At 54.3% G+C, this 115,343-nt stretch carries 92 protein-coding genes, 3 tRNA genes and 1 other RNA gene; 52 read left to right on the top strand and 44 right to left on the bottom strand.

Features of this window, described 5'->3' with window-relative positions:
• The first annotated feature begins 360 nt into the window (after positions 1–360).
• Entirely contained in the window at positions 361–1,185 is an 825-nt protein-coding gene (locus tag BUA44_RS06300; RefSeq protein WP_072809876.1) for a PDDEXK family nuclease, read from the top strand.
• A 2-nt stretch (positions 1,186–1,187) separates the two neighbouring features.
• Here BUA44_RS06300 and BUA44_RS06295 read toward each other — a convergent pair whose 3' ends face one another.
• From BUA44_RS06295 to BUA44_RS06270, 7 genes are all read right to left on the bottom strand, one after another.
• Positions 1,188–2,459, bottom strand: a complete 1,272-nt coding sequence (locus BUA44_RS06295; protein ID WP_072809874.1) for a tyrosine-protein phosphatase — start codon at positions 2,457–2,459, stop codon at positions 1,188–1,190.
• 62 nt (positions 2,460–2,521) lie between these two features.
• On the bottom strand, positions 2,522–3,202 hold the full coding sequence (locus tag BUA44_RS06290) for an HAD family hydrolase (protein WP_143151887.1): 681 nt from the start codon (positions 3,200–3,202) through the stop codon (positions 2,522–2,524).
• A 21-nt stretch (positions 3,203–3,223) separates the two neighbouring features.
• Positions 3,224–3,418, bottom strand: a complete 195-nt coding sequence (locus tag BUA44_RS06285; RefSeq protein WP_072809870.1) for a hypothetical protein — start codon at positions 3,416–3,418, stop codon at positions 3,224–3,226.
• 7 nt (positions 3,419–3,425) lie between these two features.
• Positions 3,426–4,460 (bottom strand): hypothetical protein, encoded by a 1,035-nt coding sequence (locus BUA44_RS06280; RefSeq protein ID WP_072809868.1) that lies wholly within the window; start codon positions 4,458–4,460, stop codon positions 3,426–3,428.
• A gap of 74 nt (positions 4,461–4,534) precedes the next feature.
• Complete coding sequence (locus BUA44_RS06275) at positions 4,535–6,232, bottom strand: beta-galactosidase (RefSeq protein ID WP_072809865.1); 1,698 nt, start codon at positions 6,230–6,232, stop codon at positions 4,535–4,537.
• A gap of 29 nt (positions 6,233–6,261) precedes the next feature.
• Positions 6,262–6,690 (bottom strand): hypothetical protein, encoded by a 429-nt coding sequence (locus tag BUA44_RS15275; RefSeq protein ID WP_143151886.1) that lies wholly within the window; start codon positions 6,688–6,690, stop codon positions 6,262–6,264.
• A gap of 1 nt (position 6,691) precedes the next feature.
• On the bottom strand, positions 6,692–7,246 hold the full coding sequence (locus BUA44_RS06270) for a hypothetical protein (RefSeq protein ID WP_072809863.1): 555 nt from the start codon (positions 7,244–7,246) through the stop codon (positions 6,692–6,694).
• A gap of 298 nt (positions 7,247–7,544) precedes the next feature.
• Here BUA44_RS06270 and BUA44_RS06265 point away from each other — a divergent pair, with 298 nt between their 5' ends.
• The 11 genes from BUA44_RS06265 (at position 7,545) to argS (ending at position 15,889) form a co-directional block, all read left to right on the top strand.
• On the top strand, positions 7,545–7,862 hold the full coding sequence (locus tag BUA44_RS06265; RefSeq protein WP_072810421.1) for a type II toxin-antitoxin system RelE/ParE family toxin: 318 nt from the start codon (positions 7,545–7,547) through the stop codon (positions 7,860–7,862).
• An 11-nt stretch (positions 7,863–7,873) separates the two neighbouring features.
• The gene (locus BUA44_RS06260) at positions 7,874–8,884 is read left to right on the top strand and encodes an ImmA/IrrE family metallo-endopeptidase (RefSeq protein WP_072809861.1); all 1,011 of its coding nucleotides are present in this window, start codon (positions 7,874–7,876) and stop codon (positions 8,882–8,884) included.
• 19 nt (positions 8,885–8,903) lie between these two features.
• Positions 8,904–10,235, top strand: coding sequence for a tRNA (N6-isopentenyl adenosine(37)-C2)-methylthiotransferase MiaB (gene miaB / locus BUA44_RS06255; RefSeq protein WP_072809859.1), 1,332 nt, complete (start codon positions 8,904–8,906; stop codon positions 10,233–10,235).
• A 25-nt stretch (positions 10,236–10,260) separates the two neighbouring features.
• Positions 10,261–11,283, top strand: coding sequence for an SPOR domain-containing protein (locus BUA44_RS06250; RefSeq protein ID WP_072809857.1), 1,023 nt, complete (start codon positions 10,261–10,263; stop codon positions 11,281–11,283).
• Between the two features lie 108 nt (positions 11,284–11,391).
• A tRNA-Leu gene (locus tag BUA44_RS06245) sits at positions 11,392–11,475 on the top strand.
• Positions 11,476–11,498: 23 nt separating this feature from the next.
• Positions 11,499–12,221, top strand: a complete 723-nt coding sequence (locus BUA44_RS06240; protein ID WP_072809855.1) for a hypothetical protein — start codon at positions 11,499–11,501, stop codon at positions 12,219–12,221.
• Positions 12,222–12,228: 7 nt separating this feature from the next.
• Complete coding sequence (gene panD / locus BUA44_RS06235; protein WP_072809853.1) at positions 12,229–12,576, top strand: aspartate 1-decarboxylase; 348 nt, start codon at positions 12,229–12,231, stop codon at positions 12,574–12,576.
• A gap of 125 nt (positions 12,577–12,701) precedes the next feature.
• Complete coding sequence (locus BUA44_RS06230) at positions 12,702–13,292, top strand: hypothetical protein (protein WP_072809851.1); 591 nt, start codon at positions 12,702–12,704, stop codon at positions 13,290–13,292.
• A gap of 36 nt (positions 13,293–13,328) precedes the next feature.
• Positions 13,329–13,769, top strand: a complete 441-nt coding sequence (locus tag BUA44_RS06225) for a LytR C-terminal domain-containing protein (RefSeq protein WP_254794593.1) — start codon at positions 13,329–13,331, stop codon at positions 13,767–13,769.
• Positions 13,759–14,175, top strand: coding sequence for a ribosome silencing factor (gene rsfS, locus BUA44_RS06220; RefSeq protein WP_072809845.1), 417 nt, complete (start codon positions 13,759–13,761; stop codon positions 14,173–14,175). Before BUA44_RS06225 ends, rsfS begins: the two co-directional genes overlap by 11 nt.
• Positions 14,162–15,889: an arginine--tRNA ligase gene (gene argS, locus BUA44_RS06215; RefSeq protein WP_072809843.1), complete on the top strand. Its 1,728-nt coding sequence runs from the start codon at positions 14,162–14,164 to the stop codon at positions 15,887–15,889. Before rsfS ends, argS begins: the two co-directional genes overlap by 14 nt.
• Before the next feature lie 170 nt (positions 15,890–16,059).
• On the opposite strand, the gene BUA44_RS06210 is transcribed toward argS, so the two are convergent.
• Positions 16,060–17,172 carry a fibrobacter succinogenes major paralogous domain-containing protein gene (locus BUA44_RS06210; RefSeq protein ID WP_072809840.1) on the bottom strand — a complete coding sequence of 371 codons (1,113 nt, stop codon included), beginning with the start codon at positions 17,170–17,172 and terminating at the stop codon, positions 16,060–16,062.
• Between the two features lie 97 nt (positions 17,173–17,269).
• Here BUA44_RS06210 and purU point away from each other — a divergent pair, with 97 nt between their 5' ends.
• From purU to fusA, 11 genes are all read left to right on the top strand, one after another.
• On the top strand, positions 17,270–18,115 hold the full coding sequence (gene purU / locus BUA44_RS06205; protein WP_072809838.1) for a formyltetrahydrofolate deformylase: 846 nt from the start codon (positions 17,270–17,272) through the stop codon (positions 18,113–18,115).
• A gap of 22 nt (positions 18,116–18,137) precedes the next feature.
• Positions 18,138–18,638 (top strand): hypothetical protein, encoded by a 501-nt coding sequence (locus BUA44_RS06200; RefSeq protein WP_072809835.1) that lies wholly within the window; start codon positions 18,138–18,140, stop codon positions 18,636–18,638.
• A 57-nt stretch (positions 18,639–18,695) separates the two neighbouring features.
• Positions 18,696–19,367, top strand: a complete 672-nt coding sequence (gene pyrE / locus BUA44_RS06195; protein ID WP_072809833.1) for an orotate phosphoribosyltransferase — start codon at positions 18,696–18,698, stop codon at positions 19,365–19,367.
• Positions 19,368–19,416: 49 nt separating this feature from the next.
• Positions 19,417–20,079: a hypothetical protein gene (locus BUA44_RS06190; protein WP_072809830.1), complete on the top strand. Its 663-nt coding sequence runs from the start codon at positions 19,417–19,419 to the stop codon at positions 20,077–20,079.
• Positions 20,076–21,341, top strand: a complete 1,266-nt coding sequence (locus tag BUA44_RS06185) for a hypothetical protein (protein WP_072809827.1) — start codon at positions 20,076–20,078, stop codon at positions 21,339–21,341. The genes BUA44_RS06190 and BUA44_RS06185 overlap by 4 nt, the downstream gene beginning before the upstream one ends.
• Positions 21,342–21,510: 169 nt before the next feature.
• The gene (locus tag BUA44_RS06180) at positions 21,511–22,905 is read left to right on the top strand and encodes a DEAD/DEAH box helicase (RefSeq protein WP_072809825.1); all 1,395 of its coding nucleotides are present in this window, start codon (positions 21,511–21,513) and stop codon (positions 22,903–22,905) included.
• 1 nt (position 22,906) lies between these two features.
• Positions 22,907–23,668, top strand: coding sequence for a type I methionyl aminopeptidase (gene map / locus BUA44_RS06175; protein WP_072809822.1), 762 nt, complete (start codon positions 22,907–22,909; stop codon positions 23,666–23,668).
• Between the two features lie 111 nt (positions 23,669–23,779).
• Positions 23,780–24,139 (top strand): hypothetical protein, encoded by a 360-nt coding sequence (locus tag BUA44_RS06170; RefSeq protein WP_072809819.1) that lies wholly within the window; start codon positions 23,780–23,782, stop codon positions 24,137–24,139.
• 103 nt (positions 24,140–24,242) lie between these two features.
• Positions 24,243–24,917, top strand: a complete 675-nt coding sequence (locus BUA44_RS06165; RefSeq protein WP_072809816.1) for an EcsC family protein — start codon at positions 24,243–24,245, stop codon at positions 24,915–24,917.
• Positions 24,918–24,922: 5 nt separating this feature from the next.
• On the top strand, positions 24,923–26,446 hold the full coding sequence (locus BUA44_RS06160) for a hypothetical protein (protein WP_072809813.1): 1,524 nt from the start codon (positions 24,923–24,925) through the stop codon (positions 26,444–26,446).
• A 109-nt stretch (positions 26,447–26,555) separates the two neighbouring features.
• The gene (gene fusA, locus BUA44_RS06155) at positions 26,556–28,685 is read left to right on the top strand and encodes an elongation factor G (protein ID WP_072809811.1); all 2,130 of its coding nucleotides are present in this window, start codon (positions 26,556–26,558) and stop codon (positions 28,683–28,685) included.
• A gap of 119 nt (positions 28,686–28,804) precedes the next feature.
• Here fusA and BUA44_RS06150 read toward each other — a convergent pair whose 3' ends face one another.
• The 3 genes from BUA44_RS06150 to BUA44_RS06140 form a co-directional block, all read right to left on the bottom strand.
• A complete protein-coding gene (locus BUA44_RS06150; protein WP_072809809.1) occupies positions 28,805–29,569 on the bottom strand; it encodes a CAP domain-containing protein in 765 nt (254 codons plus the stop codon).
• 26 nt (positions 29,570–29,595) lie between these two features.
• Complete coding sequence (locus tag BUA44_RS06145; protein WP_072809807.1) at positions 29,596–30,597, bottom strand: FISUMP domain-containing protein; 1,002 nt, start codon at positions 30,595–30,597, stop codon at positions 29,596–29,598.
• 150 nt (positions 30,598–30,747) lie between these two features.
• Positions 30,748–31,602, bottom strand: a complete 855-nt coding sequence (locus tag BUA44_RS06140; protein WP_255370486.1) for a phosphatase PAP2 family protein — start codon at positions 31,600–31,602, stop codon at positions 30,748–30,750.
• Between the two features lie 72 nt (positions 31,603–31,674).
• On the opposite strand from BUA44_RS06140, the gene BUA44_RS06135 reads away from it, so the two are divergent.
• Together BUA44_RS06135 and BUA44_RS06130 are read left to right on the top strand one after the other, a co-directional pair.
• The gene (locus tag BUA44_RS06135) at positions 31,675–32,607 is read left to right on the top strand and encodes an ArsR/SmtB family transcription factor (RefSeq protein ID WP_254794592.1); all 933 of its coding nucleotides are present in this window, start codon (positions 31,675–31,677) and stop codon (positions 32,605–32,607) included.
• Between the two features lie 278 nt (positions 32,608–32,885).
• On the top strand, positions 32,886–35,501 hold the full coding sequence (locus BUA44_RS06130; protein WP_072809801.1) for a YfhO family protein: 2,616 nt from the start codon (positions 32,886–32,888) through the stop codon (positions 35,499–35,501).
• Between the two features lie 11 nt (positions 35,502–35,512).
• Here the strand turns inward: BUA44_RS06130 and BUA44_RS06125 are convergent, their stop codons facing one another.
• The gene (locus BUA44_RS06125; RefSeq protein WP_072809799.1) at positions 35,513–36,310 is read right to left on the bottom strand and encodes an HAD-IIA family hydrolase; all 798 of its coding nucleotides are present in this window, start codon (positions 36,308–36,310) and stop codon (positions 35,513–35,515) included.
• 49 nt (positions 36,311–36,359) lie between these two features.
• Between BUA44_RS06125 and BUA44_RS06120 the strand changes: the two genes are divergently transcribed.
• Together BUA44_RS06120 and BUA44_RS06115 are read left to right on the top strand one after the other, a co-directional pair.
• Positions 36,360–37,061, top strand: a complete 702-nt coding sequence (locus BUA44_RS06120) for an RsmE family RNA methyltransferase (RefSeq protein ID WP_072809796.1) — start codon at positions 36,360–36,362, stop codon at positions 37,059–37,061.
• Between the two features lie 158 nt (positions 37,062–37,219).
• Positions 37,220–37,762 (top strand): LPP20 family lipoprotein, encoded by a 543-nt coding sequence (locus tag BUA44_RS06115; RefSeq protein ID WP_072809794.1) that lies wholly within the window; start codon positions 37,220–37,222, stop codon positions 37,760–37,762.
• A gap of 180 nt (positions 37,763–37,942) precedes the next feature.
• On the opposite strand, the gene BUA44_RS06110 is transcribed toward BUA44_RS06115, so the two are convergent.
• Genes BUA44_RS06110 through BUA44_RS06100 form a run of 3 tightly spaced genes read right to left on the bottom strand, consistent with a single transcriptional unit; the run spans position 37,943 to position 41,833 of the window.
• Positions 37,943–39,124, bottom strand: a complete 1,182-nt coding sequence (locus tag BUA44_RS06110; RefSeq protein ID WP_072809791.1) for a hypothetical protein — start codon at positions 39,122–39,124, stop codon at positions 37,943–37,945.
• A gap of 18 nt (positions 39,125–39,142) precedes the next feature.
• Positions 39,143–40,147 (bottom strand): hypothetical protein, encoded by a 1,005-nt coding sequence (locus BUA44_RS06105; protein WP_072809790.1) that lies wholly within the window; start codon positions 40,145–40,147, stop codon positions 39,143–39,145.
• A gap of 30 nt (positions 40,148–40,177) precedes the next feature.
• Positions 40,178–41,833 (bottom strand): FecR family protein, encoded by a 1,656-nt coding sequence (locus BUA44_RS06100; protein ID WP_083579506.1) that lies wholly within the window; start codon positions 41,831–41,833, stop codon positions 40,178–40,180.
• Between the two features lie 155 nt (positions 41,834–41,988).
• Between BUA44_RS06100 and metF the strand changes: the two genes are divergently transcribed.
• Positions 41,989–42,873 (top strand): methylenetetrahydrofolate reductase [NAD(P)H], encoded by an 885-nt coding sequence (gene metF / locus BUA44_RS06095; RefSeq protein ID WP_072809785.1) that lies wholly within the window; start codon positions 41,989–41,991, stop codon positions 42,871–42,873.
• A gap of 124 nt (positions 42,874–42,997) precedes the next feature.
• Here metF and BUA44_RS06090 read toward each other — a convergent pair whose 3' ends face one another.
• The 14 genes from BUA44_RS06090 to BUA44_RS06020 all read right to left on the bottom strand — a co-directional run bounded on the left by BUA44_RS06090 (position 42,998) and on the right by BUA44_RS06020 (position 70,204).
• Positions 42,998–43,414, bottom strand: coding sequence for a hypothetical protein (locus BUA44_RS06090; protein WP_072809783.1), 417 nt, complete (start codon positions 43,412–43,414; stop codon positions 42,998–43,000).
• A gap of 129 nt (positions 43,415–43,543) precedes the next feature.
• Entirely contained in the window at positions 43,544–44,134 is a 591-nt protein-coding gene (locus tag BUA44_RS06085; RefSeq protein ID WP_072809781.1) for an inorganic diphosphatase, read from the bottom strand.
• Positions 44,135–44,230: 96 nt separating this feature from the next.
• The gene (locus tag BUA44_RS06080) at positions 44,231–44,815 is read right to left on the bottom strand and encodes a TlpA disulfide reductase family protein (protein WP_072809780.1); all 585 of its coding nucleotides are present in this window, start codon (positions 44,813–44,815) and stop codon (positions 44,231–44,233) included.
• A gap of 10 nt (positions 44,816–44,825) precedes the next feature.
• Positions 44,826–45,335 (bottom strand): HD domain-containing protein, encoded by a 510-nt coding sequence (locus BUA44_RS06075; RefSeq protein WP_072809779.1) that lies wholly within the window; start codon positions 45,333–45,335, stop codon positions 44,826–44,828.
• A 2-nt stretch (positions 45,336–45,337) separates the two neighbouring features.
• Positions 45,338–47,950, bottom strand: a complete 2,613-nt coding sequence (gene mutS, locus BUA44_RS06070) for a DNA mismatch repair protein MutS (RefSeq protein ID WP_072809777.1) — start codon at positions 47,948–47,950, stop codon at positions 45,338–45,340.
• On the bottom strand, positions 47,950–48,657 hold the full coding sequence (gene scpB / locus BUA44_RS06065; protein ID WP_072809775.1) for an SMC-Scp complex subunit ScpB: 708 nt from the start codon (positions 48,655–48,657) through the stop codon (positions 47,950–47,952). Before scpB ends, mutS begins: the two co-directional genes overlap by 1 nt.
• A gap of 507 nt (positions 48,658–49,164) precedes the next feature.
• Entirely contained in the window at positions 49,165–49,461 is a 297-nt protein-coding gene (locus BUA44_RS06060) for a hypothetical protein (RefSeq protein WP_143151885.1), read from the bottom strand.
• A gap of 334 nt (positions 49,462–49,795) precedes the next feature.
• Positions 49,796–51,025 carry an FISUMP domain-containing protein gene (locus tag BUA44_RS15270; protein ID WP_143151884.1) on the bottom strand — a complete coding sequence of 410 codons (1,230 nt, stop codon included), beginning with the start codon at positions 51,023–51,025 and terminating at the stop codon, positions 49,796–49,798.
• A gap of 91 nt (positions 51,026–51,116) precedes the next feature.
• Positions 51,117–52,535, bottom strand: a complete 1,419-nt coding sequence (locus tag BUA44_RS06045) for an MBOAT family O-acyltransferase (RefSeq protein WP_072809767.1) — start codon at positions 52,533–52,535, stop codon at positions 51,117–51,119.
• A 115-nt stretch (positions 52,536–52,650) separates the two neighbouring features.
• Complete coding sequence (locus BUA44_RS06040) at positions 52,651–53,052, bottom strand: hypothetical protein (RefSeq protein WP_072809764.1); 402 nt, start codon at positions 53,050–53,052, stop codon at positions 52,651–52,653.
• Positions 53,053–53,106: 54 nt separating this feature from the next.
• Positions 53,107–53,179, bottom strand: a tRNA-Asn gene (locus tag BUA44_RS06035).
• Between the two features lie 143 nt (positions 53,180–53,322).
• Positions 53,323–54,153 carry a deoxyribonuclease IV gene (locus BUA44_RS06030; RefSeq protein ID WP_072809761.1) on the bottom strand — a complete coding sequence of 277 codons (831 nt, stop codon included), beginning with the start codon at positions 54,151–54,153 and terminating at the stop codon, positions 53,323–53,325.
• A gap of 66 nt (positions 54,154–54,219) precedes the next feature.
• Positions 54,220–62,991 (bottom strand): cadherin repeat domain-containing protein, encoded by an 8,772-nt coding sequence (locus BUA44_RS06025; RefSeq protein WP_178348752.1) that lies wholly within the window; start codon positions 62,989–62,991, stop codon positions 54,220–54,222.
• Between the two features lie 1,276 nt (positions 62,992–64,267).
• On the bottom strand, positions 64,268–70,204 hold the full coding sequence (locus tag BUA44_RS06020; protein WP_083579504.1) for a cadherin repeat domain-containing protein: 5,937 nt from the start codon (positions 70,202–70,204) through the stop codon (positions 64,268–64,270).
• 267 nt (positions 70,205–70,471) lie between these two features.
• Here BUA44_RS06020 and ffs point away from each other — a divergent pair.
• An RNA gene (gene ffs, locus BUA44_RS06010) (signal recognition particle sRNA small type) lies at positions 70,472–70,568 on the top strand.
• A 98-nt stretch (positions 70,569–70,666) separates the two neighbouring features.
• Positions 70,667–71,284, top strand: coding sequence for a histidine phosphatase family protein (locus BUA44_RS06005; protein ID WP_072809752.1), 618 nt, complete (start codon positions 70,667–70,669; stop codon positions 71,282–71,284).
• Between the two features lie 113 nt (positions 71,285–71,397).
• On the opposite strand, the gene BUA44_RS06000 is transcribed toward BUA44_RS06005, so the two are convergent.
• Positions 71,398–72,474: a DUF5683 domain-containing protein gene (locus BUA44_RS06000; RefSeq protein WP_072809751.1), complete on the bottom strand. Its 1,077-nt coding sequence runs from the start codon at positions 72,472–72,474 to the stop codon at positions 71,398–71,400.
• A 170-nt stretch (positions 72,475–72,644) separates the two neighbouring features.
• Here BUA44_RS06000 and BUA44_RS05995 point away from each other — a divergent pair, with 170 nt between their 5' ends.
• The 3 genes from BUA44_RS05995 (at position 72,645) to BUA44_RS05985 (ending at position 75,285) form a co-directional block, all read left to right on the top strand.
• Positions 72,645–73,241 carry a CinA family protein gene (locus BUA44_RS05995; RefSeq protein ID WP_217990562.1) on the top strand — a complete coding sequence of 199 codons (597 nt, stop codon included), beginning with the start codon at positions 72,645–72,647 and terminating at the stop codon, positions 73,239–73,241.
• Positions 73,242–73,282: 41 nt separating this feature from the next.
• Positions 73,283–74,380, top strand: coding sequence for a recombinase RecA (recA, locus tag BUA44_RS05990; RefSeq protein ID WP_072809748.1), 1,098 nt, complete (start codon positions 73,283–73,285; stop codon positions 74,378–74,380).
• Positions 74,381–74,562: 182 nt separating this feature from the next.
• On the top strand, positions 74,563–75,285 hold the full coding sequence (locus tag BUA44_RS05985) for a hypothetical protein (protein ID WP_072809746.1): 723 nt from the start codon (positions 74,563–74,565) through the stop codon (positions 75,283–75,285).
• On the opposite strand, the gene BUA44_RS05980 is transcribed toward BUA44_RS05985, so the two are convergent.
• Entirely contained in the window at positions 75,249–76,226 is a 978-nt protein-coding gene (locus tag BUA44_RS05980; protein WP_072809744.1) for a hypothetical protein, read from the bottom strand. The genes BUA44_RS05985 and BUA44_RS05980 overlap by 37 nt on opposite strands.
• 83 nt (positions 76,227–76,309) lie before the next feature.
• On the opposite strand from BUA44_RS05980, the gene BUA44_RS05975 reads away from it, so the two are divergent.
• The 6 genes from BUA44_RS05975 (at position 76,310) to BUA44_RS05950 (ending at position 83,107) form a co-directional block, all read left to right on the top strand.
• Positions 76,310–76,753: a hypothetical protein gene (locus tag BUA44_RS05975; RefSeq protein WP_072809742.1), complete on the top strand. Its 444-nt coding sequence runs from the start codon at positions 76,310–76,312 to the stop codon at positions 76,751–76,753.
• Between the two features lie 63 nt (positions 76,754–76,816).
• Complete coding sequence (locus tag BUA44_RS05970; protein WP_083579503.1) at positions 76,817–80,020, top strand: TIGR02171 family lipoprotein; 3,204 nt, start codon at positions 76,817–76,819, stop codon at positions 80,018–80,020.
• 97 nt (positions 80,021–80,117) lie between these two features.
• Positions 80,118–80,879: a triose-phosphate isomerase gene (gene tpiA, locus BUA44_RS05965; RefSeq protein ID WP_072809737.1), complete on the top strand. Its 762-nt coding sequence runs from the start codon at positions 80,118–80,120 to the stop codon at positions 80,877–80,879.
• A gap of 27 nt (positions 80,880–80,906) precedes the next feature.
• Entirely contained in the window at positions 80,907–81,320 is a 414-nt protein-coding gene (gene secG / locus BUA44_RS05960) for a preprotein translocase subunit SecG (RefSeq protein WP_072809735.1), read from the top strand.
• A 252-nt stretch (positions 81,321–81,572) separates the two neighbouring features.
• Positions 81,573–82,934, top strand: coding sequence for a UDP-N-acetylmuramoyl-L-alanine--D-glutamate ligase (murD, locus tag BUA44_RS05955; protein ID WP_072809733.1), 1,362 nt, complete (start codon positions 81,573–81,575; stop codon positions 82,932–82,934).
• 89 nt (positions 82,935–83,023) lie between these two features.
• Positions 83,024–83,107, top strand: a tRNA-Leu gene (locus tag BUA44_RS05950).
• Between the two features lie 52 nt (positions 83,108–83,159).
• Here BUA44_RS05950 and BUA44_RS05945 read toward each other — a convergent pair.
• On the bottom strand, positions 83,160–84,176 hold the full coding sequence (locus tag BUA44_RS05945) for an acyltransferase family protein (protein ID WP_072809730.1): 1,017 nt from the start codon (positions 84,174–84,176) through the stop codon (positions 83,160–83,162).
• 212 nt (positions 84,177–84,388) lie between these two features.
• On the opposite strand from BUA44_RS05945, the gene BUA44_RS05940 reads away from it, so the two are divergent.
• Both BUA44_RS05940 and tgt read left to right on the top strand, forming a co-directional pair.
• A complete protein-coding gene (locus tag BUA44_RS05940) occupies positions 84,389–85,810 on the top strand; it encodes a hypothetical protein (protein ID WP_143151883.1) in 1,422 nt (473 codons plus the stop codon).
• Positions 85,811–85,910: 100 nt separating this feature from the next.
• Positions 85,911–87,047 carry a tRNA guanosine(34) transglycosylase Tgt gene (gene tgt / locus BUA44_RS05935; RefSeq protein ID WP_072809728.1) on the top strand — a complete coding sequence of 379 codons (1,137 nt, stop codon included), beginning with the start codon at positions 85,911–85,913 and terminating at the stop codon, positions 87,045–87,047.
• 1,039 nt (positions 87,048–88,086) lie between these two features.
• On the opposite strand, the gene groL is transcribed toward tgt, so the two are convergent.
• From groL to BUA44_RS05915, 4 genes are all read right to left on the bottom strand, one after another.
• On the bottom strand, positions 88,087–89,721 hold the full coding sequence (gene groL, locus BUA44_RS05930; RefSeq protein WP_072809725.1) for a chaperonin GroEL: 1,635 nt from the start codon (positions 89,719–89,721) through the stop codon (positions 88,087–88,089).
• Between the two features lie 32 nt (positions 89,722–89,753).
• Positions 89,754–90,035: a co-chaperone GroES gene (gene groES / locus BUA44_RS05925; protein ID WP_072809723.1), complete on the bottom strand. Its 282-nt coding sequence runs from the start codon at positions 90,033–90,035 to the stop codon at positions 89,754–89,756.
• Between the two features lie 223 nt (positions 90,036–90,258).
• Positions 90,259–90,600 (bottom strand): helix-turn-helix domain-containing protein, encoded by a 342-nt coding sequence (locus BUA44_RS05920; protein WP_139258663.1) that lies wholly within the window; start codon positions 90,598–90,600, stop codon positions 90,259–90,261.
• Between the two features lie 172 nt (positions 90,601–90,772).
• A complete protein-coding gene (locus BUA44_RS05915; RefSeq protein WP_072809717.1) occupies positions 90,773–91,987 on the bottom strand; it encodes a pyridoxal phosphate-dependent aminotransferase in 1,215 nt (404 codons plus the stop codon).
• A gap of 85 nt (positions 91,988–92,072) precedes the next feature.
• Here BUA44_RS05915 and ffh point away from each other — a divergent pair, with 85 nt between their 5' ends.
• Positions 92,073–93,431, top strand: a complete 1,359-nt coding sequence (ffh, locus tag BUA44_RS05910) for a signal recognition particle protein (RefSeq protein WP_072809714.1) — start codon at positions 92,073–92,075, stop codon at positions 93,429–93,431.
• Between the two features lie 188 nt (positions 93,432–93,619).
• A complete protein-coding gene (locus tag BUA44_RS05905) occupies positions 93,620–95,119 on the top strand; it encodes a glutamine synthetase family protein (RefSeq protein ID WP_072809712.1) in 1,500 nt (499 codons plus the stop codon).
• Between the two features lie 53 nt (positions 95,120–95,172).
• Here the strand turns inward: BUA44_RS05905 and priA are convergent, their stop codons facing one another.
• Positions 95,173–97,248, bottom strand: coding sequence for a replication restart helicase PriA (gene priA, locus BUA44_RS05900; protein ID WP_072809710.1), 2,076 nt, complete (start codon positions 97,246–97,248; stop codon positions 95,173–95,175).
• A 147-nt stretch (positions 97,249–97,395) separates the two neighbouring features.
• Here priA and BUA44_RS05895 point away from each other — a divergent pair, with 147 nt between their 5' ends.
• The 3 genes from BUA44_RS05895 (at position 97,396) to BUA44_RS05885 (ending at position 102,458) form a co-directional block, all read left to right on the top strand.
• A complete protein-coding gene (locus BUA44_RS05895) occupies positions 97,396–100,287 on the top strand; it encodes a DUF349 domain-containing protein (protein WP_072809708.1) in 2,892 nt (963 codons plus the stop codon).
• A gap of 88 nt (positions 100,288–100,375) precedes the next feature.
• Positions 100,376–101,350 (top strand): L-threonylcarbamoyladenylate synthase, encoded by a 975-nt coding sequence (locus BUA44_RS05890; RefSeq protein WP_072809705.1) that lies wholly within the window; start codon positions 100,376–100,378, stop codon positions 101,348–101,350.
• Between the two features lie 115 nt (positions 101,351–101,465).
• Complete coding sequence (locus BUA44_RS05885) at positions 101,466–102,458, top strand: PD-(D/E)XK nuclease family transposase (RefSeq protein ID WP_072809702.1); 993 nt, start codon at positions 101,466–101,468, stop codon at positions 102,456–102,458.
• Between the two features lie 33 nt (positions 102,459–102,491).
• On the opposite strand, the gene BUA44_RS05880 is transcribed toward BUA44_RS05885, so the two are convergent.
• Both BUA44_RS05880 and BUA44_RS05875 read right to left on the bottom strand, forming a co-directional pair.
• A complete protein-coding gene (locus BUA44_RS05880; RefSeq protein ID WP_255370473.1) occupies positions 102,492–103,274 on the bottom strand; it encodes a M15 family metallopeptidase in 783 nt (260 codons plus the stop codon).
• A 5-nt stretch (positions 103,275–103,279) separates the two neighbouring features.
• Entirely contained in the window at positions 103,280–105,628 is a 2,349-nt protein-coding gene (locus tag BUA44_RS05875) for a peptidase associated/transthyretin-like domain-containing protein (RefSeq protein WP_072809700.1), read from the bottom strand.
• An 81-nt stretch (positions 105,629–105,709) separates the two neighbouring features.
• Here BUA44_RS05875 and BUA44_RS05870 point away from each other — a divergent pair, with 81 nt between their 5' ends.
• The 6 genes from BUA44_RS05870 to nth all read left to right on the top strand — a co-directional run bounded on the left by BUA44_RS05870 (position 105,710) and on the right by nth (position 110,444).
• A complete protein-coding gene (locus BUA44_RS05870; RefSeq protein ID WP_072809698.1) occupies positions 105,710–106,519 on the top strand; it encodes a nitrilase-related carbon-nitrogen hydrolase in 810 nt (269 codons plus the stop codon).
• 243 nt (positions 106,520–106,762) lie between these two features.
• Complete coding sequence (locus BUA44_RS15625; protein WP_175547209.1) at positions 106,763–106,903, top strand: hypothetical protein; 141 nt, start codon at positions 106,763–106,765, stop codon at positions 106,901–106,903.
• A gap of 12 nt (positions 106,904–106,915) precedes the next feature.
• Entirely contained in the window at positions 106,916–107,275 is a 360-nt protein-coding gene (locus BUA44_RS05865) for a hypothetical protein (RefSeq protein WP_072809696.1), read from the top strand.
• 358 nt (positions 107,276–107,633) lie between these two features.
• Positions 107,634–108,926 (top strand): phosphotransferase, encoded by a 1,293-nt coding sequence (locus BUA44_RS05860; protein ID WP_072809694.1) that lies wholly within the window; start codon positions 107,634–107,636, stop codon positions 108,924–108,926.
• Positions 108,927–108,964: 38 nt separating this feature from the next.
• A complete protein-coding gene (gene cysE / locus BUA44_RS05855) occupies positions 108,965–109,753 on the top strand; it encodes a serine O-acetyltransferase (RefSeq protein ID WP_072809692.1) in 789 nt (262 codons plus the stop codon).
• Positions 109,754–109,820: 67 nt separating this feature from the next.
• Complete coding sequence (gene nth, locus BUA44_RS05850) at positions 109,821–110,444, top strand: endonuclease III (protein WP_072809689.1); 624 nt, start codon at positions 109,821–109,823, stop codon at positions 110,442–110,444.
• 66 nt (positions 110,445–110,510) lie between these two features.
• Here nth and BUA44_RS05845 read toward each other — a convergent pair whose 3' ends face one another.
• From BUA44_RS05845 to BUA44_RS05825, 5 genes are all read right to left on the bottom strand, one after another.
• The gene (locus tag BUA44_RS05845; RefSeq protein ID WP_072809687.1) at positions 110,511–111,449 is read right to left on the bottom strand and encodes a UDP-glucuronic acid decarboxylase family protein; all 939 of its coding nucleotides are present in this window, start codon (positions 111,447–111,449) and stop codon (positions 110,511–110,513) included.
• Positions 111,450–111,497: 48 nt separating this feature from the next.
• Positions 111,498–112,343, bottom strand: coding sequence for a type III pantothenate kinase (locus BUA44_RS05840; RefSeq protein WP_072809685.1), 846 nt, complete (start codon positions 112,341–112,343; stop codon positions 111,498–111,500).
• A gap of 14 nt (positions 112,344–112,357) precedes the next feature.
• The gene (nadC, locus tag BUA44_RS05835) at positions 112,358–113,221 is read right to left on the bottom strand and encodes a carboxylating nicotinate-nucleotide diphosphorylase (protein WP_072809683.1); all 864 of its coding nucleotides are present in this window, start codon (positions 113,219–113,221) and stop codon (positions 112,358–112,360) included.
• 128 nt (positions 113,222–113,349) lie between these two features.
• The gene (locus BUA44_RS05830; RefSeq protein WP_072809680.1) at positions 113,350–114,801 is read right to left on the bottom strand and encodes a sugar transferase; all 1,452 of its coding nucleotides are present in this window, start codon (positions 114,799–114,801) and stop codon (positions 113,350–113,352) included.
• A 41-nt stretch (positions 114,802–114,842) separates the two neighbouring features.
• Positions 114,843–115,343 (bottom strand): ACT domain-containing protein (locus BUA44_RS05825; protein WP_143151882.1); only part of this gene is annotated, 501 nt, incomplete at its 5' end.

The following is a 115,343-nucleotide window of genomic DNA, read 5'->3' as shown; positions in this document are numbered from 1 at the left end:
TTAGTCCTATCACCTCTTTGACTGCGACGGCCTCGGTAGGACTAAACCACAATTTCACCCCCGTTTAGTCCTACCAACCTGCAACTTCAAAAAAATTTTCTACCTCTTTCAGCAAAAAATCAGAGGGTTGCGGGGATTCTGCATACGAAAATGGAGGGAGGAGCGCCCGAAAATAGGACTAAACGGCACATTTTCGCCAATTTAGTCCTATCGCCACTTTAACTGCAACAGCCTCGGTAGGACTAAACCACAATTTCACCCCCCGTTTAGTCCTATTTTTTCAAATACCGGCCCAACCACTGGTCTGCGGGCTCCATATTTTATACATTACACCCAACACCATTAATCTGAGGGGAAAAAATGGACAATCATATACCCGAGCTGATTTCCAGGGAATCGCTTTCGTTCCAGGTGGCTGCGCGCCTGCAGGAGTTGCAAGCCCTCCGTAGCGAAAAACAAAAGGCCCTAAGAAATGCACCCAAAGGGCGGCTTAGAATTTCAACAAGCAAGAGCGGCTATCCGCATTTTTACCTTGTAAGCAACAGCAACCTCAACGGAGTTTATGTTCCCGAAAAAGAACTCCACAAGGTTCAGGCAGTCGCCCAAAGGGATTATAACAAAGCTCTTCTTTCGGCAGCAATACGTGAAATCGAATTGCTGGAAAAATTTGCCCAGAAATACAACGGCACCGAGATTGAGGATATCTACAACGCCCTAAATCCAGCCCGCAGGGGACTCGTCTCTCCGGCGATATTGCCCGATGCAAAATACGCCGAACTCTGGCGAAGCCTCCCGTACAAAGCAAAATCCTTCGCAGAAGACACTCCGGAAATTTATACCTCAAGAGGCGTGAGAGTCCGATCGAAGTCCGAGGTCATCATCGCCGATTCTCTAGATAGTGAAGGAATTCCCTTCCGGTACGAATTCCCGCTTACAGTCAAGGGCATGGGCACACTGCATCCGGATTTCTATTGCTTGAACATTCACTCCCGCAAGGAAATCGTATGGGAACATTTCGGGCTGATGGACAATCCGGAATACGCTTCCAACGCAGTCAAGAAAATCGAGCACTACGACAAATCCGGCTATACGCTCGGCGAGAAACTCATCGCAACATTCGAAACATCGACCACCCCGCTTAACGCGAAACACGTGAGGAACGTCATTCGAAAATTCCTGAAGTAGTTTCACTTCATTCGCGCCCTGAGCGAATCAATTTCATACTGTTCCAAGCCAAGCGAGAGCAGGTACTTCTCGGTGGCGGCCGCCAAATCAGCATTCTCGAAATCCGAGATGTCGACTCCCTCCACCTTATACGCATTCCGCATGAGCCTCACAATTATCGCCTGAATGAGTTCCGCCTGCTTTGGCGTCAAAGCGACCTGCACGCCGCCGGTCACGCTGAAGAAATTCTTGTGTGTCGCAACATAATCCGCCTTGATTTCTTCGGCGGTCGCTCCCATCAGTGCCTCTAGCACGGCAATCGTGTACCCGGTGCGGTCCATGCCGTACGTGCAGTGCCATAGGTACGGGCCATCATGTTCTACCATGTAGCGGAGCCCCTTCACGAAGCCCTCCTTGAACGGCGTGTTCGCAAAGCCCGGCAGCACATCAAGGTAAACAACGTTCCGCGTCGCATAATAGGACTGCGCAAAGCCGTTGTACGATTCCGCATATTCCTCGCTATTAGCAAGATTCACAAAGGTCTTGACTCCCGCGACCGCCGCAAGTGAATCCGCATACTTGTTGCGCCCAATCGAGGGGTCCACCGGGCTCGACGAGCGGTAAAGCCGCCCCTCGCCCATTCCCGTCGTACGCACCATCCTGAAATTCGCAAAGTCCGCGACGGAAAGCTCCGGATACGCCTCAATGGAATAGGAAATTGCAAGTGAATTCAGGTTTCCCAGATGTTCCGCATATCCGCCCTTCTCCTTCATCCGGATGGCAACTTCTATCGGGAATTCTGCACCACGCCCGAGACCAATGACCTCCGCCATCTGTCCATAACGGGCTTCAAGCTTGAGATAATTCAGTCCCGAGGAAACATACAAAAAGAATTCGCCCGGAAACACATCGCCATAGCTCGCAACCACGGGAACGTCCAGCGTATCGTACCCTGGCACCATCACCGAAACAACGTCCCCGTAATCGAACTTGGTCAAGAACGAATCCGCGGCAATATCGATATTCAACGACCCAAAGGCAAAAACCTCGAAGGTATCCGTCACAAGCGCCGTAACTGAAATCACACCCGAGGAATCAGAAAAACTTGACGAACTTACTGTAGAACTGGAAGAGACGGAACTTGACGAAACTACAAACGATGAACTCGAAAAGGTTTCTGACGAAGAATTTTCTTCCGAAACATCGGCAAGGGAACTATAGGAATTACTGCAAGCGACAAGGCCGAGAGCCATCACCAATACGAATGTCACGAGGCGTAAAAACTTATAGAGCATACCAAGCACAACTATACAATTTTTTACAAGGCTGTGCGAAGGTGCGCCCCAAAACAAGAGCATCAACGCGTTAAAGAACAAAGTAATTCGCACATTTCGGCGTAGCTTTCGACCACATTCTCCGGGGCAAGCGGGAGCAAGTTCACCGGCTTTCCGAACCCGCAGAACAGCGTAATGCAGTCGACTCCGGCGTTGCGGGCGGCCAGAATGTCGGGCTGGTCATCACCCACCATCACGGTTTCGGCGGGAGCGACACCCGCGGATTCCATGATTTTCAACAAGCCCGCGGGGCTGGGTTTGCGTTCGGGCGTGGTGTCGCCGCAGAGCACGAATTCAAAACGGTCGCGGAGCCCAAAATGTTCCAGCAGCTTGAATGTCGGGCGCTCCGGCTTGTTGGTAAGCATGGCCACGCGGGCAGTCGTATTGCGCAGGAATTCGACAACGCCCGGATTCGGGAGCGTGCGTTCGGTGCAGTGTTCCCAGTAAAAATCCGAATAGACCTTGTGGACCATCTCAACCGTAACGCCCGTGCGGGAAATGTTTTCCGGGAGGGCAGCCTCCCCCATACTCCGCTCGATCAGCTTCATGGAGCCGTTCCCGATAAAGGTCCGCACCCGCTGCTCGTCATGTTCCGGCAGGCCAAAATAGCGCAGCGCATAGTTCACCGCCACGGCAAGGTCGCCGAGGGTATTGAACAGCGTGCCGTCCAGGTCAAAAACGATGAGGGATTTCTTTTGGAGCATAGCGCGCCCAAATGTAGAAATTTACCGCAAGAATTCCATTTCCACAAGAAAACGGTAAAAGCAAAGCGCCGACACGCCCAAGATGAACACAAGCACGATTACGAACTGCACCGGATGCTCCCGGAAACTGTAATCCGCCTTGCCGTAAGAGAACTGCCCGCGCACAACGGCACTCACGAATAGGGCTAGGAACAAAAGGGCAAGCAACAGGGACATCGCAGAATCACTCCACGCCGTAATGCGTTTTCATCATTGCCGCTACTTCGGGAAAGACGCGTTCATCCACAACAAAAGACATTCGGCCTTTCTTGAAAAAGAACTTCAAAGCGCCCTTTTCATCGCGCTTGGTCTTTTGCAGTTCCGACTTGTCGAACGAGAACGTCTTTTCTCCGAAACGGGTGCAAAGCACAAACTTGTCCTTGTACCACCGGATTTCGAAAACATCACTCAAATGATAAAATGCACAGATAAGGACTATGGCGGCAAATAAAAAAGCGAACGCAGCATAGCCCGAGTCCGAAGCCAAAATATTACCAAGACCTAAAAATATATTGAAAAGAAAGGCTACGACATACCAGCCCATGGCGGCGGGGCGCTTCAGCGGCTTGAATTCCGCATAAACCGAACCGTTTTCGCCCAGCACAAGGTCTTTCGGATTTAACTCGTCGTAAATTCTGCACAACATCTTTGTAACTTCAGGAAACGCCTTTTCACGAAGTACAAAAATCCATTTTCCCTTTTTCAGGCAAACGCAAAACCCTTTGTCGTCTTCGTATCCAAACTCCGCAAACACCGATTTATCAAACGAGAGTTCCGTTTCTCCATAGAGTGTCTTTAAAACGAATTTATCCTTATACCATTTTACGGCAAGAACCGTTCTTGACAAAACGAAAATATAAAAGGCAAAACACCCACTCACAAGCAATAACGGCCACAAAGACTTCTGCTCTTCGACAAAGAACATCGCCGCAAAAAACAAAAATGGACCAAGACAGAAGAGCATTCCCACAACAGTTTTAACAAATTCAAACTTGGCAATTTTAAACACAACATAACCAGAGGTTCTTTGCGCAAATTTCACCTCATCGGAATGCTCAAGATAATCAAAGCCGTTTATTTCACCCTGATTCCGTTTCTGGACAGAACCTACTTTACATTCGGCTTCCTCGACGCGACCATAATTCGGATTCGGCGCATCGCACCACAAGCAACACTGCATGTCATCTTCGTATTCTTCACCGCATTTCGGACAAATCATGAAATTCTCCTACAACGAGAAATATAAATTTTTTCACCCAGGTTTCTCAAATCCGAACACCCCTCCATAAAAAATTATTTATGCAGTAGTAGCTTGTTATTCCCTTGAAGGCCGTCGTTGTCAAAGCGGACGGTGGGATTCTTGTCGCTCTTGTAGGCTTCTTCGCTCTCGTAGAGGGATAGGGCTACAGAAACACCGGGCTGGGTTGCGAGATTCGCCTCGCCTGCCGGAAGTGTGCCACTGAATGAGAACTGCCGCGAAGCGCCATCCTTGAACGTTCCCTTGGGAATGCGGACGGTTTTGCCCAACTGCGCAAGAGACACTCCCGTACTATCCACGAATTCCGCGACCATGTAGACATCGAAGAAGCAGGGCGCCACGCCGGTGTTCTTGACGGTAATGCTCAGCGTGTTCGTCGCAGCCTTGCCTGCAGTAGAGCCGGCGGAGTTTTCCGTGGCGGGCGTCGCGACGGTCAAAAGTTCCGCCTGCGTCACGGTAAAATTGTACCCGATGACCTTGCTCATGGAATCCGCCAGCGCCTTGTTGTCCTTGTAGAAATAGTAACCGCAGTCGTTGTCCTGATCCAGAACGTAGTAAGTCAGGTGCGCCGTGGTAATCGCATCCACCCAGCGTTCCGCAGTCCACTTCTGGCTACCTCCGGGAATCAGGTCGTCGTAGGTCAGCATCGTCCTGTAACCGGCGATGTTTTCGGCGATGGTCGGGAGGTTCGCATTGTACGCCCGCAGCAAGGTATCGGGCCTGCCGGGAATGCCGATGAACCCGTCGTCGCGCTTGGTAATGCCGAGGTCCAGCGCATGCGTATAGACATCGCCAAAACCGTTGGAAGGCAGCACCAGCTGGGTTTTCTTGAACACGGACGCATAATAGTCCAGCATGTCCTTCAGCACCGAGTCGGCGGGCATCACGCTCCCCAACATGTGGGAGGCGTGCCATTCGCCCCATTCGCCAAAAGTGCGGACATCAATGTATTCGATACGCGGGTCTCCATCGTATTTTTCGGCCAGGGCCTTCGCGAAATCCTTCGCCGCTTGCAAATAAATCGGGTCATCCCAGACGGGAGCATACGCATGGTATTCCGTCCCGCGCAAGTCAATCTGGATTTTCTTCGCGCCCATCTCATAGACAAAGGGCGGAGTCCAATCGTATTCCTCTTGGGGCGGAAAATCGCTCTTGATAAACGAAGGGGTGTACGGCAGCACGCGCAGGGCGTAAGTCATGTTGTGCTCGGCAAGTGCATTCAGCAGTTTTTCCAGTTCCGTCCAGTCGTAAACGCCCTTTGCGGGGTTCAGCTTGTTCCACTGCTGGTAACCGGAACCGTAAGATACCAGGTCCCACGCCCTGTTGTTCAGGGAACCGTAGGGGCCGTATTCGAATTCCGGGACAAAAGTCCACGCGCCACCGGTCGGCACCGTGAAGCCCTTGTGCGGGTTAGAAAGCGGCCCATCGAAACGCTTGAGCGCGTAGGTGATTTTTGTGGTGTCTGCTTTGATTGCGACGGAAGAGTTGGCGTTACTTGATGATGTCATTCCGGCCTCAGTGCCGGAATCACCGTTTCCACTGCTTGATGAGACTTCTATAGACGAACTCGACTGCGTTACAGACGAGGACGGCACGGCATCCGAAGAACTCGATTCTTCAATCGCGCTGCTTTCTGCATTCTCGGGTCCGGAGCCGCTCGAATCATCGCCACAGGCGACAAGGAGGGCAAATAAGGACGCAAAAAATGCGAGCAAAAACTTTTGGCGATTCATATCAAGTTTCTTTCTTTGCCCTTATCAAATCACGGACAACTAGGTTCAAAATAAAACACGCATGAATAGAGTCTTTTCGAATCCACCCTATAATGACCTGAGCCCCTTTCTGAAATAATGCTATAAGAAGAATCACATGGCGTTTTCACAGTATCAATAACAATATATGTATTGTTCAAATCCTTCCCACTTACAACATAATCCAAAGTATCGCCTAAGACAACCACGCTCAAAGATATGGTGTCTTTATATCCATGTTGAAACGGAATTTCATAAGAAGTACATTTGTCCGAACTACAATTGCTGTAAGAATGCCTATTAGAAAGAATCGTATCAATCTCTGCAACTGATTTTATTTCTATACGTTCCTCAAACCCACCTGCACAATTATCGCAAGCGGTATAGAACAGAGCAAGAATGAATACAAGAACAACAGGTAAAAGCTTTTTGACAATCATATTAATCCTTTTTAATATTCAGCCATTTTTTCCCACAATCATCAATTTTCATAAGCATATAATCATCACATCCAAAATCGCCACAAATAGAAGAAATCAAATAGCCCTCATCTTTTAGAGTAATACTAATCCCGTTAATAAAAACAGGAAGTTTACCCAGCTTACAATTTTCATTCGGTTTTTCACGAGTTGTTTGCACACACACCAATTCACCTGACTCGCATTTTTCATCTGCCAACGAAAATGAAAATTCATTTCCTTCTTCAGCACAAAAAACTTTTCCTCCGCTCATTTTAAGCGATTGTCCAAAAGCACAAAACAGCAAAGAATCCAACCTTTCGTCAAGTCCCAGTTTATCCAAATGACACGTAATCAAATTCTCAGGCGTTAGAGAATTCAGCCAAGCCAGGCACTCCGCCTTGCGTTCTTCTTCAGACACCGCATTACGGTTTTTCGAAGCCTTTTCCGAAGATGAACACGCAACAAGCAAGCCTACAAGCGCCGCTGCAATCATCAGAACAAACTTCCCAAGAAATTTGCTAAAGGGTTCCGTCATATTTTAAGTATAACAAAAAAATTTTCGTGAGCATCAGGGGTGTTGCAGAAACCCCTGCGGCTCAGCCATGACAATTCGCGCAAGCACGATTGTCACGGCATTCGCCTTTGGGGGTGTTAGGGGGCGGGCCACCTAGGCGAGGGGGTGGAGAGCAACGAAGTGCGAACCAGGGGGACGCCTCCCCCTTTAGTTATCAATAAAATCGACCCTATTTTTGTAAAAATAAGACACCCCTTGCGTTTCTTAAAAGTTTTTATTATATTAGAAAACAGGGCTTTTGATTAACGGCGGAGGTTTCTTGAAAGTTGAGTTTAGAGATAAGGATTTGGAACTTTGCGCAATGGATGAGGCTTATGCAATACGGCGAATGGGCAAAAAACGGGCCGTATGCTACAGGAATCGAATCAACACCCTGCACTTAGCTAAAAATTTTGCTGTTTTACCTTCGGTTCCGGGTCATTTTCATGAGCTCGTAGGCAACCGAAAAGGACAATGGGCATGCGACCTTGATCAGCCATACCGATTGATTATTTGTGGCGCAGAACCGAACAAGGCTGTTATTTGGGCTGAAGTTACCGAGGCCGAAGTCGTAGAAATTGTAGATTATCATAAATAGAGAGGAATAACATGGCAGAAGAAAAAGAACTCATTTTGTGGGGAGCAACTTCCCCTGGAGAAATTCTTGAAGAAAAACTTCAAGAAATGAATGTGGATGTTAACGATTTCGCCGCCCGAATCGGCTACACCCCCAAGACGGTAAACGAATTGCTCAAAGCCAAGTGCAGGGTGACGGTAGAAATGGCCTACAGCCTTGAATTTGGGACAGGAATTCCGCAGTATTTTTGGCTAGAAGCACAAAAGCAGTACGAACGGGATCTCTGGCGAGAAAAAATCAAGAAATCCCTCAAGAAAAGTGTTGTTTGGCGCAAGTTCTTTCCTATCGGTGAACTCAATCCGCGCACATGGATCAAGGACTTCAACAACAAAGAAGACGGTGTGTCGCCCATCCTCAAGTTCTTCGGGGTGGCTAGCCCAAAGGCGTGGGAAAATTACTACTACAAGAACCGCCTGAAGGTGGCCTTCCGCATCTCGCTGGCCGAAACCGAAGACCCGTACGCGGCCTCCGTGTGGATGCGCCGCGGCGAAATCCTCGCCGACGAAATCAAGATGGAAAAGCAGAACGACAAGAAGGTGCGTTCCGCCATCAAGAAGGCGATGCCGCAATTCGTGGAACTGGCCAAAAACGATGTTGCCGCATGGGAAGATTTACGCCGCAAGAAGGCCCTGCCCAAGCCGAAGGTGGGCGAAGATTTCATTGACGACGGCATGCACAAGTTGCAGGAACTGGGTGCAAAACTCGGTATCAAGGTGCTCTACGCGCAGAACTTCAAGTCGGCGCCGATTCACGGTATGGCCCGCTGGTACAAGGACATCCCCGTCATCCAGCTTCACGACCGTTTCAAGGACCGCAACGCGTTCTGGTTCACGTTCTTCCACGAGCTCGGCCACATCGTGCTCCACGGCAAGAAGGACATCTTCATCAAGAACGTCTATTACGGCAACAAGAACCAGCAGAAGGACGACGAGGCAAACGCATTCGCGCAAAAATACATGGTGCAGGCAGGGCTAGAAGTCTAAAATTGCTAAATTTACCCGCATGAAAAAATACCACTTGGCCACATACGGCTGCCAGATGAACGAGTACGACTCGGCGATGATTGCCCAGGAGCTCGACATGTGCGGTTGCGTCGAGACGAGCAACCAGGAAGATGCCGACTTTATCATCGTGAACACCTGCAGCGTACGCGAGAAGGCCGAGGAAACCGCCATCGTCAACATCAGCAAGCTCAAGTACTTGCGCAAAAAGAATCCCGACGTGAAGGTGGTCGTTTGCGGTTGCATGGCGAAGAATCGCGGGCCGGAACTTTTGAAGCGCCTGCCTAACGTGAGCTACATCGTGGGCCCAGACCAGTACAAGAAAATTCCGGAACTGCTGCTAGGCGATGCCAAAAGCCCGTTGCACCTGACGCACCACAAGATGTTCATCGACGAGGACCTGAGCGAGAACTACCTGGGCGAATATGCGAAGCTCCAGAACGACTTCAGCACGTTCGTCGCCATCCAGCGCGGTTGCAACAAGCGTTGCAGTTACTGTATTGTGCCGTATCTTCGCGGGCCGGAAAAGTACCGCGAAATGGAAGACGTGCTCGCCGAAGTGCGCAAGGCGGCCGACAAGGGCATTACCGAGGTGACGCTCCTTGGCCAGACGGTGAACGCCTACAAGACGGAAGGCGGCAATTTTGCCGACCTGCTCACGAAGGTTTCTGAAATCGGGGGCATCCGCCGCATCCGCTTTACGAGCCCGCACCCGAGGCACTACACGAACGAACTCATCGACGTGCTGCTGAACAACCCGAAGGTCTGCCACTATGCACACATTCCTATCCAAAGCGGCTCCGACGCGATGCTCAAGAAGATGCGCCGCCAGCACAACATGGAGCAGTACCTCTCGATTATTGAACAGCTGCGAAGCAAGGACCCGTTCTACGGGATTTCGACGGACGTAATCTGCGGATTCGTGGGCGAAACGGAAGAAGATTTCGAACAGACGCTCAAGGCTTTTGAAACGTGCCAGTTCGACTCTGCCTTCATGTTCATCTACAGCCCGCGCAAGGGAACGGAATCGTACAAGGAAGCGGAGACGCTCACCGAGGCCGAAAAGAACGAGCGCCACATGCGCCTGGTAGAACTGCAGAACGCCATCACGCTCAAGCGTAACCAGATGATGCTCGGCCGCACCGAGGAACTGCTGGTAGAAAAGAACTCCGTGCGCGACGAGACGGAACTGCGCGGCCGTACCGACAACTTCAAGAAGGTCGTTTTCAAGCCCGAAGAAGGCCGCATCGTGAAGCCGGGCGACTACGTGAAGGTGAAGCTGGACGACATTCGCGGATGGACGATTAGAGGGAAATTGGTAATTGATAATTGATGATGGATAATTGTGGTGTGAGGTAATGAAGATGAAGTTTTGGAATGTTCGCGGAATTGCCGCTATTTTGTTCTTGATTTGCAGTACAAGTTCACTTGCGCAACCCGCAGCAAATGCCCCCGCAGATTCGCAGGCGACCGTTACAATCGCCGATGCGCAGAAGGCGTACGTGGCCGGCAAGTGGAAAGATGCCGCTCGCCTCTTTGAGCAGGCATGCCCGAACGAGCCCGACTCCGTGCGCACGGAATGCTACCTGTGGAACGTTCTCGCGCTCTCGCAGATTGGCGCCGCAAAGGAATTCAGCACTGCGGGCAAGAGGCTCGACAGCCTCATCAAGAAGACGAACCCGCAAAAGGCCGTATACGCCGACCTCATGATGACGAAGGCGCAGTTCCAGCTGTACATGGGCCGTAACGAGAAGGCCGCCGAGGCCCTGATCCACGCCATCGAGACTTCGCAACCGCACCAGGCCATAGTTCTGCAGAAGGTTTGTGCCGTAGTGCAGTCGAAGGTCAAGAACCCGACCCTCGACGAAACCTGCAAGCGCCTGAGCGAGCCCGGCGTGGATGCTTCGACACCCACGCCGGATCCGACCCCTTCGACCGGCTCAGCAACCGAACAACCTGCCGCAGTTCAGTCTGTAACCGAGCAACCCGCAACTGAACCAAAGGCAGCAGCACAACCGGCCAACGACGCAACCACGGCACCCGCGGCAGAACCCGCGAAAACTGCCCCCGCCGACACTGCCGCAAAGGCAACACCGGCACCGGCGGTCCAACCTGAAAAGCCCGTTCCCGCACCCGCCCCGGAAAAAGAATACTGGATCCTGCAACTCGGTGCGTTCGGCGTGAAGAGCAACGCGGAGCTCCTGGTCAACAACCTCAAAAAACAGGGCATCAAAGGAACCATCGAAGAACGCGTAGGCGAAACCAAGACGCTCTACCTGGTGCAGACCGGCAAGTTCGAGACCAAGGAAAAGGCCGTTGACTTCGGAGCGAGCAAACTCACGCCGCTCAATGTTGAATTCAGGCCCATTTTGAAAAAATAATGCAGCGCATCGGCACGTTTTCGCCTGAAAATTCGCTTATTTTGAGCAAATATCGCCTTTTTCCCTACAAAAAAGGCAAAAACTGTGCTATATTTGTGTTACCCCTAAGCCGGGGTGGTGAAATTGGTAGACGCGCCGGACTCAAAATCCGGTACTCGCGAGAGTGTGAGGGTTCGATTCCCTCCCCCGGCATTACGGATAGAAGTAGGTAAAACATGTCTATTTGGAGCAAGATTGTTCTAGCAGTGTTCTTTGTCGGTGCGATGGCTTTCGCACAGTTCGACGATGAACCGTCAAATGACGATTCTACCGAGCAGTCCTACTCATACGGGGACGATGAATCTGCAAGCGACGAACCCGCTGGCGAGGCCAAGGCCTCCGGTGACCAGTGGGAAGGTTTCCGTTACGAAGACCTCGGACTGACCCAATGGGAATTCCAGCAGGCCAAGGAAGAGGGCATCACCCGCGACAAGCTTACCCGTCTCGTTGAACTCGGCGTCCGCATATCCGAATACCTCCAGAAGCCCTGGAACAAGCTCGGCGTAAGTGAAGAAGACTGGCTCTCCCAGCGCTCTCAAGGCATGGAAGATGCCGATATCGACCGTTCCTACCGCCACCGTTCTGGCAACCAGAGCCTTGCATACGTATCTCTGCTCCTCCCCAGCTACTACCAGTGGAAATCCAGCCAGGCCACGAAGGCTATCTGGATGGACGCCCTGTGGGTAACGAGTGTCGGTGTTACCGCCTATCTCTTTGTTGATGGCAGCTCCGCCTGGTGGTACGGCCTCCTCGGTGTCGCAGCAGCGCACATCTGGTCGTTCGCCGACGCATTCTTCGGCACGCAGTGGGATAGCAACCCCGACGCAAACCGCTTCAGTTTCGGAATCATCCCGACCCCCGAAAAGGGCGTGCTCGGAGCATTCCAGGTCAAGTTCTAAGCGCACCATGCAGCTGGAATTACTCAAAAGCAAGATTCACAGAGCCACGGTTACCGATGCGAACCTCAATTACGAGGGTTCCATCACTATCGCCCGCGACCTGATGGATGCCGCGCACATCCTCCCCTTCGAGAAGGTGGGCGTGCTCGACGTGAACAACGGGAACCGCCTCGACACATACGTTATCGAAGGCCCCGCGGGCTCGGGCGTCATCTGCCTGAACGGTGCCGCAGCTCGCCTCGTGCAGCCCGGCGACCTCGTGATTATCGTTGCCTACGCGACCATGAGCGAAGACGAAGCCAAGACGTGGAAGCCCACTGTTATCCACGTGAACGTCAAGAACGAAATCGTCTAGTCATTAGTTTTTAGTCATTAGTTTTATAATCGTGGCTTCGCCACCCGATTGTTTTATTTCAAAAAGCCTTTTCTAACGACCATTGACCAATGACTAGTGACCGTCCTAAATGCTATATTCATTGTATGCGGTTGATATTCGCACTCATATTTGCACTAGCAGTTTTATCTTTTGCAGAGACTCCTGCAAAGGCTGATTCCGCCGTAGCCGAGCGCGACACTACTGCGAAATTAGCAGGCACCGCCGGCGATTCGATTATCGACACCGTTTACCTGATTCCCGACGACGGCATTCCCTGGAACCGCTCGTACTTCCCGCGAGAACGCCTGCTGCGCAAATCCTCGATAGACCAGGCCCTGAGCGTAGGGTTCACCTATTCTGCAAGCTTTACCAGCGGGCCATTCGGCAGTTTTGCCCAGCAGAGCTACCTCGCCCACCTCGCCTACGAATTCACACCCGACCTTCACCTGTATGCCGATCTCGGGTTATGGATGCCACTGTACGCGAATTTCAGTTCCGGAGCGCCCATCGCAAAAGAAGACGTGCGCCAGGGCAAGGTGGAATTCGTGCTCCCCGCAATAGCGCTGGAATACAAGCCCACGGAGAATTCCTACATCCAGCTGATGCTCGTGAACGAGAACGACGCCCGGAAGGCGTACGGCCCGCTCCGTTACTACTACGGATGCCCGTGGAGAACGGGTTATTATTGCAGGTAGAAGGTTCGCCCTATTGAAAATTTCTATCTTTGACGCGTGCATTTACCACGTCACGACATCTTTAGAAAGGGACTGCGCCCGCTCGTTTTTGCCGCGCTGGCAATAAGCGTTTTGCTGCTTTCGGGCTGCGAAGAAAAGAAGGTCGTCGTGAAGGAAAAACGCACCTACAAGGGCGATGTCGAAGTCCTGAACAGTTGCGGGATACCGGGTGCCGCCGTAAAGATGCGCACCTTCTTGCGCGAGAACGGCTTCGACGTGGTAAGTTTCGGCAACGACCGCCTGCAGAATAACGACGAGACCATCATCGTGCTCCGCAACCCAGAATGGGAAGGCGCACAGGCGCTGGCACAGACCCTCAAGACAAAGAACGTGCTTACCGTCGTGAGCAAGAGGGCGGTAGTCGACGTGGCCGTTTACATCGGCAAGGATTTTGAACAAATAATAAAACCTGAACAGGAAGAAACAGATGACAACTAAGAAGCAAGAACTTCCCCAGTCCGTACAAGTCGGCGCAAGCATTTTGTTTGAACTTCGCGCCCAGAACGTGCAACTGATGGACCTCCGCGGAGTCAAGGACGTGACCGACTACTTCCTTGTGGCGACCTGCGAGAGCGAAGCCCAGATGCAGGCGATTCTGAACGAACTGCGCAAGGAATTCAAGGCGAACAAGCTCCCGTCTGTAGGCGTGGAATACAAGGAAGGCGTGCGCTGGGCAGTGTTCGACGCGGGCCTCGACCTGATGGTCCACCTGTTCGAAGAAGAAAAGAGGAGCGAGATTTCGCTTGACCGCCTGTACGCCGACGGCAAGATTGAAACCCTCGACGAAAACGACTTTGTGAAGAAGACCACTAAGAAGAAGAGCAGTGAAGATGAACTCGTTTGAGCAAGAAATCGCAGAGGCGCTCGCCGCCACCGGTTCCTTCGAGAAGGAAGCCGCACTCAAGCTTATCTCCGTGCCGCCTGACACCAGCCACGGCAACTTTACCATTCCGTGTTTCTCGCTCGCGAAGGTGATGCGCAAGGCCCCGAAAATGATTGCGGAAGATTTGGCCGCACAGGTGAAACTCCCCGCAGGCCTTTCGAAGGTGGAAGCCGTGAACGGCTACCTGAACTTCTTCATCGACCGCGGATTCCTCGCGAAGTCGACTCTCGAAGAAATTGCCGCGAAGGGCTTGGAATACGGGCACGCCGCCCCGAACGGGAAGGTCGTGTGCATCGACTTCAGTTCCCCGAACATCGGCAAGGAACTCGCCTTCCACCACCTGCGCTCCACGATGATCGGGAACTCGCTTTCCCGCATCTACAAGGCAGCAGGCTACAAGGTGGAACGCATCAACCATCTCGGCGACTGGGGTACCGCTTTCGGCAAGCTCATCGTAATGTACCTGCGTGAAAACCGCCCGACGGATGACGCCACGCTCGATAGCCTTACCGTGAAGGAACTGAACGTCCTTTATGCAGCCTTCTCCAAGGCCAGCAAGGAAGAGCCGGGCCTCGAAGACGAAGCGCGTGCCGCATTTACCAAGCTGGAACAGGGCGACGAATTCTACCGCAAGCTCTGGACCGCCTTCCGCGCCGCAACGCTCAAGGAACTCATGCGCATCTACGACATGATGGGCGTGAGCTTTGACCACTACACCGGCGAATCCTTCTTCGAAGACAAGATTCCGGCCATTCTCGACGAACTCCGCGAAAAGAACCTGATGGTGAAGAGCCAGGATTTGGACGTGGTGATGCTGGACGAATTCGACCTGAACCCCTGCCTGATTCGCAAGAGCGACGGTTCTACGCTGTACGCGACCCGCGACCTTGCCGCCGCTTGTTACCGCAAGAAGGAATACAACTTCGACAAGTGCCTTTACGTGGTGGACCTCGGACAGGCGCTCCACTTCAAGCAGGTATTCCATGTGCTGAAGAAGATGGGCCGTGAATGGTACAAGGACATGTACCACATTCCGTTCGGCGTGATTCTGCAGCTGGTGGACGGCAAGTGGGAAAAGGGCAAGACCCGCACGGGTACCGCAAGCCTGTTGCGCGATGTGATTGAAGCCGCCCAGAAGAAGATTCTTGAATTCATCGACGAGAAGAATCCGAACCTCGAAAACAAGGAACTCATCGCGCGCCAAATCGGCATAAGCGCCCTCACCTTCAACGACCTCAAGAACAGCCGCTTGAAGGATGTGCGCTTTGACTGGGATGCCGTGATGAGCTTCGAAGGCGATACGGGTCCGTATGTGCAGAATGCCCACGTACGCCTCTGCAGCATTATGCGCAAGGCCGGCATTGAACGCGCGGACCTTGCCGCCGCAATCAAGGATGTGAACTTCGCCGAACTCAGTGACGATGCGGCCTACAGCCTCATCAATATTCTGTCGAAGAAGGGCAAGAAGATTCTTGATGCAGTCGCCGGTGACGAACCGAGCGTTCTCGCTCAGTACGCCTTGGAAATCGCAGAAGCCGCGCACAAGTTCATCCACGAAGACCGCGTGCTCGGGAGTGCCGAAGAAAAGTCCCGTTTGTTCCTGGTTCAGGCCACGCAGATTGTGCTCGAGAACGTACTCGACCTGCTCGGACTCTTCCCGATCCGCCAGATGTAATATACGCCCCGCCCTACGGCGCGACGCATTTTGATACATACAAGAAGAGAGCCTTTTTAGGCTCTCTTTTTTAGATCCTGCTCCTTCGAACCTAACTCAACTAAGGAAACAAGTTTCCTAGTTTCGTATATCGACTCCGCTTGCGCTTCGCTCAGGATGACACTAAAGTGTCAATTTCCGTTGATGCAGCGGACGGAGTAGGCGTTGTTCTTTGAATTGTTCGGCACGAGCTGGCGCACCATCTGGTCGCTCATGCGGCCCATGGACCAGAGCCAGATTGTTTCGTTGCGGCCGTTCTGCGCGCTCCAGAAACCGGCATACTCGCCCATCTCTTCATAGCGCACGATAGACTTGCCAATCACCTTGCGGTAACCCGAAGAATATACGGAGAAACCGTATTCATCCGTACCGCCACCACCGTGCCAGCCGGTAGTCGCCTTCATTTTTTCCGCAAACTTTCCGCACTTGTCCACGCCCTCGTAGCACTTGGTAAGCCCAACGAGCATATCCATCCATTCGCGGTCTCGCGGCAGGTGCCAGCCTTCGGGGCATGCCTTGCGGGCGCCTTCCAGGTCGTAAAGCTTTCCGCTGCGGGTGCAGTAGTTTTCCTTGTCCTCGTAGCACCAGGAATGGCCCGGCACTTCGTAGTTCACGTTCTGCGCGAACCATTCACGGCCTTCCACCTTGATGGTGCGGTAGGTCTGGCCGTCGCGCGGGTCGGTAAACGAGCCCGACATGCTGCGGATATCGGCGTGGTGCTGCTGTTCGGCACGGCGGAGTTCCGCCACCTGTTCGCGCTTGTACTTCTCGTACTTTTCCATGTTCGCGGCCCAGTATTCCTGAGCCTTCGGGTTCGTGAACTTTATACGTAAGTCGCTCAGTGCATATGCATCGTCACCGCAGGCAAGGTCAACGCCCGCGATATGCACAATCTGTTCTTCCTTGCCGAATGTCATCGGCTTGTTGAAGTAAGAGACCCAGGCTTCCTTCGACTTGTCGCACTGCTGGTAGAAGTTTTCCTTCTCAATCTTGTTTGCGGGCACCACCATGTTGCCCGAAGCCGAGAACGAGAACATGCCGTCTTCGACCTTGAACGACACGGGCTGAATTTCCTTGTAGTTGGTGTACTTGCCCATGCGGATATTGCCCACAATCTTTACCGCGGTGTAGTCACCCTCGCCTTCCGCCTTGTAGATTGCATCCCATGTCTTGGGAGGAGCCGCAAACGCTATTCCTGCAAGGACGGCGAAACATACAAAAAACTTTGTTTTGGAACAGAACATTCTCTGCCTGCTTTTAAATGGTTGATATTGCAAACAATGTTAGCATTTTTTAGACAAATGCACAGGCGATTCAGGCACAATTATCTACATTTTAGGCATGGCTACAACCCGTTATATACTGCAAATTCACTGCCCCGACCAAAAGGGGCTTATCGCCGGCACCACGCAAGTCCTCGCGAAGGCGGGTGCAAACATTATCGACCTCCAGCAACATACCGCAAAAGATATCGAGACGTTTTTCCTGCGCGCCGTATTCGACATGGATTCCGCGGACATCCAGGAAGTGTACAAGCACCTGGAAACGCTCGCCCCGCGCCTGGAACTCAACTGGAAACTCTTCGACACCTCCAAGACGGAGCGCGTGGCCATTTTCGTGTCCAAGACGGACCACTGCCTGTACGACCTGCTTTTAAAGCACCGCGACGGCGACCTCCCCTGCGAATTCAGTTGCATCGTCGGTAACCACCCCGACCTCGGCCCCGTCGGGGGCACGTTCGGCGTGCCGTTCTACTACGTGCCGAGCAACCCGGACAAGAGCATTCCCGAGAACCGCTTCCGCGAAATCATCGCAGAAACCAAGACCGACACGGTCGTGCTCGCCCGCTACATGCAGATTCTGAGCGAAGCCTTCACCGAGGAATTCAAGTACCGCATCATCAATATCCACCACGGGTTCCTACCCGCATTCAAGGGAGCAAAGCCCTACCACCAGGCATGGCACAAGGGCGTGAAGATTATCGGTGCAACGGCCCACTTCGCGACCGAAGACCTGGACCAGGGCCCCATCATTTGCCAGGATATCCAGCGCGTGCCCGAAACGGCCAGCATCGATGAACTGGTGGAACTCGGCAAGGATATTGAAAAACGCACGCTTTCTGCAGCCCTCAAGCTCTGGCTCGAGCACCGCGTATTCGTGTATGCCGGCCGCACGTTCATTCTTTAAGTTTTAAACCTAGGAGACAACCATGTCCGAAGAACTCAATAACGAAAACGTTGAAAACGCAGCCGCCGAAAGCGTTCCCGTCCAGGAATCCGCTCCGGTTGAACAGGCCGCACCTGTCGAAGAAGCCGCAGCTCCGGCCGATTCGACAGGCACCGAAGCCCCCTCCGTCACCCAGACCCAGGTTATCGTGCAGCGTGAACGCGGCTTTGCCCACTACGTTGGCTTCGCGCTGCTCTGCGTGCTGTGCATCTGCTTCTTCTTTATGCCGGGCATCGCCCTCACCTTCGGCGTGAGCAGGCTCGTTTCTCTGAACGGCGCAGCCGCATGGATTTTCAGCGCCATCCTGAGCTTTGTCATCTGGCTCATCTTCAAGCTCAAGATCAAGGGTTTCAAGAAGTCGTTCTATTTCTACATCGGACTCTGCGTGGTGGTTCTCGCCGCCCTTATCGCAATTGAAGTCCTGACCGAAAACCTGAACGTGTTCTCCAGCATCTTCGCGCTCCTGACCGGGGCAGCGGGGTAATTGAGAATTGAGAATTCGGAATTCGGAATTAGGAATTCGGAATTAGGAATTAGTTTCATGAACATTAAAGATCAATTCGTACATTTTCTCGTTGAAGCCGGCGCCCTCAAGTTCGGCAACTTCGTGACCAAGAGCGGTCGCGAGACCCCGTATTTCATCAATACCGGAGAGTTCCGCACTGGGGCCACACTCTCAAAACTCGCCGAATACTACGCGAGCACCTACATGCTCCACTTCAACGGCAAGGCCCAGAACCTCTACGGCCCGGCCTACAAGGGCATCCCGCTCTGTGCCGCCACCGCCATGAAGCTCAGTGACGTGTATGGCCAGAATCTCACGTTCACCTACAACCGCAAGGAAGTCAAGGACCACGGTGAAGGCGGTTCGCTCGTCGGCTACAAGTACGCCGAAAAGACGAACGTCGTGATTATCGAGGACGTGATTACCGCGGGCACCAGCGTGAACGAGACGATGCAGGCGCTTTCCCAGATTGAAAACGCGAACGTCATCGGCCTCCTCATTTCTGTCGACCGCAAGGAAAAACTCGAGAACGGCAAGTCCGCACTCCAGACCGTGCAAGACGAATACGGCATCGAGGCACACTCCATCATCGGCATAAACGACATCATCGCATTCCTCGAAAAAGAAGAGAACCGCAAGGCGATTAACGCACCCGAGGGCATTCTCGAACGCGTGCACGCCTACCGCGAAAAATGGGGCGCGAAGTAGCCCCACAGGCAATAGGTGAGAGTTGTTTAGGGGTATTGCTTTAGTTTGTATGGTAGCCTGCATCCTTACCGGGTGCGGGCCATCTTACCATTGGAGCAAGGCCCACCCGCTCTACCGGCAGGTGCCGTACAGCACGCTTTCCATTACCGGAACGAGCAGCGCGTTTATCCTCACGCGTTCGAAGTGGTTTGCGAAAAAACTGGAAGTCGCTCCCGAAAGCGCGCAGGTGCAGTTGACGTCGTTCTCCAGGCAGGCTTTCCTCGACGAGATGAAACGCGCCTACCCCGCACTCCAGGAGATTCCCGACACAGCCGTCTTGAAGTTCCCCGAAGAAAGCCAGAAACTCGACGACAAGATATTCATCAAGGGGCATTTTCCGGAACAGGGCGTGAGCGTCAAGGATGCGCAGGGCAACATTCCGCCGTACATCCTGATTGTACACGAATTCATCATCGGGACCGACATCAACCGCGAAGTCTTCTACGACTACGACCTCATCCGGCAGGAAAGCGCCGAGAAGAAGACGTCGAAGAACCTGAGCGTCATACTTTCGTACACGCTCTGGGATAACGAGAATCAGCGCCCGCTGTTCAGCGCCGTGGACGAAATCCAGCGCCCCATCGTAAAACTCACGATGGAAGACCTGCGCGCAGCGGCTGCCGAAGCCGCAAAGAAAATTCGCATTAATTTGTATGAGGGAGTCCAGAAATGAAGAAATTCTCTCTCGTCATAGCGTGCATTTTCGCGATTGCAGCCACGAGCTTTGCGGGCAACATCTATTTCAACAAGCGCCCGACCCTGTGGCAGAATCCCGACATCCTGATATGGACTCCGGAAAGCGAGAGCCCCGTTGACCCGAAAGAACTCTGCCTTTCGCTCAAGCGCAACAACCCGAGCATCGGGGAACCCAAGTGCCGCCTGTTCGGTGAATGGGAACGCGATTCCATCGCCATGCACTATGCGGTCTGGCTCAAGAAGAATATCGACCCCAAGCTGAACGAGGAATACCTGCATATCCGGCACCCCGCCCTCATGGCAAAAGTGCAATCCATCGAAGACAACATCGTGCTGTACCTTGCCGACAACGGGAACACGATTAGCGTTGCAATTTTTGACGAGACCTCGACAAACCCGAAGGTTGCAGGGAGCGTCAACAAAACGAACGACAAGATTGCGCTCGGCGACGAGATTGCATCCACCTTCTTTGGCGGCAAGACAAAACGCAGGCTATCGAAGGAAGAACGCCAGAAGATGCTCGAGGAGCCCGACGACCTGTACAAGGAAGTCCCCAATTTCCGCGCATGGGCGGGCATTTCCATTGGCTACTCGCAGGCACACATCCCGCTCACTCCCGACGACTGGACCGAAAGCCACACCAAGAGCCGGGTGCGCAACTACCGCATTACCAAGGACTCGGTAAGCCTCTGGAACTTTATCGAAGATGATGACCCGCTGCTTTCGGCATACGTGGGTGGCATCTGGTACGGGTTCATCGGGCTTGAACTCATCTACCGCTTCGCAAAGCACAGCGTCAAGACCGATAGCCGCGACACCGTCTACGAGGAACTCGACCACTGGGATTTCTACCAGCACGAAATCGGGCTCAATGCGATGTTCGCGAGGTCCTACAACATCAAGAAATGGCTCGACATCGACCTGTTCGCCTTCCTCGGGTTCCAATACAGTTTCTTTGTGGAAGACATCGCCCTCAAGGATGATGTCGACAAGCCCTCGAAGGCATACAATGTCCGCATCAAGTTTGAAGAGGCCTACAAGGGCGGGCTTATCGGTGGCGGAGCACAATTCGTATTCTTTGGCCACTATGGCGTAGGTATCCGCACGGGTATAGCAAGCCGCGGACGCGACATGTACGTAGACCCGACCCCCGATGCGGCCGCAGCCCCCACAGTTATCGGCGGCTCTACCATAGATTGGTTCATAAGCCTCGGGCTAGAGTACCACTGGAGCTTATAGCGACACAAACTTCGGCGAACATAGTTCGCCTCGCGCACACGCCTTAGCGTATGCGGTAAAAAATTGCTAAATTTGCACTCCTTTGGAGTGCATTTAGCTAGGCTCGGCCATGATAAAACAATAAATTGTTTTATCGCGGCGCTCGCCATTTACTAAATTTGTGCCCACTATGAGCGATATTATAGCAGAAGAAAAGAAAGAAGAAGTCAATCCGTTCCTTACCCCGGTCAATATCATCGAACCGGAACACAAGCTCCCCGACTACACATTTGACATGCTCCCCGAAGAACAGAAGAAGGTTCTCGCGGAACACGGCTGGACGCAGCTCATGCCGGTCCAGAGAAAGACAATCCCCTACATGCTCGCCGCCCGCGATATGCTGGTGCAGTCCAAGACGGGCTCGGGCAAAACAGGCGCCTACGTGCTCCCGCTTTTGCAGGTCATCGTTCGTGACCACATATTCCCGCAGGCCCTGATTCTCGTGCCGACGCGCGAGCTCTGCATCCAGGTGCAGGACGAAATCGAGAAACTCGCGAAGGGTACGGGTATCCGCTCGGTCGCCATCTTCGGCGGCGTGAGTTACGAACCGCAGCTCAGGGCCCTCAAGAACGGTGTGCATATCATCGTCGCCACCCCGGGCCGCCTCATGGACCACGTGCAGCGCGGGAACGTCGACTTCCTCGACATCCGCGACCTCGTGCTCGACGAAGCCGACGAAATGCTCTCGATGGGTTTCTACCCCGACATGCAGAAAATCCGCAAGTACCTGCCCAAGATGATTTCTTGCACCATGTTCAGTGCCACCATCCCGCAGACGGTGAAGAGCCTCGCCCGCGAGTTCCAGCGCCCGAGCGCCGAATTCCTTTCGCTCAGCTACGACAAGGTGATTGCGAACAACCTGGAGCACCGCTGGTACCCCTGCGACGTGATGGACAAGGATTCCATGACCATCAAGGTGCTGGAATACTACAACCCCGACAGTTGCATGATTTTCTGCAACAAGAAGAGCGACGTGAGCTACCTGGAACAGGTGCTTTCGGGCTACGGATTCAAGGTGGGCGCCCTCAGTGGCGACGTGGCGCAGGCCATGCGCGAAAAGACGCTGAACGCCTTCCGCGACAAGAAGCTCCGCATTCTCATCTGCACCGACGTTGCCGCCCGCGGTATCGATGTGGACCACGTGACCCACGTGATTGTGTACGACCACCCGGCCGACCACGAGGTGTACGTGCACCGCAGCGGGCGCACCGCCCGTGCCGGCCGTAGCGGGCTCTGCATTTCGCTCATCACTCCGGTCGAAGAAATCGAAATCAAGCAGACCGCGGCGGACTTCGGCATCAACTTCATCAAGATGGAACCGCTCACGAACGAGGAAATCGCGAAGAAGGTGAGCGACCGCACCCGCGTGAGTCTCGAACAGGAAAAGAACCACTTCGGAGGCCAGAAGGCTACCGAACGCATCAGCCGCATGCTCCCGCTCGTGAAGGAACTCGCGAACGGCCCCGTGGAAGACCAGATGCTGCTCGCATACCTCGTCGACCGATTTGCATGGAAGAAGGCATAAAATGGCAAAAATCAAGGTTAAATCCGCAAAGGAAATCGAACTCATCCGCGATGCCGGCGCACTTGCCGCCGAAACGCTTATCCGCGCGGGCGAAATGTGCAAGCCGGGCGTTTCGACACTCGAAATCGACGAGTTCATCGGCGACTACACCCGCCAACACAAGGGTATTTCGGCCTGCATGGGCTACCACGGCTACCCGCGCTACGCCTGCATCAGCATCAACGAGGTCGTTTGCCACGGCATCCCGAACGCGCAGACCATCCTCAAGGACGGCGACATCGTGAACATTGACATCACGACCATCCTTTCGGGCTACCACGGCGATACATCCGCCATGTTCTGCGTCGGCAAGGTTTCTAGCCTCGCGCAGGAACTCGTCGATACGGCAAAGTTCTGCATGGAAGAAGGCATCCGCGCGGCAGGCGAACCGGGTGCGCGATTCTCCGACATCGGTTGCGCCATCCAGGACATCGCCGACGAGCACGACTTCAGCGTGGTGGAAGACTACTGCGGGCACGGTATCGGGCGCGGTTTCCACGAGGAACCGACCGTTCTCCATTTCCGCAATTCCGAGCGCACGCCCTACATCGAGGTGGGCAACGTGTTCACGGTGGAACCCATGATCAACGTGGGCCGTCCGGGCACCAAGACCCTCAAGGATGGCTGGACGGCAGTCACCCGCGACGGCAGCCTCAGCGCCCAGTGGGAACATACCATCGTCAGAACAAAAGAAGGCATCGAGATTCTTACCTTGCCCAGGTAATACATTCCGGTCATTAGTTGTTAGCAGTTAGTCATTAGTTGAATAATCGCGGCGTTGCCGCCTTTCAAAAAAAAATGACCATTGACCAATGACCAACAACCAGTCATAAACATGTCCATCCTCAGTAACATACGCGACAGGGCCGTTGAATCGTTCATCCGCAAGAACGAGACGGTCCAGCGTTTCGGTGAAGTCGACGAAGTCTCCATCGACGCAGAATCGCGTATCGCTACAGTAAGGATTACCCTCCGCGGAGAATCGCAGACAACGTTGTTCAGAGGCTACTACGGATTTGACGAGGGCGAAAAGGGCACCGAGCTCGTGTTCGAGAAAATCACCTGCGAACGCGCCTGGATAAACGAGATGATCAAGTACGCCCTGGGCAACAAGGTGCTCCGCTTCCCCATCGCCGACTACAGCGGCGAAAAACTTGCAGGCATCACCGGCAGGTTCGCGAAAATACTGTTCTAGAGTGCGTTTTCGCCTTTACGAACTGTTCTTTGCCGCATTTTATGCGGCATTTTTTGCCATAATCCAAAAGATTTGTTAAAATTCCAAGAAACAGGAGTACCGTATGTCCGAAAGCAAGAACGAGACCATGGATAAACTGAAGGAAAAGGCCATCAATATCATTTTTGACCTGATTACAAACATTCCGGACTCCCTGCACGTTTCGGCAATCGACCCCGAGAACCGCGCGAACATGCTCACCCAGCAGGCGGCGTTCAAGGCGGCGACCGTCAGCGCGACGCTCTCTATCCCGGCAGGCTTCACGGGCATCCTCACAGCCATTCCCGACATTGCCGCCATCTGGCGCATACAGGCGCAGCTCGTTGCAGATATCGCCGCAAGCTACGGGAAAATTGCCCTCCTGACCCGAGAGGCGATGGTCTGGTGCCTGTTCCGACACAGTGCGGCACAGCTCCTGCGCGATGTCGCTGTCCGTACCGGGAGCCGCATCGTGGTACAGAAGCTTTCCACCACCGCCCTCAAGAAGATTGTCGAAAAAATCGGCATCAAGATTTCTTCCAAGTTCGTAAGCAAGTCGCTCCTGCGGGCAATCCCCGCGATAGGCGCCATCGGGAACGGTGCGTACGCGTACTTAGACACGAAGGAAGTCGGCAAGACCGCCATCGCCTATTTCAAGGCGCTCGCCGACCAGGACGGCAAGGACATCGCCGATGCCGAAGTCGTTGACGCCGATAGCGCCGCAGAACAAGGCTCCAAAGAACAGGGCGCAGACTCCTAATAGTCGTGAAAGAATCCGCGAAAAAGAACCTCGCAGCAAAGGCGACCCTCGCCCTCCTGACGATAGCCCTTCTGGTCCTCGTTGCGATTTCCGTATTCGGGGAGACCATCCCGGTTAACGACGGCGCGGGGTTCGACGGGGAATTCTACCGCGAGGTCTTCCGGGACTTCACGGGCACGTTCTTCACTGCGGGCTACGACAGTTTCCGCATCCAGCGCATTTTCCCCTTCTGCCTGATGAACGTTGTCTACAATCTGGCAGGCATTCCGCTCAACAATGCGCACATGATTGTCGGAATGTACGTGCTGCTCTTCGTGAATCTCGCGTTCCAGCTGTTCCTGTTCTTCAAGTTCGCGCAGTTCCTAAAATGGAAGCCTATCACTACGGTCATCCTGTTCGCGCTTTTCTTTCTGAACTTTGCGACCCTCAAAGGCTACGGCTACGAGCCCTTCCAGACTGACCCCTACGCCATCACCATCGCGTTTGCCAGCTACTACCTGTTTATAAAGGGGAACAAGCGGGGCGCCTTCGCCGTTTCGCTTCTCGGGCTTGTCACCTGGCCCACCATTACCTACGTGATGGCGCTCCTCCTGCTGTTCCCGCACCGGCTGGGCGCATCTGCCACAACCCCGCCTGCAAGCAAGGCGTTCCTCCCGAGGCTCCTCGATACTCCGTTCCCCAAGGCTTTCCAGATTCTCCCGATTGCCTACGGGCTTGTTGCCGGAGCACTGGTGCTGCTGTTCTATGCATTCCACAAGCAGGCAAACCTGGAGGGGCTCCTGCTCACCGCGCCTAGCCCGCGGAACATCGCCATAAGCCTGGTCCTGTTCACCCTGATTTCAACCCTCTTTGCAGTTTGCCTCAAGATTCCGACCCTACCCTATCCGGCGCGTTCCTACATGAAGGCGTTCAGCCCGAAGGCTTTCGCCGGCGTGGCAATCAGTATCATCGCGGTATCCCTGCTGCTCCGCATGTTCACGAACGACGAGTTCTTCTTCGACGGCAAGTTGTTCCTGCTCCAGATAATTGTCCGCCCGCTAAAGTACCCGCTCATAAGCCTCGCGGGCCATGTCGTGTACTGGGGGGCGCTCATTCCGGTCATTCTCGCCCTCGCGAAAGGCTTTACCCGGAATTTCGCCGAAAAATCACCCGGGCATGCGCTCGTGCTGCTCGCTTTCGTGTTTTTCGCCCTCGATAGCGAGGCAAGGCATATCGCCACGTTCGTCCCGCTGCTCCTCCCGGCCCTCGGGAAGGCGCTCGACGACGCGAACCTCACGGTGAAGCCAGCCGTCTATATCGTGATTTTGCAGTTGGTCCTTGCCCATACCTATATTACTATAAACGTAAGCGGCCTCGCCGAAAACCTCGAATCTGCAAAATTCACCACCCGGGCAGCCCAGCGCTACCTTATGAATTATGGTCCCTGGATGACTCACAGAAATTACATGGACTGGCTTGCGATTGCATTTTGCACCTTTGCAAGCATAAATGAAGTTTTCAAGCACAGCAAACGCCCCCAAAAGCAGTAAATAGCCCCTGTAAAGCCTCTAGCAGCCCCCGCACCCTTGAGAACGGGGGCATTTTTTTCTATCTTTGGGCGCAAACTTTAAAACATCAACTCCATTAGTGGAATAAAATATGAAAAACATAGAAAAGCACAGAAATATCGGTATTTCTGCCCACATCGACTCCGGTAAGACTACCCTTACCGAACGTATCCTCTACTTCACAAAGCGTATCCACGCTATCCACGAAGTTCGTGGTAAAGACGGCGTCGGTGCCACGATGGACTCCATGGAACTTGAACGCGAACGCGGCATCACGATTCAGTCTGCCGCTACGTTCGCAAACTGGACCCACACCAAGAGCGGTGAACAGGACTCCATCAACATCATCGATACCCCGGGGCACGTGGACTTCACTATCGAAGTGGAACGTTCTCTCCGTGTGTTGGACGGTGCTATCCTCGTTCTGACCGGTGTGGAAGGCGTCCAGTCCCAGTCTATTACCGTTGACCGCCAGATGAAGCGCTACCATGTGCCGCGCGTCGTGTTCGTCAACAAGTGCGACCGCTCCGGTGCAAACCCGCTCCGCGTGGCCGTGATGCTCAAGGAAAAGCTCAACCACAAGCCCTGCGTGATGCAGATTCCTATCGGTCTCGAAGACCAACTGAAGGGCGTGGTCGACCTCGTCGAAATGAAGGCCTACTACTTCGAAGGCGCCAACGGCGACGACATGATCGAAAAGGAAATCCCGGCCGAACTCGTCGACCAGGCTAACGAATACCGCGAAAAGCTCATCGACTGCTGCGCTGACTACAGCGACGAAATCATGGAAAAGGCCATGGAAGGCCAGTACGGTGTGGACCAGATCGACAAGGCCCTCATCAAGAAGACCATCCGCGAAGCCACCATCCGCCTCGACATCACCCCGGTGTTCATGGGTTCTGCCCACAAGAACATTGGCGTGCAGAAGCTCCTCGACGGTGTTATCGACTACCTCCCGTGCCCGACCGACGTTGAAAACAAGGCCCTCGACCTCGACAACAACGAAGCCGAAGTCGTTCTCAAGAGCGACGACAACGCACCGCTCGTCTGCTACGCGTTCAAGCTCGTGAACGACCGCTACGGCCAGCTCACCTACGTCCGCGTGTACCAGGGCACCCTCAAGAAGGGCGACATGATCACCAACATGGCCACCGGCAAGAAGGTGTCCGTGGGCCGTCTCGTGCGTATGCACGCCGACGAAATGGTGGACATCACCGAAGCCGGCGCCGGCGACATCGTTGCACTGTTCGGTATCGACTGCGCTTCCGGTACGACCTTCACCGACGGCAAGAACCACTACAACATGACTTCCATGCACGTGCCGAACCCCGTGATTGAGCTCGTGATCGAAGCCAAGAACCGTGACGACCTGGACAACATGTCCAAGGCCCTCAACCGCTTCACGAAGGAAGACCCGACCTTCCAGGTCGAAGTCAACAAGGAATCCGGCGAAACCATCATCAAGGGCATGGGCGAACTTCACCTCGACGTGTACATCGAACGTATGCGCCGCGAATACAAGGTGGACGTGCAGACCGGTGCTCCGCAGGTGGCCTACCGCGAAACCATTACCCGCGAAGCCAAGTTCGAATACACCCACAAGAAGCAGACCGGTGGTTCGGGTCAGTTCGCTAAGATGTCCGGCGTGATGCGCCCGATGCCTGTCGAAGGCGACCAGGAAAAGGTCTACAACTTCGTGAACTCCGTCGTCGGCGGCCGTATTCCTAAGGAATACATCCCGTCTTGCGACAAGGGCTTCCAGAGCTGCATGCAGGCCGGTTCCCTCATCGGCTTCCCGGTCGTGGGTATCGAAATGGAAGTTCAGGACGGTGCGTTCCACCCGGTGGACTCCTCTGACATGGCGTTCCAGATTTGTGCCCGTATGGCCTTCCGCGAAGCTTTCGCCAAGGCTGGCCCCCAGATTCTCGAACCGATCATGAAGGTCGAAATCGCCACCCCGACCGAATTCCAGGGCAACGTTGTGGGTAACGTCTCCCAGCGTCGCGGTACCATCACCGGTACGAGCGAAGAACTCGGCACGACGACCATCACCGCCGAAGTTCCGCTTTCCGAAATGTTCGGTTACGCTACCGACCTCCGCTCCATGACTCAGGGCAAGGCCGAGTTCACCATGGAATTTGCAAAGTACGCTCCGGTGCCGCGCAACATCCAGGAAGAACTCATCAAGAAGTACGGCGACAAGGTTAACCAGAGAGGTTAACAGACCGCTCGCGGTTACTCCCTAAGCCCCAAAAGCTTAAAAGGCTCCGGCAATCGCCGGGGCCTTTTTTGTAGTTCAAATTGATCGCGAGAACGAGCGGTTTCGTCCTCGAGCAACGATTAGTAAAAGTTCATGTTGAACCACGCCTTCTTGCCGTCCGTACTGTAGGCTATCCCGCAGGCGAGCGACTTGTACTTCGTGTTCTTCATGTTCAGGTAGTGCCCGATGTAGGGGTAGTCGTCCTTGCTGTCCGGGTCACGTTCCCCGCTGGTCACGAGCTTCTTCTCGTCATCCCACATCATGTTCACGTAGGTATCGACAATCTTCTTCTCGGTACTGTAGTACTGCGTCTGAACGTTCGGGCCAGAGTTCTGGGCAAACTCGCCACAGTCACCGAAATTCGCGTGACCCTTGTTCGCAGCCATGTCGTCTGCAGCCTGTGTCACCACGCATTTTTCGCGTTCTTCCGTCGCGCGCACCAGGGGCGGCAGGTCTTCCGTCGCGCGCTTCGCGTTCACCACCTCCAGGCAGTAGTCGCGCCAGTCTTCCGATGCGGTCTCGGAACTTGCGGGTTTGCTATCGCTTGAAGCGGGTTCCGCCGCACTAGACACGGGATCAGCCGTGCTCGATGCCGCAGGCGACTCACCGGCAGATGAACTTTCGGGAGCCGTTTCGCCCGCACTGCTCGCAGGCGTCTTGACGCTTGAACTCGATTTCGCTTCAGCCGATTCGGAACCGTCGCCGGTACCGCCCTCGGTATCACCACCCGGAATGGGAATATCTATGGTATCGCCGCTATCGACGCAACTCCCGGCACAGCTCGCCGAGGAATCGTCGGAACAGCCCGCCGTAAAGAAAGCCGCGACCGCAATCGCAGCGCACATTTTAAACAAACTAGTTTTTTTGTTCATCAGTTTAGCTCCGTTACGCATCTAACATAAAGACCTTTCTGCACATTCTGGTCGGTACGGTCAATGCTCTTGGCCTGCCGCCTGAATTCCCAGGAACGTCCGGTATTTTTCATGATGGAAGTCGAGGACCAGTAGTGCCCGGTCAGTTCGCTGTTGCAGTAACCGTCCCAGTCCTTGCAACCGCCGCGACCGATGGTTTCCCAGTTGAGCTTTTCACGGTCCTTCTGAAAGTCACGCCACTCGCCGTCATCGGGCAGGTGCCAGCCCGCGGGGCATGCCTTCTTGGCGTCGTTGTAGTTGTAGAAACGCCCAAACTTCTTGCAGAACGTGGTGTCTTCGAGCAGGCACTGCCTTGCGCTCGTTAGGCTGAACTTGAGGTTCGTCACCATCCAGAGCCTGTTGTCGCGGAGTTCCACCTTGTAGTTCTTGCCGTCACGCGGGTCGGTAAGAATCATCTTCTTCTCGTCCACGTTCTTTTCGGCGTAGAAGTTTCTCTCGCTCACGCAACGCACCGTAGTGATTGCGCCCGCCGGGAGTTCCACCATTTTCGCATTACCGCGCTTCACGTCGAGCATCATCGCGCGCACGCCATTGGGGTCACTCACCGCAAAATAGGCGGCATCCTTACCCTGAATTTTCTTTGCATCTTCGCTGCCGTAAAAACCGCGCGTCTTGCCCGCAAAGGACTTCACGTTCGAAAGCTTACGGGGGCCGGTAAAGCGGTCCTTCGCAAAAAGGGTCCATTCCTGAATATCGGGCACGTGGGTCCCGACCGGGCATGCAGCTTTCCAGGTTGACTGCTTGTAATACGGCGCTCCGCCATTATCAGTAAACGAGACCAGTTTTCTGTAAGAGAGATTGTCGGTAAACCAGTTCAAATTGCCCGACGCAAGAGTCTTGTACATTTTGCCGTCGCGGTTATCCTTGATTACGGTATCCGCAAGCGAAAATTCTGCAACAATAAGCAAGGCCACAGCCACACGGCCAACAAATCTAAACATCAATACACCTCTGAGGGTAACAAACCTTTTTCCATAATATATATAAGCAAATGAAAAAAGGAACGTTTTTGAAAAAAAACTGTTTTTTTGCCAAGAAAAAAACAGGTATAAAAAACACGCGGGAGGGGCCCCAGCTCGGAGTGGGCGTTCTTAGAACGCGAAAGCGGCGCCGGCGGAGGCGGGCCCGGCCCAGAGCCCGGAGAGAGCGACCGGGCCAAATCGTACCGATTTTTTGTGTAGCCTTATGACAGCAAGGCTTATCCCGGTACCCGCGAGCGCCCCCACAACCACGTCACTCGGGTAGTGCTTGCCTGCCGCGATACGGAGCGCGCCCACAAAGCCCGCCAGCGAGAGCGTGCCCGCCCACACAAGCGGCCTGTAGGCTGAATTCGGGTACATTTCCGAGAACCACTCGCCCGTAAACACGGCTACCGTAAACGCCGCCGAGGCATGCCCGCTAAAAAAGCTCCCGTAGGCCTCGCCCTCGGCACTTTCCGCAGCCCGCGCCCCCGCCCCATCCTCGGCATAAATGTAAGGGCGAGGCCAGAACTTCATGGACCTAAACGTAAGGTTTAGCGCACTCTGCAAGGCAAGCGCCTGCGCAAACATAAGGGAATATACGGCAAGGTCGCGCCCGCAGGCATCGCCCCGGTACCACGACGCTGCCCCCAAAGCAAGCGGCATCGCCCCGAGTACGGCAAACCAGTCGCTCACGTCATCGACCATCTTGTTGTAGCGGCCCATAACGGCGCGGTCCCAGGGCAAAAGATCTTCACGCGCCGGCAAGTCCTCGCGGGCCGTCACCGCCATGTGCGAAAGCCTGTAATTACCGTAGATGCTCCCGAAGGCGGCAAAGAACGTGAGCGGCAGGTCTTTTTCGAGCGTAAGCACGTAGTGGCGGGTCCCGGCGCCACCCTTATCAGCAGGCATCGGGGCAGGCACACCCGAAGGCATCGGCGCAGGTTCACCCGAAGGAGCGGCCACGCCAGCCACAGCCAGCGCCACCAACGCAAAAAAAATGATTTTCGAAATCCGAACCGGCACAATCCAAAGTTAAATAATTATATTGCATAGCGTATGCAACGCGAACCGATTACCCCGACGATGGATTTGTTCGGCGCCATTTCCGACGAGATGCGCCTCAAGATTCTGATGCTCCTCGACATTGCGGAATTTACCGTCAACGAAATCAAGGATATTCTCGACATCCACCAGAGCAACGCGAGCCGCCACCTCTCGAAGCTTTCCGCCTGCGGCCTCCTCAAGGACAGGCGCGATGGCATCAAGGCCTACTACCGCCTGAGCGAAGAACTCCTGCTCAGCAACCGCGTGCTTTCCGTAATCCGCGACGCCTACGGCGAACTTCCCGACAAGGATATCCTGCGTTGCCGTGCCGAACAGGTGCTCGAAGAACGCACCGACCAGACCAAGGGGCAAATCCACAAGCTGAACCAGGCGGGCGGAAGCCTCAAGGCGCAAATCAGCCTGTTCAGCAAGCTCATGATACCTTTTGAGAACGCGGTCGATATCGGCTGCGGCGAAGGCGGCGACCTCTCGCTCATGCTCGCAAGCCGCTGCAAGAACGTCACCTCGCTCGACTACGACCCGAAGGTCATCAGCGGGCTTACGAAAATCCTGAAGCAGAAAGGCATCAAGAACATCACGCCGAAAGTCGCCGACATGACAAAGACAGGCCTCCCCGACGACTACGCCGACCTCGTGCTCATGAGCCAGGTGTTGCACCACGCGACAGACCCGCGACTCGCCCTCAAGGAGGCAGTACGCATCCTGAAGCCGGGTGGAACACTTGCGTTCCTCGACCTCGCACAGCACAAGGAAGAATCCTTCCGTACCACGCACGGCCACATCTGGCTGGGCTTTGACCGCGGCCAGCTCGAGTTCTTCATGAAGGAATTCAACTGCAAGATTCTCGAAAGCGAAATCATCCCGAGCGAGAACGAGGTGGACAAGAAACTCCCCGTCATCTGCATGATTTTGACGAAGGATTAAACATTTTTTGAAAAAACAGTTGCTTTTTACCTAAAAAAAGGTATTTTAGAATAGGAATTAAACAGGAAGTCATTATGGGAAAAATCATCAAGATTGTCGTGTTCGTCGCCGTATGCGTGATTTCCGCATTCGGTATCTACAGCCTCATCAAGTACAACAAGGTCGACGAAAACACCGCCGACTAGCCAAGACGTACATAGCGCAGTCGAGCCGCAGGTTCGACGTTTTTTGCCATACCGCAAAGCATACACGCCTGCGGTATTTTTATATTTCCACGCATGAATTTCCTGAACAAGAAGCCCGTTTTCTTTGCGGCGATGGCCGCGCTTTTCTTCGCAATTCTCCTCATCGTTTTCCGCGGTTTCGCTTTTGACGACAGCCAGCTGATGCTCAACAGCGACCAGCTGAACGGCATCGGCAGCCGCATACTGCGTGCCGAGAACGCCATCGTCACCGAATGGGACGATAGCCGCCTGGGTGGCGTGCCTACCATCGACGCCCTGTTCGCCGATGCCTACCACCCGCTCGTGTGGACACAGTTCCTGATGGACCCGGCACGTGCGGTGGGCTTCAAGTTCATACTCACCGTGTGGGTCGCCTTCATGAGCGCCATGCTTTTGGCCTGGAACCTCACGGGCAACCGCTGGTGGGGCGCCCTCCTCGGGTTCCTCTACGCATTCTCTCCGGAATATTTCACGTATATCTACGGCGGTCACGACGGCAAGATGATGGTATTCGCCATCGCGCCGCTCGCCCTCCTCGCCATCAGGAAGGTGGTCCGCTGCGGGAGCCTCCCCTACCTCATCGTGCTTGCGGCAAGCATCGCGTGGATGATTCTCGGGAGCCACCTGCAGCTCACGTACCTGTTCCTGTGGGGCGCCGGTTTCTACACGCTGTACGAGGCGTTCTTCCACTGCGATTCGTTCAAGACCCGCGGTAAGCGCATCGGGCTCGCCGCCGCCGGCCTCGCCTTCGGGCTTGCGCTCAGCTGCTTCCAGCTGGTACCGCCCTACCTGTACACTACCACGCAGTCCGTACGCGGCGAAGGCGACCACACCAATATCGGGCACGCCGCCAGCTGGTCACTCCACCAGGAAGAACTCGCGCAGATGGTCCTTCCCGGATTCATCGGGGTAGACGTCTACGAGCAGAACCCGCAGAGCGGTGATCTCGAGGGCAGTTCCTTCGTAAACGTTTCCATGCAGGATTACCGCAAGATGGCGGAAATGGGAAGCCACGGAAGCCCGTTCTACTGGGGCCACAACAGCTTCAAACTCGACCACAACAACGCGGGCGCACTTCTCACCTTCCTCGGGTTCCTCTGCCTCTTCCTGCCGGGCAAACGCCGCTGGGCCGCGTTCTGGCTTACGGGCGCAGTCGTCGCCCTCAGTTACGGCATGGGGGCGCATTCCCCGCTGTTCAAGCTCTGGTACGCAATTCTCCCGGGTGTCAAGAATTTCCGCGCACCGGGCATGGCAATGTTCTGGCTCCCGCTCCTGCTCGTGATGATGGCGGGCCCCGTGCTCAAGGCAATCTCCGACGACGCGGCCGACCGTGCACGCAACATGCGCGCCCTCCTGCACGGCTCCGCCATGTTCGCAATTCTCCTCGTGATTTTCGTGTTCGCCCGCTACAACTGGACACTCTTCATCGGGCCGTTCGGACTCGTCGCAAGCGTGCTCTACGCCATCGCATGCCTCGGAATCATGAGCATCGACGACCAGGGCAAGGAATTTTCGTTCGACAACTTCATCGGTGCCTTTAAGGACAAGCTTCCCGGCACCCCGCGCATAGTGCAGGCAAGCCTCCTCGTATGCTCCGTACTTGTCGGGCTATTCTTCGCAAGCGCGCAGAACCTGCTCAACGATCCGGTCATTGCACCCTACTTCAAGCCGCTGAACGAAATCGTGATGAACGCTACCGCAGGTACCGTGATTCCGGGATTCATCCTGACTCTCGTGATTGCAGGGGCGACTCTCGCCGTATTCAAGTGGAACGGTTCCATCGCGTACAAGGCAAGCATTCTCGCCATCGCCGCCGCGGTAGACCTCTTCTTCATCAACGCGGCGTTCATCCAGAACGTGCCCGCGGGCGAATACCTGCAGCCGAACAACGGTGTCGTTGCCGCCATCAAGGCCCCCTACAAGGCCGATTCGCTCAACATTCCGCGCGTGCTTTCGCTCTCGCACGACAAGGCTCTCGGTGGCAACGTGTTCCCGCAGTACCACATGCGCAATGCCGACGGTTTCCACGATAACGAACTTGCGTCCTACCGCGAGTTCCGCGGCGGCCAGCAGAACGCTAACTACCTCCTGAACATCAACAATCCCGATGCGGCCCACCCGTTCCTCGACCTCATGAACGTGGGCGCCATCATCTTCGATAGCCGCCAGGGTACCACGTACATGCCCATCAAGACGGCCATGGGAGAAGCCTACATCTACGGGCAGTCCGAAACGATGGACGATTCGAAGGCAATCGAATCCCTCCGGAACGGATATGCCTACCGCGAAAAGGTCATCCTCTCCGAAACGCCCGAACATGCAGGCGAAGGCGGCATTGCAAACGGGTATGCAAAGCTTGTCGCTAGCCCCAAGATGGACACGCAGGTATTCCAGGTAGAAAGCGACCGCGCAGGCTTCATGGTCGTCGCAGGCAACTACCACCCCTACTGGAACGCGACCGTGAACGGCAAGCCCGCGAAGGTCTACAAGGCGTTCGGCACATTACGCGCCGTCGAAATCCCGAAGGGCAAGTCAGAAGTCCGCATGGAATACCGGAGCAAGCCGTTCCACGCCTGCATCAAGGTGAGCCTGCTCGCGGCAATACTGCTTGTGGGGCTCGGCACATTCGCTTTCGTAAAGAGCAAGAAGGCGGGCAGCCAGAAGGCCTAACAAGAACAGGCCTAGGCGCGGCCGTCAAGAAAGGCGTCGAAGTCGATATCGCGGACGCTTTCCACAATAAACTCGGGCTTGGTCTCGAGTTTTTCTACATCGGCACGCTTGGTCTCGCCACACAGGGGCAGTACAAACCTGCAACCCGCGCGTTTGGCCAGTTCAAAGTCCGTGTAGAGCCTATCCCCCACGAAGAGGATTTCTTCGGGAGCATAATGCTTGAGCACGCCCGCAAGCATCGCGGGGTTCGGCTTGCCAAAACTGCGCTCCGGTTCTACACCGTATGCCGTTTTTAAAAGCGCCATAAAGCTTCCGATATCGGGCACGGGGCCGTTCGCATCGGGGCACACGAAGTCGGTGTGCGTCACCCAGAACGGAATCCCGCGCTGCACACGGAAACTGAGTTCGCACAGTTCGCGGTAATCAAAACTGTTGTGGTAGGCAACAAGAACGAGTTCCGTATCCTCTACCGACGGTTGCAGGTTCAGGCTCGGGTCCTGAGCCGCAAACCACTCGTAGACTTCGGGGTTCGCAAAAAAATACACATTCTTGATGCCCTTCTCGTGAATCGCGTCGAGCGAGAGGTAAAGCGCCGAGATGATGGAATCGTCGCGAAGCGGGAGCCCCATCACGTTCAGGCGGTTCTCGTAAAAAACGGGCGACTTGCTCGTGTTGTTGCTCAGGTAATAAACCGGCACGCGGGCGGCCACGCGTTTTACCGCATCGACAGCACCCGGGTACGGGCGTCCGCTCAGGTAGAGCGTGCCATCCAGATCAAATACGACTGCCTTTACCGGTTTGTGTTTCACGATGCGATAAATGTAGCAAACACCCGCAAAAAGTTTTATATTCTATGCCATGAGAACCCCAGACAGCCGTTTTTACTGCCCGCAAATAGGTGTAGGCACATTCACGCTCGACGAAAACGAGAGCAGCCACGTCGTCCGGGTATGCCGTGCCACCGCAGGCGACACGCTCGAACTCTGCGATGGGCTCGGACACTTTGCCGACGCGACCATCGTGAAAGCCGACCCTAAGGCCTGCGAAGTCCGCATCGACAAGTTCGACACCGTATCCACGGAACGCCCGAAACTGAACCTCGCCATCGCATGCCTCAAGGACGACGCCCTCGAAGAAGTCGTGTTCCATGCAGCGCAGACAGAAATTGACACGATTTACTTTCTACGCACGGACTTTTCGCAGGAGCCCAAGAATTCCGACCTGCACAAGCTTGTCCGGCGTGCCGAACTCAAGAGCCTCGTCAGCCTCAAGCAATCCAAGAAGCCGTGGCTGACCCGAATCGAGGGTCCCATCGAATTTGACCGCTGGCTCGATACCTACGAAGGCGACCTGGTGCTCTGCGATATTAACGGAAAAAAAAGCGTTCCCGTCCTTGAGCAAGGGACCACCCTGCTGGTCGGACCCGAAGGCGGCTTTTCGGACAAAGAAATTTCACGAATAAAGTCATACCAGCGGGGGAAGACCACACTCATCAATCTCGGGAACACCCGTCTGCGCGCCAGGACGGCGGCAATTATCGCCCTTGGAAAGTTCGTTTAAACGCAAATTTCGCCAATTTAGCCCCCAGAATTTGATTTTCATCATATTTTTGTAAGAAATCTTTTTTTCATCTTGACTTTATCCGTTCTTTAAGATATTTTTGTTACAGACTTCAATTCAACCCCAATAACGGGGACAACTTAAACAAGGAGTTTATTATGAAGAAGTTGATCGTCGCCGCTCTTGCCGCGTTCCTCATGATCGGTTGTAGCTCGACCCCGCAGGAAAAGTCTGCAAGCGCTCTCGTCGAAATGCAGATGAAGAAGAAAGCCTACTTGAAGGACCACGTTCCTGCCGGTATGGGTATCGGTGTTTCTACCGATGAACAGATTGCCATGGAAAAGGCCGACCAGAATGCCCGTGTTGACCTCGCCAAGGAAATCGACGCCCAGACCAAGGCTCTCATCAAGAACTTCAAGGAAGACGTGAACGACCAGGTTGCTGAACACTTCCAGTCCACCTCCAAGACTGTCGTGAACACCCACATGAGCGGCGCTACCCTCGTCGACGTGAAGGTTGAAACCACCGAAGACGGTCACTTCAAGATCTACGGCATCATGACTCTCGACGCCAACCTCGTCGAAGAACTCATCAAGAGCCTCCAGGCTGCCGGCCAGTACGACGACGCTGTCGCCAACAAGATCCGCGCTGCCGCCAACAAGGCCTACGCCGAACTCGACGCCGAAATCGAAAAGCAGTAATCTCTGCCCAAGCGGTTTTAACGCAAAAGAGACCCGGTCGCATGACCAGGTCTTTTTTTATACCGTTCGCTCATCGTCTTAGGTATTATAAAATAAACGGCGCCGGAAGGCGCCCACGAAAATAAACCGCTCGAACCTGAGAACTGGGACCAGATGTAGCGATTTATTGAGTGTTAGGTACTACTTGCAGGCCTTCCCGAAAGTGTCGTGCAGGCGGGTCGCATTTACCTTCTTCACGGCGGTCGCCTGGGCGATGCCCTCGTCGCGGCCAACGCCCTGAGCCTGCTCGGAGATGGACTGCTTGCCCGCCTCAATCGCAAGCGTAATGCGCGACGTGCAGAGGGTCTTGCTCGAGTTCATCTTGTCGGCAGAGGTAATCGTAGCCTTCATCTTCGGGAGATTCGCCTTGTCCGAAATCGAGATGCCAGATGCAATCAAATGTCCACGCAGCGCACCGCAGGCCTCGGTCGGGCCAACGCATTCCAGCGTGTAGGCACAGGCAGCCACGTCGGAGGTGTAATGCACCGACTTGGAAATCACCGCGGACTTGCGCACGTACTTGAACGAGAGGTCTGCATGCACGGTCACATCGCCGCTCGGGTGGAGTTTCTTCACCTGGGCGAGCGAGAACACGGCCTCACCTTCCTCGTTCGTTTTCTCGTGAGCGATATCACGGCTATCCTGCGTAAGGGCGAGCGGGAACCCGACCACCGGGCCGTTGAAGTCCGTCACCGTCACAATCAGGGCTTCGCTCGTGAGGTCCGTTTCCATCTTGAGGCTTTCCATACCCGAGATGAGGTATTCCGTCAGTTCGCCAATCGTGCTTTCAAGCCGGAGGTTATCGGGAATTTTCTGCACGCAGCTCAGGTCCTCGAGGTTCTCGTTGTAGCGGTCAGCCAGCTTTTCGAGCGCGAGCATATCGACGCCCATCTTGCGGTAATCACCGTCCACCATGTCCAAGCGGATTATGGAATCCTTCGCGTGCATCTCCTTGCGGATAGATTCGATATCCACAAGAATCTTCGATGCCATCTGTTCGGTATCCATCGTCGCTGTGGACTGGAACTTGCCACCCGACTTGGGGCCCGGAGTCACCTTCGCGCCCTTGAGCACCATGTTGGTCGAAGTGTTCTTGGTGCTCTTGGCAGTCGACGTCACGTTTCCCTTCGCATCTTCCTTCACTTCGGTCGCGAACTCGCTCGAAACCTTCGTGCGCAGCTGCTTTGCAAGCCCTTCAAGAGCGAGCATATCCGCTTCCTTCTGGGACTTCTTGGACGTTGCCGTGTAAGTCAGTATTTCTGCATTCGCGTAAGATGCAAACACTGCAAGCGACAGCAGCGACGCGGTAAATAGTTTATTCATAATTCCGCTCCCGCGTGGTTACTGGATTTCGAGAATAATGAGCTTCTTGGTGATGTTCTGCTTGCGCACCTTGGCCAGGCCTTCGAGGCTTTCCACGAACTCGCCGTAAACCATCTGGGCGTCCTCGTACTTGTTCGGGTCCACGTAGATGAGCAAGTCGTAGGTGTTGCGGCTCATCGAAATCACCTGCATCTTGTTGAACTTCTTCCTCATCTTGATGGAGACCATGTTCGAGATTTCTTCGGCCTGGTCATCGGTAAAGTCGCCCGTCAGGTGGGCCACAACCTTGTAGAGCGCACCCTTTTCCTGCTCTTCGGCAAGGCGGCCACGCACCTTGTTCTCGAGTTTCTTGATGGCAAGCTGGATAGCCTTCTGCACGAGCACGCGCTGGCTTTCGCCGTTATCCTTGAGGCGGATCGATTCGCTCGCCAGGAGGTTTGCGGTAGAGGCCTCGCTCGCGTTCAGGTCGATCACGATGTAGTCTTCCTGGATGCTGCCCGCATAGGTGATGTTGATGTCTGCACCCACGGAGAGTCCGGCCACGTAGGCCAGGTCTTCGCTGTTGCCCGCGATATCGGACTGGAGCTGCACCACCTCGTCAAGCTGGGACTGGCTTTCGAGCCCGATGACCGTGTAGTCACGGCTGGTGAGGTAGGCGTTGATGACTTCCATCGCAGTCTTCGCAAGCGGATTCCTGCGAATCACGTCGATGCTGCCCGCCATCTTCGCGCCCATCGCCGGGGCAACAAGCACCGTCGGACGGGTCTTGAAATTCACCGTCGAGACGATGATTCCGTCGTCTTCGGCAGCAGAAGCAGCCGTACCCGACGATGCGGCGGCAGCCGGAGCATCGTCAGCAACGACCTCACCCGTCTCGCGCGAAATTTCACGCTGGGCGGCATCGGCGCGGGCACGAATCTCGTCCGAGTTGTCTTCCTTGGCAGGCGGGTTCGAGGCACAGGCGGCAAGCAAGCATGCGCACGCGAAAACGCCCATCAGTCCTTTCAGTTCTTTCTTGTTCATGATGATTCCTCAGTTTTAAATCCTTGTATGCTAGTCTTCCTTCAGCTGGCCCTTGACTGCTTCGTATTCTTCCTCATGGCTTTCATCACAGCCACCGCCATCGACCTTGTCGTACTGCACGCAGTTACGCGCCTTGCCCATGTGGTTGCGACGGAAGCAGAACACCTCGTAGGTCTTGGTCGTACGGATCTTCTTGCCGCTCTTCAGGGCAATTTCGATATCGAACTTCGCAATCGTGTTCAATTTGATAGAGACGGGGACTTCGTAAGTAAGTGCGCTTACATTGTTAAACGACTGGACCACCTCGCCCTTGCGCTTCACGGTAACGCTAGCAATCTCGCTTATATCCGCATCCGTGATGCCGGCAAGCGAGAACTTGAGATTCGTCTTGTACTCGGGCGCAGGCGGGTCGAGGTGCTTCCTTTCGGTCTTCCCGCCGACAAGTTTCAGCGACACGTTCACGTTCTTGGTGGTCTTCTTTTCGTTTGCGGCCGAAGCATCGGCCTGGTCGGCCTTCTTGCCGGCAGCATTCTTGCCTGCGGCCTTTTCCGCAGCGGCCTTTTCTGCAGCGGCGGCCTCGGCGGCAGCGGCTTCTGCGGCTTCTGCTGCAGCGATGGAATCAGCCCTAGCGGCAGAATCCGCAGAGGCATCGTCACCCGCAGGCTTGCTCGGAGGCGTGTAGTTGGACTTCCACGTGAAGCACTCAATTTCGATATCGCCTTCGCTACAGGTAACCGAGAAACGCTTGGGGCCGTAAGAATCGTCCGCCCATTCCACCGTACGCTGGTAGATTCCGCTTTCGGGCACCGTATCGGATTCGCCCATCACGGTAACGACGATACCCGGGTTCACGCGGGCCTGCAACGTCACGCTCGGAAGCATGAGGGTGTCGGGAAGCGGGTTCGCCCTGAAGTTCACCTTCTTCGCGAACTCTTCCCTGCGCTTTTCATAATCGTTATCGAAGTCGGTAAGAGCCTTCTCGAACTCTTCCGATTCAGGGCCCATGCCCCAGATGTTCACGTTGGCAAGCTCCATGGAGAGCGCCTTCGTACCCGAGCTCTTCAGGTTCAAGTTCTTGATGACGCCGTTCTTGCCGACAATGAGCGTCTGGTTCTGGACGACCTCGCCCGTATTGCCCGCGATACTGTTCACGCTGACCAGGCCCTGCTTAAGCGATGTGACCATCTGGCCGTTGACGCTTGCGACAAAGCCCGCCGTACCACGGATGGCAGCCGTCGCCACGCCGGTAGTGAAGTTGACCGTACGGCCAGTAGGCTGCTTCTGCACATCAAAGAGCACCGCACCGTTATTCACGCGAACAGATACCTGGTGATTGAGCGAGTCAAAAATCTCTGCATCGAGAACTACGTCCGAAAGTTCCGTAATCCACAGCGAGGAACCGTCGTTGATAGCCATGACAGCCTCGGATTCTGCGCCGGTACGGATACGGTCCTTTTCCGCAACCGTCTGGCCAAACCGGAGCTTGCTCCATTTCTCGGTATTCTTGCGCTGCAGGTCCGTTTCGCCAAGAACCTTGCGCACCTTCGCCTTGATTTTACTTGTATCGACCGCTTCGGACTTATTGTCGGCGACCGTGCGGGGGTCGGGTTCATCCTTGCAGGCCCAGAAAACCGTGGCAGACAGGGCTGCCACAAGACAGAGAGAGAGTTTGTATGATTTAATCATGCCTAAAATATAAGTTTGTAATAATCTTATCTGTATATTTTTAAAAAATTACACGCACATTTTATGGTACTTTATCTATATTTGCATATATTCAAATATTCGCATAGACTACGCATGGTGGTCCGGACAAGAAAAGTTTAAAAATGTGAGGTTATATGAAGATTATCGACATCCTCAAGCAAGACAAGATGAGCCTTTCGTTTGAAGTGTTCCCGCCCAAGAAGGAAACGAGCTTCGAAAACGTGAAGGCGGCAACAGAATCCATCGCGGCCCTCGGCCCCGCATTCATGAGCGTCACCTACGGTGCAGGCGGCGGCGTGAGCCACTTCACCCTCGATATCGCGAAGAACCTCAAGGAAAAGTTCAACATTCCGATGCTCGCCCACCTCACGTGCGTCTCGAGCAGCAAGGAAACGGTGCACCAGCGCATCGATGACATGAAGGCGGCGGGCATCAAGAACGTGATGGCGCTCCGCGGCGACCTCACCCCGGAACTCATCGAGAAGGGCCGCGACAACTGCGACTACCACTACGCAGTGGAACTCATCCGCGAACTCAAGGCTGCCGACGCGGACTTCTGCATCGGCGCGGCCTGCTACCCCGAAAAGCACCCCGAGAGCGCGAACCAGGCCGAAGACATCAAGCACCTCAAGGAAAAGGTCGACGCAGGCGCGGATTTTCTCACCACGCAGATGGTGTTTGACAACAACCTGTTCTTCAGTTTCCTCTACAAGCTGCGCGATGCGGGCGTCAACTGCCCGGTACTCCCCGGCATCATGCCCATCACGAACGCGAACCAGGTGGAACGCGCCATCAAGCTTTCGGGCTCCTTTATGCCGCAACGCTTCAAGTCGCTGGTCGACAAGTTCGGGAGCGACCCCGAGGCCATGAAGCAGGCGGGCATCATCTACGCGAGCGACCAGATTATCGACTTGTATGCGAACGGGATTACAAACGTGCACGTGTACTCGATGAACAAGCCCGACGTGGCGGAAGGCATCTTGAAGAACGTCTCTGCTATACTCGGGAAAAGCTTTTAGAAAGTATGAGACTAGGGCAAGGCTCGCACGGCGGCCCCTCCCTAGTCTTAATTCTATCCCGGTACATAGAAAAAACCTTCCCGCGGGGGAAGGTTTTTCGTTTGTCCAAAAATTTTAGACTAGACTAGCGGTCGTGGATACGGACGCATTCACGCACGTCGCGGGCATCAAAGAAACGGCCACGGCGCGGGTCAAGGCAATCCACGCGACCCGGGCGGTTGCGACGGAAGTCAATAGTCATCCAGCGGGTACCGTCGTTGCAGTAGTAGTCCCAACGGCCGTCGGCATCGCCGCGGTAGCATTCACCTTCAACCATCGGGCGACGGTTGCGGTAGTCCACACGGTAGTGGCGGTCACGCGGGCGGCAATCCGGCTTCTCGAAGCGGCATTCCAGGCGTTCACGCGGAGGAGGAGGCGGAGGAGGCGGATCATTACGACGTTCGCTCTTCTTGTTGTTATCTACATGGATGGAAAAACCAGCCCATGCGCCAGAAGAAAGCATGAGAGTCGCAGCGAGGGCGGCTAAAACGATTTTCTTCATTTGTTCTCCTTTCTAAAAGGTTCGGATTTATTGTTTAACTAAAATATATTCTTTTTTACACAAGCGCAAACGCCATCCACGCGAAAAAACGGATAAAATTCCGTCTTACGCCGACAAACGGCACAATGGCTAAATCAGTTCCTCGGGAGGCAGATGCTCGGCGCTTTCCGGTTCCTGGTAGAAGGTTTCTGGGACCTGCACCTGGTTCTGGAAGTAGGCCCTGTGGGCGGCAATCACGCGCTCGCGGGCAAACGCGGCATCCTGCCAGTCGCCAATCTGCACGTCCTTGCCTTCCAGTTCCTTGTAGTTCTGGAAAAAGTTCTTCGTGATGCGCAGGAACATCTGGTCAACGTCGCCGATGTCCTTGATGGGGCGCGGGTTGAACACCGGCACGCCCAGCACCTTGTAGTCCTTCTTGCCACCGTCGGTCATGTCGAGTGCGCCAATCACGCGGCAGGTGCAGACCGTACCTGTCATCATCGAGGCGGGGCTGTAGATAAGCATATCGAGCGCATCGCCATCGTCGGCCTTCGTGCTCGGGATAAAACCGTACGTACAGGGGTAGCTCATCGAGCTGAGCAGGCAACGGTCCAGGCGGAACACATGCAGGCGTTCGTCATATTCGTACTTGAGGTTGGTGTCCTTGCCGATTTCCACAACGCAGTCGACCTCGTAGGGGTACTTGCGTCCGATAGGGAGATCCAGGTAGTTAATTGCCATTTATGCTCCAGAGGGCCCACCTTGAGCCCATTGCATTCATATGTTTTTCGTGGAGGTAAATTTAGAATTTACAAGCGATTTTTCAAGCCCCGGGGCTTATTTTGTCCAGAGAACAGACGGCCAGTCCGAGCCTTCCTGCCCAATCATGAACACAGGCTTTGCAGCATTGTCCACGACAAGCGTCATAGGGAGCGCGATATTTTCGCCCTCCTTTATGAGCCCGATACCTTCCGAAAGGCGCTTGTAGGGGTCGAGCACCACAGGGAAAACCGTAGCCCCGAGAGTCTCGACCATCTTCTTGATTTTGGCCTCTTCGCGTTCACCCGCATTCACGAGGATAACCTTCACCCCGTTCTGTTCGAGTTCCTGCCGAGATTCTACAAGCTTTTTCATACCGGCGCGGCACGGTACGCACCACGTGGCAAAGTACACGAGCGCCACGCGGTTACTCCCAGCAGCAACCTTCGCAAGGTGCGCACGCGTAAACGGCATGTTGGCCCCGCCCATCTCGCGGGCGGCAAACCAGTTGAGCGAATCGGCCACAGCCGGGGGGAGCGGCTTGATTTCGGAAGGCGCAGCCACCTTACCAGTCTGGGCCTTTGCCGTAGCCTTGGCCGAAGGGGCGGCAAACGAACTTGCAAAAAGGGCAAGCAGAAGGCAGGCAATAACTTTCAAACGCATATTATTCCTCTCAGGGCAAGTTTAAATTTTTTATCCACTCGCGCATGGCAAATACCGACACGCATTCTTTCAAAGACTGTTTCGCAATCCTGCTCCCGAAACCTGTCGCCATCTTTTCAGGGTCGAGCGGAATCCCTACCCTGCCCAAGTCGAGCCTGTCCGCATCGTAGCAGCAGTCTATGGTCGGGTCTCCGTTTTTCGGTTCGTGCGTGTGGAACTTGCAGGCATGGTAAAGCTTGTCGAAACGCTCGTCGTCTATCACGAAGAGCTTAGCCTCGCGGCATTCCTTCGCGAATTCGGCACCGCGTGCGCCGTGCTCAGGGTCGTGACCATCGTCAAAGCGCTTGCTGTCGTGGAATATGGCAAACAGGCGAACGACGTCGACATCCACGCCGGCAACGCGGCCGGCAAGCATGAGCGCGTTGGCTTCCACCTGGTGCCAATGCTCGATGCCGTGAACGTCCGAAAGGTACGGACGGTTCGCGAAGGCATGTTCCATTATGGCAGCAAAGTCTATCATAATTAAGCGCCGTAGTTCTCCTTCAGTTCCATCAAGCGCTGGAGCGCCTGCATCGGGGTCATTTCCTCGGGCTTGAGCCTGCGGATTTCGTCCTTCAGGAGTTGCGTGTTCTCGTCGGGCGGTGCAAACATGTCCAGCTGCGGGTGTTCCTTCTGCTTCTTCTTCACGGCGCCGTCGCTCGGGTCAATCTTTTCCTTCTCGAGTCGGAGAAGAATCTTCCTCGCCCTGCGGACAACGTTGTTCGGGAGGCCCGCCATCTCGGCCACATGGATGCCGTAGCTCGAGTCACAGGCGCCCGCGAGAATCTTGTGGAGGAACACGAGCTTGTCGCCCTTCTCCTGCACGGCCACCTGGAAGTTGCCCGCATGTTCGAGGCTTTCCACGAGCCCGGTGAGTTCGTGGTAGTGCGTCGCGAAGAGGGTCAGTGCCTGCCGTGCGGGCTCGTCGTGGAGGGTCTCCACAATCGCCCAGGCGATGGAAAGCCCATCGAAGGTGCTCGTGCCGCGCCCGATTTCATCGAGCAGCACAAGGCTGTGCGGAGTCGCGTTCCGCAAGATATTTGCAGTCTCAATCATCTCGACCATGAAGGTACTGAGCCCGCGACTCAGGCGGTCACTCGCCCCCACGCGGGTGAATATGCGGTCCACTACCCCAATGCGGGCAGATTCCGCCGGCACAAAGCAGCCGATTTGCGCCATCAATACAATGAGTCCGGTCTGGCGCAGGTAAGTCGACTTACCCGCCATGTTCGGGCCCGTGATGAGCATCAGGCGCGTGCCATCGGGCGAAAGCGAGACGTCGTTCGGGATAAAGTCCAGGTCCGGGTTCACGGCGACAATCACCGGATGGAAGCCGCCACGGATCTCGATTCCCGAACCCTCGAAAACCTCGGGGCACGCGTAGTTGTACTTGCGGGCCGCCCGCGCAAAACTGTAGAGCGTGTCGACCTTCGCAATCGCGTCGGCAATCTCCTGGAGTTCGCCACGCCAGCCGTTCACGCGATCGCGCAGGCTGCAGAAGATGCGGTATTCCAGGTCGTGGATATTCACTTCGGCGTTGCTGATGATGGATTCGCATTCCTTCATCTCGGGCGTAATGTAGCGCTCGCCGTTCACCGTCGTCTGCTTGCGGATATATTCCTCAGGGATCGGGCCTGTCGCCTTCGCCATCTGGGCCTTGGTAATCTCAATGTAGTAGCCGAACACGCGGTTGTAACCGACCTTCAGGCTCGGGATTCCGAGGCGCTCGCGCTCGCGGCCTTCCAGCGAGGCAATCCATTCACGCTTTTCCTTGATGTCGGCGTTCATCGCGTCGAGTTCCGCGTTCGCGCCCGGGCGAATCATCCCGCCCTCGCGCACCGTAAGCGGCAAGTCCTCGTTGAACTGCGCCAACAGTTCCTCGCCACGCCCGCGCGCATTTTCCAGCGTACTGCGGAGCCCTTCGAATATGGAGGAGCGCAGGCCCTCGAGCACGTCGGCCACCTTCGATGCCTGCGAAAGAGAACGGCCCATACCCGCGAGGTCGCGCGCGTTGGCACGCCCACTCCCCACGCGCCCCATCAGGCGTTCCATGTCGAGGATGCTCGTGAGCGATTCCTTCAGTTCGTCAAGCGCCACGGGGTTCTGTACCAGTTCGGCAACCGCTTCCTCGCGCTCGCGGATGCGGTCCACCGAAATCAGCGGGTGACTCACCCAGTCCTTGAGCGTGCGCCCGCCCATCGCGGTCACCGTATGGTCCAGCACCGAGCAAAGCGTGCTCGAGTAGTCATCCGCATTCAGCGGGCGCGTAAGTTCCAGGTTCCGTAGCGTGCTCGGGTCAAGCGTCATGTAGTCGTCGAGATTTAAGATCTCGAGGCCAGTAAAGTGCGAAAGTTCCGACTTCTTCTGGTCCATCAGGTAGGCCATCAGGGCTCCCGCGACCTTCGTTTCCGCATCGCGGCCATCGAGCCCGAGGCCCACCAGCGATTCCACCTTGAAGTGGCTAAACAGAACGTCGCGGCTCTGCTCCTCCCCGAACATGAACTCGGGAATCTGCGTCACCAGCACGTTGTCGGCCTTGACCATGTCCATGATGCTCGAGGGAATCTCGACACCCTCGGGCACCACGATTTCCTTGGGCATGCGGCGGCTGAACTCGCACTCGAAAGCCTGCACGCTGCTCCTGCACACGGCGAGGTAGCCCGTCGTCACGTCGGCGACGGCAAACGCGGCCTCCTTCTCGGCAGGCACATAGGCAAACAGGTAGTTCGCCTCCTTCGCGTTCAGGTTCGATTCGTCCATCGCGGTGCCGGCGCTGATAATCTCCACGATATCGCGCTTCACGATGCCCTTCGCGAGTTTCGGGTCTTCCACCTGCTCGCAAATCGCAATGCGGTAGCCCGCCGCCACCATCTTGGGCACGTAGCGGTCGGCGGCATGGTGCGGGAACCCGCACAAGGGTGTTGCCCCCGAGGCGCCGTTGTTGCGGCTCGTGAGCGTAAGTCCAAGAATCTTGGATGCTATGACGGCGTCATCCTCGAACAGTTCGAAGAAGTCGCCCATGCGGAAAAATAAAATGCAGCCCGGATTCTGTTTCTTGATCTCGTAATACTGCTGCATCAACGGGGTGACAGCCATTACAGGTCTCCCATTGAAAGTTCAATCTGTTCCGGGTTATCTTCCGGAGGCACAGGTTCCGTAGGTTCGGATTCCTGCTTGGCGTACTGCGGCACGAGCGTCCCCGCCTCCAGGAGTTCGCTGAACTCGCGCAGGCGCGGCAGGTCCTCGGGAATGCGGTTGATGCCGAAATACTTCATGAATTCCTGGGTCGTCACGTATGTATAGGGGTTGCCCACCGTCTCGGCGCGCGCGCCCAATGCAATAAAACCCTTGTCGAGCAAGTTCCTGATCGGGCCATCCACAGAAGACACACCGCGCACCTGCTCGATGGCGGCCTTCGTGATGGGCTGCTGGTAGGCAATCACCGCGAGAGTCTCGAGTGCGGCCTGGCTCAGGCGGCGTGCATTCGCCTCGGGGAACAGCTTGCGCACCCACGGGTAGTACTTGGCACGCGTGCGGAAACGGTAGCCGCCCGCCTGCTCCACAATCTCGAACGGCGAGTTGATCTTGTTCAAGGAATCATTCGCGGCGATAAGCGCATCCGATACGGTACGGGCATCCAGGAAGTCGCCCAGGATTTCGCGCAACTTCTTCAAGGTCACGATGTCGGGCGATGCAAATACGATAGCCTGTATAATGCGGGCAAGGTCCTCGCTGCTCTCGACTTTCGGGAGTTCTTCCTCGAGTTCCTCGGCCTCTTCTACATTCTGCGGGTTTTCACTCATATTCGGTAAGATAGTAAAAAACACGCCGGATTTTCATTTTCTTGGGCGTTCCCGCCCATATATGTGCGGTCGGGCTATATTTTAGGGGCAATCCGTGGCGTTCCGCCCCCGGCTCGCCTCCTAAAACGGCACCACAGCGCCGCCCCAAGGGGTCACTATCCCTAACGCATTGTTTACTTTATCTGTAAACGCAGGTTTCCATCTCAAAACGTCATCCTGAGCGTAGCGAAGGATCCAGACCCCAATTGTCATCCCCGGCTTGACCGGGGATCTCCCATTCCATACCTTCATCTGTCACCCTGGAGGAGTGAAACGACGATAGGGTCCATAAACGCTTTTCATAATATAGTTTGCTTCGAGGGGCATTTCGCACGCAAACACGATCACTTCGTTTAAGTGTTTGCTTAGCAAAACGCCCTCTCTCCGCAAAGAAACACGAGAGGGGCTCCGGAATAAGACTGTTTATTGCGGGAACGTTTCGAAGCGGGTCCTGCGAAAGCCTCGTGACTAGTTAGTCCCATCGGCCTTCGCGAATTGCGGGTCCGCATTAAACTGCAGGAAGATGCATTCAACAGCGGCATTGGCCTTGTCCGCCAAATGGAACTGGGTAAAATCAATCTTGTCGAACTGTCCAAGAGATTCGACAGCCTTCTCACCGATGGAATCCGAAAGATTGCTTATCTGATCCACGTACGAGTCGAACTGCTCCATGTCGAGGTTGGGTTCGATGGCCGAATCGAGCGGCTCGGCATCCATCACTACTAGTAAGGCGAGTGCCGCGACAGACTGCTTGCAGGCTGGCATGGCCGAGCCGCACGAGGAGGCGCTTGCGCCTCAGGCGCGGTTCGAGAGACTCAGTAGCGTGCAAGCGAGTGTCGCGACAAAATGCTTGCATTTTGGCATGACCGAGCGCCGCCGCAGACGCCGTTAGGCGTCCATTTTATAGATATTGCGGGTAGACTTCTTGGACTTGGAAGCGGATTTCTTGGTGTTCTTGTTGTTGGACTTGACGTTCTTGGACATGATTTTCGCCTTTTTAGTTAAAACTTTTTGTGTGGAATTTGAAGAAAATTCCATTTGGGATAAAACAATTACAGCGCACCTCGGGGTGCGTTGTAATTATTTTCAAAAATGTTGATTATTCTTCTAGTTTAGTACAGCGGACGGAGAAACCATTCAATTTAGAGGACTTACTTTCAATAAGATAATCCAAATGTGCATCTGCCGCATCTGCTACAGCCTTTGTATCTGGATTCGCCGAATCTTCCTCTGGATAATACCAATATGTACCCTCTTTTATACCAGAAAGCCTACGATCCCAGACATACCCAGCACCGACGAGGGAATAGCCGCTGTAATTAAAGCCACCAAATGATATAGCCCGGACGTCTTCGATTCCGTGCTTATTGTTGTCCGCATGAAGCACAATGTAAAAATCGTCCTGGGTCAGAAGGCGCCAGCCATCCGGACAGATGCCCTGATGGTTCGGCTGGATCAAATCGGCGCAGCTTTCGGTATTGCAGCGGCTCGGCAGCTGCATCATCTCGGCCCACTGGTAGAGGCCACCATAGCGGTCGCAATTTGTGGTATCCCTATCGTAGCAGTAACGCTCGATTAACGTATCGTTTGCCTGATCCAAGGCCCAACCAATCATCTTGCCGATATTGAGGTTTTCTGCCATTACGGTCACAGAAGCGGCCTCGCCTTTTTTGTTTTTTCCGTTTATCGTAATGTAGTAGTAGCTACGACCATTGCGTTCATCAACAAAGGTCTTATAATCGCTGCTTTTGATACGAATAGCATCACCCAAATCAGCCTTATGGTCATACGGGACATAGCCGCTGCTACTGGGAACACTTGAACTCGACTGCGGAGTGACGCTGGAGGAGGAGTTCTCACTACTGCTCGATTGCGGAGTGACGCTGGAAGAGGACTTCGCGCTGCTGCTGGATTTCGCGCTAGAGCTCGACTGCGGTGTGACGCTCGAAGAAGATTTCGCGGAACTGCTAGACGCAACGCTCGAGGAAGACTTCGCACTGCTGCTGGACTTCGCACTAGAGCTCGACTGCGGTGTGACGCTCGAAGAGGACTTCGCGGAACTGCTAGACGCGACGCTCGAGGAAGACTTCACACTGCTGCTGGACTTCGCACTAGAGCTCGACTTCGCGTTGACTGAAGAAGAAGACTTGGCTGAGCTACTGGACACACTTGTCTCGTCTTCGCTCGACTGCGGTGTGACGTCTTCGATACTGCTGGACGACTCGTCGTCGCGCGGGGCAAAACTGCTCTCATCATCCCCGCATGCCGTCAAGGAGAGTCCCGCAACAGCAAGAAACATCGCAAAAGAAACAAGAAAAGAACGCCTCATTTATCCTCCAAATGCAGTCTTATCCCAAAATACCAATGAAAATATAACATAACGCGGGGCAACACCCTAGACAGTTGCTGGCCGCGAAGTGTTAAAATTGGAAATACAGGAACGGGTTGTAGCTCTGGGTAAAGAGCGCGAGCGTCGCGAGCACAAAGAGTCCGAGCGCGACGGCGGCCTTCCAGGTCTTCACCTCGCTGCACCAGTCGAAGCTGCGGAACTTCCAGAACGAAAGCAGGGCCGCCACGGCCATGAACACCACGCACGTAGGCGTGAAGATTTCGGCCGTAAGGATGGCATCGGCGCCGCTTACCGGCATAAGCCCGAGCATCGATTTCCACATGCGCCACGCCTCACCGATGTTATCGGCACGGAACAGCACCCAGCCGAACAGCACAATCACCTGCGTAATGATTATCTGCACCACGCGGGGCGCCTTGTAGTAGAGCGCATTCTTGTTGTTTGCACGTTCCACAATCATGAAGAAGGCATGGTAGAGGCCCCAGCAAACGAACGTCCAGTTCGCGCCGTGCCACACGCCGCTCAGGAACATGACCATGAACAAATTAAAATACAGGCGTTTCTTGCCTACACGGTTCCCACCGAGGGCGATGTAGAGGTAATCGCGGAACCAGCTCGTGAGCGAAATGTGCCAGCGCTTCCAGAATTCGGTAATGCTCCCCGAGCGGTACGGGCCGTTGAAGTTGCGCGGGAAATGGAACCCGAGCATCAGGCCGAGGCCAATCGCCATGTTGCTGTACGCCGAGAAGTCGAAGTAAATCTGGAACATGTAGGCAAGGCTACCCCACCACGTATTGAGTACGCCTGGAGCGTCTGCCGCAAACACGCGGTCGGCGATGATGCCCACCTGGTTCGCAAGGAAAATCTTTTCGGCAAAGCCGAAACTGAAGAACATAATGCCGCGCACGAAGTTCTCGAGCGTGTGCGTGCGGGTCGCCAGCTCTTCGGCCACCGTATTGTAGCGCACAATCGGGCCCGCGACAAGCTGCGGGAACAGCGCCACGTAGCAGGCGAACGTCACGAAGTCCTTGACCGGAGGGGCGGTACCACGCCACACGTCAATCGCGTAGCTCATGGACTGGAACGTATAGAACGAGATGCCCACCGGCAAAAGCACCGTCATCACCGAGAACGGCTCGCAGCCGAGCTTGGCCACCACATCGTTGATGACGCCCATGCCGAACATGTAGTACTTGAAGAACCCGAGCGCACCGAGATTCACGACAATCGCCGCAAGGAGCGCCAAATTGCGTTGCCGCTTGCTAGCGCCAGGCGCAGAGATGAACCGCCCGCTCACGTAAACCACGAGCGTCGAGCCGAACATCAGGAATACGAGCCACGGTTCGAGCCAGCCGTAAAAGATGTAACTGAAAATCGTGATGAAGAAGTTCAGGCCGGAATGCTTGACCCCGGCACGGAACAGCACAAAGTAGCCGACCAGGAACGTCGGCAAAAAGTAGAACAGAAAAATCTGGGAAGAGAAGACCATGAGCTACTAGTGCGTCATTCTGAGCGAAGCCGAAGGCGTAGTCGAAGAATCTAATTCAGAGAGATCCTTCGATTTCGTGGCTACGCCACTACACTCAGGATGACACTATACGTTCTTATTCATTCACCTCTATCGCGAGATAGCGCGGGGCTTCGTCGTCAAAGTATTCGTCTTCGACAGCTCCATCCCAGTTTCCCTCGAGCGGCACGATTTTGAGCGTGTGCTTGGCCTTCGCCTTGAACTCGCCCACGTTGCCCTTGCTCTTGTCGGCCATCTTGTCCTTGACCTTGCCGCGTGCAATGAGCGGGTTATACACGCCCACCAGCACTTCCTTGGCATCGAGCTTGCCGGAGACAACCTTCAGCACCTTGTACTTGAATACGTACACGTAGCTGTAGAGGTCGTTGCTCGGCATCTTGCCCGGGATTTCGGTCAGGCGGCCTTCAATCGTGACAGGGTCTGCCGCCAGCGCGAATGCAGCCGCAGCGAGAATAGCGATAAGCAGGTTCTTAATCATATTAACCAATATAGCAAATACAAAGAACCCCGCTCTTTCGAACGGGGTTCTAAGCTGCTTCACTTGGACTCGAACCAAGGACAACGCGATTAACAGTCGCGGGCTCTACCAACTGAGCTATGAAGCATCGTCTGTTAGACGCCCCCAAATATAGATTTTACTCGCCCGTTGTCAAGGGGATTTTTTGCAAAAAATGCGTTTTTTTGTTTAAATCGTCATCCTGAGGCGGTGCCGAAGGATCCAGACCTGGATTCTTCCGCCCTTCGGGCGTCAGAATGACGAAAAAGAACGCATCAGGGCAATCTCTTTCGCATAACCGGGGAGTTCGTTCGGGGTTTCAAGGTAGAACGGCAGGTCGCGGAGCGCCGGATGGTTCACCACGCGCACCAGCGCATCAAGCCCGATAAAGCCCGCACCGATGACCTCATGGCGGTCCTTGTGGCTTGCGAGCGGGTTCTTGCTGTCGTTCAGGTGGATCGCATGCAGCCTCCCTAGCCCGATAACCTTGTCGAACTGTTCCAGCACCCAGTCCAGGCGGTTCACGATATCGTAGCCGCCATCGTGCACGTGGCAGGTATCGAGGCATACCCCGACCTTGTCCGAAAGTTCCACGCGATCGATAATCGCACGCAGCTCCTCGAAGGTGCGTCCGACCTCGCTCCCCTTCCCCGCCATCGTCTCGAGGAGCACAAGCGTCTTCAGGTCCGGGCGCAGTATCGCGTTCAGGTGCTCAGCAATCAGTTCGATGCCCCTTTCGGCCCCCTGCTTCACGTGGCTTCCGGGGTGGAAGTTGTACATCGCGCCCGGAAAGTGGTCCATGCGCCACAGGTCATCCTTCATCACGTCGCGGGCATAGTCGCGCAACCCCGGGTCCGCCGCACACGGGTTCAGCGTGTAGGGTGCATGCGCAAGCGCGGGCCCGAACTTGTTTTCGCGCATCAACTGCACCAACGCGTCGGCATCGGCCTTGTCAAAAGGTTTCGCACTCCCGCCGCGCGGGTTGCGGGTAAAGAACTGGAACACATTGGCCCCTATGGAGAGGGCGTCCTCGCCCATCGCCTTGAAGCCTGCAGCACTAGAAAGATGGCAACCTATAAGCATATTTCCAATAATAAAAAATCCCCGCACGAGGCGGGGAGAAATATTGAAGGTCTGCGATTGCTGCGGTTACTTCTTTTCGGGGCGCTTGTAACCGAAGTTCTTCAGCATGTCTTCCTTCACAGAGCGTGCCGAGCCCACCTTGTTGGACGGCTTTTCCGGTTCCCAGCCACCCTTTGCGTTCTGCGTGAACGGAGGCACGGAGCAGCGCAGCGTGGACTTCATCTCGACCTCAGTGCGGTAGACATACGCGCCCGTACCCAGGAGTCGGCCCGAAGCCGTGCGAACGTTGCCATCCCTATCCGGCTTCATTTCGAAGTACAGCGTCAAGAGGCCTGCATCGCTCATGTAGTCCGGATTGTCCAGTTCCTGAGTGAACGTGTAGTAGTCCACAAAGTCGCCCAGGGTCGTGTAGATCCAGACCTTCACATACATCTTGGTCTTGTAGAGGTTCACGCGAGAAAGGTCAGAGCCAACATTCTCAGCGAACTCGTCGGTACAGTAGTCGCGAACATATTCCTCAACACTGACCTTCTTACTGGAGTTGGCTTCAACACCTTCGAGCGGTACAAGGCCATCCTTGCCGATGATGTCGTCGAGCGTGGCAAGGCCGCCCACAGCATTCACGGTAGGCACCTTCGTCTCGATTCCGAGAGTCGGGCCAAGGTGGCCCGTGAGGCCCGGATACGGTTCATCGCCGGTACCCGGCTTGTTATCGAACCCACCACCGATGACAGTTTCGACTTCCTTGTCCGTCTTCGGGTTGTAGATGGTTACAGCGAAGGTCTGGTTGTCTTCCGGCTCGTGAGTAGCGTAGTACTCGGCCACAAGATCCTGCGTGACTTCGGTAACCGGCTTCTCGATAGCGATATCCACGTCCTTCGCGTTCTTCATGATAACGCGGATGGTATCGCTAGCTTCGTTGCCAGCCTTGTCGCGGTAGAAGCGAACGATTACATTTCCACCCTTGTTAAGGCTCTGCGTAACGAGGGTATCCTGAACAATCGGGCCCTTGCCGTCGCCAATATCCACGGTCCACTTCACGTCGACAAAGTTCGAGTAGATGACCTCGCCTTCGGTCGGGTAGAGAATCTTGACCTTCGGCGGCACCTGGTCGAGCACGATGAACAGCGACTGCGTGCCGGTATTGCCGAACTTGTTCTTGTAGGTGTAGGTCAGCAGGTAGCCGATGTTGCCGTCTTCGTTACGGACGATGTTGCCCTCGGCATCCACGCCATAAGAAACAGTCATCGCATTGCCAGCCTCGTCAACCGTCTCGTAAGACACGGTGTAAACCACCTCGTTTTCGAACTTCTTGTCGCCGCCCTTCGAAGAACTGGACTTGTCATCCTTGCCCGAAGAAGAGGAGCCGCCCTTGCCCGAACTGCTGCTTTCGATAGCAGAATCTTCCGGCTTGGCGTAGCCGCCAGAAGTCTTGATGACAGCGCCCGTTACAGCGTCGGCCTGATAAGAAATCGTCACCTCGTGGCCACCGATAGTATCCTTGTAGGCAACCGTCATCTCGACAACGCCATCGGCATTGGCAATCATCTCGCCCTTGTCGTCGGTGTAGTAGGTCACGGTCACCGTGTGGCCGTTCACCACTTCCGTGTAAGAGACGGCAACCTTCTCGCCGTTCACGGGCGTGCGGCTCGTGCCCGAAGAGGGATTGTCGGTAAGTGCAAGGCTAAAGTCGGTAATCTCGGACATCGTGCCCGTAAAGGTCTTCTTCGGCACGCTCACGGTATCGAGTTCAATCTTCGTGGTGAACGTTTCCTTAGAGCCGGATTCCGGATCCGTTACCGTAACAATGATGTCGTTCTTGCGTTCGTTCACATAGAACGCCGTATCGGCCTGCGCGGATTCCTCCACCACCGTGAAGATGTTCGGCACACTAGCATCGTCTTCCGCCTTGCGGATAGAGACAATCGGAGTAGCCTTGCTCACGTAGACCACGAGCGTATCGTAGCCCGGGAAGTCCATCGACGGGTCTTCGAACTTCTTGACAATAATGTTCTCGCCCTCTTCGAGCAGCATGCATTCGGTAGTATCCTTCAGCGTAGCGCCGCTCTTCTTGTTACGGGCTTCCCATTCGACGCAAAGGTCGGTCGTATTGATGTAGAGCGTATCCGGGCTCTTCCAGGTCGAATCCACCGTCTCGGCAATCGTAATCTCGACTTCAGGCGTTTCGATGACGTTGCCAATCTTGATAGTGACAGTCGCCGTATCCGAAAGTTCGCCGTCGGTCACACGCACCTTGATGGTGTAGATAGAATCCTTCTCGTAGTCAAGAGAATCCTTGAGGATAATCGTACCGTCTTCCTTGACCTCGAACGTCTCGCTTTCTTCCACGAGCTCGTAGGTCAAGGTACCGTAGGCCTTCGAGGTATCCGGGTCCGTCGCCTCGATTTCGCCCACCTCGGTACCGATCTTCGCATCTTCCGAAACCGTGATGGCCTGATCCGGGATATCCGGCTTCTCGTTCACGTCGGTAATCTTCACGATAATCGTCTTGGTATCGGACAAGGTATTATCGCCTTCGCCGTCGGTACCGTTGTCGGTTACCTTCACCGTAATCGGGAGTTCATGGTTCTTCTCGTAATCCAGAGCCGGGCAGTTGTCCACCTTGACCGTAATTACGCCACGTTCGGAGACCTCGAAGCAGCCGCTCTTGTCTTCGACCAAAGTGTAGGTCAGCACGGAGTCGTACACATCGGGGTCAGTAGCCTTGATGGTATCAACAACGGTGCCCTTCTCCACATTTTCCTTGACATCCACAGAATCCGTGGTGATCTTCGGCTTCTCGTTCACGTCGATAAGCTTGATAGGCACATCCTTCGTCATCTTGATGGTCGTATCGTTCTTGTCGAAGTAATCAATCACGACGTGGAACGCGCTATCCAGGCCGCACTTGTCCTTGTACGGTTCCGATTCGCAGTCGAACACGACCTTAGCCACAAGCGTGATGTTCGGGCGACCGTCAATCGGCTCGTCGTACCTCAGGTCGAACAGGGCCGTATCGCCGCCGACCAGCTTGAAGCGGTTGTCGTAGTAGTCGACAATCCTGGACATCGAGTCGATATCGCTCGGGTGTTCAACACGGCCAAGGGAATCGCCAATCTGGTTGTTCTCGGCAATTTCACATGTTTCCACAGTGAAGAGCGGAGATTCGTTCATATCGCGGATTTCAATGACGCGGATAATCGTATCCTTCAGTTCAGCCTTGTGGCCGTTCGGTTCCGAGACAATCACAGCCACAGTGTACTGCGGTTCAGGATCGTTGCTGGACTGCGCGGCACGGAGTTCTTCGTAGTTGAGAAGGTCGGAATCCTTGACCGTCACGACAATCTTCCAACGGTCACCATCCTTCACCTTGTTGATTTCAAAGATGTCGTCGACAGTAACGCCAGTCGTCACGTTGGTACCAATCAGGCCCAGCGACGGGACAAGCGAATCAACATCGTCGGCATCTTCGTCATACACGAAGTATTCCATAACAACCGTACCCGTCGGGGAATTTTCATTGACGCCCACGGTCAAGATGTTCTTGCCATGTTCGTCGCCCGAGCCGCGGTTGGTCGTATCGCAATGAGCAATGCAGAGCGTATCGGTATCGTCGTCGCCATCGTCATCGTCGTCAACAATAATCTTCGGCGTTTCGTCGGTATCCTTGAGCTTGATGGTCACAAGGGCCGTATCGGAAAGGGTGCTGTCCGTAACGCGGACCTTCACGTAGAACACGGAATCCTGTTCGTAGTTGAGGCCGGCATTTTCGGCAACCGTAATCTTTCCTGTATTATCGATATTGAACTTGCTTGCCGCGCCCTCAGTGGAATCGAGCAGCGAGTAATAGAGCGTACCGAATTCCGGGTTCAGCACATCCGGGTCGCTAGCCACAACGACACCGACAGAGTCGCCCTTCTTGGAATTTTCTTCCACGGCAAACACAGCATCTTCAACAGTCGGAGCCTCGTTCACGTCGATAACCTGGATTCTGCGGACAATAGAATCCTGCAGGCCATCTGGGTCGGTAACATACACAGTCACCTCGTGCAGCGGCTTGACCTTTTCAAAGTCAAGTTTCGAACCATCGGGCACAATAACGGCCAGCTTGGTCTTGCCGCCTTCGACCACAATCGCGGCCTTGAAGAGGCTATCCACGCCAGTCCCGTTATTATCCTTCAGGCTCGGCGTGAGGTTAGCCAAGTCACCGGCATCCTCGTCCGAAACCACGTAGGCAAACACCTTCGCCCCGTCTGCACTGTTCTCGTTGATAAATACGGTAAGAGTGCTATCATCGGTGTGACCGCGGCTGGTCGTATCGCAGAACGCGACACAGAGAGAATCGGTATCGTCGTCACCGTCGTCATCGTCATCAATGATAATCTTCGGAGTTTCGTTGACATCCTTAAGTTCGATAACCACAGTAGCGGTATCGGCAAGGCAACGATCCGTGTACCTACCCGTAGAGGCGTTCTTCTCGCAGTTCTTCACTTCCACCTTGAAGGTGAACACCGGAGTCGTTTCGAAGTCAAGCTTAGTAGAATCGCCTACCCTAACCTTGTTCGAATCCATGTAGAACGGCATGTCCGGAGTAATGATGGAGTAATCCAGGTGGCCGTAATCATCCACATGCTTCGTATCAGGATCCGTCGCAGAGACTTCCGCAATCACGGAATCCTTCGGGAAGTTTTCCGGCTGCTTCACGCTCTTGTCGGCAATCGTCGGCTTCTCGTTCACGTCCCTGATATTGATCGTGCGGATGAGCGTATCAGTCTTGCCGCCAACGTCCTTGACCGTCAGGACAACCACGTAAGAGGAATCCACCGCTTCATAGTTGAGCTTGGCACTATCCTTAACAACGACGGTCACTTCCGTATGGTCGTCGTTCAGTTTCACGTCAAAGAGCGTAGCCGCAATGCCGCCGGGCACAGAATCGGCGAGCGCAACAGTCAACTTGCCGGCATCGTTTGCATCCACATCCGTAATCGCGAATGTATGGATTTCAGTACCGGTCTTCGAATTTTCGTCAATCTCGAACGGGCCATTGCACTTGGTATCGCCCACAATGCACTTGATTTCCGGATTCTCGTTCACGTTCGTGAGCGTAATCTTCACGGTAGCGGTATCGGCAAGGCAACGTTCTGTGTACCTGCCCGTAGAGGCGTTCTTCTCACAGTTTTCCACCTTCACCTTGAAGGTGAACACAGGAGTCGTTTCGAAGTCAATCTTTGTCGAATCAGCAACCTTGACCTTGTTCGAATCCATGTAGAACGGCATGTCCGGAGTAATGACGGAGTATTCCAGGTGGCCAAAATCTACCACGTGCTTCGTATCAGGATCCGTCGCGGAAAGCTCTGCCACAACGGCATCCTTCGCAAGGTTCTCGGGCTGAGAGATGCTCTTGTCGGCAATCGTCGGCTTTTCGTTCACGTCCCTGATATTGATTGTGCGGATGAGCGTATCAGTCTTACCGCCAACGTCCTTGACCGTCAGGACAACCACGTAAGAGGAATCCACCGCTTCATAGTTGAGCTTGGCACTATCCTTAACAACGACGGTCACTTCCGTATGGTCGTCGTTCAGTTTCACGTCAAAGAGCGTAGCCGCAATGCCGCCGGGCACAGAATCGGTGAGCGCAACAGTCAACTTGCCGGCATCGTTTGCATCCACATCCGTAATCGCGAATGTATGGATTTCAGTACCGGTCTTCGAATTTTCGTCAATCTCGAACGGGCCGTTGCACTTGGTATCGCCCACAATGCACTTGATTTCCGGATCCTCGTTCACGTTCTGGAGCGTAACCTTCACGTCGGCCGTATCGGCAAGGCAGCGTTCAGTGTAATTGCCCGTAGAAGCGTTCTTTTCGCAGTTCTTCACTACCACACGGAAGGTGTATTCCGGAGTCGTTTCAAAGTCAAGCAGGCTAGCATCACCCACCTTCACCTTGTTCGAATCCATGTAGAACGGGACGCTCTCAATGATGGAGAAGTCAAGATGGCGGAACTCGACATTCTTCGAATCGGGCTCCTTGACCGTCATTTCGCCCACGAGTTCATCGTTTTCAATATTTTCATCCGGAGTGAAGTTCTTATTGGCGATGACCGGAGCTTCGTTCACGTCATTCACCTGAATCTCGCGGATAAGCGTATCGGTAAGTCCTGAGCCATCAACCACAGTGATAACCACTTCATGAGTAGCATTAATCTTTTCGAAGTCAAGCCTTGCGCTATCGATCAACACGATGCTAACCATTGTCTGAGCATCATTCACAACTACAGTGAAGAGCGAATCAGCGCCGGTTGTTCCGTTATCAGAGAGCGTAGCCGTCAGTCTGCCAACATCGCCGGCATCCACGTCAGAAATTGCAAACGAATGGATGACTGTGGCCTGCGGGGAGTTTTCGTTGATCTTAAACGGACCATTGCAGTTGTCATCGCCAGCAATGCAAACAATTTCCGGATTTTCGTTCACTTCGGTAAGTGTAACGGTCACCGTAACGGTTTCAGTATACTCATTATCCGTCACTGCCACAAGGAGCGTAATCTTGTGGTCCGGAGTCGTTTCGTAGTCAAGAACGGCACCTTCCGCAACCGTAATCACGCCCGTAGCCTCGTCAATAACGAACTGAGTCGTTTCCGTCATGAAGCTGTAGTAGAGCGTACCGTATGCGGCATGGGCCGTATCCGGGTCAGAGGCAACAACCTGGCCAACAACCGTACCGGCATCAGAATTTTCGGCAATCGTAAAGTTGCCATCCTGAGCAGTCGGCCTTTCGTTTATGTCCTTCACATAAATAGTCGTGGATGCAGTATCGGCGAACCCGGTGCCTTCACGATCCGTAAGGATAAGGCGAATTTCGTAACTTACCGTATCGGCACCACTTGCAAGCAACGTTTCGTAGTTGAGCTTAGCACTGTCCTTAACGGTAATCATGATCTTCAAGGAACCATCCTGTGCAGCAGCAACCGTAGCTTCAAAAAGCTGTTCGGCCATCGCATCAGAAGTGTTCCTGCCTTCAATCCTTGCACTCAGGGTGCTCTGGCTATCGCCAACATCCGGGTCAGAAATCTTGATGGCCGGAGAGGTAATTGGCCAGCCATTTGCAGAATGTTCCGCAACGACATACTGATCCAAGATGTCATCAATATGCGGAGGTTCGTTCAGGTCATTGAGATTGATAACCACTTCGACCGTCTGCGGGATGAAGCCGTCAGTAACAGTCACATGAATTACCCAAGTGGGCTTCGTTTCGAAATCAAGTGCGTCATCAGCGGTAACCGTAATTTTTCCATCGTTGTCAATTGCAAACGGAACATTAGTCGCCGGATTGCCATCCGCATTTTCATCAATGGAGAAGTACAGGGTTCCAAAATCCGAGTTCCTAATATCCGGATCAGATGCTTCCAATGTACCGACTTCGGTACCAGCAGGAACGTTTTCATCCACAGTGAAGGCCGTGTCGCGAACAACCGGAGCCTCGTTCACATCGACAACCTTGATAGTCACTATAGAAGTATCGGCAAGTTTACCTGCACCTTCTGGCATAGACGTAGAAGCTGCATCCGTCACAATGACCTTGATTACCATCGTGGTATCGGCGTTCAGAGCTTCGTAGTCCAGGCCTGCGTTCTTTACGGTAATTGCACCAGTAGTTGCATCAATAGCGAATATGCTGTTGACGGTGGTGTACTTCGGATCGTTCGTATCAAAGGCATAAGTGAACTGCGTATCGTCAACGTCTTCCATGCGAATCTTGCCTGCAGCAGCCGTACCTGCAGCGACATTTTCGTTAATCGTGTAAACCGTATCGTGAGCAATCGGTTTGTCGTTCACAGCCTGCAGATTGATTGTTACCGTGTTGGCGGCAACTGCGGAAACATCTTTGCTGATAACCCTATAGGTGAATGAAGCCAAATTCGTTCCGAAGGCATTATCTTCGCCATGATAGACAAGCTTGCCTAGATCCGCATTGGAAATGATGAGACCGGCGGCAATGGTTGCAGCATCAACAACAGCACCATCGTAAGTCAAGGTACCGACCACGTTACCATTCTTCATCGGCAGCGATTCAATCTTCACTTCGTATTCGTCCAGAGCAGCACCATTACCCGTCGTAGCAGGGAACTTGCTGAACGGGCTGTCTGTATCTTCAACACCAACAAAAACGGTGTCCTTGCCTTTAGGAGCCTTATCGTCATCATCAATTTCGATAAGGAACTCACCTTCACGTTTCTTGTTCGGAAGAACCGCACCCACCATATCAAACACTCGAATCTTGAAGAATTCAGTCCATTCTTCGACAAGGTCATTCTGGACAGATACAGTAACAGTTTTCGTTGGTACTGTGTGTCCCTTGGGGAATTCAACCGTCTCATATACGGACGTTCCATTACACACCGGAATTGCACTTGTAACAACGTCAGCAAGGCTAGCCCAAGCATTCAATGAATCCGGATCGGTATCCTTGTTGTTCGCTTGGTCACCATCAAAAACAAAGCAGTACTTGAAACTGACATCCGTAGTCGGGGGTTCGTTCAAGACAATTGAAAGAGGCTGCGGACCAGAAACACCCTCGTAAACCGTTCCCCAGCTACGCGCTTCAGGGTTGATGTCAATCCAAGGCGGATCAAACGGCATGTACTTGAAATCACCCTTAATGTCCGCCTGGAATTGCAATTGATTTGCAACAAGCTGACCAGCCAACTTAAAGTGACCACCAACAGTCAACTTACCCGTTGTCATCCATGTTCCCTGGAACGAGGCGTCCTTCCAATAGTCCCACTGGATATCTTTACTCGTATAGAAAAGGAGATTGCCAGAATATTCAGCATTGCTCAAATACGAAAAATCATTCGTATTTGATAAATCCCATTGGCCACCTTCAAACTTTGTTCCTTCCGCAACATATACAACCTGAATTTTCATATCGTTTGCAGAATTATCAAACAGGAAACCGTCCCTTGAAAAAATACGAGTCAGTTTTCCACCAGGAGGCATTACCACATATAATTTTTTCCCCGTTGAGCCCCCTGCACGGAATTCAGTAATGTACATGTCATAAGTACCATAAGCATTTCTTTCCACGGAATCAGGAGGCACATGGATATACTTGACTTCATCCTGATAATTTGAGGTCATCATAAACGAGGAGCCCCAACTTCCCGGAGTCGGCAAAGTGGGCACAAACAAATCTTCCAAAGGAGGAACATCACTAGGACAAGCAGAATAGCTTCCACCAGATTTGGGCAGAGTGTATTCATCTGAATAGACCTTTCCTGTAACAAGATTGTCCCACGCCTGAAGAGAGCCGTTATTATATTGTTGAGTGATGCTACCCTTTACACACCAGTCCCCCTGCATCCTATTGTTATCCTGATTCGAAATTCTTAAATTGCCCATAACACGAACAGGACCCGCAGACAAAGTATCGTAAGACCCATTAGTGTAAGTCATATTCCCACCTACAACTGTGGGCCCACCAAGATGGTGAAGTTGGTTTTCGAATGTTAAATCACCGGTAGTTCCGTTATAACCGACACTATCCGAGATGGACACATTCTCTCGAATAGAAATGTACTCGGTTCCCCAGATTTTATACTTCATCAGGGAATCCCATCGATCTTGCTGCAAATCCGAAGACACTCCCGTAAACTGCAACGGGGCAACACTTGCCTTAGCAAGGGCATACGGGGCACATATTCCAAGTAGGAATATTACAAGACCAAATATTTTCTTCTTCATATTATCCACCACAGGATAAGGTTACACCAAATCCCCACACAAGAGTAAAAATACTAAAAAAACCTTACATTCAAAGAGTGAATGCAAAAAAAATGGAACATTTCGGACCGATTTTCGGGACACCACATCCCGAATGTGACGCAACTCACATAATTTTGTAAAATTTTCGTTTACAAACGTAAACTTTTACATTTTTGCGGGAGGAGGACTCTGTATAATAAAAGATCCCCGGTCAAGCCGGGGATGACATTAACCACAAGGCCGAAAGAGTTGGCCGTGGTAGAAGATCCCCGCCTGCGCGGGGATGACATTTGGCTATAGCGGGGATGACATTTGGCTATAGCGGGGATGACTTTACGCCCTCCCTAATTAATTATTTCATGTTGGGGCGCTTGTAGCCGAAGCTCTTCAGCAGGTCTTCCTTGACGGTACGTGCCGAGCCGACCTTGTTCGTGGGCTTCTCGGGTTCCATTCCGCCAGATGTCTTCACGAACGGAGGCAACGAGCAACGGAGCGTCGACTTCATCTCGACCTCGGTGCGGAACACGTACGCGCCCGTCGCATAGAGCCTACCCGACTCGGCACGCACATTGCCGTCCTTATCCGGCTTCATTTCGAAGTACAGGGTCAGGAGGCCAGCGTCGTTCACGTATTCCGGATTGTTCAGGTCCTGGGTGAACGCGTAGTAGTCAGCGAACTGTCCAAGGCTCGTGTAGATCCAGATCTTCACGTACATCTTGGTCGAGTAGAGGTTCGCCTTCGAGAGGTCAGAGCCAACGTTCTCGGCAAACTCGTCGGTGCAGTACTGCTGTACGTACTGTTCCACGGTAACCTTCTCGCTTTCCTCGGCATCTACGCCCTCAAGCGGAATAAGGCCATCGGAACCGACGATGTCGTCGAGGGTCGCAAGGCCACCCACCGCGTTGATCGTCGGCACCTTCGTCTCGATACCGAGAGTCGGGCCCAGGTGACCGGTAAGTCCCGGATACGGTTCGTCGCCGCTGCCGGTCTTGGTCTTATAGCCACCGCCCACGAGGGTTTCAACTTCCTTTTCGGTCTTGGAGTTGTAGATGGTAATCGCGAAAGTTTCGCCCTCTTCAGGCTCGTTCGCCGCGTAGTACTCAGCCACCTTGTCCTTGGTGATTTCGGTTACCGCCTGTTCAATAGCGATATCCACGTCCTTCGCGTTCTTCATGATGACGCGCACCGTATCGCTCGCCTCGTTGCCCGCCTTGTCGCGGTAGAAGCGCACGATGGCGTTGCCGCCCTTCACGAGGCCCTGAGTGATGAGGGTATCCTGCACCACGGCGCCACGGCCGTCGCCGATATCCACGGTCCACTTCACGTCCACGAAGTTCGAGTAGATCACGTCGCCTTCCAGCGGGAAGAGGATTTCCACCTTGGGCGGGACCTGGTCGAGCACGATGAACACGGACTGAGTCGCGGAGTTGCCGTACTTGTTCGTGTAGGTGTAGCTCACTTCGTAACCGAGGTTTCCGTCCTCGTTCTTCACGAGGTTGCCCTCGGCATCCACTCCGTACGCAACGGTAACCGTGTTGCCGGCTTCGTCCACGTAGTCGTAGGTAACGGTGAACACCACCGCATTTTCGAACGTAGCGGACTTGCCACTATCCTTATCACCGGACTTGCCCGAACTGCTGGACTTGTCGCCAGACTTGCCCGAGCTGCTGCTCTCGATAGCGGAATCTTCCGGCTTCGCGTAGCCTCCGGAGGTCTTCACCACCTCGCCCGTCACGGCATCCACGTTGTACGAGATCACGACCTTCTTGCCCTTGACCTCGGTCTCGTAGGCAACGGTCATCTCCTGCACGCCATCTTCGTTCCTGATGACGTTCCCGTCCTTGTCGGTGTAGTAGGTCACGGTGAGTTCCTGGCCGTTCACAACCTCGGTGTAGCTTACCGCCACCTTGTCGTCGTTGACAGGCGTGTGCGATGCGCCGGAAGCGGGATTCTCGTTCAGGGTAAGGCCCGCACCGGTAAAGCCCTCGAGCGTACTCGTGAACGTCTTCGCAGGGATATTCATCGTATCGAGGTCCAGCTTGACCACGAACGAATCCTTTGCGCCGGACACGGGGTCCTTCACCTTCACCAGAATGTCGTTCTTCTTGGAATTCACGTAGAACGCCGTATCGGCAGACTGCTGCTCTTCCACAATCGTGAAGATGTTCGGCTTCTTGCCGTCGTCGACAACCGCCGTCACCGTCACGACAGGGCTCTGCTTGCTCACGAACACGACAAGCGTATCCACGCCCGGCACATCCTTGCCCGGAGTCTTGTATTCCTTCACGATGACGTTCTCGCCCTCATGGAGATCGAGGTCGCAATCGGGGCCCATGAGCTTGCCGTCGGCCTTCCACTCGATGCAAAGGTCAGTCGTATTGATGAACAGCGTATCGGGATTGAGCCACACGGAATCCTTCGTCTCGGCACGGGTGATTTCCAGTTCGGTCTTCTCGACAACGTTGCCCACCTTCACCGTCACGAGGGCGGTATCAGCAAGGTCTCCGTCGGTCACGCGCACCTTGATCACGTACACGGAATCCGTTTCGTAGTCGAGTTCCTTCTTGAGCACGACCGTACCGTCTTCCTTCACGCTAAACTGTTCGCTATCTTCCACCAGTTCGTAGGTCAGCGTGCTGAACGCCTTCGCGGTATCCGGGTCGGAAGCCGCAATCTTGCCCACGTCGCTGCCCACAACGGCATCTTCCTTCACCGTGATGGTCTGGTCCGGAACATCCGGAGCCTCGTTCACGTCATTCACCTTGATGGTCACCGTCGCCGTATCGGTATAGCCGTACTTGTCGGTCACCACCACGGTCACCGTGTACTCGTTCTTCGTCTCGTAATCGATGGTGCTGTCGGCCTTCACCGTGATCTTGCCGGTAACTTCGTCAATAACGAAGGTATCGGTCGGATCCCCGATGCTGTAGGTGAGCGTATCGTCGTCATCCACGTCAGATGCGGTCACGACACCCACAAATGTACCCGCAGGAACATTCTCGTCAACAGCGAACGTGGGCGTCTTGTCGTCGAACTTCGGCGGTTCCGGCGTATCGTTGAGGTTCACCGTAATGGTAGCGGTGTCAGAAAGGCCGTCCTGGTCGGTAACAACCACATGGAACGTGAACACGGAATCCGTCTCGTAATCGAGCTTGCCGGGTTCTTTAACCCGAATGATGTTGGAATCGAGTTCAAACGGCACATCCGTCTCTACAATCTCGTAAGTGAGTATGCGGAACTGCGCCGCAGTGTCGAGGTCAGACGCGATGACAGCCCCCGCGGAATCGCCCTTCCTGGGATTTTCGTCAATCGCGAACACAGCATCCTCAATAGAGGGAGCCTCGTTCACGTCATTCACCTTGATGGTCACGGTAGCCGTATCGGTAAGGCCATCCTTGTCTGTCACCACCACCTTCACCGTGTACGTGGACTTGGTTTCAAAGTCGATGGTGCTATCGGCAATGACCTTGATTTCGCCCGTAGAAGGAACAATCTTGAACGTACCCGTTTCATCGATAATGGAATACGTCAGGTTTTCCGTACCATCCACGTCACTTGCTGTCACAACACCAACATGAGTGTCGGCAGGAGCGTTCTCGTCCACCGTAAGCACAGGGATGTTGTCCCCAAAGTGGGGCGGTTCGTTTACGTCGGTAAGTTTCACCGTCACGACCGCAGTATCGGTGTACTGACCGTCGTTCACCACCACATGGAACGTGAGCACGGAATCCGCCTCGTAATCCAGTTTGCTCGGATTCTTCACCTTGACGATGTTCGAATCCATCACGAACGGCACGCCGCTCTCGACAATCGTGTAAGTAAGTTTCGTGAACGCAGCAGCCGTATCACGTTCCGTAGCGACAACCGGACCGACAACCGTACCGGAATCGCAGATTTCAGGAACCTTGAGGTTCGCATCCACAATGGTAGGCTTTTCGTTCACGTCCGTCACGCGGATGGTCACAGCGACATTGTACGAAAGCGTATCGGCAAGCGTCGTCGTCGAAGCCATGTCGCGCACATGCACCGTCACCGTGTATGTCGATTTTGTCTCGTGGTCAAGAACGGCCTTCTTGACAGAAATCTCGCCCGTAGAAGAGTTTATCTGGAATATGTCAGTTGCACCGCCCACCAGGGTATAGACGAACGCGTTGTCATCGACGTCCTTCACGACAAGCGATCCCGTCGCCTTAACGCCGACCGCCGAATTTTCGGCAACCGTAAATTCGCTCGCCGTAGCACTCGGAGGATCGTTTACCGCAGCAAGATTTACCGTCATGATGGCGGCACCCGAGGTGGAGTTCATCTCGTCACGAACCTTGAACTGGAAGGTGGTGGCAGGAGTCCCGAAATCATCCTTCTTGCCCGTGTACTTGAGGTCGCCGATGGAATCCACCGGAATGAACTGGCCCGCGGTAACATTGCCGCCCTTGTAAGTCAAAGTGCCCTTGTTCGGGAGCGTGGCCACAACTACGCCCGTTTCCGCGTAGCCCTTGCTCGAAGAGTACGCGAAGTCGCTCTTCTTGAAGGTGTACGTCACATCTTCTTTGCCAGTAACGCTCGAAGCGCCAGCCACCGGCGGGTTATTCGCATCGACAATTTTCAGCGTAAAGTGGCCTTCGCGCTTGTTGCCCGGAAGAACGGCACCCGTAAGGTTGAATATCTTCATGTGCAAATATTCTTCACCTTCAGCAAGGCCATCAATAAATACGTTCAGATAAGCCTTAAGCGAATCGGCCGGTACAAGATTTCCCGCCTCAATTCGCACATAGCCAGAATCGTGCGTGACAGTTATGTTGCGAGTACTATCTAGCTTGGTTATGCCATCATCCCCGTAAGTGTAGGTCCAGGTAGTATCGCGCCATTCACAAATCGGGAACGGGGCCTTCGTCGTCTTCTGGAAGTCCTCACGAATTGCCGTCGAAAGATCTAAATCGAAGCAGTAGTTAAAATCAACCGCCGTGTTAGTAACGGTATCGAGCGATATCGGAATTACCGCATCATCATTGTTTTCGGGGAACGCTCCGTTCTGGAGCACTTCCGGGTCTATATTCAGTATGGGTGGGTCAAACGGCACATAGCGGAAATCGCCCGCAACATTATAGTCGAACTTCAGGTTATTCGCAATAACCTGACCCGCCAACTTGAAGTGGCCGCCAATCTTGATGAGGCCCGTAGACATCCAGGAGCCCTGGAAACTGGCGCTAATCCAATAGCTCCAGTTGATGTCTTTCGTGGTATAGAACAGGAGGTTTCCTGCATAATCCTTGTTCGAAATGACATTTATCTTGTCAGCATCCGTGAATTCCCAGTTAGAACCATTCGCAGGCTGGTCAGGATATCCAGATTTGGATTGCGGTTCAGCAAAGTCCCATTTCATGGTGGTTCTATCAAAACGGAGTCCTTCGTCTACATAGGCCACCACAATCTTCATGTCATTCGCAGAATTGCTAAAGTTGTAACCGTCCCTTGAATAAATACGTGTCAGCTTGCCTCCCGGAGGCATCAAGACATACAGGACCTTTCCGGTGCTACCGCCAATCGTAAAGTTGGTAATATACTTATCAAAGGTTCCATAGTCATTTGTTTCTACGGAATCAGGCGGGACGTGGATAAAGTAAACCTCATCCTTATAGTTGCTATTCATCGAGATGGCTTCAAAGCCTTCCCAAGAATCCGGTGCCGGCCATATAGGAACAGTCATCGTCTGTTCGACCATCGGAGCGACGGAAGCATCACATTGCGCATACGTTCCTTTTTTCTTAGACAATGTTGTAGAGTCATTATAGATGCCGCCTGTCAATATATTGTTCCAATAATTCAAGCTTCCATCATTGTACTGCTGAGTTATTTTTCCTTGTACGCACCAGTCGCCTTCCATCACATTGCCCGATGTTCCATTAACCTGCAAATTTCCCAAGACACGTACAGGTCCCATCGATATCGTATCATTTCTCGACGCACTAAAAACAAAGTCTCCACCAACGATAGTGGGGCCACCAAAATGATGGTCATTCGCATACATTCTGAATTCGCCATCGGCGGTTCCGTTATAACCGACATTATCTCCTATCGAGACTTTACCCAACGAGACATCAATACCATGCGTTCCCCACAGCTTGTACTTCATCAAGTCTTCCCAGTACTGCTGCTGAGCTGCCGAGTCTTCCGCAGTCTCGTTTCCGAGATTTTCGAAATACAGCGGGGCGACCTTTGCGCCGAAAGCACCGCCAAACAGGCCGAGCACGGCCACGGCCAAGTAAACTTTATTTATCATCCCTTTCAACATAATCGCCTCCTGAAAAAACAGGGTTCGTTATATCAAATCGTCAACTCCGAATACAACAAGAAACGAATTTTTTACAATCCGTCATAAGTAATATATACAGAATTTTACATAACAGGTAACGATATTTTTACAAATTCAGTCAAACCGTTGTCTAAATCGCATCATTTTGCAATTTCGGGGCAAAAAACGCCCCCTTTCGGGCTTTTTTCATTCCAAATTGGACTATCCCGGCTTCCAAAAAATGGCTTATTTTACTATATTTTAGGGTCCTAGGCCCTGCGCAATGACTATTTGCGGGCAACTCGCCAGGGCGAAAGCAGCAACGGACTTGTGAATTTTTATGTGCTCAGGTCGCCTAGGATTTCTTTTTTTTGCAACCCTCGGGTTGCACTTTTTTTAACTAAAGATCCCCGCCTTGGTTCGGCGACGCTCACCACAGGTCGCGGGGATGGCGAAGCAGCAATGATTCTTTGGACTTTTCGACACACCAAGCCCTACAACCCGAAAGATGTCTGCTACGGGCGACTCGACTTTGACGTATCCCCCTCATTCGAAGACGAGGCGAAAAGCGCCATCGATGACTACCTGAAGGCTGGCGCCCACCCGACCCGACTCTTCAGCAGCCCGCTCCTGCGGTGCATGCGACTCGCCGAGAAGGTTTCGGAGGCCACCGGGCTTAACATCGAGAAAGACGACAGGCTCATGGAGATAAACTTCGGCACGTGGGAAGGCCAGAAGCTCACCGCCGTCCCCCGCAACGAGATGGCCGCCTGGAAAAGCGACTGGCGCGGGTACAGGTTCCCCACGGGCGAAAGTTTCCACGACGTGGACAAACGTGTAGAGACACTTCTTGACACGCTCGACGACAACGGCGAATACCTGTGGGTAAGCCACGCGGGCGTAATCGCAGCCCTCCAGCACTTCGCGTGCGGACTTCCGGACGAGGTCTTTGTCGAAGGGATGTTCAGCTACGCGATGGTCACGCGATTCGAGTTCACGCGCAACAGCGAAGGGCATTTCCGCGGGAACTTCACGACCGTGCACGAAGGCATCAAGATGCCCGCACTCGTGATGGATTGATGTTTCAGCCTTCGTCACACCGAAGTGCCGAAGGCACAAGTGTGTCCATGAATGCTTAGACACTCTTGTCGCTCCGCGACTGCGGTGTAACGAAGTCACGACGAGGGCGACAATTAAAAATCAAGCGTAAAGAGGGCTTGCGCGCCACCGGTAAGGTTCGGCAACAGCGCAAAGTGCATCGGGTTATCGAAGTCGCTCAGCAGGGCATCGACAACCGCATCGCCCAGAGAATACAGGTAGATAAGCGCTACACCCCAGATATACTGGTTCCTGTTCTTGCGGTAATACGTGACGCGCTCGGTCACGCGGTCAAGTTCCTCGGACGAGGAATTCTCTTTCTCCAGAAAGTGCTTGCGGTCGAGGTAGTATTCCACCATGTTCTGCGAGGTGCGGATGCTCGCCGCCGCGCCGATGAGTCCCATATAAAGTAACCCCGCCTTGCCGAACTCGCCATTGTACATCTGGCCGAGCCCCGGGATAAGCCCGAGCAGCAGGGCAGTTTTCATGTCGCGGAGTTCTACGCTCCGGTAATTGTTGTTGTACCAGATGCCGAACGCATCCATCATTCCGTACAAGTGAAGGCCGAACAGCCACGCATTCTCGGCGTAGCGCAGGTCTTCCTGCTCCATCTTCTTGTCGCTCTTTTCACGCACGCGGTTCGCATACTCGTTTCGCTTGCCCTGATAGTAGGCAATGCTGTCGCGGTCCTGCGTTTCGCGGATAAGCTTGGAATACATCGACACGGTATCGCGGAAAGGCTGCGCCTGCTCCAGCACGCGGTCCTTCTGCCACGACTTGTTGAAATAGACCTCGTAAACCAGGAGGAGTTCGATACCCGTAATGAACCCGCCGCGCACGTAGTGCTCCGTATAGTACTGCCCGCCGCCCGGGAAAAGGCTCAGGAGCATGGTAAGCCCGAGCGAGTTGCGCTTTGTCGGGATGTCCCATTCGTTCACGGGGAGCGTATCGATGGAGCGTATGCCCGTCTTGCCCTTTACCAGCGGGTCGCCCTGGAACGCCGTATCGGCAGGCACTTCTTCTGCCACCTCGCCAGGATCCGCCTCCGCCGATTCAGCAGTCGACGTATCTGCCGGGACAGTTGCCGCAACCGTCGAATCGGCCTGCGCCACGGCCACGCCCGCAAAGGCGAGGCACGCAAACAGGAATATGGCAAGCAGACGGTTTAACATTTGTTTGAAATATAGTAATTAGTTGATTGATAATTGATGATTGATGATTGACGATGGTTCGCGGGAAGGGGCATGCACTGGAGCTTCATGATAATTATATTTTGCAAAAAAAATTCACTTTTCTTTTGTAATGTCATTTTTTGACACAAATAAATTCTATATTACGGAGTATGAAAATGAAGAGCGTACAGACCATCAACGAAGCGAACATCGAAGGTATGGAAATCGACAAGAACCTTCTTGAAGAGGCTATAGCCGAGCTGGTCCACGCCATCAAGGAAAAGCTTATCGCCCGCGGCGAGATGATGGCTACCGCGGAATCCTGCACGGGCGGGCTTGTCGCAAGCAGCATCGTGAACGAGGCGGGCTCTTCAGCCGTACTTGCAGGCGGAATCGTCGCCTACCAGAACGAGGTCAAGGAAGCGCTCCTCGGGGTAAGCCACGAGACTCTCGAGCAGTTCGGGGCAGTGAGCGAGCAGACCGTAAGGGAGATGTCCGCGGGTGCGCTCGAAAAGTTCGGTTGCCAGTGGGCTGTTTCCACCTCGGGCATCGCGGGCCCCGGCGGGGCAGAACCCGGCAAGCCTGTCGGCACCGTATGGATGTCAATTTCGTGGAAAAATGGTAACAACTCGGTGCAAAACGAGGCTTTTTGTAAAATTTTCGCAGGGGATAGGCTCAAAATAAGGCTCAAATCCGTTTATATGGTGTTGTGCAGGCTATTTGTTTTGTTAAATAAACAAAAAAGCACTTGCACAAGTGAACACTAAATAGTATATTTAGACAAGAAAAACAAAAAATGGAGTCCAATATGGCAAAGAAGAACACGACACCCACCAGCAACCTTTCCGCCGACAAGGCAAAAGCGGTCGAAGCGGCAATCGCCCAGATCGAGAAGAATTATGGTAAAGGTTCCATCATGGCTCTCGGCAGCCAGCCCGTCGAAGAAATCCCGGTAATCCCGTCCGGCTGCATCCAGCTCGACATGGCGCTCGGCGTGGGAGGCTTCCCCCGCGGCCGCATCATCGAAATCTACGGCCCCGAATCCTCCGGCAAGACGACCCTCACCCTGCACGCCATCGCCGAAGCCCAGAAGCTTGGCGGCGTTGCGGCCTTCATCGACGCGGAACACGCCTTCGACGCGGTCTACGCCCGCAAGCTCGGTGTCGACATCGAATCCCTCCTCGTTTCCCAGCCCGATACGGGCGAGCAGGCCCTCGACATTGCCGAAACCCTCGTGCGTTCCGGCGCCATCGACATCATCGTGATTGACTCCGTGGCAGCACTTGTCCCGCAGGCCGAAATCAACGGCGAAATGGGCGACAACCACGTTGGCCTGCAGGCCCGCCTCATGAGCCAGGCCCTCCGCAAGCTCACCGGCATCCTCTCGAAGTCCAACACCTGCATGCTGTTCATCAACCAGCTCCGCATGAAGATCGGCGTGATGTTCGGCAACCCCGAAACTACTACCGGCGGTAACGCCCTCAAGTTCTACGCCACCCAGCGTATCGACATCCGCCGCATCGCCGCCATCAAGGACGGTGAAGAGGTCATCGGCAACCGTACCCGCGTGAAGGTCGTGAAGAACAAGGTCGCGGCCCCGTTCACCCAGTGCGAATTCGACATCCTCTACGGTTGCGGCATCTCCCGCGAGGCATCCATCCTCGACCTCGCCTGCGAACTCGACATTATCCAGAAGAGTGGCGCGTGGTTCAGCTACAACAACGAACGCATCGGCCAGGGCCGCGAAAACGCCCGCCTCTTCCTGAAGGACAATCCGGAACTCTGCAACGAGATTGAGCAGAAGATCCGCGAAAGCATGAAGGACGTTGAACTCTTCAAGCTCGGCGAGAACGAAGCCCTCGAGGCCGAAGACGATGGCGAAATCAGCACCGTCGAAGAAGGCTAGCAGCTAAAAAGCGGACCCTCGCCCGCTACAAAAATTCTTCCTGTTGAGAAACAAACTCCGTGTCCTCCTTCAGCCATTGTGAGGGCACGGATTTTTTTTTGCGCACGGAGTTTTTTTATTACAAACCGCCTGCAAAAAATCCGCAACCATACCACACGCAAAAATTTTGTTATTTTAGACGCATGAACTTATCCTTCGCGCATATCCTGACAGCGCTTACGACCCTCGTGCTGGCCGTAGCACCACACGCGCAGGATTTGTGCCCTCACAAGCTTCTCGACAAAGACATGATTGTGAACCTGGAGGGCTGGTTCATCAACCCGGAACATTCCCGCGCGAGGATAGACCTGGAGTGGCGCCACCACGAGACAAAGGAACTGGACACGTTCTTCGTGCATATCCCGAACAGGCCCTCCTTCAAGTACATCACGAGCAAGACCGGCAGGTATCTTGAATTCTCGGAACCCAAGATTAAACGGCAGATGGCGATGCACCACCTGAAAGAAGACATCGCGAACACGCCCGTCAAGTACGACGACCTCGAACTCCTTGCCCACGGGTACTTCATGTGCAAGGACTCGAGCATCCAGAAGCCGAATATTCTTTCGCCCGCATACTCGAACATGTGGTGGAGCGTCACTCTGGACTCGCTTGCAAGCCCGCACCTGATTACCATGCGGGGGGCAGCAAAAGAGAAGCGCGAACTGCGCATTGACGACTGGAAGGACTATTCGGGAATCACGCTTCCCTCGCTCATCACGGTCGCGGGCCTCAACTACCGCGGCAAACTCTGGGTGCGCTCCGTCTACCCGGTCGAAGAAATCGACACGGACCCCCTGCGCGAAAGCATCTTGAAATCAGGCCACGACTACCGCACGTTCTGGTGGATCGGGAACGAGAAGTAGCCCTGATACTTCAGCTGAGCAATGAATTCCTGCCCCAGGTTGCCGTCATAGAAACGGTCTTCCTTGCGTTTCCAGAAACCGAGTTCGAATGTCAGGCTCCGCATACCGTCTTTCCACGAAAAAAGCGGGCCAATCTTCGCCATCATGTAGCTCAGCGCTTCTTTTTCCACGGTATTCCCGTTACGTAGCGTGCCCGTCCGGTAGTACGATGTTTCAAACAGGGCCGCAATATTCTTGTTGAAACTGAACATCCCGTACAGTTCAAAGTCCAGCACGAAATCGCGGCTGAACACGGGCATATTTATCTTGTAGTCGTAACTCTTGCCTTCGAAATCGGTACTTATATCGGAAAGGATATAGTGCATATTGAACCCGATAAACGAATTCTTGGGCAGGAAATACTCGATTTTCACATAGAGGTCAAACAGCTGCGCGTAGTCAAACTCGTCATCTTCGCCCCAGATGTTATCGACAATGTAGTCGGCATTCCAGGTTTCAGCGATTCTACCACCCTCTACGGCATCGACGGTCACCATTTTCTGGTTACTCAGCAGATAAAGGTAGCTGCGGTAAATTGTCCCGACCTCCACCTGAGGGTTGGTCTTGAAGGGGCGTAACCCGAGGCCGGCCTCGTAGCCCGCAAAGAACGGGGAAAGTTCAACAGCGCCTTCCATCCGGAGGAATGTAGGCGACTTTTCCATCGGCGCACCGTAGTCGAGCAGTCCGATTGGCTCCAGCCACGTGTAGCGGAGCGACCCTTCCAATTGCGGGAGCCACTGCCCCCACACGAAGGGGGTATTCCCCATCACGCTCCAGGAAAGGTTCGGGCCATAGCGGAAGCCCTGCTTGACACTCGCGTCGAACCCGAGAGAGAACGAAAACGAGACCGCAGAAAGCAGCAAAAGGGCAAAAATCCTCGTATGGCGGCCAAAAAACTTCATTTCATTGTAAAATCTAAAAAATATTTCATCTATTTGCCCGATAAATTCTTATTTTGTGGACACAAAATCTTATAGGAGTCCCTATGAAACTTTCTCATCTGTGTGCACTCGCCCTCTGTGGCCTGCTGTTTTGGGGTTGCGCAAACAAGACTTCGTCCCCCATCCTTATCGAACGTGGCGTAGGCCAGAACGAATACGAACGCGAATACTTCGTCACGAAGGAAAGCATGGGCATCGACAAGCGCCTCAAGGACGTGTTCAAGCAGGGCTATATCGAAGAAGGCATGACCAACGACATGGTGAACCTGCTCTGGGGCCCTCCTGACCACGAAGTCGAGACCGACACCAGCAGCGTGTGGGAATACTACACCGCCGAAGGCAAGCTCATCACGCGCCTCATCTGGAAGCACCCCGATCAGGCACGTTTGAAGGGCTACGAGAACGAATGGATCCTCGAAAAGATCGAAGGCGACCGCTATGGCGGCTCTCCGGCACCGACTTCCAGCCGTTCCAGCAACTACAACTAACATTCTTTACCACTGCATTTCTGCAAAAAAGAGACTGATATAAATCAGTCTCTTTTTTTATTTTTGGCCTACACTAGCGCAATTTATAGAAATGAGAAAGACAATTTTTTTCTGCTTTTTTGGTTGCTGGCATTCGGCCTTTGGACGAGCTGTTCCAATGTCAAATCCAGTGAAAGCGACAATGACATCGATGATGAACAGGAATTCTCCAGCCCTTCGGAAGATATTGACGAAGACCAGAAATCATCCTGTTCCTCCGAATCGTCCAGTTCTTCCGAAGAAGCAGAATACTCCATAGAAGGTTTTGTAAAGCAGAAAGGCCCTAAAACGGTATCTTTGACGGACGCCTCTGACGAGTCTAACGTCACGATGGATGTCCAACTGAACTACGACTTCTACATTGGCCGCACCGAAGTGACCCGAGAACAGTACGCAGCACTCATGGGAGGCGATATACCGGAAAACGAAAAGAATCTTCCGCAGGTCAGTGTCAATTTCTACGATGCCGTTTTGTACGCAAACGCATTAAGCAAAAGCAAGGGGCTCGACACCGTATATACCTACACAAATTCCAATTTCACTCCCACAGGAAGTTGCGTTTTCCTTGAAGGACTAGTCACTCACTACGAGGTTTTTGGCTACCGACTGCCAACGGAAGCCGAGTGGGTGTATGTCGCAAAAAAATTCTGGGATGTCGAAAATTCCTGGAATGCAGATAATTCTTCATCTATTCCCCACGAGGTTTGCACCGCCCCCGGATTAGACAGTTCGCACGTCAAACTTGAAGAAAACCCAGATGCAGTCTGCAACATGACAGGGAACGTCGCCGAATGGGTAGACGGATGGCTTGCGGATTTTAAGGACACCACCCTGACAAACTATGTTGGAGCCACATCTCCCAACAGTTTAAAAGAAAACATTATAAAGGGCGGAAACTGCCGATTGTCTCCCAACGATATCAACATCAACACTCGCCGGGATGTGTACCCCATTGCGATGAATTCCAGCGCCGACTATGTAGGTTTCAGGTTGGTGCTTGGAGCCATCGATAAACCGCTTTGGCTAGATCCATCTGGAGCCGTGAACACGGTCAAGATAAACATCGTGGCTACCATAGAATCCATTTTGGGAACTTTAAACGCCAGAAGGGCAAAGGCGAAGCTCGTATTCAGAAACGACGTTTCCGGCAAACTGACTTTTATCGATTACACCAAGAATGCTTCTAGGGCAATTGAAATTGAAGATGACGCAGGCGCATTCCACCCTGACGTATCTCCCGATGGCAATTACATCGCATTCAGCACCAAGATTGAAGGAATATCCGGAAAATCAGAAGTTTATGTTTGCCGCCTGGATTCCGCATGTTCAGAAAAGATAAAGCTCCCCGTAGAAAGCGCCGCCATTCCGCGATTCAGGGTGTTAGGACCAGGCGATACCGCTTTAGTGTACGTGTCTGACGCCGGAAGCAACAAGGATTCCTTAACCTGGGCAGGGTACAGCACATGGATTGTTCCCTTCGCAGGGGGGGAGTTCGGCACGCCACGGCTATTGCTAAAGGGTAGTTTTAACGGAGGCGTAACAGAGGGGCTTGCGGTAACAGGCTCGAAGCTCTTGCGCGTTGCCACCTGGGACGACCCCGACAAGGTTAAATATGACGTATGGTACAACAACGAGCAGGCCTGCAACGTTTCTCTTGCCACCGATGGTTCGAACCGGACTCTATTCCTCGATTTCGGAAGCTCTACAGGTCAAAAGTTTGTCGGCCAAAAATACGGCACTCACGAACAAATTCTTGTAATGAACAGCAACGGAAATCTAGTAGACGCAGTCGCTGCTCCGGCAGGCTATTCCTATGACCATACGGAATGGGTGACCGGCAAGAATGCGGCGGTGGCAACACTTTCGGACCAAAACGGATCCCACAAAAAAATCGTCTTGATAGACATGGAAACGAAAAAAATTGTTGAACTTGTTGAAAGCGATGAATTGTGGCATCCGGTTCTTTGGGTAGAACGTTCTACGCCCCTTGTCGCAGAACAATCTTCCAGTTCATCAAGCGAAACGCCCAAAGCATCATCATCCAGCACAAGCGTCCAGACAAGTTCTTCAAGCGGGAATGTCGAAACAAGTTCTTCCAGCGAGATTGCCCCAACCAGCTCTTCAAGCGAATATATTGAAAGCAGTTCTTCCAGCGAGAATGTCAAAACCAGTTCCTCAAGCGAGTTTGTCCTAACAAGTTCTTCGAGCGAAGATATTGGAACCAGTTCTTCAAGTGAATTTACAGAAACGAGTTCATCAAGCGAGATTGCCCCGACAAGTTCTTCAGGCGAGCACAGCCTGGTTCTGGACCCCGACAGTGCCGGAATATATGTGTACAGCTACACGCAGTTCAAGGATTTCATCATACGATACAAGATGGAGCTCTTGTGGCAGTTCGCCGATTCCGCCAATGTGGTCGTCATAGGGTCTTCGCGCCCTCTAAACGCGGTTTACCCCACAAAACTGAGCAGCAAATTCACTGCGGTAAACTTGGGCCTTGCATCATGTACAATCCACATGTCCAAGGACCTCCTGATGAAGTACATTATGCCCCACTACAAGAAAATGAAGTATCTGGTCGTTTCTCTCGATTTGGATTTTTGGTGGAAAACACCGTCTGCCAAAGACGACAACTGGTTCGCCGACAACGACGCCAATGCAAAGTACCTGTTGTATCCTGGATTTGTATATGACAAGAACCACAATTACTGGGTAGGTGAAGAAGATCTTACACCTTTATACGAGGCTGCGAAGGACGGAATACTCTACCCGTCATCAAATCGTACCGACCATATTATTGAGCTTAGAGGTCAATTGCACACTACTTGCTCAAAATCGTGGCCAGGAGCAGCCTTTGGTGCAACCGTTAGCGATCCCGGACAAGAAATCCTCGCAGGCTCCATGAATTCCCTAAAGACCATCATCGAAGAGTCGGCCAAACAAGGTGTAACAGTCATCGGGACAATCCTCCCCCAGTCTCCTGCATACAGGAATTCCGCCATGTTCGGTTACCTGGGCATGAACCGCGATATAGCCGATTCTCTAATCGGAGAATTCGTCAAGATGGAACAAACATATTCGAATTTTGTTCTGTTCGACGAAAACAAGGGCGGCCTGCACGACTACGCCAATGGAATGAACGAAGACTCCCAGCACCTTTGCGATGAGGGAGCCGAACTCTACACTCACCGCTTGGATTCCCTTTTGCTAGAACTTGACAACAAATAGCATATTCGGAGCCTAAAAACACCACCCTACCTCCCCAAATCCATAAATTTTTCTACATTTACGCCCGTTAAATTTTAAACCTCTCAAGGAGTTAATTATGCGTCAGTATATCATTGCTGGTAACTGGAAGATGAACAAGACCGTTAGCGAATCCATTCAGCTCGCTAAGGATATCGTGGAAGCCGTCAAGGACGTGAAGAAGACCGAAGTGGTCATCGCCCCGACTTACCTCGCTGCCGCCAAGGTCGCCGACGTCATCAAGGGTACCAACGTGAAGCTCGCCATCCAGGACATCCACTGGAAGGACCAGGGCGCATTCACCGGTAAGGTCTCCGTTGACATGGTCAAGGAAATCGGCGCCGAATACATCATCATCGGCCACTCCGAACAGCGCCAGTACTTCCACGAAACTGACGAAACGGTGAACCTCAAGGTCAAGAAGACCCTCGAAGCCGGTCTGAAGCCGATCATCTGCATTGGCGAAACCCTCGACCAGCGCAACGGCGGCATCCTGAAGGAAGTCCTCGGCCTCCAGATCAAGGGCGCCTTCAAGGACGTTTCTGCCGAAGACGCCGCCAAGTGCGTTCTCGCTTACGAACCGGTTTGGGCAATCGGTACTGGCGTTACCGCTACCGACGAACAGGCTCAGGACACCCAGGCCTACGCTCGCTCCGTTGTCAAGGAAATCTACGGTGAAGCTGTTGCCGAAGGCATGCGCATCCAGTACGGTGGCTCCATGAAGGGCGCCAACGCAGCAGGCCTCCTCGCCCAGAAGGACATCGACGGCGGTCTCATTGGCGGTGCAGGTCTCAAGGCCAACACCTTCAAGGAAATCATCGACGCTGCCGAAGCCAAGTAATTTTCAACCAACCAAGGAATCGTCACCATGACAACACTCTTTTGGGTTCTCATCGTCATCCACGTGTTCCTCTGCCTGTTCCTCTCCCTCCTCGTTCTCGTGCAGAACGACAAGATGGGCGGCCTCGCAGGGCTCGGCGGCATGACCTCCCAGTCGGCATTCTCTACAGCAGGTGCTGCCACCTTCATCCAGAAGCTGACCCGTGTCGTAGCTGTCATCTTCTTCATCGTCGTGTTCGCTCTCGGCCTCATCACCGCGAAGAAGAACGTTACGGTCGAAGAATCTGCCATGCAGAAGGCGACTCGCGAAAACGCAGCCCAACAGCAGGCTCCGGTCCCGGCTCTCCCGGGTGACTTCGCCGCTCCGGCAGTCGATGCACCTGCAGCCCCCGCTGCTGACGCCGCACCAGCCACCGAAGTCCCGGCTCCGGCTGCTGAATAAGTTTGGTAGACTGGCCCCTAGGGCCTAGCCAACCTGACCGCATATTGAAGTCCGCCCTGCATTTTTGCGGGGTGGATTTTTCATTGCGTCGAAGGCGTAATGAAAATGTGGAGTGCGAGATGAGAGATGTAGAATTTGGAATTAGTCATTACACATTCCACATTTCATATTAAACAACTCTCATTACACACCTCACACCACACATTTCAAATTACGCACCCTTTTCTACCTTTTTCTCCAGAGGTATCTAATATGCAGAACACATTGGTCGCACCCGTAGGCGTTCTCGGCTTTGGAGTCGAGGGCCAGAGCACATTCAATTACCTGGTTCGCAGTGGCGTCAAAGACATTGTCGTAATGGACAAGAACCCAGTAAACTTGCCGGAAGTTCCCGCGGGAGTGAACGTAAAAACATTCAGCGGTGAAGGCTACCTGGACGGACTCAAGGACTGCGTGACCGTCGTGCGCTCCGCGGGCGTTTACCCCATGAGCCAGGACCTGTTCAAGTTCCAGATGAACGGCGGCATCATGACGAGCCAGATCCAGCTGTTTTTAGAACAAACTAAATCCAAGAAGGTCGTAGGCGTAACGGGAACGCTCGGAAAGGGCTCGACCGTGAGCATGATTAGCCACATCTTGACGAAATGCGGCGTAGAGAACGAAATCGGCGGGAACTTCGGCGTGCCGGCGCTCGACCTGCTCGAGACAGAGACGCCCGACCGCATTAGCATTCTCGAACTTTCGAGTTTCCAGCTGATGACTCTCTCGCTTTCGCCCGATGTGGGCGTTGTGCTGCGCGTTTCGACCGAGCACCTGGACTGGCACAAGAGCGTGGAAGAATACCGGGACGCGAAGGCCAACCTGGTGCGTTGGCAGAAGCGTGCCGGGACCTGCGTGTACTTGAAGGATGCCGCACCCTCGGCAAAAATTGCGGGGGAAAGCCCTGCCGGCACAAAGTATGCCGTATGCCACGCCGATGGCGACGGTGCCGGTGACGGGGACGCCGTGATTGAAGGCGCCACCCTCGCCATCGACAGCGAGAAGCTGTACCTTGCGGACTGCAAGGTGCGCGGCATCTACCAGCTGGAAAACATGGCGGCGGCGACCCTCGCGTGCAAGGCACTCGGGATTCGGGTGGCCGACGCGTTCCAGGCGCTCAAGACCTACGAAACCCTCCCCTTCCGTATGGAATTCAAGGGCGAAAAGAACGGGATTGAATTCTTCAACGACAGTTACGCCACCCGCCCCGACGCGACGATCGCCGCGACTGCCAGTATGACGCGCCCCTTCGCGCTTATCCTCGGCGGTTCCGAGAAGAACGCCGACTTTACCGAGCTCTCGAACATCCTCGTGAAGGAGCGCCCGAACCTCAAGCGCATCGCCCTCATCGGCGCCACCGCCGAACGCATGCTTGATTCCCTGAAGCAGGCCGGGCTCGATTCCGCGGGTATCACGGCAAAAATCTTCCCCACCCTCGAGGAAGCCTTTGCCGACAGCCTAGCCATAGGCAAGGGCGGGACCGTCATCATGAGCCCCGCCTGCGCAAGCTTTGGCCTGTTCAAGAACTACAAGGTGCGCGGGCAGGTGTTCGACAAGCTGGTCGCGGGCGTTTAATTTTTGATTTTTTTCAAAAATTTTCACCCCTACCCCTTTACAAACGGCACAAATCAATCTAAATTTGTTGCCGTTCCGCTAAGGACCACGCGGTCGTGGTGGAATTGGTAGACACGCTAGCTTGAGGTGCTAGTGGGAGCGATCCCATGACAGTTCAAGTCTGTCCGACCGCAGAAAGAAACCCAGTCGAAAGACTGGGGTTTCTTTTTACCTGAACAATTGCGTTTAGCGGCCCGCAGTACCGCGCTTTGCGGCAATACGAGCCGACAGGTACGCCCACAACTTGAATATCGTGAACGGCCCGAAGAATCCGGTCACCATGGCGAGCGCAGACCCGACCCCCCAGTGCGCCCCCGTAACCGAAAGAAACACCTGCTGGCTTGCCACCTGGAAAAACCACGAGAACAGGTATATCGCATACGTTGAACCGTAGAAAGGCCTAAAGAACCGCAGCCCCATCTGGCAGTAAAGCCCCGCGAGGCACAGGCTCATTATGATTCCCGTAAACCCGTAGAACGGATGGTTCCAGTCATGCCCGGGATACACGTAGAACGCCATACACATCACTACGCCGAAGGCCATTGCAGGGACAGGCTTCACGCGGTTATCCTTCAGCAGCTGGGCACGAACAAACTCCACATCAAACGCGTAACCCAACACGAAATAGAACAGGAAGGCGATAACTCCGGGATAGTTCAGGATTTCTAAAGAATATCTCGGAAAAAAAATCGCCAGAAAATACGACGCCACCAACACCGGCAGAATCCAGTAGCGCGACTTTAGCACCAGCGAAACCTTCCCGCCCACATACGCAATGCAGAACACGAGGAACAAGGTCGGCAGGAACCAGTATATGGAAATGACGTTGTCGTTCGGGTAGAAGAGCATGTGCGCGTACCCCGCCCACGAGAAATCGACCTCACGACCCGCGAAATTCCCGAGAAACGCCTTCGGGACAAATACGAGCGAACTGATGAGCCAGTAGGGCAACAGCAACCGCCTCGCCTTTTTTGCAAGGGCGCGCAGCCCAAAGTATTGGCCCAAGGGCTTGCCGGAACGCTTTACCGAAACGTGCAGAAGGTGGCCCGAAATAAAGAAGAAAAGCGGCATGTGGAACGAGTATATCCACTCATACACGATGTTGTCCTCGTGATGGTAAAAAGAGTGCCCGATTACCACCAGGATGATGGCAAAAACCTGCAAAAAAGAAATCCACTCCAGCCTGTCGGAAGATTCACGCATCTCTAACCTACTCAACGAGTTACGAGCAAATATACATATTGTAAAAAATGCATTTTGCCACTTTCCGTGACATAAAACACGTCATAACTGCAAAATGCTACAAAAATAATACATTTCTTCATTTTTTTTGAGAAAATATGTGCCAAAGGGGGGCAAACCTAACTAAATTTACACCTGTTAACACAAAACCAATCTCTTCCAAGGAGACACAAATGAAGAAGATGACGCTCTCCGCAATCGTGCTCGGCCTCGCTGCCGCTGGTGCGTTTGCCCAGGCTCCTGCCGCCGCTCCGGCTGCGGCTCCCGCAGAACAGGCTGCCGCCCCGGCTGATTCCGTGAAGGCTGCCGAAGAAGCCAAGAAGGCTGAAGAGGCCAAGGCCGCTGAAGAAGCCAAGAAGGCCGAAGAGGCCAAGGCTGCTGAAGAAGCCAAGAAGGCCGAAGAGGCCAAGGCTGCTGAAGAAGCCAAGAAGGCCGAAGATGCCAAGCCGGCCGAAAACACCAATCCGGGTGAAGTTGCTAACGCTGCCGGCAACGCTTTCGCGATGCTCAAGGCCAGCATGAACGAAGAAACCTCCGCCGCCCAGATGGAAGTGAAGTTCTCCGGTTCTGCCGAATTCGATATTTACTCTGGCGACGTCCTCAACGACGACGACTTCAACCACAGCTACTGGACCACCTTCGACTTCAATATCGACGTGAAGTTCAACGACAAGTGGTCTGCACACGTCGGTCTCGAAGCTGACGGCCCGATTGACAATCCGGGTGTCGGCTACAACGGTGCATTCGTCCAGTACAAGCCCGCCGACTTCTTTGCTGTGAAGTTCGGTGACCTCACCTTCACGGAAGGTGCATTCAAGGCCTACTACGGCTACGATGATCCGCAGTACAATGCCGCCGGTATGAAGGAACACGACATTCGCGGTCTGCAGATTGACCTCGCCGGTCTCGAACTCGGCTTCGGCTTCGGCCGTGGCGCTAACGATCGTTGCGCTTGGGGCGACCCGGCCGAAGATGAAGGCTGCAAGGTCTACAATGCTCACGTGGCATACGAATTCGACTACGCCGGTCAGCACCTGCGTCCGTTCTTCGACTACAAGAGCTACCAGCAGGAACAGCACAACGAACTGCATGCCGGTATCGACGCTGGCATCAACATCGGTGGCTTCAGCTTCCGCGCTGTGTACGGCTTCCATGCTGACTACCTCCTGGATGACGAAGACATCGTCGACGGTCAGGATTGGACCTCTACCGCCCACGCTATCTTGGCTGAACCCAGCTTCGACGTGGCCATGTTCCAGATCAAGACCACCTTCTTCTACGCATTCATCAGCGACACCGACGCTCCGGCTAGTGATGCTTGGTCTACCGAAATTCCTGAATACTTCTTCGTGTATGCAGAACCCGCCCTCAAGGTCGGTGGCTTCATGAAGTTCGGTATCCCGGTTGAATTCCACACCAACACCCTCGACGACGATCGCGACGACACCAAGACCATCGACGTCGGTGGCCGTCTCTACCTGACTCCGGTCGAGAACCTCGACATCACCGCCTTCGGTATGGTTGACATTCCTATAGGCGACAACGATGACGACACCGCTCTCCGCTTCGGTGTTGAGACCGTGTTCAACTTCTAATCGTAAAGGTTACAAGTCTTAAAAACCGTCGGGTACAAGCCCGGCGGTTTTTATTTTGCCCCGCAGGCGGCCCGCAAAAATCTATCTTTATGCGCAAACCATGAACCGTTTCGAACTCCTGAAAACTTCCAAGAAATCGAAGGCGCGCCTCGGCGTGGTCCACACCGACCACGGCGACGTGACGACCCCCATCTTTATGCCCGTGGGCACCGAGGCGACCGTCAAGGCGGTCACGCCCGCCCAGCTCAAGGACATCAAGGCGGAAATCATCCTCGCGAACACCTACCACCTGTACCTGCGCCCCACCACGCCCCGCATCGCGAAGGCGGGCGGCATCCACAAGTTCATGGCTTGGGATGGCCCGGTGCTCACGGACAGCGGCGGATTCCAGGTATGGAGCCTGAAGGATTTGCGCAAGATTACACCGGAGGGCGTCGAGTTTAGGAGCATACTTGACGGTTCAAAACACTTCTTTAGCCCCGCAAGCGTCATGAACGCCCAGCGCGAAATAGGCGCAGACATCATCATGGCGCTCGACGAGTGCACGCCCTTCCCGAGTACGGCGAAGGAGGCGGAACACAGCCTCAAGTTCACCCTCAAGTGGACCGCGGAAGCCATGCAATGGCTCAAGGAGCACCCGCCCATCCACGGGTACGACCAGCAGTTCTTCGGGATTATCCAGGGTGGCATGCACAAGAACTTGCGCAAGCAGGCGATTGAACGCATTGCGGAACTCGGGCCCGACGGTTTTGCGATGGGCGGCCTTTCCGTAGGCGAGCCCACCGAGACGATGTACGAGATTGCGGATTTTTGCACCGACATTCTGCCGCAGGACCACGCCCGCTACGTGATGGGCGTGGGCACGCCGTGGAACTTGCTGGAGCTCATCGAGCGCGGCGTGGACATGTGTGACTGCGTGATGCCAACCCGCAATGCGCGCAACGGCATGCTGTTTACGAGCGAAGGCGTGCTGCGCTACAAGGCGGCGCGCCATGCCGAGGAATTCGACAAGCCGGTGGACCCGAATTGCGACTGCTACTGCTGCCGTAATTTTAGCCGCGCGTACCTGCGCCACCTGCACCACGCCGGAGAATCGCTCGGGTTCACGCTGGCGAGCATCCACAACCTGCATTTTTACCTGCACCTGATGCGGGAGGCCAAGCAGCATATCGCCGACGACACATTTGAAGAGTGGAAAAGGGAGAAGTGCGAAATCCTGCAACGCGACCTCCAATAGTCATTAGCTTTTGGGAAAGGAGGGTGTTAGGGAGGGCGGAGCCTTCCCTTGTCTAATATGCCTTGCGATAAGCAAGGCATCAAACAGGAAGCGCGAGAAGTGCGAAGTGCTGCAGCGCAATTTACAGTAAAAAGAAGCTCTCATCAAGTGTAAATTCCATTTTCAGCAGACCAAATGAAGGTAAGCGTCCGTTTTGGTCTGCCCAAAACACAAAAACGCATACTTTTACCACAAGCAAAAGCTATTTCAGCAGACCAAATTACAAACTGTGACCAGTTTGGTCTGCCAAACGGCGCAACGCATTCTCCCAGAGGACCGGAGTCCTCGCTTATTCTTGGCGAAGGAATATGGCTCGCTAAGCGAACACTTAAACGAAGTGATCGTGTGAGCGTGCAAGCCATATCCGGAGCCAAGTATATATCAGCGCTGCAACAAAATATAAACCTCGTTCAAGCATCCCTCCCCCTAAATAGAGAACTGCAGTTTAACGGAAAACCGCAGGGACTAACAGTCACAAGGTTTTCCTCCCGATATACACATCCCGTTTTTTGCGTCATAGCAATAAACAAATTTCCGCCGGAGCCCTCGCATATTTTTGGCGGAGGAATATGGCTCGCTAAGCGAACACTTAAACGAAGTGATCGTGTGAGCGTGCAAGCCATATCCGAAGCCAAGTATATATCAGCGCTGCAACAAAATATAAACCTCGTTCAAGCATCCCTCCCCCTAAATAGAGAACTGCAGTTTAAAGGAAAACCGCAGGGACTAACAGTCACAAGGTTTTCCTCCCGGTATACACATCCCGTTTTTTGCGTCATAGCAATAAACAAATTTCTGCCGGAGCCCTCGCTTATTCTTGGCGAAGGAATATGGCTCGCTAAGCGAACACTTAAACGAAGTGATCGTGTGAGCGTGCAAGCCATATCCGAAGCCAAGTATATATCAGCGCAACAAAAAAAACACCCGGCTCTTTCGAACCGAGTGCTTTTTGTTAGGAGGAGAATCTTTATCGGCGCTTCGACAAGCTCAGCGATCTTTATTACATCATGCCGCCCATGCCACCCATGCCCGGGTCCATGGCCGGAGCAGCCGGCTTGGGTTCCTTCTTCTCGGTGATCACGCAGTCAGTCGTGAGGATCATCGAGGCGATGGAGGAGGCGTTCTTGAGGGCCGTGCGGGTCACCTTAGCCGGGTCGATGACGCCAGCCTTGATGAGATCTTCGTAGGTGTCGGTCTTCGCGTTGTAACCGAAGGCGTCCTTGCCTTCCTTGACCTTGTTCACCACCACAGAACCTTCGAGGCCAGCGTTCTGCACGATCTGGCGGAGCGGTTCTTCGATGGCGCGGCGGATGATGGCAGCACCGGTCTTCTGGTCGTCGTTATCGAACTTGAGGGAGTCGATGGCCTTTTCGGCACGGATGAGGGCAACGCCACCACCCGGAACGATACCTTCTTCGACGGCAGCGCGGGTTGCGTGCATGGCGTCGTCGACGCGGTCCTTCTTTTCCTTCATTTCGACTTCGGTAGCGGCACCGACCTTGATTACGGCAACGCCGCCGGCAAGCTTGGCCAGGCGTTCCTGGAGCTTTTCGCGGTCGTAGTCGCTCGTGGTGGTTTCAATCTGCTTCTTGATCTGACCGATACGGCCCTTGATGGAGGCAGCATCACCGGCACCTTCCACAATCGTGGTGTTGTCCTTCGTGATGGTGATGGACTTGGCCTGGCCAAGAACGGTGACCGGAGCATCTTCGAGCTTGGCGCCCGTGTCTTCGGAAACCAGCATACCGCCAGTGAGGATAGCGATGTCTTCGAGCATGGCCTTGCGACGGTCACCGAAGCCCGGGGCCTTGACGGCGGCGACCTTCAGGGTGCCACGCATCTTGTTCACGACGAGCGTTGCGAGAGCTTCGCCATCCACGTCTTCGGCGATGATGAGGAGAGACTTGCCCTGCTTTGCCACGTGTTCGAGCATCGGGAGCAAATCCTTCATGGTAGAAATCTTCTTGTCGTACAACAGGATGTACGGATTCTCGAGGGAGACTTCCATGCTGTCGGTGTTGGTGACAAAGTAAGGAGAGAGGTAGCCGCGGTCGAACTGCATACCTTCGACAACGTCGAGCACCGTGTCGGCGGTCTTGGACTCTTCGATGGTGATGACACCGTCGTTGCCGACCTTTTCCATGGCGTTGGCGAGCAAGTCACCGATTTCGGGGTCGTTGTTCGCGGAGATGGTAGCGACCTGGGCAATGTGTTCCTTGCCGTTGATCTTCACGGCCATCTTGCCGATTTCCTTGATGACGGCGTCAACCGCAGCGTCCATACCGCGCTTGATGTCCATCGGGTTTGCACCGGCGGCCACGTTCTTGAGGCCTTCGCGGGTGATGGCCTGGGCCAAAACCGTAGCGGTGGTGGTACCGTCACCGGCGGCATCAGAAGTCTTGTTCGCGACTTCCTTGGCCATCTGGGCGCCGAGATTTTCGTAGGCGTCTTCCAGTTCCACTTCCTTAGCGACAGTCACGCCGTCCTTCGTCACGTTCGGGGCACCGAAGGAGCGGGCGATCATCACGTTACGGCCCTTGGGGCCGAGAGTTACCTTGACTGCGTTGGCGAGCTTGTCCACGCCCTTCATGAGGGATTCGCGAGCCGCCACATCAAACTTGAGTTGCTTTGCCATTTTGTTTTTCCTTTTTTATAAACTTTTTTTGATTAGAGCGTCGCGATGACGTCCGGTTCCTTCACAATGAGGTAGTTTTCGCCATCAACGGTGACTTCGGTGCCGCTGTACTTGCCGTAGAGCACCACGTCGCCCACCTTGACTTCCATCGGGACGATTTCGCCCTTGTCGTTCTTGCGGCCCGGGCCCACGGCCACGACCTTGCCCTGCATGGGCTTTTCCTTGGCGTTATCCGGAATGAAGAGACCCGAGGAGGTCTTCTGTTCGGCTTCTGCCGGCTTGACAACGATTCGATCTGCTAAAGGCTTGATCATTTTCACTTTTCCTTTTTTGCGGACGGCCGCTTTCGCGGGGCCCTTTGTTTAAACCTTGGTCCAAACTGGACTATTTTTGTTCGCCCAATTATTAGCAAAAGGTGTGCCAAACCTAGTTTTAGGCACGATGTTTGTATTTATATGGTAAAAAGGCGCCTCAAATCGCCTAAAAGCAGGCAAAAGAGTGTTTAAAAATAAAACACTCTGTAGCAACGTTTCAAAATTATACGCATTTTGCCGAGTTTGCGCTCTCTTTCGCGTTTCTCACATACTCCAAAGCCATATTTATATTCCTGACATCTGGCCTTGCAGCATTGGATTCCACCTCGCAAATCCGTTCCAGCCAGTTCATGAGCTGAGCCGGAGTCAGCCCCACCCCCTGGGCAAGTTCACAAAAGCCTTGCAACGAAGGCAACCGCTTGCCGCATTCCATCATCGATATCGCCTGCCGCGTAACACCTACACATTTCGAAAGGGCCGTCTGCGAGCACAGCATGTTCTTACGCAATTCAAGCATCAATTTTCGGAACGCACGGTTGAAAACTTCTTCATTCTTGTAATTCATGGCCCAAAAATAGGAATTTAACAGAAAATCGCACACTCATATGTTTTCATTATTTTTATTTGCTTATATTTTTCGTACACAAAATGTCAATAAAAGTTACTTTACCTACCCTTTGAAATTTTTGTATACCGGTTATTTTTTAGCGGTTCCCTGGGGCAAACCGCCCAAGCAATCACCGCTTCAGATTTTTAAGATTTTCAAGACGATTCAGCGCCTCGTAGAGGGTCTCGTCCTTCTTGGCAAAGTGGAGGCGCACCAGGTGGTCCACCGGTTCCCGAAAGAAGCTGGAACCCGGCACCGCGGCAACGCCCACCTTCTGCGCCATGTCGATGCAGAACTGTTCGTCGGGCAACTTGCCGCCATCAAGAAGAACGTTTGACCCAGCACGGGAATTGCGCGCGCCATAGCCAAATTCAGAAATATCAATTAGGACAAAGTAAGCACCCTGCGGTTCGGAAAAGCGGAGCCCCAGGTTCCGCAAACCATCCGTAAACAGCTGCTTCATGTGCGTATAGTGCGCCTGCAGGCCCGCGTAGTACGAATCATCGAAGCGGAGTGCTGTCACGGCAGCCTCCATGAGCGGGGCGGCGGCGCCGACCGTCAAAAAGTCGTGGACTTTCTTGACGCGGTCCATCACGGGGGCCGCGGCAAGCACGTATCCGAGACGCCAGCCAGTAATTGAATAAGTCTTGCTCAGGCTACTGCACTCGATAGTGCGTTCGAACATTCCCGGAAGCGTCGATATATACATGTGACGGTGAGGCGCGTAGATGATATGCTCGTACACTTCGTCCGTAATCACGTACAGGTCATACTTCACTGCCAGGGAGGCGATTACCGAAAGTTCCTCGCGGGTAAAGACCTTCCCGCTCGGGTTCGCCGGATTGCACAGCACGAGAGCCTTCACGCCCGGCTGTTTCATGGCGCTTTCCAGGACATCGGCATCGAAGCTCAGATCCACCGGAGAAAGCGGCACATAGACAGGAGTCGCCCCGCAGAGGATCGTGTCGGCAGAATAGTTCTCATAAAAAGGCGAGAACAGCACGACCTTGTCGCCGGGGTTGCAGACCGACATCATCGAGGCCATCATCGCCTCGGTGCTGCCGCAGGTAATGACGATTTCCGTTTGCGGGTCGTAACGCAATCCGCTAAAATGGAACTGCTTGTCGCTCAGCGCCTCACGGAAATTCTGCGCACCAAACGTAATCGCATACTGGTGTGGGCCCACGGGGGCAATTTCTGCCAAGCGCCTCGTCAGTGCTTCCGGCGGGTCGAAATCCGGGAACCCCTGCGAAAGGTTTATCGCCCCGCAAGCGTTCGCAATGCGGGTCATTCTGCGGATAACGGAATCGGTAAAGGTCTCTGTGCGCTCACTTAACGGCTTCATGGCTGACAAATTTAGCATTTATACCGGCAACTCTATCGTCTTTCGTCTATAGTCTTTCGTCTAATATTCTATATTTGCGCTCACTATGTTTTCACAGCTGACCGACTCTCTAGAATCTACCCTCAAGAACCTGCGCGGGCAGGGCAAGCTCACCGAAGAAAACGTCGCCGAATCGCTGCGCGAAGTGCGCCGAGCATTCCTCGAAGCAGACGTGAACTTCAACGTGACCCGCGACTTCGTGAAGGCCGTCAAGGAAAAGGCCCTCGGTAGCGAGGTTCTCAATTCCGTGACCCCCGGTCAGCAGATTGTGAAAATCATCCACGACGAGCTTGTGGCCGTCATGGGTGGCGAAACCAAGGAAATCAACCTCTCCGGCCCCGCTCCGGTGGGCATCATGATGGCGGGCCTCCAGGGTTCCGGCAAGACGACCTTCGCCGGCAAGATTGCCCTCTGGATGCGCAGCAAGAAAAAACGCAAGCCGCTCCTCGTGGCAGCGGACGTGTACCGCCCTGCAGCCATCAAGCAGTTGCAGGTGCTCGGCAAGTCCATCGGCATCCCGGTCTACGAAGAAGGCCAGGGCGACCCGGTGGAAATCATCAAGCACGGCTACCAGTACGCAAAGGACAACGGCTTCGACCTCGTGATTTACGATACCGCGGGCCGCCTGCAGATTGACGAAGAGCTGATGCAGGAACTCGAGAAGGCGAAGGAAGCCGTCCACCCCGACGAAATCCTGTTCGTGGCCGACGCGATGATCGGTCAGGAAGCGGTGAACGTGGCCGAGACCTTCTGGCAGCGCCTCTCGTTTACGGGCGTGTGCCTCTCGAAGATGGACGGCGACACCCGCGGCGGTGCGGCACTCAGCATCAAGAAGATGACAGGCGTGCCCATATGCTTTATCGGCGTGGGCGAAAAGCTCCCCGATATCGAGCTGTTCCACCCCGACCGCATGGCGAGCCGCATTCTCGGCATGGGCGACGTGGTGAGCCTCGTGGAAAAGGCGCAGCAGGTTATTGACGAAAAAGATGCGAAGGACCTCAAGAAGAAGATTCTCAACAACACGTTCGACCTGAACGACTTCCTGAACCAGCTCCGCACCATCAAGAAGCTCGGCCGCATCAAGGATATCCTCGGGCTCATCCCGGGTTTGAACAAACTACCGCTCGACCAGATTGACGAGAAGCAGTTAGTTTATGTGGAAGCCATCCTCAGCTCCATGACCCCGAAGGAAAGGAAGAAACCGCAGATTCTGGACGGAAGCCGCAAGAACCGCATCGCGAAGGGTTCGGGCACCGAGATTTCGCGCGTGAACGCCGTGCTCAAGCAATACGACGACATGAAGGAAATGTTCAAGAAGGTGGGCGACATGGCCCGCAAGCAGAACAACGGCGGCCAGATTGGCAGCAACTACACGCCGCCCAAGGTCAAAAAGAAGAGAAAATAACGACTAGGGAGGGGTTCTCCCTCGTAGGCAATTTCGGCGTTTTAGCGTAAATAATTACAAAATGACCTAATTTTACACTATATGAAAAAATTTTTCGTATAGTGCTTTCTTTTTTGTAAGAAAAATGGTAGATTGTAGACAGCAATATTTTCAAAAAACGAAAAAAACAACAAAAAAAAGGAAAATAAATGGCATCTACCTCCTATTCCGCTAACGCGCTCGTCACGGCCCTCAAGAAGCCTCGCGACAAATTCACCAAGGAAGATATCAAGAAGTACATCTTCGACAACGGCATCCGCCACCTGAACTTCATGTACGCCGGCGGAGACGGCCGTCTCAAGACCCTCAACTTCGTCATCAACGATGCCGACTACCTGGACGAAATTCTCAGCTGCGGCGAACGCGTAGACGGTTCATCGCTGTTCAGCTACATCGAAGCCTCCTCCTCCGACCTCTACGTGGTGCCGAAATTCTCCTCCGCATTCATGGACCCGTTCGCAGAACTCCCGACTCTCTGCCTGCTCTGCTCCTTCTTCAACAAGGACGGACAGCCGCTGGAATCTTCCCCAGAATACACGCTCCACAAGGCATGCGAAGCCTTCAAGAAGGAGACCGGCATGGAATTCCAGGCCATGGGCGAACTGGAATACTACGTGATTGCCGACGACATGGGCGAATTCCCGGCCGTTGACCAGAGGGGTTACCACGAATCAGCACCGTTCGCGAAGTTCAACGAGTTCCGCCAGCAGTGCATGCTCTACATCGCGCAGGCCGGCGGCCAGATCAAGTACGGCCACAGCGAAGTGGGCAATTTCACGCAAGACGGCAAGCTCTACGAGCAGAACGAAATCGAGTTCCTCCCCTGCCCGGCAGAAGACGCGGCCAACCAGCTCACCATCGCCAAGTGGATTATCCGTAACCTCGGCGCACAGCTCGGCCTCGACGTGACGTTTGCCCCGAAGATTACCGTTGGCAAGGCGGGTTCGGGCCTTCACATCCACATGCGCATCATGAAGGACGGCAACAACCAGATGCTCAAGAACGGAGTCATCAGCGAAACCGCCCGCCGCGCCATCGCCGGCATGATGAAACTCGCCCCGTCCATCACCGCGTTCGGCAACCAGAACCCGACATCTTACCTGCGCCTGGTGCCCCACCAGGAAGCCCCGACCAACGTGTGCTGGGGTGACCGCAACCGCTCCGTGCTGGTACGCGTACCGCTCGGCTGGGCATCGAAGACCGACCTCTGCAAAATCGCGAACCCGAACGAGAAGGGCACGAGTTACGACACGCACCAGAAGCAGACCGTGGAAAAGCGCTCCCCGGATGCCAGTGCCAACGTGTACCTGCTCATGGCCGGCCTCTGCGTCGCCTGCCGCTACGGCCTCTCCCTCAAGGACGGCCTGAAGGTGGCCGAACAGACCTACGTGAACGTGAACATCCACAAGAAGGAAAACGCAAAGCTCTTGAGCAAGCTCGACACTCTGCCCGACAGCTGCTGGGCATCTGCCGACTGCCTTGCCAAGCAGAGGAAGGTGTACGAGGAATTCGGCGTGTTCAGCCCCGCCATGATCGACGGCATCATGGCCCAGCTCAAGGCCTTCAAGGACAAGACGCTCCGCGCCCAAGTCACGAAGTCCAAGACCGCCATGCAGAAGCTCGTGAAAACGTACTTCTACTGCGGCTAATACATCGCGCGCAATTTCAAAACAGGGTTCCGGTTTTTACCGGGACCCTTTCTTTATTCGATTTCCACCTTAATATCCACGCTGGGGAACACGGGTTTCGGCGCGTTCACGACAGGCGAAAGGATTCGGCGCACCGCCGAGAGGTCGTTCGACTTCAGGTACAGTTTTACCCAGCGAACGTTCTGCACCACGGGGATAAACGCATCCACCGGGCCCATGACCATCAGGCTCTTTTCGGCACGGCAAAGCGCTTCCACGCGGGCGACAGCATCGCGCAGGGCGCCCTCGTCACGGCTCCCGAAGGAGACCTCCACCATCTTGCAGAACGGCGGATAGAATGCATCCTTGCGGTCGCGGGTTTCCATCTCGGCAAAGCCCGCAAAGTCGTGGTGGAGCGCGAAGTTCATCACCGGCTCGTTCGGGTTCTGCGTCTGGATAAGCACGCGACCCGTCCCCCCAGCACGGCCCGCACGCCCCGCCGTCTGGCTCAGCAACTGGAACAGCCTCTCCGTACTGCGGAAATCGGGCATCCCGAAACCGCTGTCGGCACCCACAACGCCCACGAGTTTCACGCCCGGGAAATCGTGGCCCTTCGCGACCATCTGCGTGCCGAGCAGAATGTTGTATTCGCCATTCCGGAACGATTCCAGAATTTTCTCGACCGAGCCCACGTTCTGCGTGGTATCGCGGTCCATGCGCACAATCTTTGCATCCGGCACCCACTCCAGGATTTCTTCCTCGAGCTTTTCGATGGCACCGCCCACGAACTCGTATGTTTCGGCCCCGCAGGCACGGCACGGCGTGTTCACCGGGTAAAGCAGCCCGCAGTAGTGGCACAGCAGGGAATTGTACTGCCTGTGGTAAACGAGCGGCACATGGCAGTTTTTGCAGTAGAGCGTCTCGCCACATTCCCCGCAAATGCGGACCTTGGAATACCCGCGGCGGTTCATAAGCACAATCGCCTGGTCGCCATCCGCAACGCACTTCACGAGGGCGTCGCGCAAATCGGGCGACATGAGGATCCCCTTCTGCTGGCAGACCTTCCCCATATCGACGATGCTCACCTCGGGCAGGCTCGCCGACGTCGCGCGCTTCTGCAACTTGAGGTATTTTAATTTATCTGTACTTGCGTTATGGAAGGTCTCGATGCAGGGGGTCGCGCTCCCGAGTACCACGAGCGCCCCGTACTTGTAGGCCAGGTGGAACGCGAGTTCGCGGGTATGGTAGCGCGGGGCGGGGTCCTGCTGCTTGAACGAGGAATCGTGTTCCTCGTCGAGAATCACGACATCGAAATCGAACGGTGCAAGTATCGCGCTCCGGGTCCCGAGAACCACACGCGCGCTCCCTTCCAGAATCGAGACGAAGGATTCGCGCCGCTTCGGGGCGGAGAGCGCCGAGTGCAGCACGTGCACGGGCACCCGCAAAAAGTCCTCGAACCGGCCCGCCGTCTGCGGGGTGAGCCCGATTTCGGGAACGAGAATCAAGACGCGCAACCCGCGGTTCAACGCCTCGTAGGCAAGTTCCTGATACACGCGCGTCTTGCCGGAACCGGTCACACCATGCAAGAGCGAGCCCCGGAAGCCCGTACCCGAAAGGTCGGACACGAGCGAGTCGAGCGCCACCTGCTGTTCGTCGGTAAGCGGAGGCACGTCGGGGCGCGCGGGCATCTGGGCAGCCGCACCTTCCTCGCCCGAAACTTCGCCAGCCTCCGCTTGCCTTGCCGCAAGCGCATCGAGATACTTTCCGAAATCGGCAGGCCAGAACACGTCCAGCGCCTTCATCGGCGTGCTTATATAGTAACGCGCCACCCATTCGAGCGATTCCATGTACCGCTCGTTAAAAACGTAGCCCGACGCATGCGGGTAGGCGCACCGCACGTTGAACGCGGGCCTTTCCGTATGTACCTTCGCGACAACCGCAAGCGACGGTGCCTTGCGGGTGGCAAACTGCACCCAGACCACGCTCCCCCGCCGGATTTCAGGGCCGGCAAACAGCCCGGAAGGAACCCCGTAAGTATAGACGGAGGGCGCCTGCGGGATATACACCTCGCAGAACCGCTCCAGGGTTTCCGGGGCGTGTTTCACTCGAATTTGCTCGGGCGCTTCCGTTTTGGGTATGCGTTTTGCCATTTTACCCCCAAAGATAGGTAAACTGCACCCCGTTTCTACCCGTTTATTTGCCAAAAAAACAAGATTTTCTTAAACCACTTGTAATCTTTTTATTTAGATTATGATACACGGACCTTATCAAGGCCCGCCAACTTACTGGAGATTCCTATGAGCTTATTGGATGCATTGAGACCGAAATGGCAGAATTCCAACCCTGAAAAGCGACTCGAAGCTGTCGAAGACATGGACGTTCGCGAACAGAGCACCTTGGAACGCATTGCCCTTTCGGATGAAGATAGTAGCGTTAGAACCGCAGCCGTTAAAAAACTTACCCTGATTCCGTCCCTTTCGGCAATTTCGAAGAAGGACAGCGAGGCAGGTGTACGTCGCTTGGCTGAATCGCGTTATTTTGAAGAAGTCACCAAGATGCTCAAGGACTATCGTGAACCGGCAAACGAGGAAGTACTCAAGTACGTAGACGACATCAAGGACACCCGCTATGCCGAAGAACTTGCAAAATCCATGCCCAACTCCGAGCTCCGCCTGGAACTCATCAAGAAGACGGGCAAGGTCAACGTGCTCACGTACGCCGCCAATAAGGATGCCAAGGAAGAAATCGCAAAGACCGCAGTGGACCGCATTGAATCGGAATCCTCGCTCACGGATATTTCGAAGAGCTCGAAGCACTCCTCTGTAAGGAAAATCGCCATCGAAAAGATCCGCGCCAAGAAGGAAGTCGAAGACGGCGGCAAGAGGGCCGAAGCCCTGCTCAACGGCAAGAGGAACGCGCTTATCCAGCAGGCGCACTCGCTCGCCGGCAAAAAGAACCCGCAAGAGGTCAAGGACCAGTTCGAAGCCCTGATGAACGAGGCGAAAACCCTCGGCATGGGCGACAAGCAGGCAACCCTTGACGAAATCTACGCAAGCTACAAGAAGTTCCTCGCCGAAGCCGATGCCGAACGCGCTGCCGCCGAAAAGGCGAATGCCGAGAAGGAGGAGAGCAAACAGCAGCTTTCTGCCCTCCTTGAAGAATTCGAGGGCATCATCGCCTCTGACAATGCAAGCGAAAAGGCAGACCGCATCGCCGAAATCGTTGCCGAATGGAACGAGAAGAAGTCCATCATGGATGCAGAATCGGTAAAGCGCTTCAATCTCGCCCTCCTCAAGAGCCAGGAACTCAAGAAGGCCGACACCGCAGTTACCGAAACGGAAGTTGACACCGCCGACGAGGACAAGGCCCGCAAGCAGTTGCTTGACATGCTGCAGGCCATCGCCGATTCCGAAGTTTCGGAAACGACCCTGAAGCACGTGCACTCCATCGTGCGCGAATGGGAAAAGCTCCCGCTCCTCGAAGGTTCCGACCTGAACCTCCAGAGTTACAACGCCCTGCGCAACAAGCTCAAGGAAAAGATTGCGGCCTTCGAAGAGACCGCCCAGAAGCGCTACGAAGAAAACGCCGAAAAGCTCCGCAAGCTTATCGAGCGCGTAAAGGGCTTCGACGAGAACGAAGACTTCAAGAACCTGAGCCAGAAGCTCCGCGACACGTTCGCCGAATGGAAGAACATCGTGGGCGAACAGAAGTTCAAGTACCACGACCTGTGGCTCGAGTACAAGAGCGCTACCGAGCGCTTCCAGGAAATGCGCCAGTGGGAATCCTGGCACAACGAGAAGGACCGTGCAGGCATCCTCGAAGAGATGGAAATGCTCGCCAAGGAACCCGGTAGCCAGGACGTGCTCAACAAGCTGCGCGAATTCAGCAACAAGTGGAAGAACATCGGCCCCGTCTCCCCTGCGAAGTTCGCGGAATTCCGCGACAAGTTCCAGGCCCTGTTTACCCAGATTCGCGACAACTGCTCGCAGTTTATCGAAGAACGTGAAGTCGAACGCCAGAAGAACCTCGAAAGCAAGCAGGAACTCTGCAAGAAGATCGAGGACCTGGTCGCCGACACCACAATCTTCTGGAAGGACAAGTACAAGGCCATGCAGGAAATCCAGGAAAACTGGAAGAACATCGGCATGGTGCCCAAGGAAAGCCTGAACGCGCTTATCGAAAGGTTCAAGGCCGCATCGAACGCATTCTTTGCCCAGTACAAGGAAAGCATCAAGCAAGAAGACCAGAACCGCGAGACGAACCTCGAGAAGAAGTTGAAACTTATCGAGGAAGCCGAGGCTCTCAAGGAATCTACCGACTGGAACGCGACCTCCAACAAGCTCAAGCAGTTGCAGGATGCCTGGAAGGCCACCGGTCCCGTGCCCAAGAGCAAGTCCGAGGAAATCTGGACCCGCTTCCGCAGTGCGTGCGACGCATTCTTCGACAAGAAGCGCAGCCACTTCGAGGAGATGGACAACGAGAAGCAGGCCAATCTAGCGAAGAAGGTCGCCCTTTGCGACAAGCTCGACGCGATGGATACAAACAACGTAACTGCAGAAACGACCGAAGCCATCAAGGCCATCCGCGAGGAATGGAAGGCCATCGGCATGGTGCCGAAGGAATCCGTCGAGGCTATCAACGAGCGGTACAATTCCAAGATGAACCTGTTCATTACCGCCATGGCAGCAAGCGACGAAGGCCTCAAGAAGCAACTCGACAAAATCAAGGCCCGCAAGCTAGAACTGATTGGCAAGGTGAAGCAGTTCGCCGAAAGCGCCGGTTCCAACCAACTCGCCGACGCAGTCCGCGACATTCAAAAGGAATGGCGCGAGCTCGGATCTTGCGGCGTCGAGGATTCCGAAATCCACAAGGAATTCCGTAGCGCCTGCGACGACTTCTTTACCCGCCGCCGCGACCAGCTTGACATCCAGGAACAGGCCCGCGAGAACAACCTCCAGAAGAAGCAGCTCCTGTGCGAACAGGCCGAAGACCTGCTCACCGACCTGAGCGAGGCCACCGTCGCCGCCGCGATGAACAAGGTGAAGCACCTGCGCAGGCTGTGGAAGGAAGTCGGTGCGGTTCCCCGCGAACAGTCCGACAAGATCTGGAAGCGCTTTAACGGAGCATGCGACAAGGTGTTTGCCTTCGGCCGCAAGGACGAACCTGCAGCACCGAGCAACCCGGCATAAAGCACTAGGGCTCGCGCCCGGCAAACATCACAACAATATTTAATGGATGGTAAAAACTTACCATCCATTTTCTATTTTTGGGAATGCAATGAAATTCCCTCCTTGGACAAGCGTTTCGGAAGCAGCCGACCTGCTAAAGGCCGGCGAGGTCGTCGCCATCCCGACAGAGACCGTCTATGGGCTTGCGGGGAACGCATACAACCCCGAAGCGCTTGCGAAGATTTTTGCCGCCAAGGAGCGCCCGACGTTTGACCCGCTTATCGTGCATATTGCCGACATCGCGGAACTGGAGAACGTCGCCCGCGACATTCCCAAAAGCGCATACCGGCTGGCGGAAGCCTTCTGGCCAGGCCCGATGACCATCATCCTCCCGAAGAAGGACTGCATCCCCGACCTTTGCACGAGCGGGCTGCCCTCGGTGGCGGTAAGGTTCCCGAGCCACCCCGTAGCGCAGGCGATTATCAAGAAATCGGGACTCCCGCTTGCAGCCCCGAGCGCAAACCTGTTCAAGCACGTGAGCCCAACGACCGCAGAGCACGTAGCCGCACAGCTTGCGGACCGCATTGCGGGAATCGTCGATGGCGGGCCGTGCTCCGTAGGGGTCGAAAGCGCCATCATCTCGCTTGCCGGAGATGTGCCGACAGTGCTCCGCCCGGGGGCGATTACGCCCGAGATGTTCAAGGCGGTGCTCGGCGAAGTCGCCGTCAAGGAATCCACAAGCAAGCCCGGGCAGGCGATGCAGGCGCCGGGACAGTGCGATACGCATTACCGCCCGCAGGTGCCGCTCTATTTCGGAGAAGTGCCCGCAGGTTACAAACTGCCGGAGCATACTGCGCGCATCGCGTTCGGGAACCAGGCCGGAGCGATTCCTGCCACAGTGAACTTGTCTGCAACGGGTGACATGACCGAGGCGACCGCAAGGCTATACGCCTACATGCACGACCTGGATACGCCCGATTACGATCTGATTCTTGTGGACCCGATACCCAACAAGGGAATCGGCATCGCCCTGAACGACCGCCTCAAGCGCGCCAGCATCAAGACATTGCCCCTTACTGATTAAAATCCATAAATCAGTGATTTAAGCGATTAATCAGCAGGTCGCACTTCCTGAGAATGCCGTTTTTCGTACAAATTCGCCATTTCTTGATTGGCACGCTTCTTGCAATTATAGGGGCATGGAAAAGACTCGCCAACAGAAAATTAGAGAGAAGGAAGCGGAGATCCGCAAGAAAAAATTCTTCGATCCGACATACGACCCTGTATTCAAGAAAATCTTCAAGAACAAGAAGAACCTCATCCACTTCTTGAATGCGGTCTTGCACCTTGAAGGGGATCGCAGGATAAAGTCCGTCGACCACCTCAAGCCGACAGTCAAGTTGCGGAACCAGGCTGGCAACGAGAAATCGGGCAGTTTCGACATACACGCAAGGACAATGTGCGGGAAGTTCATCGACGTAGAGATGCAACGTGCAATTCAAGAGGATTTCCTAGATCGCATCGAGCTATACTCCATGCTGCTTTCTGCCAACGCAAAAATTGCGATGGATGCCGAGGCAACCGTGAAACAGCGGGAAGAACACCCCTACCTCATGCCGACGGTGTATTCCATATGGATCTGTAACTTCAGGGTGCCGTTCTGCAGGCATTTTCGCGAAGAACTGGCGCTTTTCCGCACTGCCGACGTGGGAAAGCCCCACCCCTTGACGGTCTATCCTAAGAAAAAGTATATTATCATAGACTTGACCCGGTATGTCCCACAGGAGGGCGAATCACTGGAAAACCAGTGGATAGAACTATTCAGGAACATGCCGACAGCAAATGCCATGCCGCACGGCGTAGACAAGGTCGTGAGGGCAGTCTACAGGCAGTTACTGGTCAGCAAGGCGAAGGCAAGGTTTATTACGGAGGTCGCGACGGGTATGATTGACAGGGATGAATACAACGCATGCATGAGCTACGCACGCAACAAGGGCCGCGCAGAAGGACTAGAGAAAGGTCTTGCAGAAGGGCGTGCCAAAGGACGCGCGGAAGGACGCGCTGAAGGAGAAAAGCGCGGAGAAGCACGAGCAAACAGGAAATTTGCGACCGAAAAGAAAAAAATTGCCCAGTTTCTCCGGTCAAAAGGCGTTTCCGTCAAGTTGCTAAACGCGGCAATGGCGATAAAGTAACCCGTATTATAGGCGAACCATTCAATAGCCGGTTTACATCGGGAACAGCGGGTAGTGTTCCTTGGTATAGGCCCGCGTGTAGGCGTTAAAGTGCCACCATTCGCTTGAAAGCGAAACCCAGCCGGCACGCTTCATGATGCTGCGCAAGAGCTTGCGGTTATCGACCTGCTGTTGCGTGAGTCGCCCGCTCTTGAGAGCATCTGCCTCGCCCACCTCGCCCGCACAGCGCTCGAACGAATCGAAATCTGTTCCCATGTCGAGCAAAGCGCCCGTGGAATCAGCCAGCGAAAGGTCCAGCGCGAGGCCGTAATTGTGGAGCCCGCCCGTCTTTCCCGACGATACATAATTCGTGTAAGGCGTTCCCACAACCGCCTGCTTGAGCGCGGATTGCGCGTACATCGGGCGCGCCGCATCGAATATCACGAGCGTGTAACCGGGCAGTTCCTTCGCGATAAGTGAAAGTGAACGCTTCAACTTCGGCAAGGCATCGCGGTGCACGAACGCCCGCTGGATTCCGCAGTACATGTCATGCCCCGTTACGTTGTTAAAAGTCCCATAACGCAGGTCCATGCGCAGCCCCTTCATGTTCGTGATTTCTACCAGGTTCGTATCCTTGCTCGCGTATTCCACCCACTGCTTGGCGGCGGTACAGAACCGCAGCGGCTTTTCCGGCTTCTTGGGTTCAAAGGGTATGTCTGTCTCGTGGGCAAAGCAAAAGGCAGCCCCCCATAAAACCGCAATTAAAAGAAACGCAATGGATGTCCTTGCCGAACAAGTTCGGCTGCGACATGACGACACCGAAAAAACACTTTTCATTGCCGCTAAATTCCCAGCTGGACTTCGACGCCAAACTGGAAGTAGAGTCCCATGCCCTTCGCCATGAAGGGTTCCAGCCTGAAGCCGTTCTCCGAGTTCTTGTCGTTATCTTGCGTGACCCACGAGCGTTCACGCGCATTCTCGGAACCGAGGAACTTCAGCGCACTCACATCGAGATTTGCAAAGACGTTGTCCAGTTCCAGGTAGAAACGCGACTTGCGGAAGAAACCCTTCTCGCGAATGATGTCAAGATTCACGCGAATGTCCGTCCTGAACATGTCAGTAAATTCTTCCAAGTCACACAACCTGCGGGTTCCGTTCTCGCGTGTCATCGGGTCTGACGGCGTTATCCGGTAATAGTACAGCGGGCGGTGCAACGCGGCATGATGCGTGAGGATAATCGAGAACAGCGAATCCTTGCGCGGGTAGAACCTGAAGTGCGAAATGATATCCAGCCTGGAGTTCGCTTCCCACGGGAGCGAGCCCTCGTCCAGTTCGTATTCACCGTAGACGGAACTCACGTTCGTCGCCATCGAGAAGTGGTGCGAGGTCTTCCATTCCATACGGGCATTCGCGCCGAGCACCCAGGCATAATCCACCGGCGTAATATCCTTATACTGCGCATAAGCCTTGGGCAGAGGCATCACCGGGTCGAAGTAGTAACGGCCAAAGCCGCTCGCCTGCGCAATCAAGTACTTGGAGTTGTAGCCCATTCCAAACTTTGCAGACGCACCCGTCTCAAGGCGCCCCGTAAGGTCACCGTCATTGTAAAGGTGCTTCCAGTCGCTACGGTACGCGGCATTACCGAACACTCGCCAGTACGTGGTATCCTTTTCGGTCAGGTTCTTCTCGAAATCGACAGACGCCGTCGGGCGTGCATTGTGGTCCATCGCATCAGCTACCGCACCAAGCGAGAATATCGTCTGCGAGTAGTCGCCCTTCCAGTCAAAACGGCTTACCCCCGAAAGTACGCCCGTCTGGTAGTCATCGGGCTGCGACCCGCCAAAATCAATGTAGCTGCGGTCAAGGAGATGATGTTCGTAAAGCAGCGCCCCGCTCACGGCAGAACCGAGCAACTTGGTCTTAAACTGCTTGTCGGCGCCCACGCTGAAGGTCGTATGCGTTTGCTCGTAGGCATCAATAAACGCGGCCATCTCCTTCGTCGAGGCGTTGCTCCTGAAACCCGTAGTATCTTGGATTGTATCGCTCAGGTACTCGCGCACAACACCCGCATGCAGGCTCGTGCCGAACTTGGAGGCGTATTCCGCACCCACGACAAGGTAGGTCTGTTCACCCCTGATAATATCGACCGAATTCACCTCGTCGTACGCGGTCGAGGTATCCTGGCTTATGGAATATTCGTCCATGCTGTACAGGGCACGCAGCGCCCACGTGTTGCCCATGGAATCAGAACCGTTCAACTGCGTGTAGAAATCCATCGCCGTAAGGTCGAACGGGTCCGACGACTTCACGCGGCAATCGCTCGCGCAGTCACCATCGCGCTTCTTGAATTCGGTAAAGAACTTCTCGCCCAGGTTCTTGAGCATGTCGCCATCGAGCCTGCGGAAGGCGAAGCGGAAACTGTCCCAGAACAGGAACGGGGAATCGAACTGGATTTCTTGGAGCGTAAGGCCCGCAGAGCCCTTGAGCCCCCACTCGCCCTTCGTCTGCTCGGGAATGTACTGCACCGAGGTCGCAAGTCCCTGACCAATCGGGCCGCTACCGTAGTGGTCGTGAATTTCGATGCCGCTCAGTATATGCGGGTTCACAACCGAAAGGTTGCCCGGGAAACCGATATCTAGGTGACGCATGTTGGGTATGCGAAGCCGCCCGAGGTGGTACGCCACGTCACCCGCGCGGGAACCCTCGTAATAGAGAGCGCTGCTGAAATCCTTCTGGCCCGAAATACCGGGCATCTGGCTCAGGTGTTCCGTAATATCAAAACGCATGCCGGCAGCATCTTCGAGCTTGTCGAGCGACACCTTGCGTTCCGGTTCCCACTTCACAGGTTCACCGCCACCGACAATCGTGCTCGAGCCCAAGTCGCGCAAGTCGCTCGAAAGCGTCACGACCATATCGAGCAAATCTGCATAATCCTGCAGGTCCACGTACACACTGTCGTAGCCCTCTTTCTGGAACACGAGGGAAGCGTTCTTGGAATCTACGGTAAACTCGAAACGGCCATCCGAAGAAGTCTTTGCAAGTTTCTTGCCCGAACGGTAGGTAATCTGCACGCCATCAAGCGGGAGGTCGGAACCCATCTCGAGCACCACACCCACGACAGGCGTAGGCGTCGCCGCAAAAAGGGATGTCACCAGGAACAGTGCAATAAGAAGCAGGGAGCGAAATCTCATGTGTACTAAATTAGAATTTTATAGGGTGGTCCGACCACCGGAAACACGCTGCAGTTCGGGAAAATTTATATTTCTCGCGGTATGCTTGAGATTTTTCTAGTGCAAATGGAAGTCGCGCCGAACGACAAGGCGAAAAACTTCGCCAAGGTCGAGGCGCTCACGCAAGGGATCCGCAAGGAGGCCGGCTCTTTGGAAGGCAAAGCCAATGCGGGACTCATCGTGCTGCCCGAGATGTTCGCCACAGGCTACCTTCCGCTGCACCCGGAAAGCGCCGCCGAGGATTTTTCAAGCGATAGCGCAGGCGAAACCGCGCAGTTTTTGTACAAACTAGCAAACCGCACGGGATGCGCAGTCATGGGTGCGGGAATTTCTGGTAAGGATGCTTGCGATATTAGGACGGCGCCGCTCACGAATCACGCGAGCGTGTATATGCCGGGCAATGCCACGGAATACGCACACTACGACAAGCGCAAGCCCTTCTTTATGGAACAGGGAAAGTTCCGCGCAGGCGACAATATTAATTTATTCAAAATCAACGAATGGACCATCGCGCCGACAATATGCTTCGACCTGCGCTTCCCGGAACTCTACCGCGATGCCGTAAAGGCGGGAGCGAACCTCTTCACGGTGCAAGCCGCCTGGCCCGAAGCAAGAATCAATCACTGGAACACTTTGCTCAAAGCTCGCGCCATCGAAAACCAGGCGTATGTCGCCGCAGTGAACTGCGTTTCGCCAGATGGAAAGTACACAGGAAATTCACAAATTATCAACCCGCAAGGTGAAGTTATCGCGCAGGCGGAATCGGGTAAAGAATGTGTAATTTCGGCGTCGCTCGACATGGAATCCCTGCTAAAATATCGCAAGGTTTTTCCAGTGCTCAAAGAGATTTAGACGACACCGAAACAAATCGGCGTGACAAAAATCACGAAAGTTTGAATACGGCTAAATTCCGCAAAAAACAGCATTTTTTTTGTAACTCATTATCGCACAATTAATTACAAAAACGCTACAAAAAAGTGTAATGTGAGCAAACTTACACTCGCAAAAAACCTGCTCAAAACACTCTTCTTTTTTTGAAAAAATAAACTATTTTCTGACTAGAAAATAAGTTCCACAATCTATTTCGAGGTTCCTATGACTTCTCCCGACATGAACAAGTTGAATTATGCTAGGGCCCTCATCCGTGCAGGACTCGCGCGGGATTTGATTCTCAAAATCACATCCATTTCTGGCTACCAGTATTCCCAGATCCAGCGTGAAGTTCTCGCCGCATAACGCCTGCGCCGAATGCAACTCGTTCTGACTATTCCTGCGCAGCCCGCCACTCAGATGAAAGAGAGGCAGGCTGCGCTTCTTGCATGTTATAAGGACGGCTCGCTCCTGCTAGACGCCCGCGATTTCGAGAAGCCCGCACGCTTCTACCTTGCCCCTGCCGACGTTTTCCCGTGGGACGAATTCGTCGGGAAACTGCTTTGCGCATGGCAACTGTGCGATTACAGCGATGTGCCCCCGCAGTTCAAGCCGCTCAAGCGGATTCCGCAGTACGTTATTGACGGGTTGCCCGCAGAAACGACCGCAAACAAACTAAAGATTCTTGCTACCCTCCGTTCGCAGGGGTACTTTAGCGCACTGACCGCACGAAAGTAGGCTGGCGGGCATAAAAATCGCAAAAAAATGCATTTATACGCCCCTGTTGGCTGAAGAAAAAAGCGCGGGGCATATAAAAGGAACAAACACGCGCCTTTTATACGCCCCTTTTTGCGATTTTACATACAAACTAATTCGTTTTTAACACAGGATGCGATTTTGGGGCATATAAAAACAAGGATTATCCCCTTCTTATATGCCCCCGAATGCAAAAACAATCCAGATGAAGCCTCTTTGCTCTTAAATAGCAACTGAAGGGGCGTATAAAACAAAAGATTCAAACGCATTTATATGCCCCGCGGTAAAATTCGGGGCATCTTTCAGGCAAGTTTTCACGCTTATTGCTATAATTTTGCACATGGATAGCATGCAAGATATCGCAAGCAAGCGCTGGTTCATGGGAAAGGGACGCAAGATCGATTCCATCGAGACCGTGGACCGCGTCGCCATCGGGGAAACGTTTCTTTCCATCGTCCGCGTGAACTTTGCCGCAAGCGAAAACTGCGAGCCCGACCTCTACGCCATCATTGAAGACGAGACCCGCACTGCCGACTTTTTCTATGACGTGTTCTCGTGCGAGAAGGCAAGATACAGAGGAACGTCCGGCGAGTTTATGTTCATGCAGACAGAGAATTTCCCCGTAGATGTTTCCCTGCACGAACTTTTCGATATAGCCCCGCTCGATGCCGAGCAGAGCAATTCCGCATTCGCTTCCGAACACTTTTTCTTCAAGCTGTACCGCAGGCTTTTACCGGGAATACATCCCGAGGTCGAAATTATGGAGCAACTCGACCGCAAACGCTCCGGCGTGAGCCCGCAGCTCTACGGCACATGCTACTACGCAGATGCCACGGGAAAACACTACACCCTCGGGATTCTCGAGGAACGTGCAACCGGCATGCAGGATGCGTGGGCGTATTTCAACAGCGTGATGGACGCGCTGTGCGCCGAGGCTCTCGGGACAGCGACCGCGAAGATGCACCGCGCCCTCAGGGGACTCCCGGGCACGCCCGCGCAGAATCCAGAAATTCCATTTGACAAGCTGGAACATCTTTTGAACAGCGCGGGCGCGACAGATGCGGTGAGCGCGGATATTTCCGCAGGCAATGAAATGCGCGAACTCGCCGAAAAGGTAAAAGCGACTTTGCCGAAACTCAAGCGCATGGCGAAAGATGCGTTCGGAGCGCCAACCGGCAGCGAGTTGTTCACACCGCAGCGCATCCACGGGGATTACCACCTGGGCCAGGTGCTGGTTGCCGCCGCAACGACCGCGCAGTCTTTAGCCAAGCAGGCATCAAGCGCACCGACCTTCAAGATTCTCGATTTTGAAGGCGAACCTACCCGCAGTCTCGAATACCGCAGGGCACTGCACTCCCCGCTTGTCGATGTCGCCGGAATGCTCCGCAGTTTCCAGTATGCGGGAGCTACATCCGGGTTCGACTGCACCGCATGCAAACACGCGTTTCTTGAAGGCTACGCGCAAGCCGCCCGCATAGATGCCGGCGCCGCACATGTCGACCTCGAAACCCTCGAGCGTGCTGCCACCCCGTATATCCTCGCCAAGACCGTTTACGAGGCCTGCTACGAACTCGAGTTCAGGCCCGGATGGTTCCACATCCCGGCCCGCGCACTCCTGAAACTCGCCGACTAGCCCGCCTGCCCCCGCAAATTTCTATATTTGCTTTCGCTATGACAGTCGAAGAAATGGAAAAGCGCCTCCGCGACGAGGCCTCGGAACTAGCCGCCAACGAACCGCTCTCGAAGCTCATGCTCGAAGAGCAGGTGTTGAACCGCAAGAACTTTGCCGACATGCTATCCGTAACGCTCGCCTGTCAACTCGCGGGCGAAGTCATCGACCGTGCGGAACTCGAGAAGATGTTCAACGCGCTGTACATCAAGTACCCCGAACTGCTCGTTTCCGCCTGCAAGGACCTGAACGCAACCGTACTCCGCGACCCCGCCTGCACCAGCTACCTCGAACCGCTCCTGCTGTTCAAGGGGTTCCAGGGCCTGCAGGCCTACCGCGTGGCACACGCCCTCTGGACAGAGAACCGCCCGTTCCCCGCCAAGATGCTCCAGAATATCGTGAGCCGCAAGTTCGGCATGGACATCCACCCGGCGGCAAAAATCGGGCACGGCCTCCTGATTGACCACGCGACAAACATCGTCATCGGCGAAACAGCAATTGTCGGGAACAACGTGAGTTTCTTGCACGGTGTGACGCTTGGCGGTACCGGCAACGAGACCGGCGACCGTCACCCGAAAATCGGGAACGGCGTGATGCTCGGTGCACACGCCCAGCTGCTCGGCAACATCCACATCGGCGACTGCGCGAAGATTGGCGCGGGCGCGGTGGTGCTCTGCGACGTTCCCCCGCACACGACATACGCAGGCGTCCCCGCCGTCGAAGTCGGCCACCCGACCGACGACATGCCCAGCTTCAACATGCAACAAGACTTCACGCGCGACTGCGACTAAACTAGACGAAAGTACGCTGCGTCGCAATGCGGCTCGCTACAGACGAAAGACGAAAGGAGGCGCAGACATGAAAAAAACGGACAAGATCAAGTTCATCGGCGAAAAGCTGGACGAGCTCTTCCCAAACCCGCCGATTCCGCTCGACTACTCAAACGCCTACACGATGCTTGTCGCGGTCGTATTGAGTGCGCAATGCACCGACATCCGCGTGAACCAGGTAACGAAGGTGTTGTTCAAGAAAGCGAAAACGCCCGCCGCCATGGTCAAGCTCGGCATCGACGCGATTGCAGAAATCATCAAGCCGTGCGGATTCTTCAACACGAAAAGCAAGAACATTTACAATCTGTCGAAAACGCTCGTCGAGAAATACGGCGGCGAAGTCCCCCGCACATTCGAAGAACTCGAATCACTCCCCGGCGTAGGCCACAAGACGGCAAGCGTCGTGATGAGCCACATCTTCAAGATTCCCGCCTTCCCCGTCGATACACACATCCACCGCCTAGCCAAGCGCTGGGGACTATCGGACGGCAGTAGCGTGGAACAGACCGAGGCCGACCTCAAGAAGATTTTCCCGAAGGAAGAATGGGAAAAGCGCCACCTGCAGATTATCTACTTCGGGCGCACGTACTGCAAGGCAATGGGTCACAAGCCCGAAAACTGCCCTATCTGCAAAGTAGTAGGCAGCAAATAATTCTATTGAAAGAAACAAAGATGCCCGGTCAAGCCGGGCATGACAAGTCCTAGTATCAGCAAACTGCTAGCGTTCGCCCTTGAGCAGTTCCTCGAAGTAGACAATCGTCTTCTCGAGACCCTGGCGCAGCGGGATTGTCGGTTCCCAACCGAGAGCAGACTTGGCAAGGTCGATATTCGGACGACGCATCTTCGGGTCGTCACCCGGGAGAGGCTTGTACACAATCTTGCTCTTGGAGCCGGTAAGGTCAAGCACTTCCTTCGCAAGTTCAAGCATTGTAAATTCGCCAGGGTTCCCGATGTTCACGGGTCCAATAATCTTGTCCTGGTTCATCATGCGCACAAAACCTTCGATGAGGTCATCCACATAGCAGAAACTGCGGGTCTGGCTGCCGTCGCCGTAAATCGTGAGATCTTCGCCCTTGAGCGCCTGCACAATAAAGTTTGACACCACGCGACCATCGTTCATAAGCATGCGCGGGCCATATGTATTGAAAATACGCACGATGCGGATGTCCACGTTATTTTGTCTGTGGTAATCCATGAACAAGGTTTCGGCGACGCGCTTGCCTTCGTCATAGCAGCTGCGGATACCGATGGGGTTCACGTTGCCCCAGTAGTCTTCGGTCTGCGGGTGTACCGCCGGGTCGCCGTAGACTTCGCTAGTGCTCGCCTGCAAAATACGCGCCTTCACGCGCTTCGCCATGCCGAGCATATTGATAGCGCCCATCACGCTCGTCTTGATGGTCTTTACCGGGTTGAACTGGTAATGAATGGGGCTCGCGGGGCACGCGAGATTAAAGATGCGGTCCACTTCCAGCAAAATCGGTTCCGTCACGTCGTGGCGAATGAGCTCGAAGTTCCGGTTATCGCGCAGGTGAGCGACGTTCACCATACGGCCCGTAAAGTAGTTGTCAAGGCAAATCACCTCATGACCGTCGTTCAGCAGACGTTCACACAAGTGACTACCCAGGAATCCTGCACCACCGGTAACTAAGCAACGCATTGATGCCTCCTAGACGAAAGACGAAAGACGAAAGACGAAAGATTGATTTTATTCATCAGAATCCTTCTCCAGTTCTGCGGCAGAATTGCCATGGAGCGCCACCAGGCGCACACCGTTCAGGGTCAGGTACGGGTCGTAGGTATCGATAACCTTGCTGTGCCCCATCACCATGCGGCCCCAGCCACCCGTCGCAAACACGGGTACCTTCTTCTTGCCCATTTCGTCCTTGATCTTTGCCACCAAGGTTTCAAGTTCCGCCATAAAGCCATACAGGAGGCCCGCGCGGATGGCATCGTCGGTATTGTTTGCAATCACGTGTTCCGGCCATTCAATGCTTACCGGCAACAGGCGCGCCGCCTTCTCGGTCAAGACATCGAGGCTTGCGCTAATGCCCGGAATAATTATACCGCCAGCGAAGCCGCCGTCCTTCATCACGTCAAATGTCGTTGCCGTGCCCATATCCACCACGATGGCATCCTTGTAGCCACGGTCACGGAGTGCGATAATGTTGCACAAGCGGTCGGCACCGAGCGACGCCGGGTTCGGGTAGGCAATCGGGCAACCGAGGCAGTTCTTGGAACTTACCACCTGCACCGGGCGCTTGAGGAGCGTCTGCAAGGCCTTGATCCAGGGGCGTTCATGCGCGGGCACCACCGTCGACAGGCCCACGTGCGTAATTTCTGCCGGCTTGATTTTCGAAAAGCGCACAAGTCCGCCAATGCGGTTCATCACTTCGTCGCTCGTCGTTTCCTTGCGGGTAGTAAGCCTCCAGTGGTCCACCACCTTGTCGCCCTTGAAAATACCCAAAACCGTGTGGGAGTTGCCCACATCCACGACGAAGCTAAAAGTTTCGCGATTCGACTTCCGTGCAGGTTTATCCAAACTCTTTTTCATGTGCAAATCAAAAACTAAATGCGCATCGAGATGTCGAGAGCCTTCACGCTATGCGTGAGCGCACCGACAGAGATGTAATCGAGGCCGAGCGTCGCGATTTCCTTCGCGCGTTCGAGCGTCATGTTGCCCGAGCCTTCCACCAGGCACTTGTCACCGCTTTCCTTGATAATCTTGAGGGCCTCGGCCATCATCTCGTTGCTCATGTTGTCAAGCATGATGACGTCTACGCCCTTGTTCAAAAGAGCGCGCAGCTGGTCGAAGTTTTCCACTTCCATCTCGACCATCAGGCCCTGCGTGTTGTTCTTCTTCACGACTTCAAGCGCCTGGAGCACGCCACCTGCAGCAGCGATGTGGTTGTCCTTCACGAGCACCATGTCAAAGAGGCCCATGCGGTGGTTGGAACCGCCACCCACGCGAACGGCGTACTTCTGCAACGTGCGGAAACCGGGAACCGTCTTGCGGGTATCGAGCACCTTGGTTTTCCCGCCCTTCAGGGCTTCCTGAAAGGTATGCGCGACCGTCGCCACGCCGGAAAGCTGCTGGATAAAGTTCAGGAGCGTACGCTCGCCCGTCAAGAGTTCGTGCGTCGTGCCGTCCATTTCGGCAATCAGGTCGCCTTTCTTCACCACGTCGCCATCTTTCTTGTGGAGCGTCACCTTCACGTTTGCCTTGAGTTCCTGGAACACGAGTTCAATCACCGGGAGGCCCGCAAGCACGCCATCTTCTTTTGCAATCAGGCGGGCATGCTGCTTCTGGTCGGCAGGGATGGTCCATTCGCTGGTCACGTCGCCCGTGCGCACGTCTTCGGCAAGCGCGAGGCGAATCATCGTGAGAGCATCTTCGGTAGGAAATTTGGGAGTCGAGTTATCGCCGTACATAGTTAATTAGGAATTAGGAATTCGGAGTTAAGGTTAATTAAAAGATCGGTCAAGGTTAATTTAGAATTCGAAGTTCGAAATGAGAAAGTATAAATTAATTCCTAATTCATAAATCCGAATTCCGAATTTTACTGCGCTCCTTTACCGGTCAACACAACGTAGACCGTCCGCACGAGAATCTGGAAATCCAAGAGCAAGCTCATGTTCTCGTAGTAATACATGTCGTACTGTAGTTTAATCTGCACGTCCTCGATGCTCGTATCGTAATGGTGACGCACCTGCGCCCAGCCCGTAAGGCCCGGCTTCATCTTGAGGCGGCTGATGTAGAACGGAATCTGTTCGCGAAGCTTGCTGATAAACACGGCACGTTCAGGGCGCGGGCCTACCATGCTCATGTCGCCCTTCAATACACAAAGAATCTGCGGGAGCTCGTCAATACGGGTCTTGCGCAGGAACTTACCCACCTTCGTAATGCGCGGGTCATCCTTCGTTGCCCACTGCGCGCCGAACTTTTCGGCATCGGTACGCATGGTGCGGAACTTGTAGACCGTAAAGGGCTTGCCATACAGGCCGATGCGTTCCTGCGAATAAAAAACCGGTCCGTGGTCTTCCAACTTGATGGCAATAGCCGCTAGCAGGCAAACCGGCAGGGAGCAAAAACCAAGAAACGCGCCAAACAGCACGTCGATAATGCGTTTCACCCGCACCTGCCAGGGCGGCATGGTAAACGCGAAAAGTTCCTGCAGTTCAAACCCATAGACGAGGTTACCCTTGAACTGCCCGTTCACCACCGGGTAGAGCTCCGGCACAATATAGATATGCAGGGGAAGTTCACAAATCCACACAAGCACGCGCATGATCTCTTGCGGGGAGGAACTTTCGTGCGCAATCACGATACCCGTAACCTTGTACTTCTTTACGAGGGCGGCAAGGTCGGAATACTTGCCCAAGACCGGGAAGCCTGCAAAGTCGTGCGATATGACCTGGTAGCGTTCATCCACAAAGCCCACCACCCGCTGGCCACGCGCCGGAGTGTTCTTGAGGTCTTCGGCCACCTTGCGGCCCGCCTCGGTCGCGCCGAGCACCAGGATGTTGTTCGCGCCATAACCCAAGCGGAGCAAGCCACGCAGGCAGAAGTAAATGAACATGCGGAAACCGGCCACAAGCACCATCGCAAGCCCGCCGTAGATAAATATCCACGGGAATCGGGAGCCATACAGGTAGCCTTCGTTCAGAGGCTGGTTCGTGAAAACCTTCCCCAGGAACTCCGTACCGAAAAGCCCGATGATGATAAGCACCACACCGATGACTACGGCACGAAGTACACGCAGAATCTGGTGAGTTCTCGAAAGGAGCAACCATGAACGGTACAGGCCCGCGCAGGTAAACAGCACGAGCCAACCGATATTGAGGGCAAGCCCCATGGTCCAGTACTGGTCGAATGTCTTAGTCGGGTCGAACTTGTCGACAATCCAACCACTATGGAACTGCACCCAGAACGCGCCAAGGAAGCAAATCGACACAGCGACAAAATCCGAAAGGACTAGGAGGATGCGCTCCAATGTAGTTGCACGGAACATACGCCAATAAACTACAAAATTCAGGTTTCAGAAACCACGCCTTAGGCGAGGAAGCGGATAACCTGGCTCTTTTCGACGATTTCGGGCAGGGCGTCGATGGCGTCCACCGCCTTCGAGGCCTTGCAGTCCTGCGTCTTTTCGGTGATGACCACGATAGAGACCTTGCCCGGGTCCTTCACATTCTTCTGGATAATCGTCTCGATGGAGATGTTATTTTCGGCCAAGACGCTCGTAATCTTCGCGAGCACGCCGCAGGCGTCACGGGAAGTGAAGCGCAGGTAGTAGCGGGCGCTCGTCTCGGAGATAGGCACGAGAGTTGCCGAATTGTCGACGTTGAACCAGCCCATCGGGAGCGCCTTGCGGGAACCCTGATCCACGGAGCGGGCCAGGGAAACGAGGTCGGCTACGACGGCGGATGCGGTCGGGAGGCGGCCAGCACCGGCACCGGTCTGGACCGTTTCGCCCAGGTTGTCGCACTTGAGGTAAACCGCGTTGATTACGCCGTTCACGTTCGAAAGCAGGTTCTCGTTAGAGACGAAGCA

Source organism: Fibrobacter sp. UWR3 (genome assembly GCF_900143055.1).
GTDB lineage: Bacteria > Fibrobacterota > Fibrobacteria > Fibrobacterales > Fibrobacteraceae > Fibrobacter.
This window is presented reverse-complemented; position numbering and strand designations above follow the sequence as displayed.

What these genes read in the sequence shown, in the direction of transcription:
- metF (WP_072809785.1), top strand. Translation starts at nt 41,989, where the DNA reads ATGAAGATTATCGACATCCTCAAGCAAGACAAGATGAGCCTTTCGTTT.
- BUA44_RS06085 (WP_072809781.1), bottom strand. Translation starts at nt 44,134, where the DNA reads ATGGCAATTAACTACCTGGATCTCCCTATCGGACGCAAGTACCCCTAC.
- BUA44_RS06060 (WP_143151885.1), bottom strand. Translation starts at nt 49,461, where the DNA reads ATGCCAGCCTGCAAGCAGTCTGTCGCGGCACTCGCCTTACTAGTAGTG.
- BUA44_RS06150 (WP_072809809.1), bottom strand. Translation starts at nt 29,569, where the DNA reads ATGTGCGCTGCGATTGCGGTCGCGGCTTTCTTTACGGCGGGCTGTTCC.
- BUA44_RS06040 (WP_072809764.1), bottom strand. Translation starts at nt 53,052, where the DNA reads ATGATTAAGAACCTGCTTATCGCTATTCTCGCTGCGGCTGCATTCGCG.
- BUA44_RS06110 (WP_072809791.1), bottom strand. Translation starts at nt 39,124, where the DNA reads ATGAATAAACTATTTACCGCGTCGCTGCTGTCGCTTGCAGTGTTTGCA.
- map (WP_072809822.1), top strand. Translation starts at nt 22,907, where the DNA reads ATGGCAAAAATCAAGGTTAAATCCGCAAAGGAAATCGAACTCATCCGC.
- BUA44_RS06030 (WP_072809761.1), bottom strand. Translation starts at nt 54,153, where the DNA reads ATGCTTATAGGTTGCCATCTTTCTAGTGCTGCAGGCTTCAAGGCGATG.
- tpiA (WP_072809737.1), top strand. Translation starts at nt 80,118, where the DNA reads ATGCGTCAGTATATCATTGCTGGTAACTGGAAGATGAACAAGACCGTT.
- ffh (WP_072809714.1), top strand. Translation starts at nt 92,073, where the DNA reads ATGTTTTCACAGCTGACCGACTCTCTAGAATCTACCCTCAAGAACCTG.
- mutS (WP_072809777.1), bottom strand. Translation starts at nt 47,950, where the DNA reads ATGGCTGTCACCCCGTTGATGCAGCAGTATTACGAGATCAAGAAACAG.
- BUA44_RS05870 (WP_072809698.1), top strand. Translation starts at nt 105,710, where the DNA reads ATGCTTGAGATTTTTCTAGTGCAAATGGAAGTCGCGCCGAACGACAAG.
- BUA44_RS06120 (WP_072809796.1), top strand. Translation starts at nt 36,360, where the DNA reads ATGAGAACCCCAGACAGCCGTTTTTACTGCCCGCAAATAGGTGTAGGC.
- nth (WP_072809689.1), top strand. Translation starts at nt 109,821, where the DNA reads ATGAAAAAAACGGACAAGATCAAGTTCATCGGCGAAAAGCTGGACGAG.
- BUA44_RS06165 (WP_072809816.1), top strand. Translation starts at nt 24,243, where the DNA reads ATGTCCGAAAGCAAGAACGAGACCATGGATAAACTGAAGGAAAAGGCC.
- BUA44_RS06100 (WP_083579506.1), bottom strand. Translation starts at nt 41,833, where the DNA reads ATGATTAAATCATACAAACTCTCTCTCTGTCTTGTGGCAGCCCTGTCT.
- BUA44_RS05920 (WP_139258663.1), bottom strand. Translation starts at nt 90,600, where the DNA reads ATGAATTACAAGAATGAAGAAGTTTTCAACCGTGCGTTCCGAAAATTG.
- BUA44_RS06080 (WP_072809780.1), bottom strand. Translation starts at nt 44,815, where the DNA reads ATGCGTTTGAAAGTTATTGCCTGCCTTCTGCTTGCCCTTTTTGCAAGT.
- BUA44_RS05940 (WP_143151883.1), top strand. Translation starts at nt 84,389, where the DNA reads ATGAAGAAGATGACGCTCTCCGCAATCGTGCTCGGCCTCGCTGCCGCT.
- groL (WP_072809725.1), bottom strand. Translation starts at nt 89,721, where the DNA reads ATGGCAAAGCAACTCAAGTTTGATGTGGCGGCTCGCGAATCCCTCATG.
- BUA44_RS05860 (WP_072809694.1), top strand. Translation starts at nt 107,634, where the DNA reads ATGGATAGCATGCAAGATATCGCAAGCAAGCGCTGGTTCATGGGAAAG.
- BUA44_RS06115 (WP_072809794.1), top strand. Translation starts at nt 37,220, where the DNA reads ATGAAGAAGTTGATCGTCGCCGCTCTTGCCGCGTTCCTCATGATCGGT.
- BUA44_RS06145 (WP_072809807.1), bottom strand. Translation starts at nt 30,597, where the DNA reads ATGTTTAGATTTGTTGGCCGTGTGGCTGTGGCCTTGCTTATTGTTGCA.
- purU (WP_072809838.1), top strand. Translation starts at nt 17,270, where the DNA reads ATGGCTACAACCCGTTATATACTGCAAATTCACTGCCCCGACCAAAAG.
- fusA (WP_072809811.1), top strand. Translation starts at nt 26,556, where the DNA reads ATGAAAAACATAGAAAAGCACAGAAATATCGGTATTTCTGCCCACATC.
- tgt (WP_072809728.1), top strand. Translation starts at nt 85,911, where the DNA reads ATGAACCGTTTCGAACTCCTGAAAACTTCCAAGAAATCGAAGGCGCGC.
- BUA44_RS06290 (WP_143151887.1), bottom strand. Translation starts at nt 3,202, where the DNA reads ATGCTCCAAAAGAAATCCCTCATCGTTTTTGACCTGGACGGCACGCTG.
- BUA44_RS05845 (WP_072809687.1), bottom strand. Translation starts at nt 111,449, where the DNA reads ATGCGTTGCTTAGTTACCGGTGGTGCAGGATTCCTGGGTAGTCACTTG.
- BUA44_RS05830 (WP_072809680.1), bottom strand. Translation starts at nt 114,801, where the DNA reads ATGTTCCGTGCAACTACATTGGAGCGCATCCTCCTAGTCCTTTCGGAT.
- pyrE (WP_072809833.1), top strand. Translation starts at nt 18,696, where the DNA reads ATGAACATTAAAGATCAATTCGTACATTTTCTCGTTGAAGCCGGCGCC.
- BUA44_RS06105 (WP_072809790.1), bottom strand. Translation starts at nt 40,147, where the DNA reads ATGAACAAGAAAGAACTGAAAGGACTGATGGGCGTTTTCGCGTGCGCA.
- BUA44_RS06020 (WP_083579504.1), bottom strand. Translation starts at nt 70,204, where the DNA reads ATGTTGAAAGGGATGATAAATAAAGTTTACTTGGCCGTGGCCGTGCTC.
- priA (WP_072809710.1), bottom strand. Translation starts at nt 97,248, where the DNA reads ATGGCAAAACGCATACCCAAAACGGAAGCGCCCGAGCAAATTCGAGTG.
- BUA44_RS05895 (WP_072809708.1), top strand. Translation starts at nt 97,396, where the DNA reads ATGAGCTTATTGGATGCATTGAGACCGAAATGGCAGAATTCCAACCCT.
- BUA44_RS06285 (WP_072809870.1), bottom strand. Translation starts at nt 3,418, where the DNA reads ATGTCCCTGTTGCTTGCCCTTTTGTTCCTAGCCCTATTCGTGAGTGCC.
- BUA44_RS06190 (WP_072809830.1), top strand. Translation starts at nt 19,417, where the DNA reads ATGGTAGCCTGCATCCTTACCGGGTGCGGGCCATCTTACCATTGGAGC.
- BUA44_RS05915 (WP_072809717.1), bottom strand. Translation starts at nt 91,987, where the DNA reads ATGAAGCCGTTAAGTGAGCGCACAGAGACCTTTACCGATTCCGTTATC.
- panD (WP_072809853.1), top strand. Translation starts at nt 12,229, where the DNA reads ATGCAGCTGGAATTACTCAAAAGCAAGATTCACAGAGCCACGGTTACC.
- BUA44_RS05980 (WP_072809744.1), bottom strand. Translation starts at nt 76,226, where the DNA reads ATGAAGTTTTTTGGCCGCCATACGAGGATTTTTGCCCTTTTGCTGCTT.
- BUA44_RS06250 (WP_072809857.1), top strand. Translation starts at nt 10,261, where the DNA reads ATGAAGATGAAGTTTTGGAATGTTCGCGGAATTGCCGCTATTTTGTTC.
- BUA44_RS06280 (WP_072809868.1), bottom strand. Translation starts at nt 4,460, where the DNA reads ATGATTTGTCCGAAATGCGGTGAAGAATACGAAGATGACATGCAGTGT.
- BUA44_RS05985 (WP_072809746.1), top strand. Translation starts at nt 74,563, where the DNA reads ATGAACTTATCCTTCGCGCATATCCTGACAGCGCTTACGACCCTCGTG.
- groES (WP_072809723.1), bottom strand. Translation starts at nt 90,035, where the DNA reads ATGATCAAGCCTTTAGCAGATCGAATCGTTGTCAAGCCGGCAGAAGCC.
- BUA44_RS06130 (WP_072809801.1), top strand. Translation starts at nt 32,886, where the DNA reads ATGAATTTCCTGAACAAGAAGCCCGTTTTCTTTGCGGCGATGGCCGCG.
- miaB (WP_072809859.1), top strand. Translation starts at nt 8,904, where the DNA reads ATGAAAAAATACCACTTGGCCACATACGGCTGCCAGATGAACGAGTAC.
- BUA44_RS06260 (WP_072809861.1), top strand. Translation starts at nt 7,874, where the DNA reads ATGGCAGAAGAAAAAGAACTCATTTTGTGGGGAGCAACTTCCCCTGGA.
- recA (WP_072809748.1), top strand. Translation starts at nt 73,283, where the DNA reads ATGGCAAAGAAGAACACGACACCCACCAGCAACCTTTCCGCCGACAAG.
- BUA44_RS05865 (WP_072809696.1), top strand. Translation starts at nt 106,916, where the DNA reads ATGCAACTCGTTCTGACTATTCCTGCGCAGCCCGCCACTCAGATGAAA.
- BUA44_RS05885 (WP_072809702.1), top strand. Translation starts at nt 101,466, where the DNA reads ATGGAAAAGACTCGCCAACAGAAAATTAGAGAGAAGGAAGCGGAGATC.
- scpB (WP_072809775.1), bottom strand. Translation starts at nt 48,657, where the DNA reads ATGAGTGAAAACCCGCAGAATGTAGAAGAGGCCGAGGAACTCGAGGAA.
- BUA44_RS05905 (WP_072809712.1), top strand. Translation starts at nt 93,620, where the DNA reads ATGGCATCTACCTCCTATTCCGCTAACGCGCTCGTCACGGCCCTCAAG.
- BUA44_RS06005 (WP_072809752.1), top strand. Translation starts at nt 70,667, where the DNA reads ATGATTCTTTGGACTTTTCGACACACCAAGCCCTACAACCCGAAAGAT.
- BUA44_RS06275 (WP_072809865.1), bottom strand. Translation starts at nt 6,232, where the DNA reads ATGAATCGCCAAAAGTTTTTGCTCGCATTTTTTGCGTCCTTATTTGCC.
- argS (WP_072809843.1), top strand. Translation starts at nt 14,162, where the DNA reads ATGAACTCGTTTGAGCAAGAAATCGCAGAGGCGCTCGCCGCCACCGGT.
- BUA44_RS06180 (WP_072809825.1), top strand. Translation starts at nt 21,511, where the DNA reads ATGAGCGATATTATAGCAGAAGAAAAGAAAGAAGAAGTCAATCCGTTC.
- secG (WP_072809735.1), top strand. Translation starts at nt 80,907, where the DNA reads ATGACAACACTCTTTTGGGTTCTCATCGTCATCCACGTGTTCCTCTGC.
- BUA44_RS06300 (WP_072809876.1), top strand. Translation starts at nt 361, where the DNA reads ATGGACAATCATATACCCGAGCTGATTTCCAGGGAATCGCTTTCGTTC.
- BUA44_RS05875 (WP_072809700.1), bottom strand. Translation starts at nt 105,628, where the DNA reads ATGAGATTTCGCTCCCTGCTTCTTATTGCACTGTTCCTGGTGACATCC.
- BUA44_RS06045 (WP_072809767.1), bottom strand. Translation starts at nt 52,535, where the DNA reads ATGGTCTTCTCTTCCCAGATTTTTCTGTTCTACTTTTTGCCGACGTTC.
- BUA44_RS05890 (WP_072809705.1), top strand. Translation starts at nt 100,376, where the DNA reads ATGAAATTCCCTCCTTGGACAAGCGTTTCGGAAGCAGCCGACCTGCTA.
- nadC (WP_072809683.1), bottom strand. Translation starts at nt 113,221, where the DNA reads ATGTACGGCGATAACTCGACTCCCAAATTTCCTACCGAAGATGCTCTC.
- BUA44_RS05945 (WP_072809730.1), bottom strand. Translation starts at nt 84,176, where the DNA reads ATGCGTGAATCTTCCGACAGGCTGGAGTGGATTTCTTTTTTGCAGGTT.
- rsfS (WP_072809845.1), top strand. Translation starts at nt 13,759, where the DNA reads ATGACAACTAAGAAGCAAGAACTTCCCCAGTCCGTACAAGTCGGCGCA.
- BUA44_RS06000 (WP_072809751.1), bottom strand. Translation starts at nt 72,474, where the DNA reads ATGTTAAACCGTCTGCTTGCCATATTCCTGTTTGCGTGCCTCGCCTTT.
- BUA44_RS06270 (WP_072809863.1), bottom strand. Translation starts at nt 7,246, where the DNA reads ATGACGGAACCCTTTAGCAAATTTCTTGGGAAGTTTGTTCTGATGATT.
- BUA44_RS06075 (WP_072809779.1), bottom strand. Translation starts at nt 45,335, where the DNA reads ATGATAGACTTTGCTGCCATAATGGAACATGCCTTCGCGAACCGTCCG.
- BUA44_RS05840 (WP_072809685.1), bottom strand. Translation starts at nt 112,343, where the DNA reads ATGAAAAAGAGTTTGGATAAACCTGCACGGAAGTCGAATCGCGAAACT.
- BUA44_RS15270 (WP_143151884.1), bottom strand. Translation starts at nt 51,025, where the DNA reads ATGAGGCGTTCTTTTCTTGTTTCTTTTGCGATGTTTCTTGCTGTTGCG.
- BUA44_RS06170 (WP_072809819.1), top strand. Translation starts at nt 23,780, where the DNA reads ATGTCCATCCTCAGTAACATACGCGACAGGGCCGTTGAATCGTTCATC.
- cysE (WP_072809692.1), top strand. Translation starts at nt 108,965, where the DNA reads ATGACAGTCGAAGAAATGGAAAAGCGCCTCCGCGACGAGGCCTCGGAA.
- BUA44_RS06090 (WP_072809783.1), bottom strand. Translation starts at nt 43,414, where the DNA reads ATGAAGAAAATCGTTTTAGCCGCCCTCGCTGCGACTCTCATGCTTTCT.
- BUA44_RS05995 (WP_217990562.1), top strand. Translation starts at nt 72,645, where the DNA reads ATGAAAATGAAGAGCGTACAGACCATCAACGAAGCGAACATCGAAGGT.
- BUA44_RS06200 (WP_072809835.1), top strand. Translation starts at nt 18,138, where the DNA reads ATGTCCGAAGAACTCAATAACGAAAACGTTGAAAACGCAGCCGCCGAA.
- BUA44_RS06240 (WP_072809855.1), top strand. Translation starts at nt 11,499, where the DNA reads ATGTCTATTTGGAGCAAGATTGTTCTAGCAGTGTTCTTTGTCGGTGCG.
- BUA44_RS05975 (WP_072809742.1), top strand. Translation starts at nt 76,310, where the DNA reads ATGAAACTTTCTCATCTGTGTGCACTCGCCCTCTGTGGCCTGCTGTTT.
- BUA44_RS06295 (WP_072809874.1), bottom strand. Translation starts at nt 2,459, where the DNA reads ATGCTCTATAAGTTTTTACGCCTCGTGACATTCGTATTGGTGATGGCT.
- BUA44_RS15625 (WP_175547209.1), top strand. Translation starts at nt 106,763, where the DNA reads ATGACTTCTCCCGACATGAACAAGTTGAATTATGCTAGGGCCCTCATC.
- BUA44_RS06210 (WP_072809840.1), bottom strand. Translation starts at nt 17,172, where the DNA reads ATGTTCTGTTCCAAAACAAAGTTTTTTGTATGTTTCGCCGTCCTTGCA.
- BUA44_RS06230 (WP_072809851.1), top strand. Translation starts at nt 12,702, where the DNA reads ATGCGGTTGATATTCGCACTCATATTTGCACTAGCAGTTTTATCTTTT.
- BUA44_RS06185 (WP_072809827.1), top strand. Translation starts at nt 20,076, where the DNA reads ATGAAGAAATTCTCTCTCGTCATAGCGTGCATTTTCGCGATTGCAGCC.
- BUA44_RS15275 (WP_143151886.1), bottom strand. Translation starts at nt 6,690, where the DNA reads ATGATTGTCAAAAAGCTTTTACCTGTTGTTCTTGTATTCATTCTTGCT.
- BUA44_RS05880 (WP_255370473.1), bottom strand. Translation starts at nt 103,274, where the DNA reads ATGAAAAGTGTTTTTTCGGTGTCGTCATGTCGCAGCCGAACTTGTTCG.
- BUA44_RS06135 (WP_254794592.1), top strand. Translation starts at nt 31,675, where the DNA reads ATGCAACGCGAACCGATTACCCCGACGATGGATTTGTTCGGCGCCATT.
- murD (WP_072809733.1), top strand. Translation starts at nt 81,573, where the DNA reads ATGCAGAACACATTGGTCGCACCCGTAGGCGTTCTCGGCTTTGGAGTC.